At 73.0% G+C, this 90,743-nt stretch carries 83 protein-coding genes and 1 pseudogene (1 of these 84 only partly in view); 38 read left to right on the top strand and 46 right to left on the bottom strand.

Annotated features, from left to right (window positions below; translation table 11 throughout):
* Positions 1–152 (top strand): annotated as a pseudogene (locus ACIRG6_RS23595) (serine/threonine-protein phosphatase); the annotation flags it as partial.
* A 166-nt stretch (positions 153–318) separates the two neighbouring features.
* Here ACIRG6_RS23595 and ACIRG6_RS23590 read toward each other — a convergent pair.
* From ACIRG6_RS23590 to ACIRG6_RS23565, 6 genes are all read right to left on the bottom strand, one after another.
* Entirely contained in the window at positions 319–1,155 is an 837-nt protein-coding gene (locus tag ACIRG6_RS23590) for an enoyl-CoA hydratase/isomerase family protein (protein WP_364685112.1), read from the bottom strand.
* A 145-nt stretch (positions 1,156–1,300) separates the two neighbouring features.
* Complete coding sequence (locus ACIRG6_RS23585; protein WP_403324436.1) at positions 1,301–2,605, bottom strand: YhgE/Pip domain-containing protein; 1,305 nt, start codon at positions 2,603–2,605, stop codon at positions 1,301–1,303.
* Between the two features lie 542 nt (positions 2,606–3,147).
* Positions 3,148–3,885: a VOC family protein gene (locus ACIRG6_RS23580; protein WP_403324435.1), complete on the bottom strand. Its 738-nt coding sequence runs from the start codon at positions 3,883–3,885 to the stop codon at positions 3,148–3,150.
* A 162-nt stretch (positions 3,886–4,047) separates the two neighbouring features.
* Positions 4,048–5,298 (bottom strand): PP2C family protein-serine/threonine phosphatase, encoded by a 1,251-nt coding sequence (locus ACIRG6_RS23575; RefSeq protein ID WP_403324434.1) that lies wholly within the window; start codon positions 5,296–5,298, stop codon positions 4,048–4,050.
* A gap of 327 nt (positions 5,299–5,625) precedes the next feature.
* The gene (locus ACIRG6_RS23570) at positions 5,626–5,853 is read right to left on the bottom strand and encodes an MmyB family transcriptional regulator (protein ID WP_365024152.1); all 228 of its coding nucleotides are present in this window, start codon (positions 5,851–5,853) and stop codon (positions 5,626–5,628) included.
* Positions 5,854–6,106: 253 nt separating this feature from the next.
* On the bottom strand, positions 6,107–7,087 hold the full coding sequence (locus ACIRG6_RS23565; RefSeq protein WP_403324433.1) for a pirin family protein: 981 nt from the start codon (positions 7,085–7,087) through the stop codon (positions 6,107–6,109).
* A gap of 114 nt (positions 7,088–7,201) precedes the next feature.
* Here ACIRG6_RS23565 and ACIRG6_RS23560 point away from each other — a divergent pair, with 114 nt between their 5' ends.
* Entirely contained in the window at positions 7,202–7,666 is a 465-nt protein-coding gene (locus tag ACIRG6_RS23560; protein WP_318218658.1) for a carboxymuconolactone decarboxylase family protein, read from the top strand.
* Between the two features lie 236 nt (positions 7,667–7,902).
* A complete protein-coding gene (locus ACIRG6_RS23555; protein WP_318217378.1) occupies positions 7,903–8,478 on the top strand; it encodes a Dps family protein in 576 nt (191 codons plus the stop codon).
* Between the two features lie 19 nt (positions 8,479–8,497).
* On the opposite strand, the gene ACIRG6_RS23550 is transcribed toward ACIRG6_RS23555, so the two are convergent.
* The 7 genes from ACIRG6_RS23550 to ACIRG6_RS23520 form a co-directional block, all read right to left on the bottom strand.
* Complete coding sequence (locus ACIRG6_RS23550; RefSeq protein ID WP_403324432.1) at positions 8,498–9,748, bottom strand: ABC transporter substrate-binding protein; 1,251 nt, start codon at positions 9,746–9,748, stop codon at positions 8,498–8,500.
* A 193-nt stretch (positions 9,749–9,941) separates the two neighbouring features.
* Complete coding sequence (locus tag ACIRG6_RS23545) at positions 9,942–12,683, bottom strand: helix-turn-helix transcriptional regulator (protein WP_364685132.1); 2,742 nt, start codon at positions 12,681–12,683, stop codon at positions 9,942–9,944.
* 198 nt (positions 12,684–12,881) lie between these two features.
* Positions 12,882–13,820 (bottom strand): helix-turn-helix domain-containing protein, encoded by a 939-nt coding sequence (locus tag ACIRG6_RS23540; protein WP_403324430.1) that lies wholly within the window; start codon positions 13,818–13,820, stop codon positions 12,882–12,884.
* Positions 13,821–13,942: 122 nt separating this feature from the next.
* The gene (locus tag ACIRG6_RS23535) at positions 13,943–14,956 is read right to left on the bottom strand and encodes a DUF2891 domain-containing protein (RefSeq protein ID WP_364685136.1); all 1,014 of its coding nucleotides are present in this window, start codon (positions 14,954–14,956) and stop codon (positions 13,943–13,945) included.
* On the bottom strand, positions 14,956–15,606 hold the full coding sequence (gene pcp / locus ACIRG6_RS23530) for a pyroglutamyl-peptidase I (protein WP_403324428.1): 651 nt from the start codon (positions 15,604–15,606) through the stop codon (positions 14,956–14,958). Before pcp ends, ACIRG6_RS23535 begins: the two co-directional genes overlap by 1 nt.
* Positions 15,607–15,656: 50 nt before the next feature.
* A complete protein-coding gene (locus tag ACIRG6_RS23525; protein ID WP_350724835.1) occupies positions 15,657–16,631 on the bottom strand; it encodes a DUF979 domain-containing protein in 975 nt (324 codons plus the stop codon).
* On the bottom strand, positions 16,628–17,347 hold the full coding sequence (locus ACIRG6_RS23520; protein ID WP_364685142.1) for a DUF969 domain-containing protein: 720 nt from the start codon (positions 17,345–17,347) through the stop codon (positions 16,628–16,630). Before ACIRG6_RS23520 ends, ACIRG6_RS23525 begins: the two co-directional genes overlap by 4 nt.
* A gap of 221 nt (positions 17,348–17,568) precedes the next feature.
* Here ACIRG6_RS23520 and ACIRG6_RS23515 point away from each other — a divergent pair, with 221 nt between their 5' ends.
* From ACIRG6_RS23515 to ACIRG6_RS23505, 3 genes are read left to right on the top strand one after another with little or no spacing between them, the layout of a single operon-like run.
* On the top strand, positions 17,569–18,321 hold the full coding sequence (locus tag ACIRG6_RS23515; RefSeq protein WP_403324425.1) for a LamB/YcsF family protein: 753 nt from the start codon (positions 17,569–17,571) through the stop codon (positions 18,319–18,321).
* Positions 18,318–18,965: a 5-oxoprolinase subunit B family protein gene (locus ACIRG6_RS23510; protein ID WP_403324423.1), complete on the top strand. Its 648-nt coding sequence runs from the start codon at positions 18,318–18,320 to the stop codon at positions 18,963–18,965. The genes ACIRG6_RS23515 and ACIRG6_RS23510 overlap by 4 nt, the downstream gene beginning before the upstream one ends.
* The gene (locus tag ACIRG6_RS23505) at positions 18,962–19,816 is read left to right on the top strand and encodes a 5-oxoprolinase subunit C family protein (protein WP_403324421.1); all 855 of its coding nucleotides are present in this window, start codon (positions 18,962–18,964) and stop codon (positions 19,814–19,816) included. The genes ACIRG6_RS23510 and ACIRG6_RS23505 overlap by 4 nt, the downstream gene beginning before the upstream one ends.
* Here ACIRG6_RS23505 and ACIRG6_RS23500 read toward each other — a convergent pair.
* Positions 19,803–20,237: a winged helix-turn-helix transcriptional regulator gene (locus tag ACIRG6_RS23500; protein ID WP_381693730.1), complete on the bottom strand. Its 435-nt coding sequence runs from the start codon at positions 20,235–20,237 to the stop codon at positions 19,803–19,805. The genes ACIRG6_RS23505 and ACIRG6_RS23500 overlap by 14 nt on opposite strands.
* An 83-nt stretch (positions 20,238–20,320) precedes the next feature.
* On the opposite strand from ACIRG6_RS23500, the gene ACIRG6_RS23495 reads away from it, so the two are divergent.
* Positions 20,321–21,232, top strand: coding sequence for an NAD(P)-dependent oxidoreductase (locus ACIRG6_RS23495; protein ID WP_364685152.1), 912 nt, complete (start codon positions 20,321–20,323; stop codon positions 21,230–21,232).
* Positions 21,233–21,468: 236 nt separating this feature from the next.
* Here ACIRG6_RS23495 and ACIRG6_RS23490 read toward each other — a convergent pair whose 3' ends face one another.
* The 6 genes from ACIRG6_RS23490 to ACIRG6_RS23465 all read right to left on the bottom strand — a co-directional run bounded on the left by ACIRG6_RS23490 (position 21,469) and on the right by ACIRG6_RS23465 (position 27,155).
* Positions 21,469–22,551, bottom strand: a complete 1,083-nt coding sequence (locus ACIRG6_RS23490; protein WP_364685154.1) for a tartrate dehydrogenase — start codon at positions 22,549–22,551, stop codon at positions 21,469–21,471.
* Positions 22,552–22,725: 174 nt separating this feature from the next.
* Entirely contained in the window at positions 22,726–23,628 is a 903-nt protein-coding gene (locus ACIRG6_RS23485; protein ID WP_364685156.1) for a LysR family transcriptional regulator, read from the bottom strand.
* Positions 23,629–23,715: 87 nt separating this feature from the next.
* The gene (gene dctA, locus ACIRG6_RS23480) at positions 23,716–25,206 is read right to left on the bottom strand and encodes a C4-dicarboxylate transporter DctA (RefSeq protein ID WP_403324418.1); all 1,491 of its coding nucleotides are present in this window, start codon (positions 25,204–25,206) and stop codon (positions 23,716–23,718) included.
* Positions 25,207–25,391: 185 nt separating this feature from the next.
* The gene (locus tag ACIRG6_RS23475) at positions 25,392–25,625 is read right to left on the bottom strand and encodes an alpha-L-rhamnosidase-related protein (RefSeq protein WP_403324450.1); all 234 of its coding nucleotides are present in this window, start codon (positions 25,623–25,625) and stop codon (positions 25,392–25,394) included.
* A gap of 189 nt (positions 25,626–25,814) precedes the next feature.
* Positions 25,815–26,222, bottom strand: a complete 408-nt coding sequence (locus tag ACIRG6_RS23470; protein WP_403324416.1) for a Zn-ribbon domain-containing OB-fold protein — start codon at positions 26,220–26,222, stop codon at positions 25,815–25,817.
* 252 nt (positions 26,223–26,474) lie between these two features.
* Positions 26,475–27,155: a TetR/AcrR family transcriptional regulator gene (locus ACIRG6_RS23465; RefSeq protein ID WP_364685162.1), complete on the bottom strand. Its 681-nt coding sequence runs from the start codon at positions 27,153–27,155 to the stop codon at positions 26,475–26,477.
* A 384-nt stretch (positions 27,156–27,539) separates the two neighbouring features.
* Between ACIRG6_RS23465 and ACIRG6_RS23460 the strand changes: the two genes are divergently transcribed.
* On the top strand, positions 27,540–28,919 hold the full coding sequence (locus ACIRG6_RS23460) for an MFS transporter (RefSeq protein WP_403324413.1): 1,380 nt from the start codon (positions 27,540–27,542) through the stop codon (positions 28,917–28,919).
* Positions 28,920–28,960: 41 nt separating this feature from the next.
* Here the strand turns inward: ACIRG6_RS23460 and ACIRG6_RS23455 are convergent, their stop codons facing one another.
* The 4 genes from ACIRG6_RS23455 to lnt form a co-directional block, all read right to left on the bottom strand.
* A complete protein-coding gene (locus ACIRG6_RS23455) occupies positions 28,961–30,922 on the bottom strand; it encodes a helix-turn-helix domain-containing protein (RefSeq protein ID WP_403324410.1) in 1,962 nt (653 codons plus the stop codon).
* 100 nt (positions 30,923–31,022) lie between these two features.
* Complete coding sequence (locus ACIRG6_RS23450; RefSeq protein ID WP_350724815.1) at positions 31,023–31,823, bottom strand: 3-hydroxybutyrate dehydrogenase; 801 nt, start codon at positions 31,821–31,823, stop codon at positions 31,023–31,025.
* 54 nt (positions 31,824–31,877) lie between these two features.
* Positions 31,878–32,357, bottom strand: a complete 480-nt coding sequence (locus ACIRG6_RS23445; protein WP_318217399.1) for an NUDIX hydrolase — start codon at positions 32,355–32,357, stop codon at positions 31,878–31,880.
* A gap of 68 nt (positions 32,358–32,425) precedes the next feature.
* Complete coding sequence (lnt, locus tag ACIRG6_RS23440) at positions 32,426–34,039, bottom strand: apolipoprotein N-acyltransferase (protein ID WP_403324408.1); 1,614 nt, start codon at positions 34,037–34,039, stop codon at positions 32,426–32,428.
* 219 nt (positions 34,040–34,258) lie between these two features.
* On the opposite strand from lnt, the gene ACIRG6_RS23435 reads away from it, so the two are divergent.
* Entirely contained in the window at positions 34,259–35,344 is a 1,086-nt protein-coding gene (locus tag ACIRG6_RS23435) for an O-antigen ligase family protein (protein ID WP_403324406.1), read from the top strand.
* Positions 35,345–35,457: 113 nt separating this feature from the next.
* Here the strand turns inward: ACIRG6_RS23435 and ACIRG6_RS23430 are convergent, their stop codons facing one another.
* Entirely contained in the window at positions 35,458–36,003 is a 546-nt protein-coding gene (locus ACIRG6_RS23430; protein WP_318217402.1) for a hypothetical protein, read from the bottom strand.
* An 80-nt stretch (positions 36,004–36,083) separates the two neighbouring features.
* Positions 36,084–36,869, bottom strand: coding sequence for a glutamate racemase (locus tag ACIRG6_RS23425; RefSeq protein WP_364684971.1), 786 nt, complete (start codon positions 36,867–36,869; stop codon positions 36,084–36,086).
* A gap of 38 nt (positions 36,870–36,907) precedes the next feature.
* On the opposite strand from ACIRG6_RS23425, the gene ACIRG6_RS23420 reads away from it, so the two are divergent.
* Positions 36,908–38,134: a glycosyltransferase gene (locus ACIRG6_RS23420; protein ID WP_403324404.1), complete on the top strand. Its 1,227-nt coding sequence runs from the start codon at positions 36,908–36,910 to the stop codon at positions 38,132–38,134.
* Between the two features lie 13 nt (positions 38,135–38,147).
* Here the strand turns inward: ACIRG6_RS23420 and ACIRG6_RS23415 are convergent, their stop codons facing one another.
* Positions 38,148–39,443: a TerD family protein gene (locus ACIRG6_RS23415; protein ID WP_403324448.1), complete on the bottom strand. Its 1,296-nt coding sequence runs from the start codon at positions 39,441–39,443 to the stop codon at positions 38,148–38,150.
* 296 nt (positions 39,444–39,739) lie between these two features.
* Between ACIRG6_RS23415 and ACIRG6_RS23410 the strand changes: the two genes are divergently transcribed.
* The 4 genes from ACIRG6_RS23410 (at position 39,740) to ACIRG6_RS23395 (ending at position 44,523) form a co-directional block, all read left to right on the top strand.
* Positions 39,740–40,195 carry a DUF6643 family protein gene (locus ACIRG6_RS23410; RefSeq protein WP_239767056.1) on the top strand — a complete coding sequence of 152 codons (456 nt, stop codon included), beginning with the start codon at positions 39,740–39,742 and terminating at the stop codon, positions 40,193–40,195.
* A gap of 43 nt (positions 40,196–40,238) precedes the next feature.
* A complete protein-coding gene (locus ACIRG6_RS23405) occupies positions 40,239–41,066 on the top strand; it encodes an MOSC domain-containing protein (RefSeq protein WP_364684975.1) in 828 nt (275 codons plus the stop codon).
* 187 nt (positions 41,067–41,253) lie between these two features.
* Positions 41,254–41,859 (top strand): Rv1733c family protein, encoded by a 606-nt coding sequence (locus tag ACIRG6_RS23400; protein WP_364818973.1) that lies wholly within the window; start codon positions 41,254–41,256, stop codon positions 41,857–41,859.
* 216 nt (positions 41,860–42,075) lie between these two features.
* A complete protein-coding gene (locus ACIRG6_RS23395) occupies positions 42,076–44,523 on the top strand; it encodes a right-handed parallel beta-helix repeat-containing protein (RefSeq protein ID WP_403324400.1) in 2,448 nt (815 codons plus the stop codon).
* 19 nt (positions 44,524–44,542) lie between these two features.
* Here ACIRG6_RS23395 and ACIRG6_RS23390 read toward each other — a convergent pair whose 3' ends face one another.
* Entirely contained in the window at positions 44,543–46,924 is a 2,382-nt protein-coding gene (locus ACIRG6_RS23390; protein WP_403324397.1) for a hypothetical protein, read from the bottom strand.
* Positions 46,925–47,197: 273 nt separating this feature from the next.
* On the opposite strand from ACIRG6_RS23390, the gene ACIRG6_RS23385 reads away from it, so the two are divergent.
* Positions 47,198–48,019 (top strand): DeoR/GlpR family DNA-binding transcription regulator, encoded by an 822-nt coding sequence (locus ACIRG6_RS23385; RefSeq protein ID WP_239773078.1) that lies wholly within the window; start codon positions 47,198–47,200, stop codon positions 48,017–48,019.
* 163 nt (positions 48,020–48,182) lie between these two features.
* The gene (locus tag ACIRG6_RS23380) at positions 48,183–48,656 is read left to right on the top strand and encodes an SRPBCC family protein (protein ID WP_403324395.1); all 474 of its coding nucleotides are present in this window, start codon (positions 48,183–48,185) and stop codon (positions 48,654–48,656) included.
* A gap of 12 nt (positions 48,657–48,668) precedes the next feature.
* On the opposite strand, the gene ACIRG6_RS23375 is transcribed toward ACIRG6_RS23380, so the two are convergent.
* Positions 48,669–49,793, bottom strand: a complete 1,125-nt coding sequence (locus tag ACIRG6_RS23375; protein WP_350726668.1) for an L-cysteine desulfhydrase Cds1 — start codon at positions 49,791–49,793, stop codon at positions 48,669–48,671.
* A 344-nt stretch (positions 49,794–50,137) separates the two neighbouring features.
* Between ACIRG6_RS23375 and ACIRG6_RS23370 the strand changes: the two genes are divergently transcribed.
* Both ACIRG6_RS23370 and ACIRG6_RS23365 read left to right on the top strand, forming a co-directional pair.
* Positions 50,138–50,461, top strand: a complete 324-nt coding sequence (locus ACIRG6_RS23370; protein ID WP_239767050.1) for a hypothetical protein — start codon at positions 50,138–50,140, stop codon at positions 50,459–50,461.
* A 185-nt stretch (positions 50,462–50,646) separates the two neighbouring features.
* Positions 50,647–51,171, top strand: coding sequence for an ATP-binding protein (locus tag ACIRG6_RS23365; RefSeq protein ID WP_189231388.1), 525 nt, complete (start codon positions 50,647–50,649; stop codon positions 51,169–51,171).
* Between the two features lie 389 nt (positions 51,172–51,560).
* Here the strand turns inward: ACIRG6_RS23365 and ACIRG6_RS23360 are convergent, their stop codons facing one another.
* A complete protein-coding gene (locus tag ACIRG6_RS23360) occupies positions 51,561–51,845 on the bottom strand; it encodes an SHOCT domain-containing protein (protein ID WP_364684988.1) in 285 nt (94 codons plus the stop codon).
* A gap of 165 nt (positions 51,846–52,010) precedes the next feature.
* Between ACIRG6_RS23360 and ACIRG6_RS23355 the strand changes: the two genes are divergently transcribed.
* From ACIRG6_RS23355 to ACIRG6_RS23345, 3 genes are all read left to right on the top strand, one after another.
* Positions 52,011–52,598, top strand: coding sequence for a TetR/AcrR family transcriptional regulator (locus ACIRG6_RS23355; RefSeq protein ID WP_350726675.1), 588 nt, complete (start codon positions 52,011–52,013; stop codon positions 52,596–52,598).
* 18 nt (positions 52,599–52,616) lie between these two features.
* Positions 52,617–53,204, top strand: a complete 588-nt coding sequence (locus tag ACIRG6_RS23350) for a DUF4865 family protein (RefSeq protein WP_364818979.1) — start codon at positions 52,617–52,619, stop codon at positions 53,202–53,204.
* Between the two features lie 88 nt (positions 53,205–53,292).
* Positions 53,293–53,691, top strand: a complete 399-nt coding sequence (locus tag ACIRG6_RS23345) for a VOC family protein (protein WP_364684993.1) — start codon at positions 53,293–53,295, stop codon at positions 53,689–53,691.
* Positions 53,692–53,888: 197 nt separating this feature from the next.
* Here ACIRG6_RS23345 and ACIRG6_RS23340 read toward each other — a convergent pair whose 3' ends face one another.
* Both ACIRG6_RS23340 and ACIRG6_RS23335 read right to left on the bottom strand, forming a co-directional pair.
* A complete protein-coding gene (locus ACIRG6_RS23340) occupies positions 53,889–55,127 on the bottom strand; it encodes an ROK family protein (RefSeq protein ID WP_318217416.1) in 1,239 nt (412 codons plus the stop codon).
* Positions 55,128–55,162: 35 nt separating this feature from the next.
* Positions 55,163–55,837, bottom strand: a complete 675-nt coding sequence (locus ACIRG6_RS23335; protein WP_350717868.1) for an alpha-ketoglutarate-dependent dioxygenase AlkB family protein — start codon at positions 55,835–55,837, stop codon at positions 55,163–55,165.
* 97 nt (positions 55,838–55,934) lie between these two features.
* Here ACIRG6_RS23335 and ACIRG6_RS23330 point away from each other — a divergent pair, with 97 nt between their 5' ends.
* On the top strand, positions 55,935–57,068 hold the full coding sequence (locus ACIRG6_RS23330; protein WP_364819220.1) for a methyltransferase: 1,134 nt from the start codon (positions 55,935–55,937) through the stop codon (positions 57,066–57,068).
* Here ACIRG6_RS23330 and ACIRG6_RS23325 read toward each other — a convergent pair.
* A complete protein-coding gene (locus ACIRG6_RS23325; RefSeq protein WP_403324390.1) occupies positions 57,058–57,918 on the bottom strand; it encodes a class II fructose-bisphosphate aldolase in 861 nt (286 codons plus the stop codon). The two genes, ACIRG6_RS23330 and ACIRG6_RS23325, sit on opposite strands and share 11 nt — an antisense overlap.
* Positions 57,919–57,981: 63 nt before the next feature.
* Positions 57,982–58,863 (bottom strand): SIS domain-containing protein, encoded by an 882-nt coding sequence (locus tag ACIRG6_RS23320; RefSeq protein WP_364678717.1) that lies wholly within the window; start codon positions 58,861–58,863, stop codon positions 57,982–57,984.
* Positions 58,864–59,009: 146 nt separating this feature from the next.
* On the opposite strand from ACIRG6_RS23320, the gene ACIRG6_RS23315 reads away from it, so the two are divergent.
* Positions 59,010–59,789: a DeoR/GlpR family DNA-binding transcription regulator gene (locus ACIRG6_RS23315; RefSeq protein ID WP_350717862.1), complete on the top strand. Its 780-nt coding sequence runs from the start codon at positions 59,010–59,012 to the stop codon at positions 59,787–59,789.
* 8 nt (positions 59,790–59,797) lie between these two features.
* Here the strand turns inward: ACIRG6_RS23315 and ACIRG6_RS23310 are convergent, their stop codons facing one another.
* Positions 59,798–60,766: a hypothetical protein gene (locus ACIRG6_RS23310; protein ID WP_403324447.1), complete on the bottom strand. Its 969-nt coding sequence runs from the start codon at positions 60,764–60,766 to the stop codon at positions 59,798–59,800.
* 204 nt (positions 60,767–60,970) lie between these two features.
* Here ACIRG6_RS23310 and ACIRG6_RS23305 point away from each other — a divergent pair, with 204 nt between their 5' ends.
* The 3 genes from ACIRG6_RS23305 (at position 60,971) to ACIRG6_RS23295 (ending at position 64,510) form a co-directional block, all read left to right on the top strand.
* Positions 60,971–61,201: a heavy-metal-associated domain-containing protein gene (locus ACIRG6_RS23305; protein ID WP_318217420.1), complete on the top strand. Its 231-nt coding sequence runs from the start codon at positions 60,971–60,973 to the stop codon at positions 61,199–61,201.
* A 93-nt stretch (positions 61,202–61,294) separates the two neighbouring features.
* Positions 61,295–63,556, top strand: a complete 2,262-nt coding sequence (locus ACIRG6_RS23300) for a heavy metal translocating P-type ATPase (protein WP_403324387.1) — start codon at positions 61,295–61,297, stop codon at positions 63,554–63,556.
* Positions 63,557–63,826: 270 nt separating this feature from the next.
* A complete protein-coding gene (locus ACIRG6_RS23295) occupies positions 63,827–64,510 on the top strand; it encodes a phosphatase PAP2 family protein (RefSeq protein WP_364678710.1) in 684 nt (227 codons plus the stop codon).
* On the opposite strand, the gene ACIRG6_RS23290 is transcribed toward ACIRG6_RS23295, so the two are convergent.
* From ACIRG6_RS23290 to ACIRG6_RS23275, 4 genes are all read right to left on the bottom strand, one after another.
* A complete protein-coding gene (locus ACIRG6_RS23290) occupies positions 64,471–65,124 on the bottom strand; it encodes an SRPBCC family protein (protein ID WP_403324385.1) in 654 nt (217 codons plus the stop codon). The genes ACIRG6_RS23295 and ACIRG6_RS23290 overlap by 40 nt on opposite strands.
* A gap of 186 nt (positions 65,125–65,310) precedes the next feature.
* A complete protein-coding gene (locus ACIRG6_RS23285) occupies positions 65,311–65,763 on the bottom strand; it encodes a phospholipase (protein WP_364678705.1) in 453 nt (150 codons plus the stop codon).
* Positions 65,764–65,913: 150 nt separating this feature from the next.
* Positions 65,914–66,843: a DUF6807 domain-containing protein gene (locus ACIRG6_RS23280; RefSeq protein ID WP_364818990.1), complete on the bottom strand. Its 930-nt coding sequence runs from the start codon at positions 66,841–66,843 to the stop codon at positions 65,914–65,916.
* Positions 66,840–67,955, bottom strand: a complete 1,116-nt coding sequence (locus tag ACIRG6_RS23275) for a Gfo/Idh/MocA family protein (protein WP_392146638.1) — start codon at positions 67,953–67,955, stop codon at positions 66,840–66,842. The genes ACIRG6_RS23280 and ACIRG6_RS23275 overlap by 4 nt, the downstream gene beginning before the upstream one ends.
* 265 nt (positions 67,956–68,220) lie before the next feature.
* On the opposite strand from ACIRG6_RS23275, the gene ACIRG6_RS23270 reads away from it, so the two are divergent.
* The 3 genes from ACIRG6_RS23270 (at position 68,221) to ACIRG6_RS23260 (ending at position 71,318) form a co-directional block, all read left to right on the top strand.
* Entirely contained in the window at positions 68,221–68,814 is a 594-nt protein-coding gene (locus ACIRG6_RS23270) for a Dps family protein (RefSeq protein WP_318217427.1), read from the top strand.
* A gap of 147 nt (positions 68,815–68,961) precedes the next feature.
* The gene (locus tag ACIRG6_RS23265) at positions 68,962–70,023 is read left to right on the top strand and encodes an ABC transporter permease (RefSeq protein WP_364678749.1); all 1,062 of its coding nucleotides are present in this window, start codon (positions 68,962–68,964) and stop codon (positions 70,021–70,023) included.
* 92 nt (positions 70,024–70,115) lie between these two features.
* Entirely contained in the window at positions 70,116–71,318 is a 1,203-nt protein-coding gene (locus ACIRG6_RS23260; protein WP_403324382.1) for a cysteine desulfurase-like protein, read from the top strand.
* A gap of 6 nt (positions 71,319–71,324) precedes the next feature.
* On the opposite strand, the gene yicI is transcribed toward ACIRG6_RS23260, so the two are convergent.
* Entirely contained in the window at positions 71,325–73,595 is a 2,271-nt protein-coding gene (yicI, locus tag ACIRG6_RS23255) for an alpha-xylosidase (protein WP_365022663.1), read from the bottom strand.
* Between the two features lie 282 nt (positions 73,596–73,877).
* Between yicI and ACIRG6_RS23250 the strand changes: the two genes are divergently transcribed.
* From ACIRG6_RS23250 to ACIRG6_RS23235, 4 genes are read left to right on the top strand one after another with little or no spacing between them, the layout of a single operon-like run.
* Positions 73,878–75,134, top strand: coding sequence for an ABC transporter substrate-binding protein (locus ACIRG6_RS23250; RefSeq protein ID WP_364819222.1), 1,257 nt, complete (start codon positions 73,878–73,880; stop codon positions 75,132–75,134).
* Positions 75,135–75,145: 11 nt separating this feature from the next.
* Positions 75,146–76,096, top strand: a complete 951-nt coding sequence (locus ACIRG6_RS23245; RefSeq protein WP_318217430.1) for a carbohydrate ABC transporter permease — start codon at positions 75,146–75,148, stop codon at positions 76,094–76,096.
* Positions 76,097–76,102: 6 nt separating this feature from the next.
* Entirely contained in the window at positions 76,103–76,930 is an 828-nt protein-coding gene (locus ACIRG6_RS23240; RefSeq protein WP_239767020.1) for a carbohydrate ABC transporter permease, read from the top strand.
* 29 nt (positions 76,931–76,959) lie between these two features.
* Positions 76,960–78,339, top strand: coding sequence for a GH1 family beta-glucosidase (locus tag ACIRG6_RS23235; protein ID WP_364818995.1), 1,380 nt, complete (start codon positions 76,960–76,962; stop codon positions 78,337–78,339).
* Between the two features lie 52 nt (positions 78,340–78,391).
* Here ACIRG6_RS23235 and ACIRG6_RS23230 read toward each other — a convergent pair whose 3' ends face one another.
* The gene (locus ACIRG6_RS23230) at positions 78,392–79,633 is read right to left on the bottom strand and encodes an ROK family transcriptional regulator (protein WP_364678685.1); all 1,242 of its coding nucleotides are present in this window, start codon (positions 79,631–79,633) and stop codon (positions 78,392–78,394) included.
* A 159-nt stretch (positions 79,634–79,792) separates the two neighbouring features.
* On the opposite strand from ACIRG6_RS23230, the gene ACIRG6_RS23225 reads away from it, so the two are divergent.
* The 3 genes from ACIRG6_RS23225 (at position 79,793) to ACIRG6_RS23215 (ending at position 82,192) form a co-directional block, all read left to right on the top strand.
* The gene (locus tag ACIRG6_RS23225; protein WP_364818998.1) at positions 79,793–80,968 is read left to right on the top strand and encodes an MFS transporter; all 1,176 of its coding nucleotides are present in this window, start codon (positions 79,793–79,795) and stop codon (positions 80,966–80,968) included.
* A 74-nt stretch (positions 80,969–81,042) separates the two neighbouring features.
* Positions 81,043–81,798, top strand: a complete 756-nt coding sequence (locus ACIRG6_RS23220; protein WP_403324378.1) for a maleylpyruvate isomerase family mycothiol-dependent enzyme — start codon at positions 81,043–81,045, stop codon at positions 81,796–81,798.
* A 109-nt stretch (positions 81,799–81,907) separates the two neighbouring features.
* Entirely contained in the window at positions 81,908–82,192 is a 285-nt protein-coding gene (locus tag ACIRG6_RS23215; RefSeq protein ID WP_364678676.1) for a DUF6332 family protein, read from the top strand.
* Here ACIRG6_RS23215 and ACIRG6_RS23210 read toward each other — a convergent pair.
* The 3 genes from ACIRG6_RS23210 to ACIRG6_RS23200 all read right to left on the bottom strand — a co-directional run bounded on the left by ACIRG6_RS23210 (position 82,153) and on the right by ACIRG6_RS23200 (position 85,769).
* Entirely contained in the window at positions 82,153–82,818 is a 666-nt protein-coding gene (locus tag ACIRG6_RS23210; protein ID WP_364678672.1) for a response regulator transcription factor, read from the bottom strand. The genes ACIRG6_RS23215 and ACIRG6_RS23210 overlap by 40 nt on opposite strands.
* A complete protein-coding gene (locus ACIRG6_RS23205) occupies positions 82,815–84,053 on the bottom strand; it encodes a sensor histidine kinase (RefSeq protein ID WP_403324375.1) in 1,239 nt (412 codons plus the stop codon). The genes ACIRG6_RS23210 and ACIRG6_RS23205 overlap by 4 nt, the downstream gene beginning before the upstream one ends.
* 474 nt (positions 84,054–84,527) lie before the next feature.
* Complete coding sequence (locus tag ACIRG6_RS23200; RefSeq protein ID WP_350717829.1) at positions 84,528–85,769, bottom strand: geranylgeranyl reductase family protein; 1,242 nt, start codon at positions 85,767–85,769, stop codon at positions 84,528–84,530.
* 228 nt (positions 85,770–85,997) lie between these two features.
* Here ACIRG6_RS23200 and ACIRG6_RS23195 point away from each other — a divergent pair, with 228 nt between their 5' ends.
* On the top strand, positions 85,998–87,353 hold the full coding sequence (locus ACIRG6_RS23195; protein WP_403324373.1) for a dipeptidase: 1,356 nt from the start codon (positions 85,998–86,000) through the stop codon (positions 87,351–87,353).
* A gap of 114 nt (positions 87,354–87,467) precedes the next feature.
* Here the strand turns inward: ACIRG6_RS23195 and ACIRG6_RS23190 are convergent, their stop codons facing one another.
* Both ACIRG6_RS23190 and ACIRG6_RS23185 read right to left on the bottom strand, forming a co-directional pair.
* Positions 87,468–88,508, bottom strand: coding sequence for an NUDIX hydrolase (locus ACIRG6_RS23190; RefSeq protein WP_364678662.1), 1,041 nt, complete (start codon positions 88,506–88,508; stop codon positions 87,468–87,470).
* Positions 88,509–88,650: 142 nt separating this feature from the next.
* Positions 88,651–88,848, bottom strand: a complete 198-nt coding sequence (locus ACIRG6_RS23185) for a hypothetical protein (RefSeq protein ID WP_239767005.1) — start codon at positions 88,846–88,848, stop codon at positions 88,651–88,653.
* A 220-nt stretch (positions 88,849–89,068) separates the two neighbouring features.
* Here ACIRG6_RS23185 and ACIRG6_RS23180 point away from each other — a divergent pair, with 220 nt between their 5' ends.
* Positions 89,069–90,743, top strand: the 5' portion of a protein-coding gene (locus ACIRG6_RS23180) for an NPCBM/NEW2 domain-containing protein (RefSeq protein WP_403324369.1). 356 nt of this gene lie beyond the right edge of the window; the window shows 1,675 of its 2,031 coding nt (coding positions 1–1,675); the start codon lies at positions 89,069–89,071; the stop codon falls past the right edge of the window.

The following is a 90,743-nucleotide window of genomic DNA, read 5'->3' as shown; positions in this document are numbered from 1 at the left end:
CCGGCACCTTCTACCCGCTCGCCGAACGCCTCACCGGCTGGACCGACAGCGACCCCGACACCTTCCTCGACCACCTCCGCAACGACCTGCTGCACCACGCCGGCGGACACCTGGACGACGACGCCGCCATGATCGCCATCGAACGCCCCGCCAGGCAGGGGCGCGCAGCCGTGCCGTGCACGCGGCCGAGCCGGCCGGCCGAGGATTTCGAGGGCCTCGACGGAGCGGCCGTGACCGTAGACGGGGTTCGACCACGTAGGGCGGGAGCCCTGGCGCGGGACGGTCGGACGGCGTCGCATTCGGGCGGGACGCGCCTCGTCAACGGCGGAACTCCCCCACCGCTTTGCCGAGGTCGCGTTCGACCTCCTCCGCACGCTGGAGACCTCGGTGAGCCAGGTGGTCCAGGCGTTCGCGGGTTTCGGGCAGGGTGATCAATGCCTGGAACGTGGCGGCGTCGGAGCGGATATGCGCGGGCTCCGCCAGCGTGAGGTCGTTGATCAAGCGCTTGGCGGCTTGGACTCCCTCGGGCGGGAAGCCGGCGATGCGCTTGGCCAGGCGCTCGACGAAACCGTCCAGTTCGGCGTCGGGCAGGGCACGGTTGATCCAGCCGTAGCGTTCGGCGAGGTCGGCGGCGAAGTCGTCCGCTCCGGCCACGGCTTCGATGGCACGAGTACGGCCGAGTCGCCGGGTCAGATGCTGGATGCCGCCCGCGCCGGGCAGGGCGCCGGTCCCGCACTCGAACTGACCGAAGATCGCGTTCTCACGCGATGCGAAGATCATGTCGCAGGCCAGCGCTAGTTCGTTGCCGCCGCCGCGGGCACGGCCGCGCACCTTGGCGATGGTGATCACGGGAACGCGCGACAGCCTGTGCAACAGCATGCCGAGTGAGGCGTCACCGGGGCCGCCGGCCTTGGCCGCCTCCGCGGTGTACTGCGGGACCGCGGTGAGATCCACGTGCGCTGAGAAGTAGTCCGGCGAGGCGCTGTCGATGATGACGACGCGCACGTCGCCGGGGTCGTTGTCCAGCGCCTCGACGAGGGAGACCAGGTCACGGACCAGATCGACACCGAGGAGGTTGAGTGGGCCGGCGTCGAGGGTGGCGGACAGAACGCCGTCTTCGAGTCGCGTCCGGATCGAGGAAGAGGAGAAGGTCATGACGACTCCGTTGAGTGAGGGCTGCAGGAAGCGGCGGTGTGCGACATGGCCGCGGGCTAGGTACCCGGCGCCCTCAGCCCTCTCGCCGGGTCTCACAGGCGTGCCATCGCCGCGTGCCGCTGTCCGTGCGCCGTTCTGGTGCCGATCACGGTGCCGCACCGGGCGTTGCGGCAGGCCGCGGGGTCAGGCGGTCCAGCCCTTTGCGGTCGTAGTAGAAGGTCATGGCGAACCCGAACAGCAGGGCGAGCGCAACGCCGATGGAGATCATGGACCAGCCGCGGGTCAGGCCGGCGTCGGCCCGGGCGTCGAAGTAGAGGATGGACCGCACGCCGTCACTCAGTTGCCGCATCGGTTCGAACAGCGCCAGGAAGCGGTAGAAGCCCGGAACGGCGTGGAGGGGAATGGTCGCGCCCGACGACGGCAGGGCCAGGGCGATGAACACGAACATGGACACCACCTGGCCGATCCCGCCGAATGCCGCGTTGATGGCCTGCACTCCGAGGCCCACGGCCAGGCTCGCGCAGTAGGAGAAGATCCACAGCAGCGGCAGGTGCGATGCGTCCATGCCCAGAATCGCGATCGCAGCGATCATCAGCAGGCTGGTGGTCAGCACGGTGATTCCCGCGGTGATGAGTATCTTCAGCAGCAGCGTCTGCGTGCGGCTGATCCGTACCGTCGGCCGCCGGGTGTGCCAGGGGCCGATCTCGTTGTCGGTGTAACCCAGGCCGGCGTCGACCCCGCTGTTGATGATGTTTCCTCCCACGAACCCGGTGAGCACCAGGAGCAGGGTGAAGTAGAAGGCGGTCAGGCCGAGGCCGCTGTGCCTGCCGATGGGGTGGCCCACCCGGGTGGTGACACCGATCGGGTCGCCGAGAAGCGCACGAGTCGTGGCGTCGGCGCCCTGGCCGGCAGCCTGCGTCGTGAGCTGTCGCCCGATCGTCAGGGATGCCTGGTGAGCCGCACGCTGGGTGATCTGACTGGCCAGGGAGGAGCCGAGACTGCCCAGCCCGGGGTTGGTCAGGACCGTGAGGGAGGGCCGCGCAGAGGCCCGGGGAGTCGTCAGTGCCGCCACCGAAGTGGAGAAGTCGGCGGGGATGACCAGGGCGCCGTAGACCTTGCCCGACGCCAGCTGGTCCCGCATCTGCGCCTGGCTGAGCCGACGCCACTGCACGGTGCCCGCTGGGGTCGATGCGACGACCGACCGGCTCACCTGCGCGCCCAAGGTCTGTCGCTGTCCGGGCAGCGGCGGACCCTGGTCCGCGTCGACCAGGGCGATCGGCAGGCGGCGCAGATTCCCGTTCGGGTCGAGGATGCCGCCCATGTAGAGCAGCGTCAGAAGCAGCGCCACCAGCGCGCACAGGACGGTCGGCACCAGCCAGAGCTTTCCATGACGTGTCAGAGCAATGGCGCGCGCGAGCCCTTGCTGCTGCCCGGAACCCGGCGAGGTCATGGAACTCCCATGGGGACACGGTCCTGCGTTGTCTGGGTGCGCCTGCGGGATCGGCCGTTCGCCGGAGCCATCGGTACCCCCAGGGACGATAACCACCTGTCGCCGGGGCCTCACTCAACGACACGACCCCCGGTGTCGAGCGAGCTGACGGACCGGTCGGGAAACGCCCGTCGCCAGGCATCCGGCGCTGGGGCCCGACGCCACCGCAGCAGGGGTCGAGTCGACCTCGATGCCCGAACGGCGGTGGCTTCGGCTCAGGTCGGTCGCCCCGAGGACGCCGGCTGCGTGGCTGGCTGCGGCACGGTGAAGGATCTGAGCGGGGCGTACCGGTGGCCTCTGCCGCGGTGTTCGCCGGTGACTACGACGGCCACGTGATCATTCCCTTCGCCGGACCGGTGTTCCGCAAGTCCTTCGAGGAGCCCCTGCACATGCAGTCGCGCCGCTCAGGGTGGTCTCGTGCGGCAGCCCGGGAGTTCGGCCCGGCCCTTCGCGCGGCGGTGCGCACTGTCGCGCCGCCGAGCGGGAGCGAACGGAGCTCCGCGTCAGCCGCGGCCGAGGACGCAGAACTCGTTGCCCTCCGGGTCGGCCAGGACGACCCAGGAGACGTCACCCTGCCCCACATCGGCCCGTGTCGCGCCGAGGCCTTCGAGCCGGGCGGCCTCCCTCGCCTGATCCTCGACAGGGTCGGACATCACGTCGAGATGGATGTGGCTCCGAACGACCTTGTCGTCCGGTGTACGGCGGAATTCCAGGTACGGCCCGACGCCCTTGACGGAGCGCAGCAGGGCGCGGTCATCGGTCAGCTCATGGACGGTCCAGTCGATCGCCTCGCCCCAGAACCGGACCATGGCCCGCGGATCGGCGCAGTCGACGACCACGGCGGCCATGGGCCCGGTGTCCCGGTAGAGCTCTCGCGGCTCCAGGACGCTGAACACGTTGCCTTCCGGGTCGGCCAACATCGTCCACGGTACGTCGCCCTGGCCCACGTCCACGGGCGTCGCCCCGAGGTCTGTCAGGCGTGCGACCAACTCCGCCTGGTGCGCCTCGGAAGAGGTGGCGAGCTCGATGTGCACGCGGCACTTCACCGTCTCCACGTCCGGGACGCGGACGAGATCGACGCAGACGGCGGACGGGTCCGGCCAGTCGAAGCCCGCGGGTTCCAGGTTGGTGACTCCAGGACCTTCACTGGAAACACCCCAGCCGAGCACCTCCGCCCAGAACTGGCCGAGCGCCGAGTCGTCTTGGGCCTTGATGTTCACCTGAACAAGTTGCAGCGTCATGCTGCGTACCCTAGGGGTTGCCCTGTGATGCCTGCTCACGGCTGAGATGTCGGTTACCGGGCCTCAGCCTCGACGAAGTGCGGGACGCTCTCGCCGACGATGACGGACGCGAACTCGCCGGGGTAGGGAAGGACCCGAGAAGCTTCTGCCATGACGTCGCCCTCAGAGCCGGACGACGATCACAGCGATGTCGTCCCGGCCGCCGCTGGACACACCGAGGCGTGCAAGGACAGTGTCGGCTAGGTGCTCAGGGCCGAGCCGGCCGCACTCGCTGAGCACGTCGGTCAGGCGGCCGAGACCGGTGTCGATGTCCTCGCCCCGGCGCTCGATCAACCCGTCTGTGTACAGCACCAGGGTGTCCCCGGGTTTGTAGGACAGGCTGGCCTGGGGCCGGGGAACGTGCAGGATGCGGGCACCGAGCGGAGGATCGGTGGCCTGATCCAGTAGTTCGCTGCCGCCGTCGGGGTGGAGCAGCACGGGCGGCAGGTGACCGGCGCTGCTGTAGGTGATCAACAGGCTGCGGCTGTCGACAAGCACCTTGACGGCGGTGGTCCCCAGCGCGCCGTCGACGGAACGGGCGTACAGGCCGAGGACCTCCAGGGCCTGCGCGGGGCGCTCCAGGGCACGGATGGCGGCGGAGAGTGCGCTGCGGAGCATGCCCATGACGGCCGCGGCCTGGAGGCCGTGCCCGATGACGTCGCCGACTGCGAGGGAGAACCGGTCGGGCGGGATGTCGGCGATGTCGTACCAGTCGCCGCACACGTTGAGGGAGCCGACGGCGGGCAGGTAGCGCACCGCGATCTCGCGGTGGTGGGCCAGGTCGGGGACGTCGAGCATCGCCTGCTGCAGGGTGATGGCGATCTCACGCTCGCGGGTATGCGCGTCGCGCAGTTCCTCGTTCAGCCGCTGCAGCTCGCGCGCCCGCGCGTACAGTTCCGCCTCCAGGGCCTGTGTCTGGTCCAGTCGCTCGCCCACCAGGGCGCCGGCGGGGTGGGCGTCCTGGTGGGCCTTGACGAAAGCGGTGACGTCCTCGACCCGGTGGATGATGTACGCGACCTGCCCGTCCGGGCCGGTGACGGGCGTGTTGACCGGTGACCACCAGCGTTCTTCGAACATCCCCGGCCGTCCCATGACCGGGATGTCGTACTTCTGCAGCCCCATCGTCTCCGGCTGGCCGCTGACCAGAACCCGGCGCAGGGAAGCACCGAGGTTGCGGACTCCGTCGGCTGCCGGGTCGTCGGGGTTGTCCGGGAACGCGGTGAAGATGTGTTCGCCCAGCAAGTCTTCCCGAGTACGCCCGGTGGCCTTCAGGTAGGCTCGGTTCACGTCAACGATCATCAGGTCCGGGCCCAGCACGAGGTAGGGGCTCGGCGTGGCGGCGAACAGCGCCGCGTGATCAACCCGCCTTGCCACCAGTGGCACTCCTTCCGCACCAAGGGCTTCTCCTTCACGCTACGGGCCAATCCCCGGTTCCGCCTGCTCGATCCAGGTGAGAGCCGGCGGCGCCCAGCCACCTCTTGATCATTCCGACGGCGCACTGTCCGGACGCCCTGTCGCTGGTCGCCGCAGAGCCGCAGACCGCGGGAGCCGGTCTGGGAGAAGCGGGGCGAGAAGCGCACCGCCGGCAGGGTCAGTGGCAGAGCGAGGACCGCGTTGCCCAGCGAGCAGAGCGCGGTCATCGACCCGGCATCGCCACCCTCGCGTGGTGGACGAGACCTCCACGTGCTGCCGGGCGCATGCTCAGGGTCGGTGTGTGGCGTCTTGGTCGTTGCTGGGTTCGCCATCCGGTCGGTGGTTCTCGTCGAGTGTGGCGGCCCGGCCGGCGAGCAGTTTGAGGCCGTCGGCCGACGCCGTGCCGGGTTCGGCGCTCATGGCGGTGAGGGTCAGACCTGGGTCGGTCGGTACGGGCAGGGCTTCGACGGCGAGGATGAGGTCGCCGACCGCGGGGTGCCGCGGTCGAGTACGCACCCAAGCACCCGCATCAACGCCGTCTGCCCCGGTGTGATCGAGACCCCGATGGTCGCCGACATGCTCGAAGGCCAGGCCGAAGCCATGGCCGCGATCATGAACGACCAGCCCACGCCACCCACTGAAACACCCCCACCGGGGAACCCGGCCCAGCACGGGGCGCGGCACGCACGCACCACCGCGCCCCGGCGCCGGCACCGCCGACCGGCCGAGCGATCACGGCTTCTTGGTGCATGGTCCGTGTTCTCGCCGGTCAGCGTGTCCTTCCTCGTGGCTTCAGGGGCGCGTTCGGCAGCTCTGGCGCCGGCAGCGGTGCTCCTTCGTATCCGTGCACCTCGCCGAAACGGGTCGTCCCCTTCATCCAGTCCTCCCGGGCCTGCAGGATCTCGTCGTGCGACCGGCCGATGAAGTTCCACCACATGATGATCTCTTCGTCGAACGGAGTCCCGCCGAGCAGTACGGCGCGTGCCGGCTCGTCGGACTCGTTGCGGAGCGTCAGCGTGCCGGTGCCGGGACGCACGTAACCCAGCTCCGCCGGGCGCAGCAGGGTGCCGGCCAGCCGGACGTCCCCGCGGTCCACGAGGAGCCCGTGTTCGAAGTGGGGGTCCACGGTCAGGGTGAGCGAGGCGTGCGGCACGAGGGTGATCTCGGCGCCGAGGAGGGGCGTGAAGGTCGGCACGGGTGAGACGGCGCCCGCCAGCCGGCCCAGGAACACCCTGACGTCGGCGCCGTCGGTCCGCACGGGCTCGGGCACGTGGTGGCGGAAGTCGCGTGCGGTGTGCCGGTGTTCGTCCGGGAGGGCCACCCACAGCTGCACGCCGTGCAGGACCGTGGTCCTCGGGGTGGAGACCTCCGAGTGGCTGATGCCGTGTCCGCCGGTCATGAGGTTCAGCTCGCCGGGCCGCACCAGGGCGTGGCTGCCGAGGCTGTCCCGGTGTTCGATCTCGCCGCTGAACAGCCAGCTCACCGTCTGCAGTCCGGTGTGCGGATGCGGGGCGACGTCCATGCCCCCGGTGAGGGCGACGTCGTCGGGACCGTAGTGGTCGACGAAGCACCACGCGCCGATCAGGGTCCGGGTCCGTTGCGGCAGCGTGCGCCGGACCGTCATGGCGCGCGGACCGCCCAGCGGCACGTCGCGCGGCGTGAGCACCTCGACCCGTGTCGCGTCCGGTCCCTCACCGTCGTCCACCGCTCCACAGCGGACTTCCTCGGGGCTCGTTTCGACATTGCTCATGGAGAAGCACCTCCCGTCATCATGATATTTTCATATTCAACTATCCGCCATTGTGGCCCATTCCCGCATGCCGGCCGCGTCCGAAGGAGCCCCAGGTTGAGCAGCCCCCTGCCGATGTCCGAGGACCGACGGATCTTCATCGACAAGCAGAGCCCCGAGCCCTACCAGGCCCTGGTGCACACGTCGGAGGCGGTCCGCGCGGCGGCCGCCGGAGCGGGATTCGACCGGATCCTGGTGGAACTGGTCAACCTGCGCGTCTCCCAGATCAACGGCTGCGCGTACTGCCTGGACGTCCACACCCGGGCCGCCCTTCGCGCCGGGGAGACCACGCAGCGACTCGGGGTGCTGGCCGCCTGGCGGGACACCGAGCTGTTCACCCCCGTGGAACGCGCGGCCCTCGCCCTGGCCGAGGCGACGACCCGGCCGGCCGACACCGCCGCACGCGACGCCGCCACGGCGGCCGCCCGCGAGGTGCTCACCGACGACCAGATCTCGGCGGTGATCTGGGTGGCGGTCACCATCAACGCCTTCAACCGGGTCTCCGTCATGAGCAGGCACCCGGTGCGAAGGGAACGCTGACAGGCCCCCGGCCGGCCCCGACCGGTGCGGACGTCCGACCGCGAGGCTACGGCCGGGCAGGACCGGGCGTGTGCCTCCCGGCGCACCGCCGCCGTTCCCGGAGCGCACCGCCGGCGAGCACGGCGGCACGCGGTGCGCTCACGCACACGGCCGTGTGCGCTGCCGGACAACCGTCCCCCGCTTCCCGCGCCTAACGTCCCTCGGGAACGTACGGCACAGCACCACAGGAGGCGGCCATGACCACCAGCACCAAGCCCCCGAGCAGCCAGCCCCGGCTGCACCAGAAGGGCGCGGTCATCCAGGAGTTCGGCACCGTCAAGCAGTTCCCCCTCGGGCTGTCGTACGACGCCCGCATGTACTCCTGCCAGCGTCTGAACAAGGTCCTGGCCGACACCCAGATCCTCTACGGCCTGTACAAGAAGCACCACTGGCTCCTGCGCGGCGCGACCTTTTACCAGCTGCATCTCCTCCTCGACAAGCACGCCGGGGAGCAGCTGGAACTCGTCGACACCCTCGCGGAGCGGGTCCAGACGCTGGGCGGGGTCGCGGTGGGAGACCCCCGGCACGTCGCGGAGATCACCTCGATCCCGCGTCCGCCGGACGGTGTGGAGGAGGTCCCGGCCATGCTCTCCCGCCTGCTCCAGGCCCACGAGACCATCCTGACCCAGGCCCACGACGCGGCCGCCCGGGCCGCCGAGCTGGGCGACGACGGCACCAACGACCTCCTGGTGTCGCAGGTGATCCGCACCGGCGAACTCCAGGCGTGGTTCCTGGCCGAGCATCTGGTCGACACGCCCCTCGTACGGGCCTGACGTCCGCGGCGGGCCGGCGTCAGGAACCGGTCGCGGTCCGCTGCGCCCGACGCAGCGCCTCCTCCGGAGTCTGCTCACCCGTCAGCGCGGACTGGATCGCCGTGTAGATCCCGGTCGCCGCGTGGGGCCACTCGACGCCGAGCCGGCTGGTTCGGGAGCGGGCTCCCCCGACGCTCTCGACGAAGGCCGACATCGAGGGGACCCGGCCGGCGTACCGGGCGGCCACCGCGGGGCGCGAGGGCACGGTGTACCGCTGCTCGGCCTGGTCGAGCATGGTCCGTGAGTCGTTCAGGCACGCGAGCACCTGCGCGGCCTTCTCCTGCCGGGCGGTGGACGCGCTCTCGGGAACGGTCCACACCTCACCGCCGATCGGTGTGACGGGAGACTGGCCCGCCCTCGGGACGGGGACCGGCGCCATCCCCCAGTTCAGGCCTTCCGTCTTGTTCATGGCGGGGATCCGCCAGGGCCCGTTGATCATCATGGCCGTGCGGCCGGCGACGAACTGGTCGTGGAGGTCGGCCTGGTTCCAGTTCAGCACGGACTTCGACATCGAGCCGTTCTCGACCAGGTCGGCCCACAGCCGCAGTGCCTGGTCGGCCTGCGGGGAGTCCAGCCGCCGCTCGTCCCCGCCGTTGGACCACAGGAAGGGCAGGAACTGCCAGGCGGCCTCGAAGGTGGCGTCGGCGTCGACCGCCATGCCGTACCGGCCCGGGCGGGTCAGTTCGGCCGCCGCCGCCTTCAGCTCGTCCCAGGTCCTGGGCACGGCCACGCCGGCCTCGGACAAGGCGTCCTTGTCGTAGAAGAGGACGACCGTGCTGACCGTCGGCGCCAGCCCGTACACCTTCCCGTCGTACGTGCCCGCCGAGAGGATCGCTTCCCCGAAGCCGTCGAAGTCGATGCCGTACCGGTCCAGCGGCGTCAGCACCCCGGTCTCCGCGACCTGCTGCAGGTCGGCGTTGTCCAGCATCAGCAGGTCGGGCAGCGTCCGCGCGGAGGCCTGCCGCAGCACCGTCGGGACGAGCGACGGCCCGGGAACGCTCGTGTGCTCGACCTTCACCCCGGCGGCCTTCCCGCAGGCGTCGAGCCATCCGCTCCACTGCGCGTGTTCGGTGTCGTCGGTGTAGTAGTCGAGCGCGGTGATGGAGGTGACCTCGCCACCGGCGGCCGCCGTGCCGGGCGTGGGGCCGCACCCGATGGCGGCCAGCAGCAGGGCGACGGTCCCGAAGAGGCCGGCGGTCCGCCGTGCCGCTGGTCCGACAGGTGGGGTCATGGTGCTTGCTCCCGCGTGACGTACATGTCCGGTTCGCCGGTCCCGGGAGGTGACGAGTGGTTTCGGGGCCTCCGTGACGGCTCGGTCAGCGTAGACGCCGGCAGGGATGCCGGTGTGACCGCCCTGTGAACAACGGGCGCGCTCCCGTCGGGCGGTGCGGGCGGGCATCGCGTGAACGTACCAGGCCCGCCGCTCACTCCTCGCGCAAGGCCATGACGACGTGGGTGAGTTGGACCCGGGAGTTGACCGAGAGCTTGCGGAAGGCGGAGGTCAGGTGTGTGTTGATGGTGTGCGGGGAGACGACGAGCCGGTCGGCGGCCGACCGGTTGGTGTGGCCTTCGGCTATGAGGCGGGCGACCTTCTTCTCCGAGGCGGTGAGCGCCTCCCATCCCTCGACGGGGCGCTGCCTGATCACTGTCCGGGGGCCGCCCGCGGCGCCCCGGTCCCGCAGTACACGTGCCGCCGCCGCGTGTGCGCCCGACGCGGCGAAGAGGGCCCGGGCCTCCTCCAGGGCGGTGGCGGCCCGCGCTTTCCCGCCCGTGGCCCGCAGCGCCCGTCCCAGGTCGGCGAGGGCCGCGGCCCGGACCAGGGGGCGTGGGCCGTCGCCGAGCAGCGCCACGGAGTGTTCCAGCAGGGCGGGATCGTTCCTCACGAGCCCGGTCACCTGCGCCGCGACGCCCGTCGCGGTGGGCACGGCCGGGTTGCGCGCGGCGTGGTCGCGGGCCTGTGCGGCCAGGTCCTCGGCGAGCGCCTGGTCCGCGCCGCGCAGGGCGATGCGTACCGCTGCGTCCACCCAGGTGCGCAGCAGTCGCCAGCGCATGAAGGGGCCGCTCTCCTGCACCTGCCGGATCCTGTCGACGGCCAGTGCGGTGTCGCCGTCGGCCTCGGCCACGACCGCTTCCAGGAACCGCACCGCGGCCGTGTTGCCCGGGTTCGGTTTGACGGCCAGGCCCTCCCGCGCGGCGGCCAGGTGTCCCCGCGCCGCCTCACCGTCGCCGCGCAGGAGCGCGATCCGGGAGCGGATCACCCGCGAGTTCACCTGCTGCACGGGTATGCGTACGTCCTCCTCCAGGCGTTCCATCGTCACCAGCTCCGCCTCGGCGTCGTCGAGCCGGCCGAGCGCCAGGTGCTGCTGTCCCTGCGCCCACAGCAGCATGGCCTGACGGGGGGATCCCGCGTCGTCCGCCGCCCGCAGCAGCAGCCGCTCACCGGACGCGAAGTCGTCCAGGTGCTGGTGGGCGACGATCTCCTCGGGCAGGAAAGCGGGGTCGACGGCGCTGAGCGCGGTGAAGTGCCTCAGCGCCACGGCGTTCTCCCCGGCGTTCAGGGCGATCTCGCCGAGCCCGGACAGGGCCAGGACGTGCGCCTCCCGGTCACCGGTCGCGACGGCGTCGCGCAGTGCGCCCTCGCCTGCCTCGCGCGCCGCGACCAGGTCGGGTCCCCGGGACAGCGCGAGGGCACGCAGGGCGGCCAGCCTCGCCCCGACCTCCGGGACGGCGCCGGTGACGGCGAGCGCCGTTTCCGTCCGGCGGCGCAGTTCGTCGGCGAGGTCCATGTTCCACAGGGTCGCGCCGAGCGCGGCCTGCAGCCGGCCGAACACCTCGGGGGACGGCCGGAGGGCCAGCAGCCGGTCACCGGTGGCCAGGGCCTCCCGGTTCCGGCCGGCCCGTGTCTGGCAGACGATCGCCCGCTCCCCCACGGCGAACCCCGACGGCCTGCCGGGTGGCACGAGGTCGAGGGCCCGCGTCATCAGGTCGGCGGCGAGTCCGGGCGTGACCGGCAGAACGTCCTCGGCGGCCCGCCGCAGCAGCGTGACGGCCTCCTCGTCGCCCGGCAGGGCGCCCTTGAGGATGTGCGGCACGGTGTCGATCGGCTGGTGCCCGGCTGCGGCCAGGTGCCTGGCGGCCTCGCGGTGCAGTGCCTTGCGGGCCGACGGCGGGATGTCGACGTAGACGGCCTGGCGCAGCAGATCGTGCCGGAACACCAGCTGGTCGCCGTCGTCGTCCAGGAGTCCGGCGCGCACCGCCTCTTCGAGTGCCGGGATCAGCTCGGTGGGCGCCCGGCCGCACAGTGCGGCGGCCTGGGTGAAGCCGAACCCGCGTCCCAGTACCGCTCCCATCTGGAGGAAGCGCAGGGTGCCGGGGCGCAGGGACTTGAGCCGGCCGCGCACGCCCACGACGAGTCCCGGGTGCACCGGGGCGCCCTCGGCACCGGCGGTCCGCAGTCCCGCGAGCATCTCGACGGCCAGGAACGGGTTGCCACCGGCTCCGTTGAGCAGGCCGCGTATCCGCTCGTCGACGGCCGCGCCCAGGGTGTCGCCGGCCAGTTGACCGATGGCCTCACCGGTCAGGGGCGCCAACGGCACCGTGACCGTGGGGAGTTCTCCTTGGGCGGCCGCGACGATCTCCTCGGCGGGGCCGGCCGGTTCCAGACGCGCGGTCAGCAGCCAGAGCACCGGTGACGTGCGCAGCCGTGCCGGAAGCTGGGTCAGGGCGAACCGGCTCAGCGGATCGGCCCACTGCACGTCGTCCAGGGCGATCAGCACCGGGGCGCGGCCGGCTTCGGTCTCGATGGCCTCCGCCAGGCGTTGCAGCAGCCAGATCCGCTGGTCGTGGTGGCGGGCGAGATCCGTGAGGGCGTCGCCGGACAGCAGCGGCCGATCGCCGTGCAGGACGCAGGACGCCAGCGACGACAGCGGCACGATGTGGTGCAGTTCGTCGGCCTTGCCCAGGCCCACCCAGAAGCCGGCCGTCCTGCTCCGGGCGACGGCCTCGGCAAGCAGTGTGCTCTTGCCGATGCCCGGTTCTCCCTGGACCAGGGCGAGCGCGCCGCTGCCGGTGCGGGCCACCGAGGCGATCACCGTCTCCAGCTCGCCCAGTTCCTTCTCCCGGCCGCGCAGACCGCTCCGGGACAGGGACCTCCCCGGCCTCGCCACGCACGCCCCTCTCTGTGTTCCCCGCCCGCCGGTGACCGGGCGACGGCGTCGGCCGCCGGTGTGTCAGGGCGGTTCCGGCAGGTACGGACGACGTGCCGGGCATCCACCATGGTACTGACCTGGGCGAACACCACTGGGGACACCCTTCTCGCCCCGCACCTCCTCCCCTCGCACCTGCTCGGCCGGGACCTGCTCGCCTCAGGCCGCCGCGGCCGGGGGCACCGCGCGCCCGCCAGGTACCGGTGCGACCGTGCGGGGCTTCGGCAGCGCGGAGTCGCGCCACTCGCCGGGGGACATCCCGTAGGCGGCCCGGAAGACCCGGCTGAAGTGGGTGGCGTTGGTGAACCCCCACCGGCGGGCCACCGCGGCGACGGTCCGGTCCGCCGCGTCCCGGCGGGCCAGCTCGCGCCGGCACTCCTCCAGCCGGCGCCGCTGGATCCACCGACCGACGGTGGTGTCCTCGGCCTGGAAGAGCCGGTGCAGGTAGCGCACGGAGATGTGGTGAGCGGCGGCGACGGCCTCCGGTGACAGAGTGGGGTCGGCGAGGTGCCGGTCGATGTGGTCCCGGATGCGCGTCAGCCACACCTGGGCCGCTGTCGGGGCGTCGGCCGCCTCCCCCGCCCGTCGCTCCTCGACCAGCACCGCCAGCAGGTCGACGATGCTGCGTGCCAACGCCTCGCCCGTGCCCGGCGGGCAGACCGCGGCCGTGTCCGCGAGCCGGCCGAGCAGGGCCGGCAGCAGCGAACCGAGCAGGGTGTCCGGGCCGATGGCGGTCGCCGTGAGCCCTCGCAGGTCGGCCTCCCGCAGGCCCACGAGCCGGCGTGGCAGGACGAGGGACGTCGACCGGAACGGCTGGTGGAACATGATCCGGCTCGGGCGCGCGGAGTCGCAGAAGACGATCTCGCCCGGTCGCAGCTGGATCTCACGGCCGTCCTGCTCGACGTCAGCGGCACCGCCGTCCAGGAGCATGACGACCAGGTACTCGTCGTCCCCCGGGGCGATCAGCCGTGCGGTCCACGGCTCCGGCGAGGGGGCGCCGTCCGCCGTGACGACCCTCAGACGGCCCAGCCGGGCCGTGGTGCGAACGGTGCCCGACGGCCGCCCGAGCGGTTCCGGTGGGGGTGAATCCGGCAGCATGTTCTCCGCCCTTTTCGGTCAGTGTGTCTGGTGCACACCGTGCCGACCGGAACGGGTCGAGCACATCGCGTGAATCCGCTGGATTCGCGCATCGTCGCCGGCCGCCCGGGGCGGGGCGGAGGTCAGCGGCGGGTGACGGGGTCCAGGGCCAGCGTCGCGAAGGTCGCCAGCCAGTGGTCGGTGGTGAAGTCGCCGCGCTCCACGGCCGGCAGGCCCGCCGCGAGGTGTTCCTCGGCCGCCGCGCCCAGGCGACCGCGGACCGGTCCGTCGGGCAGGGCCTGCGCGAGGGAGCGCAGCGCGGCCGCCCTGCTGAGGGTCAGGCCGAGCAGGTGGCCGATCTGCGGGTCGGCGTGGTCGGAGACGACCGGGACGTCCAGCGGCGGACAGGGGGCACCGGAGCCGAGCGCGGGCAGGAAGCGGTCGAGCCACGGTGCGAACTCGTCCTCCGGGAGCACCCGGCGCACCGCGTCCGCCTCGCTCAGGGCCGGGGACAGGAAGTCCTGTCCCGAGGGTTCCCAGTGCGCGGGCGCGTCGTGGTCGTCGGCGAACCAGGACAGCAGACGTTCCCGTACGGCCCGGTCGGTCGTGGCCGACAGCTCTCCCGAGTCGAGTGCGAGGCCCAGCGCGAAGGCGCTGTTGGGGTGGTTGCCGTGGCGTACGGGGTACGTGGCCTTCGGCAGCCAGTCGGCCATCAACCGGTCGACGACGGCGACGGCCGGTGCCAGGGCCCGGGTCCAGCCGGCGCCCTCCGGGCCCTGGTAGGCGCGGCACTCGGCGGCGAGCGCGAGCAGCCAGGCCCAGCCGTAGGGCCGCTCGAAGGAGGGGTGGTCGCGGAGGTAGGCGGCCTCGACGGCGAGGTTGTCGGCGGTCAGGTGCCGGTCGAGTACCTCGACGGCCGTCCCGGTGTCCGGCAGGGCGGGCGTGCCGCCGTGGCGGCGCAGCAGGCGGACGAGCAGCCAGTGCATGTGCACCGAGGAGTGCCAGTCGTAGGCGCCGTAGAAGGCCGGATGCAGGGACCGGGGCTCGACGCGTTCGTCGGCGGAGAGGGTCAGGTGGGCCGGGAAGTTGGGGTACTCCCGGGTGATGTTGGTGAGGGCGAGCCGCGCGAAGGGGGCGGCGTGGGTGCTGAGCGGCATCAGTGGGTGGCTCCCTCGGTGACTTTCAGGTCGTGTTCGGCCGGCGTGCGGGCGGCGGTGGCCAGCAGGGCGCGCAGGCCGTGGGCGACGGTGGCGGGCGGCAGGGACGGCGCCTGGCCGTCGGGGACCTGCTCCGGCGCCCAGGGAACGTGGGCGAAGCCGCCCCGGACGTGCGGGAACTGCGTGGCGATGAGGTGACCGAGGCCGTAGGCGACGTGGTTGCACACGAAGGTTCCGGCGGTGTTGGAGACGGCGGCGGGGACTCCGGCCTCGCGCATCGCGGCGACGCAGGCCTTGACGGGGAGGGTGGAGAAGTAGGCGGCGGGGCCGCCCGGGACCACCGGTTCGTCGATGGGCTGCCGGCCCGCGTTGTCGGGGATGCGCGCGTCGTCGACGTTGATGCCGACGCGCTCGACGGTCACGCCGGGGCGCCCGCCCGCCTGCCCCAGGCAGAGCACCAGGTCGGGGGCGGTCGCGCGGACGGCGTCACGCAGGGCGTCGAGGGAGTCGTCGAACACGCAGGGCAGTTCGGCGGCGGTGACCGAGAGCCCGGCGGGCGGTTCGGCGGCCACCAGGGACGCCGCCTGCCAGGACGGGTTCACGCGCTCGCCGCCGAAGGGGGCGAAGCCGGTGATGAGGACGCGGGTCAAGGCACTTCCTTACGGTGACGGGGCGGGCGGCACGGTGACGGGCGGGCGGTTCAGAAGGCGAAGACCGCCATGATCACGGTGCAGCAGACGAGGAGCGCGAGCCCCGTGGGCAGCTGGGCCTTGATCGGTCCGTACTGGTCCTTCAGTTCGAGCAGGGTGGCCGGGACGATGTTGAAGTTGGCGGCCATCGGCGTGCAGAGCGTGCCGGCGAAGCCGGCCAGCATGCCGATCGCGAGGACCGCGGGTTCGTTGCCGTGCATCTGCTGGATGAGCACCGGCCAGCCGATCGCCGCGGTCATCACCGGGAAGGCGGCGAAGGCGTTGCCCATGATGACGGTGAACAGGAACATGCCGACGCAGTACGCGATCACGGCGAGGTACTTGGAGTCGTCGGGCAGGACCTTGTTCACGAGGTCGCCGACCTGGTCGCCGACTCCCGCCGCGGCGAAGATCGAACCGAGCACGGCCAGCAACTGGGGCAGCAGCAGGGCGGAGCCCATGGCCTCCAGCATGGAGCGGCCGGAGTGGACCGGGACCGAGACCTTCTTCTCGCCGGTGACGATCATGCCGACGACCAGCGCGGCGATGCAGCCGAGGCCGAGGCCGAGGAGCGTGGCCTTGCCCGTCTCGAACAGGCCGGACTCGTCCAGCACAGAGGCGCAGACGATGGCCACGAGCGGGATCGTCAGGGCGGGGATGAAGATCTTGCTGCCGAGCCGGGCCGCGGAGGCCTCACGCTGTTCGCCGGTGGTGGTCACCGGGACGCCCTTGCCGAGGAAGTTGAACCCGGCGAGCACGATCAGGGTGAGGACCGCGACGCCGAGCGGTTCGGCGGGCAGGGTCCAGCCGCCGTTGTCCGCGGTGGCGTTGGCGACGCCGGTGCCGTAGGGGAAGGTGAGTCCGAGCAGGCCCCAGAAGGCGGCGGACGTCCACCGCTTGGGGTTGCTGCGGTCGGTGGCCATCTGCACGGCCATGACGACGAAGACGAGGCCTATCAGCCAGTACAGCCATTCGACCTTGATCACTTCTCGGCCCCCTCGGGCAGCGGCAGGTCGTGCTCGGCGGCGGCGAGCGCCATCTCGCGCTCCAGCTGCCTGTCCATGAGCAGCAGGCGAGCACCGTGGATGAGGAAGGCGCAGACGGCTAGCGGGATCGCCCACAGGGCCAGCTGGGTCGGTTCGATGTCCTGGTGGTAGGTGGAGTTCACGAAGCCGGTGATCAGCAGGATGGAGCCGATCGCGATGAAGCAGTCCTCGCCGAAGAAGACGCCCACGGTGTCGGCCGACGCGGAGTAGGAGCGCACCTTCTCCCGCAGGCGGTCGGGCAGCTTGGCTCCCGTCGTGCGCTCGGCGGCGGCCTCGGCCATGGGTGCCACGAGCGGCCGCACGGTCTGTGCCGGGCCGCCGATGCTGTTCAGGCCGAAGGCCGCGGTGACCTGCCGGACCAGCAGGTAGACGGTGAGGAACCGGCCGGCGCTGAGCCTGCCCAGGCGGCCGATGAGATGGCGGGCCTGCTCGCGCAGGCCGTAGCGCTCGAGCAGCCCGATCACGGGGAGCACGATGGCGTAGACGGTGACCGAGCGGCTGTCGGCGAAGGACCGGCCGAAGGCCGCGAGGACCTCGAGCGGGTCCATCTTGCCGAGCAGTCCGGTGACGATACCGGCGACGCCCACCACGAGGACGGGATTGCGGCGCGTGACGAATCCGAGGATCACCACGACCACACCGAGAAGAACGATCATTCGGTGGCCTTCTTCAGGCGTTGGGGGCAGGGCACGGACCCGGGAGTCTCGGAGTCGGCGCTTCGGCGGTCCTCGGACCATAACTCCGGGTACGTGGCAGATGCACGGACCCTAGACGATCGTTCAACGATCTAACAAGAGGTGACTTTCACCCCCGGACAGCCGACGCGGACGCCACGCACCCCTTGTCGAATCGTTCAACAATCCATTACGTTCGCACTGTGATCGACCTCAACGCAGACCTCGGTGAAGGCTTCGGCCGCTGGACCCTCACCGACGACGACGCCCTGCTCTCCGTCGTCACCAGCGCCAACGTCGCCTGCGGTTTCCACGCGGGCGACCCCTCGGTGATGCGGCGCGTCTGCGACCTCGCCGCCGAGCGCGGGGTGCGCATCGGGGCCCAGGTGTCCTACCGCGACCTGGCCGGCTTCGGGCGGCGCTCCATGGACGTGCCCGCCGGTGAACTCGCGGCCGAGGTCGCCTACCAGATCGGCGCCCTGAGAGTCTTCGCCGAGGCCGCCGGGGCGGAGGTGGCCTATGTGAAGCCGCACGGCGCGCTCTACAACCGCACCGTCCACGATGCGGAGCAGGCCGGTGCCGTGGTGGCGGGCGTGCGGCTGGCGGGCGGGGACCTGCCCGTCCTCGGCCTGCCGGGCTCCCGCCTGCTCGCCGCCGCCGAGGGCGCCGGCCTCACCGGCGTGCCGGAGGCCTTCGCGGACCGCGCCTACACCTCCGAGGGCACCCTCGTCCCGCGCCGCGAGGCGAACTCCGTGGTGACGGACGGGGACGCGGTGGTACGGCGGGCGCTGGCGTTCGCGGTGGACGGCGCGGTCGAGGCGGTGGACGGTACGAGCGTCGCGGTCGCCGCCCGCTCCCTGTGCGTGCACGGCGACACCCCGGGCGCGGCCAGGATCGCGGCGCGGGTGCGTGAGGCGCTGGAGGCGGCCGGGGTCGGGGTGGGGGCCTTCGCATGACCGGGAACCCGCCGCTCACGGCCCGCCCCGCCGGGCGGCACGCACTCCTCGTGGAACTGCCCGACGCCGAGCGCACCGCCGCCTTCCACGCCGAACTGCTGCGACGGCGCGAGGCGGGCACCCTGCCGCCGGTGGAGGAGATCGTGCCGGGAGCGCGGACCGTCCTCCTGGACGGAGTGCGGGACCCCGAGGCGCTGGCCCGCGGGCTCGCCGGCTGGGAGATACCGGCGGGCGCCGCGGACGACGGGGCCGTGGTGGACATCGCCGTGCGCTACGACGGACCCGACCTGCCCGACGTGGCGGCCCTGTGGGGAGTCGCCCCGCACGAGGTGGCGGCCCTCCACTCCCGCCGTACGTACCGTGTCGCGTTCTGCGGCTTCGCACCGGGCTTCGGCTACCTCACCGGGCTGCCGCCGGAGCTGCAGGTGCCCCGCCGCGCCACACCGCGGACCCGGGTCCCGGCCGGTGCGGTCGCGCTCGCCGGCCCCTACAGCGCGGTCTACCCCCGCTCCACCCCCGGCGGCTGGCAGCTGATCGGCACCATGCCGGACCCGAGCCGCCTGTGGGACCCCGACAGGGAGCAGGCGGCGCTCCTCACACCGGGCACCCGGGTGCGTTTCGTCGAGGCGGGTGATGCCGCGTGAACGCCAAGCTCACGACCGTACGCGCCGGCGCGCTGACCACGGTGCAGGACGCCGGCCGACGCGGCCACGCCCACCTGGGGGTCCCCCGCTCCGGCGCCCTGGACGCGTACGCGCTGCGGCTCGCCAACCGGCTGGCCGGCAACGACACCGACGCCGCCGTCCTGGAGACCACCCTGACCGGCTGCGCCCTGCGGTCGGACCGTGCCGTCACCGTCGTGGTCGGCGGCGCGCCCTGCCCGGTGACGGTGGACGGGCGACCCGTGGCCTGGGGCGCGCCGGTGCGGGTGCCGGCGGGCGGTGTCCTGGACGTGGGGGCGGTGGCCGCGGGCGTGCGGTCGTACGTGGCGGTCGCCGGCGGCATCGCGGTCGAACCGGTCCTCGGCAGCCGGTCCACGGACCTGCTCTCCGGGCTCGGCCCCGCTCCCCTGCGCGACGGGGACGTCCTCCCGGTGGGCGTGCCCGCACGGCCGGCACCGTCGGTCGCCGCCCCCTGGCCGGGCCCGCCCGCCGAACTGATCCTCCCGGTGCGTCCCGGCCCCCGCGCCGACTGGTTCACCCCGGCCGCGCTGCGCACGTTCACCTCGGCGACGTACCGTGTCTCGCCGCACAGCAACCGGATCGGCCTGCGCACCGAGGGGCCGCCGCTGCAACGGGCCTCGACGGGCGAACTGCCCAGCGAGGGCATGGTCCTGGGCGCCGTCCAGGTCCCGCCGGACGGACGGCCCGTGGTGTTCCTGCACGACCATCCGACGACCGGCGGCTACCCGGTGATCGCGGTCGTCGCCGAATCCGCCCTCGCCGCGGCGGCCCAGGCCGCGGTCGGGACACCGGTGCGCTTCACGCCGGGCTGACGGCGCGGGGGGACACGGAAGCCTCGGTCACCGGCCCCGCGGACAGGTCCTGGCCGTGTGCGGCCTCGGCCACGTCGACCTCTTCGCAGCCCTCACGGCGTATCCGCTCGGTCCCCCAGACGCCGAGCGGCGCGAGCGCCTGGTTGAGGGTGTGCCCGTGCTCGGTCAGGGAGTACTCCACCCGCGGCGGTACCTCGGCGTACACCTTCCGGTGCACGAGACCGTCCGCCTCCATCTCGCGCAGATGCTGTGTCAGCATCTTCTCGCTCACCCCCGGCAGACCGCGGCGCAGTTCGGCGAAGCGGCGTACGCGATGGGTGTCGAGTTCCCACAGGATCAGCCCTTTCCACTTGCCGCTGACCACGTCGAGCGCGGCGTCGATGCCACAGATGTAGGGCCCGTTTCTCGGCGCCTTCGCCATCGCTGATCCCCTTACGAAAAGGTAAGTACCGCAGAAATTAGTGGGTACTTCCGAGCCTAGTCGTGCTCTCCCAGGATGGAGGGGTGAACGAACAACAGAACCGCGCCACCAGGCAGAACAGCGCTGTCACCGTGATCGGGCTCGGCCCGATGGGGCAGGCGATGACCCGTACCCTCCTCGCCGCCGGCCACCGGGTCACCGTCTGGAACCGCACCGCCGGTCGGGCCGACGGCGTCGTCGCCGACGGGGCGACGCTCGCGCCGGCACCCGGCGCGGCGGTCGAGGCGAGTGACCTCGTGATCCTCAGCCTCACCGACTACCAGGCGATGTACGACATCCTCGGCACCGCCACCGAATCGCTCGCCGGCCGAACGCTGGTCAACCTGAGCTCCGACACTCCCGACCGCACACGCGAGGCGGCGGCCTGGGCGACGGGCCACGGCGCCGCCTTCCTCACCGGAGGTGTCATGGTCCCCGCGCCGATGGTCGGCACGGAGGCGGCGTACGTCTTCTACAGCGGCGGCGACGAGGTGATGGCCCATCACCGGGAGACGCTGGCACTGCTCGGAACGCCGAAGTACCTGGGTGCGGACCCGGGCCTCGCCCAGATGATGTACCAGGCCCAACTCGCGGTGTTCCTGACCACCTTGTCCGGCCTGATGCACGCCACCGCGATGCTGGGCACCGCGGGGATGAAGGCCGGGGAGGCCCTGCCGGAGCTGCTCTTCTTCACCGACTCGATCGGCGCCGTCCTGCGGGCGGGGGAAGAACACCCCGGTGCCGCGCTCGATGCCGGAGAGCATCCCGGCGACCTCAGCACGGTCACCATGATGGGTGCGACGTCCGACCACATCGTCGAGACCAGCACGTCACTCGGCCTCGACCTCGCGCTCCCCCTGGCCGTGCAGTCCCACTACCAGCGCGTGATCAACAAGGGACACGGCAGCGACAACTGGACGCGCATCATCGACAGCATCCGGGAACCACGCCGATGACTCCGGCGGCCGCCCTGAACGTGCCGCCGTCGGTGTTGACCGTCCGGCCGGTGATGTAGTCGGTGGCCTCGGCTGCGACGAAGGGCAGGACGCCGGTCGGCACACAGCCGCGCCGGACTCCCCCTGTGGTCGGGGGAGTCCGGCGCGGTCCGGCCGCTGTGCAGCGGCTGTCCCGGTGCGTCGGCGCGACGTGAGACTCACCCGGGACGCTCAAGGGCCGCCGTCGAAGCGGCGATTCAATTGTCCAGCGCGGCGATGAGGGCCTTGGTGACGTCCTCGGTGGAGGCCGTGCCGCCGACGTCGCGGGTCAGGATGCCGGCGCCGGTGACGGTCTCGATGGCCTTGTCGAGGCGGGAGGCCTGGTCGGGCAGGCCGAAGTGGTCGAGCATGAGGGCGGCGCTGCCGACCGCGCCGATGGGGTTGGCCAGGCCCTGACCGGCGATGTCCGGGGCGGAGCCGTGGACCGGCTCGAACATGCTGGGGAAGCGGCGCTCGGGGTTGAGGTTGGCGCTGGCGGCCAGGCCCAGGCTGCCGGCCAGGGCGCTGCCGAGGTCGGAGAGGATGTCGGCGTTGAGGTTGGAGGCGACGACGACCGACAGGTCCTCGGGGCGCAGGACGAACTTGGCGGACATCGCGTCGACCAGGACACTCTCGGTCTCGACGTCGGGGTAGTCGGCCGCGACCCGCTTGAAGACGTCGTCCCACAGGACCATGCCGTACTGCTGGGCGTTGCTCTTGGTCACGGAGGAGACCTTGCGGCGGGCGCGGGTGCGCGCGAGGTCGAAGGCGAAGCGGATGATGCGTTCGCAGCCCACCTCGGTGAACAGGGCCGACTGGACGGCGACTTCGCCGCCGGGTCCGCGTCCGGAGAGGTTGCGTCCGCCGAGGCCGGCGTATTCGCCCTCGCTGTTCTCGCGGACGACGACCCAGTCGAGTTCGGTGTCGTCGGCCTTGCGCAGCGGGCTGGTGATGCCGGGCAGGAAGTGGACCGGGCGGACGTTGGCCCACTGGTCGAAGCTCTGGCAGATCTTCAGCCTGAGTCCCCACAGGCTGATGTGGTCGGGGACGGTGGGCCAGCCGACGGCGCCGAAGTAGATGGCGTCGAAGTCCTTGAGCTGGTCCAGGCCGTCGTCGGCCATCATCTTCCCGGTGCGGGCGTAGTAGTCGCTGCCCCAGGGGAACTCCTCCCAGTCGAAGGCGAAGGCTCCGTCGGAGGCGTCGGCGAGGGCGGTCAGGACGGCGCGTCCTGAGGCGACGACCTCGGCACCGACGCCGTCGGCGGGGATGGCCGCGATACGGAAGGTACGGGTCTCGGGCACGGGGAGCCTCCGGGTTCTGGGGAACGCCCCTGCTCAACCGGCATGGGCGGACGGTGATCGCGTGCTGATCCGATGCGTTCTCGAGTCAACAGGCCCGTGTCGCGGCACGTCCAAGACGTGCTTCCGATACAACTCATAGGAACGACCGATCGGTTCGGCGACCGGTGCGCGCCGTCAGCGTTGAGCAACCGCCCGCCGCGCTGCCAGGGCCCGGGTGAGGTCGAGGAAGGCCCGCGCACCAGGGGTCAGGTGGTCGGGCAGGCTGATCATCGCGACGTGGAGGTGAGCGGTCGGCGCGAGGGAGGCGACCACCAGTCCGCAGCGGCGGGCCAACCGGGTCCAGGCGGCCGGCAGCACGGCGATGCCCACGCCGGTGAGCACCAGCGGGAGGATGGAGGTGCGGTGGTCCACGACGGCGACGATCTCCGTGCTCCCGCTGCGGGCGGTGATGTCGTCGACGATGGTGCGCATCAGGCTGCCCGGGCGGGAGGCGATCAGCTTGTGTCCGGCCAGGTCCTCGGGGCGCAGGACGTCGCCGTCCTCGAAACCCGCGTCGGCCGCGGACACGACCACGAACGGCTGCTCCTCCACCGGCAGGACGTCGATGCCCGGGGCGGACACGGGCCGGGCCGCGCCCAGCAGCCCCAGCTCGCAGGCGCCGCTGCGGACCAGTTCGACGGTCTCCTCGGGTGTGAAGGCGGCCTGGGTGTTGATCGTGACGGCGGGATGCAGTCCGGCGAACCGGTGGATCAGGGTGGTCAGGGGCTCGATGCCGGGTGACGGCATGGCGGCGACCTCCACCGTGCCGCGGCCGAGTCCGGCCAGGTCGGCCGCCCGTGCCCGTACGGCGTCCAGGTCGCGCAGGACGCGGCGGCTCGGCTCCAGGAGCTGGGCGCCGGCCTCGCTCAGGACCACGCCCCGGCCCATGCGGTGGAAGAGGGAGACCCCGAGATCCGCCTCCAGGTTGGCCATCGCCTGGGACAACGACGGCTGCGCCACGTGCAGCGCGGCGGCTGCCTTGCTGAAGCCGCCGTGCTCCACGATGGCGAGGAAGTACTGCAGCTGCCGAGCGTCCAAGGCGCTCCCTCCACTCCCTGATACAGAGGGAGCCTATCGAGCCTGCGGCTGAGCGCTCCGGCCGAGGCGGGGTCGCCGGTTCGCCGCTCAGACCGGCCGTGGAGGTACGGCGGAAGCGACGTCGTCGGCCGGACGCGGTTCCGGAACCCCCTGGTCGGCGCTTCGCTCCTCCATGGCCGCGGCGTCTCGGCCCTTCCGTAGCGGCGTCGCACGGCTGTGTCCGTCGGTCCCGGCCCGCTCCTCTGCCGCCTCCGGTCCGGATGGGCTCTCGACGGGCCGGCCGGCCAGCACGGCGCGGGCACGTTCGAGATCCAGGCCGTTCTCCCAGCGCGCGACGAACAGGGTGGCGACGGCGTTGCCGCAGAAGTTGACCAGGGCGCGGCACTCGGACATGAACTTGTCGATGCCGAACACGAGCATGATGCCCGCGGCGGGGACGTGGCCGACGGTCGACAGCGTCGCGGTCAGCGCGATAAACCCGCCGCCGGCCACCCCGGCCGCGCCCTTGGACGTCAGCAGCATCACCGCCAGCAGACCGAGCTGCTGGCCGACGGACAACGACGTGTCGGTGGCCTGGGCGATGTAGAGCGTCGCCAGGGAGAGATAGATCGCCGCCCCGTCGAGGTTGAAGCTGTAACCGGTCGGCACGACCAGACCGACCGTGGGCCGGTCGACCCCCATGAACTGGAGCTTGCGCATCAGCCCCGGCAGCGCCGGTTCGGCCGTCGACGTGCCGAGGACCAGCAGCAGCTCCTCCTTGAAGTACCGCAGCAGCTGGAAGATGTTGAGCTTCACGTACGCCGCCAGCACGGCGCCGAGCACGACCACCACGAAGAGGATCGACGTGACGTAGAAGAGCAGGATCAGCGATCCGAGGCTCGTCAGGGTGGAGAGGCCGAACTTGCCGATCGCGAAGGCCATGGCTCCGAAGGCGCCGAGCGGGGCCGCCTTCATGACGAACGACAGGACCTTGAACACGACCTCCGTCAGACGGTTGACCGACGCGATGATCGGCTCACCGGTCTTGCCCACCACTTTCAACGCGATACCGAAGATCACGGCGAGGAAGATGACCTGGAGGATGTCCCCTTCCACGAACGCGCCGAAGAAGCTGTGCGGGACGAGGTTGGTGAGGAACTCCCACCAGTGCTGGTGCTCGCCCTTCTCGATGTACTGGCCGGCGTCTCCCGAGGTGTCCAGCTCGCCGGCATCCGCGTGCACCCCCTCACCGAGGGGGAAGAGATTGATCGCCACCAGGCCGGCGGCGAGGGCCACGATGGTGCCGATCTGGAAGTAGGCGAGCGCTTTGACGCCGGTACGGCCCACCTTCTTCAGATCGGCGACCCCGGCGATGCCACCGATGATCGTCAGGAACACGATGGGACCTATCAGCATCTTCATCGCGGTGACGAACGTCGTGCCGATCGGCTCCATCGAGGTGCCCAGATCCGGCCACCGCCAGCCGAGCACGATGCCGACGACGATGGCCACCAGCACCTGCACGTAGAGCTGTCGGTACCAGGGCTTGGCCCGCACCACGTCGGTGCCGCCCACGGCTTCGTCCGGGGTGTGCGTCATTGCAACCTCCATCCAGGCACGGCTGAGCACCACCGACGCGCCACGAGAAGTCCGGTACGGACGGCTGCGGGGGTGATGCCTGCGGCGCCGGGCCCGACCGGCACCGCCCTAACTAACGGGTCAGTGAAGCCGGTCACAAGCGGGGAGGTCCACGACCAAAAATCGATGCCCCGCATAGGCGCAACCTATGACCGCGTCTGCAGGGGGTCTCCGTCCCGACGATGGCTGCCTCGGGTGCGCACAGCGCACTGCCGGTCTGTACCCGTTGGGTAGACCCAGGAGGGGCACGCCGTCTGGGCCAACAGCCGGTGGGCTACGTCGAGATGACCGGTGTCGGTCAGCGCGGCGCAGATCGGCGGAGCGCCGATGAAGCCGGTGGCGGTGCGGGTGACGGTGACAGGGGGCGCTCCTCGGTGCAGTGCACCGGAGGGCCCAGGAGAGCGACGAGGGTGCCGGGGGCGCGGATGCCGGTCCAGTCTTCATCGCGTCGCTCCTGGTCCGTGCGGGGCAGTCGCCTTCGGCGGCGACCGGCTGACCGTCTCGGCCTCGTCCCGGAGCGGAACCCGCGGACGGCACGTCGCACGGCTCGCCTCGGCGGTCCCTCAGGTTCAGACCCGGTACGCCGCGTCGAGGCGCTGGAAGACCGGCTCGTCCCGCACCGGGTCCGTGAGCGTCGACAGCCGTACCCGGTCGCCGCTGTGGATGCCGATGAGCGGACCCATGACCCGGCCGCGCACCACGAAGCCCTCGCTCATCTCGACCAGGGACACATTGCGCGCTGTCGGGGTGTTGCGATGAACCACCGTGGTGTGGCGGACGACGCCGACACCCTCACTGCACTCGGTGCGCAGATCGCTGCCCCGGCAGACCGGACACAGCAACCGTTGGTACGCGGCGGTGCCGCACCACGTGCAGCGCTGGAAGCACAAGGCCTCCGGCTCGCGGGACGCCGACACCAGAAGACCGGTCGCAGAGCCGGCCGGCGAGCGGACGAGGTCACCTGGGCAGTGGTACACGCTGATCAACTCCCTGCACCGAGCCGGAAATCCAGCGTGCTCGGCGCACCGTGCACGCATGTGCGCGGTCCCCCTCCACCGTGCACGACACCACAGTATGGTACTCAGTACCATCAGTAAAGAACTCAGTCCCTGCGGCGGTCGTACGCCGGAACTACGCGCGGCCTCGTCGCGCCGTGCCGCCGGTCGCACACGAGTGAGCGGCGGCGCCCTCAAGGGCCACCGCCGCTCACCGCAGAACACCCCGGACGCCTACCGCCCGGCGCCGCCCTCCACGAGTTGCCGCAGCGCGGGCAGCAGCGCGTCGATGTCCTGCCCGGTCCTGAACGCGACGACGGTCGTGCCGCCGGACTCCGCCGCGGAAGGGCGGGCCGGAAAGAGGGCGAGGACCTCACGCATCGCCTCGTCGACCTCGGCCACCGGATCGGACGACTCGCCGCGCAGCCATCGGCGCAGCACATGATTGTGGGCGGCGACCACGGCCGCGGCCATGAGCTCGGCCTTCAGCGACGCCGACTTCGTCGGATCCCCCATCCAGTCCGCGATGAACTCCCGGAACAGCCGCTGGTAGCGGGCCACACTGGCGATCTCACGATCCCTGAGAGCAGCCACCTTGCTCGTGAGGGCGTACCGCCGCCTCGCCAGGTCACCCTCGTCCAGGTAGTGCAGCAGCACCAGGCGGACCGCGTCCGACACGGCGACCAGAGCGGTACTGTCACTCGACGTCGCCAGTCTGCGCCCGATCAGCTCCAGAAGACGATCGTGGTCAGGAAAGATCACGTCTTCCTTGGACCGGTAGTGCCGGAAGAACGTCGTACGTCCGACCCCGGCGCGTTCGGCGATGTCGTCGACGGTCGTCTGCTCGTAACCACGCTCGTCGAAGAGGGCGAACGCGGCGTCTGCGAGCCGGACGGATGCGGGTGGCTTGCTCATGGACGCTCATCCTTCCCCCTCCCACCGCACCGATGCCACTTGCCCCGGGCCGACGGGTCCGGCACGGCGAAGATCGACGACTGCCGTCAGGCCGGCGACAGCTCGACCGCCTCGGTCGCGTCTCTCCGTTCTCACGATGCTCCTGCGGCGAGCTCTTCCGCCTCACACGCCACAGTGCCCCGGACGGGGTGCAGTGAGCCGAGGGTGTCGGCGGCGCGGAGAGCGGGACCGCTCGACGCTCCGCAGGTGCGTGCGTCGGCATGGTGGCCGCGCTTATAGCCGGCCACCGAACTATGGTGCCCCGCCACATGTGCCCCTGACCTGCGGCTTCCTACGGTGTGCCGACACGTACCCGTCCCCACCGCACACGAGGAAGTGGCGCACATGGCCTCAGCAGCATCCGCTCCCCCGACACCCGGCAATCTCAAGCGCATCGTCGCCGCCAGCCTCATCGGCACCACCATCGAGTGGTACGACTTCTTCCTCTACGGCTCCGCCGCCGCCCTCGTCTTCAACAAGCTGTTCTTCCCGGACTCCGACCCACTGGTCGGCACCCTGCTGTCGTTCCTGACCTATGCCGTCGGGTTCGCCGCCCGTCCGCTCGGCGCCCTGGTCTTCGGGCACTACGGTGACCGGCTCGGGCGCAAGAAGCTGCTGGTGCTGAGCCTGCTGATGATGGGCGGGGCCACCTTCGCGATCGGTCTGCTGCCGACGCACGCCACCGTCGGCACGGCCGCTCCCGTGCTGCTGACCGTGCTGCGGCTCGTGCAGGGGTTCGCGCTCGGCGGCGAGTGGGGTGGTGCCGTGCTGCTGGTGTCCGAGCACGGGGACGCCCGGCGCCGCGGGTTCTGGGCTTCGTGGCCGCAGACCGGAGCGCCGGCCGGGCAGTTGCTGGCGACCGGTGTGCTGTCGCTGCTGACGGCGGTGCTGTCGGACGCCGCGTTCACCAGCTGGGGCTGGCGGATACCGTTCCTGCTGTCCGGCGTCCTGGTCATGGTCGGTCTGTGGATCCGTCTGTCCGTCGACGAATCCCCCGTCTTCAAGCAGGCGTTGGCGCAGGCGGAGGCGCGCAAGGCGGACGCCGAGCCGCTTCCGCTGGTCGCCGTGCTGCGGCACCACTGGCGTGACGTGCTGATCGCGATGGGCGCGCGGATGGCGGAGAACATCAGCTACTACGTCATCACGGCCTTCATCCTCGTCTACGCCACCACCGCGGCCGACGTCTCCAAGCAGACGGCGCTCAACGCGGTGCTGATCGCCTCGGCCGTGCACTTCGCGGTCATCCCGGCCTGGGGTGCGCTGTCGGACCGGATCGGACGCCGTCCCGTGTACCTGCTGGGGGCGGCCGGCGTCGGGCTGTGGATGTTCCCCTTCTTCATGCTCATCGACTCCGGGCACTTCGGGAGCCTCCTCCTCGCGGTGACCGTGGGCCTGGTGCTGCACGGCGCGATGTACGCGCCCCAGGCGGCCTTCTTCTCCGAGATGTTCGCGACCCGGATGCGCTACTCCGGTGCCTCCATCGGCGCCCAGTTCGCGTCGGTCGCGGCAGGCGCCCCCGCGCCGCTGATCGCCACCGCGCTGCTGAACGAGTACAACAGCTCGACGTTCATCTCCCTCTACGTCATCACCGCGGTACTGATCACACTGGTCGCCGTGGGCGTGGCCAAGGAGACCCGCCACCGGGATCTCACCGACGTCACGTCCGCGGAGGAGGGTGCCGAGGAGCAGGCCGGCTCCCGCCCCACCGGTGCGCGTACCGCCTGACTGCCGCGCCGCCGGCCCCCGTACGCCCCCGCGTGCGGGGGTCAGCGCTGCGCCGGGGCCGACAACCGGTGCAGTCGCAGGGCCAGTTGTATCTCCAGCGTGCGGGCGGGGCTCTGCCAGTCGTCGCCGAGGAGGCGGGCGACGCGTTCGAGGCGCTGCGCGACCGTGTTCACGTGGACGTGGAGCTCGTCCTTGGTGCGTGCGGGGCTCATGCCGCAGGCGAAGTACGCGTCGAGGGTGCGCAGCAGTTCGGTACCGCGTCGCTCGTCGTAGTCCACGACCTGGCCGATGGTGCGGTCGACGAAACCGGCTATGTCCCGGTCGCCGGCCAGGAGCAGCCCCAGGAAACCGAAGTCCTCGGCGGCGGCGCCGTCCCCGGAGCGGCTCAGCAACCGCAGGGCGTCCAGGCAGCGCCTGGCCTCGTGGTAGGCGGCGGCCACGGTCTCGGGGCGGGCGGCGAGGTCCTCGACGGGTGCGGAGGCGCCGACGGTGACGGCCTCGTGGACGGCGGTGCCCAGGTCCCGTGCGGTACGGCGGGCCAGCTCCGTGGCACCGTCCTGGGCGTCGAGGGGCAGCAGCAGGACGGTGCCGCCGTCCCGGGCGGCGGCCAGGCCGTGCCGGGTCGCGGCTAGGTGGGAGGCCGCGGCCCACAGGCGTCGGCGTGCGTCCGCCTCCTGGTCGGCGTCGGGCGCGGTGGCGTCGAGTCGGGCGGCGAGGACGACGTGCGTGGCGTCGAGGTCGGCGTGCAGCCGCCGGGCGCGTTCGCGCAGCAGGCGCGGGTCGCGGTCGCGGGCGTCGAGGAGGTCGTCCAGCAGTTCGCCGCGCACCCGCTGTTCGGCCTCGGCGGCGGAGCGCCGGGCGAGCAGCAGCAGGGAGGTGACCATCGCGGCCCGCTCCAGGGTGAGCTGGTCCACGGGGTCGAGTCCGGGATGTCCGCGCAGGACCAGGGCGCCGAGCAGTTCGCCGCCGGCGGTGACGGCGGCGATCCAGTCGTCGTCGTGCCGCACCGCGTGTCCTTCCGCGCGGGACGTCTCCAGGGCCCGGGCGGGTGCCGCGGCGGCCTCGGTGAACTCGACGGTGCCGGCCAGGACCTGGGAGACCGCGGCGGCCACGTCGTGGACGCCGCCGCCGCGCAGGACCAGCTCGGCGAGCCGGTCGTGGACGTCGGAGGCGCGTTCGATGACGCCGCTGCGGTCCTTGATGATCTCGTTGGCCCGCTCCAGCTCGGCGAGGGCCGAGCGGGTCTCCGCGAGCAGGTTGGCGGTGTCGATGGCCGCCGCAGCGAGGGCCGCGAAGGAACCGAGCAGGGCGATCTGCTCCCGCTCGAACACCCGGGCGCGCCGGTCCGCCGCGAACAGCACGCCGATGACGTGGTGCCCGAGCATCAGCGGGACGCCCAGGATCGCGACGAGGCCCTCGTCCCGTACGCCCGTGTCGATGGTGCGGGTGTGCTGGAAACGGGCGTCCTTGAAGTAGTCGTCGGTGACATAGGGCCGGGCGGTCTGGGCGACGAGGCCGCCGAGCCCCTCCCCCATGCCGAGCCTCAGCTGCTGGAAGCGGGCGGCGACCGAGCCCTCGGTGACGCGCATGTAGGTGTCGCCGCGTGCCGGGTCGTTGAGGCTGAGGTAGGCCACGTCCGTGCCGAGCAGCGAGCGGGCCCGCTGCACGATCGCGCGCAGTACGGCGTCCAGGTCGCGCAGCCCGGCGAGGTCGTGGGCCGTCTCGAACAGTGCCGACAGTTCGGCCTCGCGCCTGCGCCGGCCCTCCAGCTCGGAGCGCACGCGCAGCGCGAGGAGCTTGGCCCGCTCCAGCGCGGCGATCCGCTCGGCCGGTCCGCCCTCCGCGCGGGCGAGGAGCACCGGCTGCTCGTAGGCGTCGGCGGAGGCCCCCCTGGCCAGCAGTTCCAGGAAGGGCGTCTCGGCGCCGGCGGGCGCCGCAGGGAGCACCGGCGCCGCGGCATCGCGGACGGGGCGCTCGGCGGACTGCGCGTGATCGCGGGACATGCTCACAGGATTCCCCATCGCACGGTCGTCCCGGCAGCCCTGTGGAAAACCCGGGCCGCCGGGCGCATCGCGCCGTTCGGAACGCGCATCGTCGTCCCGCTCAGTGCGCGGTCCAGCCGCCGTCCAGGACGAGGGACGTGCCGGTGACGAAGGACGCCTGCGGGCCGCACAGGTACGCCACGGCCTCGGCGACCTCCTCCGGTTCGATGAGCCGCCGCAGCGCGCTGTCGCGCAGCAGTACGTCGGACAGCACCTGCTCCTCGGGGATGCCGTGCGCCCGGGCCTGGTCGGTGATCTGCTTCTCCACGAGCGGGGTGCGTACGTAGGAGGGGTTCACGCAGTTGGAGGTGACGCCGTGGGCGGCCCCCTCCAGGGCGGCGGTCTTCGACAGGCCCTCCAGTCCGTGCTTGGCGGACACGTAGGCCGCCTTGTAGGCGGAGGCGCGCAGTCCGTGCACGGAGGAGATGTTCACGATGCGGCCCCAGCCCTGCCCGTACATGTGGGGCAGGGCGCCGCGGATCAGGCGGAAGGGGGCCTCCAGCATGACGGTGAGCACCGTGTGGAAGACGTCCGGCGGGAACTCCTCCAGAGGGCGCACCATCTGCAGCCCGGCGTTGTTGACGAGGACGTCGGTGCCGGCGGCCGCGTGTTCGGCGGCGTCCAGGTCGGTCAGGTCCAGGACGTGCGGTTCGACGGTTCCGGTGAGGTCCACGGCGAGCTCGGCGAGCGCGTCCAGCCCCGTGGCGTCCCGGTCGACCGCTCTGACCTTGGCCCCGGCGGCGGCGAGCCGCAGCGCGCAGGCGCGGCCGATGCCGCCGGCGGCACCGGTGACGAGGGCGGTGCGGCCGCCGAGGTCGAGCGGGGAGGCGTGGGGGGCCGGGAGGACACTGGGCGAGGTCATGTCCCGACCCTAGGCAGGGCCCACCCCGCGCCCCATGTGGGCACGCCCCATAGTTCAGACAGAACCAGTGGGGTCGAACCATGTGGGTGCGTCGGACAGTGCCTGCTTGATCCGGGACTGCCCGAACTCCCCGAGATCCGGCAGGGCGTCGACCGCGAACCAGCCCACGTCCAGCGACTCGTCGTCGTTGACCCGGGCCTCGCCGCCGACCGCCTTGCAGCGGAAGGTGACGTCCATGAACTGGCAGACGTCGCCGTTCTCGTACGTCACCGGGCTGAGTGCCTGGACGAGGACGAGCCGCTCGACGACGCACCGGACGGCGGTCTCCTCCTCCACCTCGCGCACGGCGCAGGCCGCGGGCTGCTCCCCGGGTTCCGGGATGCCCCCGATCAGCGACCAGCGCCGGTTGTCGGCCCGCCGGCCCAGCAGCACCCTCCCCTCCTCGTCGAAGACGACGGCGGTGACTCCGGGGAGCCACAGCAGCTGGTGTCCGGCAGAAGCGCGCAGGTCGCGGATGAAGTCGGGGGTAGGCATGCGCCCGACCCTAACGGGCCGGGCGGGCCGCTCCCTGCGAGGTCGCGGGGCGTGCGGCGGGCGGACGGTCACACGTCACGGGCGCGCCACCCGCGCACACCGGCGCCGACGGCCCAGCCGAGCCCGCCGGCCGCGACGAGCACGAGGGCGATCTCCGGCCACACGCCCCACCGGGTGGCGGGGGTCTCGGAGGAACGCAGCGGCACCTCCTGGACCAGGGAGTCCGCGACGAACATGCCGGTCCTCTGGGTGATCCGGCCGTCCGGCATGATGACGGCGCTGACGCCGCTGGTCACCGGCACGGTGACGGTCCGGCTGTGCTCGACGGCGCGGATGCGGGACATCGCGAGCTGCTGGTAGGTCATCTCGCTGCGGTCGAAGGTCGCGTTGTTGCTGGGCACGGAGATCAGCTGGGCGCCGTCGGTGACCTCGGAGCGCACGGCCCAGTCGAAGGCGGCCTCGTAGCAGGTGACCAGGCCGACCTCGGTGCCGGCCATGGTGAAGACGCCGGGCTCGGTGCCGCGGCTGAAGTCCCGGCTGACCATGGAGGTCCACTCGTCGTTGATCGCCCCGATCATCGAGCGCAGCGGCAGGTACTCGCCGAAGGGCTGGATCTGCCGTTTGTCGTAGGTGTCCGTGGGGCCCTTGTCCGGGTCCCACAGGATCTGCTCGTTGAGGAGCTTGCCGTCGCGTTCGACGACACCGCCGACCGAGATGGGCACGCCGATCGCCTTGGCGGCCCGGTCGATGACGTAGCGCGCGTCGGCGTTGGCGAAGGGGTCGATGTCGGAGGAGTTCTCCGGCCAGAGCACGAAGTCGGGGCGGTCGGCCTTGCCCGCCTTGACCTCGGCGGCCAGGCGTTCCGTCTCGCGCGCGTGGTGGTCGAGTACGGCGCGGCGCTGAGCGTTGAAGTCGAGGCCGGCGCGCGGCACGTTGCCCTGGATGACGGCGACGGTCGCGGTGCCGTCCTCCGCCTCGTCGGTGACCAGCGGCCGGGCGGCCACGGCGCCCACGACGGGTACGGCCACGCCGAGCAGGGCCGCTGCCGCCGCCCCCCGCCGTACGGCGCCGGTGCGGCGTGCCCCGACGGCCAGGCGGGCGGTCTCGCTCAGGCCGAAGCCGCACAGGACGACCGCGAAGCCGAGGACCGGTGTACCGCCGACCGCGGCGAGCGGCAGGAACACGCCGTCGGCCTGTCCGAAAGCGATCTTCCCCCAGGGGAAGCCGTGGAAGGGGACGCGCGCGCGTGCGGCCTCTCCGGCTGTCCACACGGCCGCCGCCCACACCGGCCACGCCGGGAGCCTCGACACCGCGGCGATGCCCGCCCCGACCAGCGCGACGAAGATCGCCTCGATGACGACCAGGGCGAGCCAGGGGCCGGGGCCGACCTCCACACCGGTCCACACCAGCAGGGGCAGCAGGAAGCCGAGGCCGAACAGGTAGCCGAGACCGAGGCCCGCCTTCCAGCTCCGGCCGCGCAGCACCGCGCCGAAGACGGCGAAGGCGGGCAGGGCCAGCCACCACAGGGTGCGCGGCGGGAAGCTGACGTAGAGCAGCACGCCGGAGAGCGCGGCTGCGGCGGCCGGATACAGGCGCGTGAGCCGCGCGGCGAGGCGCGAGGCGGGTGCGGCCTGCGGCTTCAGCCGGTCCGGCTCGCCGACGGTGGTTGCGGTGACGGTCACGCCCCGGAGTGTACGGCGCGTGACTTCGCCGCCGACAGCATGGTTCGTGGGGGCCGGTGGGCCCCGGGTGGCGGGTGCCGCATCGTTTCGGCACAACCGGCCGCCGAGCCGTCCCCAATCCGCCGACCAGCCGTTACGGTGTGCCGGAGCCTCAGTCGTCCGGTCCTGTCGTCCGGGCGCCGGGGCCCGTCGAGGTCGGGGGCGACACGGGCGGGGGGCATGGTGGGCGCGAGGGGGCGGGAGTCCGCGGCCGTTGCGGCGGCGGACGGCACGAGACGGAGCGGGTCGGACGCGGCGGGCGTGGTGATCCTCGGGGCGTGTGCGTCCTGGTCGCTGATCACGGCCGCCGCGCGCGACGGGCGTCCGGAGGGGGTGCTGCTCGCGGTGCTGGCGGTGGCCGCCGGCTACGCCGTGGGGCGGATCTGCGGTGCGCTCCTGCCGGTCGCCGCTCCCTGTGCCGCGGGGCTCGCCGGTGCCGCTCTGACGGTGGCCGTTCCGTGTCTGGTCACCGGGCCGCGGATCACCGTGCCGCTCGGGCACGCCGGTGCCACCGCGGCCCTGCTGGTCCTGTCGGCGGGTGCGGCGTGCTGCGGGGCCTGGGCCAGTCCGGTGCCGGCCGTGCGGCTGGTGCTGCGTCTGCTGGCCGCGGGGATCGCCGTGACCGCGGCCGTCCTGGGCTCGGCCGCCGGTTGCGTGGCCTGTGCGGTGGTACTGCTGTGCTCGCTCGGCGCCGGCCGCATCCGCCGCCGCGGTGCCGCGCTCTCCGGGCTGGGTCTGGTGGCGGGCCTGGTGACCGTGCTGACCTGGGCGGTCGCGGCGGGGGCCGTGCCGGGCGGTCTCGCCGTGCCGTTGGAGGGACGGCTGTCCTCCGCCCGTGTCCTGCTCTGGGGCGACGCGCTGGACCTGCTGCGCGAGGACGCCGTTCTCGGCGTGGGCCCGGGGCGTTTCGGTGAGCTGAGTCCGACGGCCGGGCAGTCGGCGGTGTCCGACGGCAGGCCCCACTCGGCGGCCTGGCAGCAGGCCGCCGAACAGGGCGTCGTCGGCGTCGTCCTGCTGGGAGCGGCCTTCGGCTGGGTGCTGTACGCGCTCTGGCGCTCGCCGCGTCCGACGCCGCTCGTGCTGACCGCGGGGGTGGCGCTCACCGGGCTGGCTGCCATCGCCTCGGTGGGCAACGCACTGAGCTTCACCGCCGTGTCGGTGGGCGCGGGACTGCTCGCGGGGCTCGCCACGGCCCGCCCCCTCGCCGACGAGCCATCGACGGCTGTGCCGGGGACGGGGCAGCGGGCTCGCCGGGCGTTCCGGTGACGCGCGGGCGACTCCCCGTCGGACAGGCACGCCGTGGGTGGGGAGACGGGACGAGTGCCTCGGGCGCGGCGGCCCGTGCCGGCGGGAGCGGAGTCCGTTGCGCCTCGGCGGCCTCAGTGCGTCGCGGGGCCCGGGGTCTTCGGGCGGAGGCGCTCCTTGATGACCTGGACGGCCGCTTCCGCGTCGTCCACGGTGACGGTGAAGGTGTGGCCGTCCCACAGCCGCAGGATCAGGCCCTCGCCACGCCGTACGACGACGGCGGTGCCCTTCTCCGGTCGCCAGCGGTAGCCCCAGCCGCCCCAGTGGCGCGGGGTGACGTGCGGGGTGAACTCGGCTCCGACGACGTGCGAGAGGGGGATGCGCCGGCGGGGCACGCCGATATGGCCGCAGCGCACTTCCAGGCACTCCTCGTCGACTCTCAGCGCGACGTGCACGAACGCCAGCGTGCCGAAGAGCACGAGCAGTCCGGCCGCGATGCAGCCGACGACGGCCATGGCCAGCGGGGCGATGCCGGACTCCCAGGCCGAGTCGACGGCCAGCGCGATGCCGAGTGCCACGCAGGCGACGCCGATGAGCGCCAGGAACCACTGGACGCGGTTGGTGGCACGTCCGGTCCAGACGTCCGGGGCGGGGGTGCTCTCGCCGGGGCGATGCCTCATGGATATGAGGTTACTCATGTTTCGCTGCGCGGCTACCTCGTCGCGCAGGGTGACTGGGCCGAGCGGGCGTGCGGCCCCGGTCAGCGGGCCGGCGTGACCGTGCGCAGCAGCCGGCCTTCCTCGTAGGCCGTCGCGGTCTCGGGCAGGGCGCCCTCGCGTCCGCTCAGCAGCACGGTGAGGGTGCCCGCGGCCGGGGCCCCGGGGTCGGGCCGGGCACCGATCCGGCGCAGCGCCTGCGCGGCGACCGCGCCGGCGGAGCCGTGCAGGACGAGGCGCGGGGAGCCGGGGCGCTGCACGGCGGCGCGGATGCGTTCGGCGACGAGTTCGTAGTGGGTGCAGCCCAGGACGACGGTCGTCACGTCCTCGGGCGTCAGCGCGGCGGCGGCGGCCACGGCGTCGGTGATCGCCGTCTCGTCCGCGTGCTCGACGGCCTCGGCGAGACCGTGGCAGGGCACCTCGGTGACGGGCGTGCCGACGGCGAACTCCTCGATGAGTCCGCGCTGGTAGGGGCTGCCGGTGGTGGCGGGCGTCGCCCAGATCGCCACGGGGCCGCCGCCGGCGGCGGCGGGCTTGATCGCGGGGACGGTGCCGATGACCGGAAGGCCGGGTTCGAAGCGGGCCCGCAGCGTGGGCAGCGCGTGCACAGTGGCCGTGTTGCAGCCGACGATCAGGGCCTCCGGCCGGTGCGCGGCGGCGGCCTCGGCGACGGCCAGGGCCCGGCCGGTGAGATCTTCGGGGGTCCGCGGGCCCCAGGGCATGCCGTCGGGGTCCAGGGAGAGGATGAGATCGGCGTCCGGCCGCAGGCGCCGTACCGCAGCGGTGGCCGCCAGCAGACCGATTCCGGAGTCCATGAGCGCGATCTTCACCAGGCCACGATAGACGATGGGCCTTCGCGCGCCGCGTCGTGGGGCAGACTGCGCACGTGAGCGCCGATGTGTGGACTTCCGTCGTGACCGTCGTATCCGCCCTGTCCCTCGCCGCCTGGCTGTGGCTGCTGCTCGCCCAGGGCTTCTTCTGGCGTACGGACGTCAGGCTGCCCGACCGCGCGGAGCCGGACGTGTGGCCGCCGGTGTGCGTCGTCGTCCCGGCGCGCGACGAGGCGGGGGTCCTGCCGGCGAGCCTGCCGTCGCTGCTCGCCCAGGACTATCCGGGGCGGGCGGAGGTCTTCCTGATCGACGACGGCAGCACGGACGGCACCGGTGACCTGGCGCGCGACCTGGCCGGGCGCCGGGACGGCCTCGCGCTCACCGTGGCCTCCCCCGGAGAGCCGCCGGCGGGCTGGACGGGCAAGCTCTGGGCGGTGCGGCACGGCATCCACCTGGCACGCGCGCGCGAGCCCGAGTACCTGCTGCTGACGGACGCGGACATCGCCCACGCGCCGGACAGCCTGCGGCAGCTGGTGGCCGCGGCCCGTACCGGTGGTTTCGACGTCGTCTCGCAGATGGCCCGGCTGCGGGTCGAGAGCGCGTGGGAGCGGCTCGTGGTGCCGGCCTTCGTCTACTTCTTCGCGCAGCTGTACCCGTTCCGGCGGATCGGCAAGGAGCGCGCCGGGAAGCGGGCGACGCGGACGGCGGCCGCCGCGGGCGGGTGCGTGCTGCTGCGCGCCGACGCCGCCGAGCGGGCGCGGATCCCGGACGCCATCCGGCACGCGGTCATCGACGACGTGGCCCTCGCCCGGGCGGTCAAGGGCAGCGGCGGCCGGGTGTGGCTGGGGCTGGCCGACGGCGTGGACAGTGTGCGCCCTTATCCGCGGCTGCACGACCTGTGGCGGATGGTCTCGCGCAGCGCCTACGCGCAGTTGAGGCACAACCCGCTGCTGCTCGCCGGCACGGTCGCCGGCCTGGCGCTGGTGTATCTGGTGCCGCCGGCCGCGGTGGTCGCGGGCGCGGTGGCCGGCGGTACGGCGGCCGCGGTGTGCGGAGCCGCCGCGTGGCTGGTGATGGCCGGGACGTACGCACCGATGCTGCGGTACTACCGGCTGCCTCTGTGGCTCGCTCCGCTGCTGCCGTTCACCGCCTTCCTGTACCTCCTGATGACGGTCGACTCCGCGGTGCAGCACTACCGGGGGCGCGGCGCGGCCTGGAAGGGCCGCACCTACGCCCGTCCGGGCGCCCTGCCCGACGAGGGCTGAGCGCCCGGAGCGTTCACTTGCGGCCCGGCGTCCAGTTCATGCCCCAGCCGTAGGCGTGGTCGACCGTCCGCTGCGGGCTCACGCCGCGCTCGGGCACCAGGTAGCGCGCCTCGCGCTGGACGACGAGGTCGTCGCCGGTGTTGGTGATCAGGGCGAGGGCGCACACCGTCGAGGGGACCGTGCACTCGTCGAGCGAGAAGTCGATCGCGGCGCCGTACTGCGGCTGGAGGGTGACGGTGGCGTGCAGGTCGGCGAAGGAGCGCGCTCCCTCGTAGATGGTGACGAAGACGAGGATGCGCCGGAAGTGCTTCTGGTGGTCGAGATTGATGGTGAGGTTCTCACCGGTCGTCACGGCACCGGTGCGGTCGTCGCCGTCGAGGTGGATGAACGGCGGCTGGTGCAGGGAGCCGAAGGCGTTGCCGAGGGCCTGGACTACGCCCTTGCTGCCGTCGCTGAGTTCGAACAGGCAGCACAGGTCGAGGTCGAGGTCGTCGTGCATGGCGACCGGGCGGCCCAGTTTGCGGGCCCAGCCGGAGAACTGCTTGCGCACCTCCCAGTTGAGGTTCACGCGCATGGCGCCCGAGGTCCCGCCCTGTTTGGTGAGGGAGACGGAGGGCGCGGCCTTGGTGAGCGTGACCTTGGTCAGGCGGACCGGCTCCGCGGAGGGTGCCGTCGCCGGGGGCGGCGGGGTGCCCGCGGGCCGCGTCATGGGCGGGGCCGGGGGCACTACGGTGACCGGGGCCGGGGGCACCGTGGCGGGCGGAGGCGTGAGGGGCGTGGCGGCCTGTTGCGGCTCGTCCACCGTGATGCCGTAGTCGGTGGCCAGACCTTCGAGGCCGCTGTCGTATCCCTGGCCGACGGCGCGGAACTTCCAGGCGCCCTGACGGCGGTAGAACTCCCCGAGCACGAACGCCGTTTCGACCGTGGCGCCGGGGTTGTCGAAGCGGGCGACGACGGTGTTCCGCACCGCGTCCCGCACCTCGATGTACAGGTCGGGGATCCGGCCGAACGGTCCGCCGTCCGAGGAGGCGGCGACGATCACCGTCTCGATCGCGGGCTCCACGCGCGCGAGGTCGACCAGCAGGCTGTCGGTCACCCGGCCGCCGGCGTCCCGCTTGCCCTCGTGCCGGACCGCGCCGGAGGAGTGCGCGGGCTGGTTGTAGAAGACGAAGTCCGCGTCGGAGCGGACCTTGCCCGCCACCAGGAGCAGCGCCGAGGCGTCCGCATCGGGCACGCCGGGGCCGGACCGCCAGCCCAGTTCGACCCGCAGCGCCGTGGTCGGCACCGGGGTGTTCGAGCCTTTCGACATTGACATGTCCGCCCCCATCACGTGTCACCGCGCCGGGCCGCGTCCCGGCGGTTCGTCAAGCCTTTCCCGCCCAACCTATTCCCCCTGCCGCGGGCCGCTCAGGGAGAGCGCGCGAAGACCGCCGGCCAACCGCCGGTAACCCGCCCGGAACTTGGCCTTTACACCAAGATCGCGCCCTGCGCTGCCCCATTTCGCCGATTTCGCTCTGATTGGGGAACTCAGGTCACCGCGGGCCCGGAAAACAACCCTCTTATCGGTCTCCCCAACCAGCACATCGTGGGCTTAACTTATGTGCCATGACCTCCCCCCGCTCCACTTATGGCGGCGGCTACTACTCCGCCTCCTTCCCGGACACCCCGATCTACGACTCGCTCGTCGCCGAGCGGGGCACCCCGCAGATCGCCCCGATCCGGGTTCCCGCCGCGTACGACGCGCCGGGAAGCCACCTGCCGGCGCTCCCGTCGGCCCTGCCCGCCCTCCCGGCGGCCCCTTCCCAGCCCTCCTACGGCTATCCGCAGCAGATGCAGATGCAGCAGATGCAGCAGCCCGCCCCGCTGCAGCAGGCGCCCGCCCCGTACATCCCGCAGCAGGCGAGCGCCCCGCGCGGATACCCCGGCCCCCAGCAGCCGCAGCAGCCCCGCCCGGCCGCGCCCGGCCCCGCGGGGTACGAGGCGATGCGCCCCGCGGCGCCGCGGCCCGCCCCGGCGCCCTATCAGGATCCGTACAACAACCAGCAGTACCGCGGCTACTGAGCCGTCTCCCCCGGTTGTCGGTGCCACCTGGCACCATGACTCCATGGGGAACGCGCGACTGCAGTCGATTCACGTCCATCCGGTCAAGGCGTTCCGGGGCCTCGCGCCCCGGGAGGCCGTCGTGGAGCCCTGGGGGCTGGCCGGAGACCGCCGCTGGATGCTGGTCGACGACGGGGGAAAGGTCGTCACACAGCGCGAGCAGCCGCGCCTCGCCCTGGCCGCCGCCGAGCTCCTGCCCGGCGGCGGCGTCCGGCTGTCCGCGCCCGGCAGCAGCCCGCTCACGGTTCCTGTTCCGCACGCGGCGAGCACGATCCCGGTACAGCTCTTCGGTGACAAGGTCGAGGCGGTCCCGGTGCGGGACGACGCCGTGCACGCCTGGTGCAGCGCCCATCTCGGGGCGGACGTGCGGCTGGTGCACCTGGACGAGCCCGCCACCCGCCGGCCCGTCGACCCCGAGTACGCCCTGCCGGGCGAGACCGTGTCCTTCGCCGACGGCTTTCCGCTGCTGCTCACGACGACGGCGTCCCTCGACGCCCTCAACTCCCTGATCGCGCGCGGGGACCACGCGGCGGAGGGCCCGCTGCCCATGAACCGCTTCCGGCCCAACCTGGTCGTCACCGGCACCGACGCGTGGGCCGAGGACGGCTGGTCGCGCATCAGCGTCGGCGAGGTCGGCTTCCGCGTCGCCAAACCGTCCGGACGCTGTGTGGTGACGACCACCGACCAGGACACCGCCCAGCGCGGCAGAGAGCCCCTGTACAGCCTCGGGCGGCATCGCCGCATCGGCCGCAAGCTGGTCTTCGGGCAGAATCTCGTGCCCCTCGGCCGCGGCACGGTCCGGGTCGGTGACCCGGTGCGGATCGTCGAGTGACGGATGCGACGCGCCCCACTCCCGGTGACCGGGAACCCGGTCCCGGGCCCGCGCGTTGGCCTTCATGAGACGCAGGTGAGAAGAGACGGCCGAGGACGCCGGCACGAGGTGCCGTCGGGTCCTGCGGACCGGCTCGTGGCTGGACGGATCGACCGGGGGCGGCAGGGAGCGGGAAGGGGGCCGGACGGTGCGGGCGATCAGCGGACTCTGGCGCTGGCGGCACAATCCGCTGCGCCGCACGACCGACCTGGTCGAGGCCTGGGTGGCCCTGGGGGGCCTGTTGCTGATCCTCCTCGTCGCGCCCCTGATCGGCGCGCTCGTGGGCGGCGCGGCGCAGGATGTCCTGCAGCGGTCGGTCCGGGCCCAGCACGAGTCCCGGCACCAGGTCACGGCCTCCGTCGTCCGCGAGCTCAAGCGCTCCCCGTTCGACGTCGATCCGGAGGGCGTCTCGGCCGGGGACCTGCGCAGCCGTGTCCTCGCCCGCTGGGAAGCGGCGGACGGCTCCGAGCAACGGGGTTCCGTCCTGGCGGGTCTGCGGGACCCGCACCCCGGCGACCATTTCCGCATATGGACCGATGAGCAGGGCCGGCTGGTGGCCCGCCCCTTGGACCCCGCCACCGCCACGACGCACGCCGCGCTCGCCGGTGTCGGCGCCGCCCTGGCCACCGCGGTCCTGGTCGAGGCCGGCCGGCGGATCGTCGTGTGGCGCATGGTCCGCCGCCGCTACGACCGTTGGGAGCAGGAGTGGGACCGGGCGGGCCCGGACTGGGGCCGGACCGGCGCCGGCAGCTGACGGGCTTCCACCTCTGGTCAACCCACCGTCTGCGCGCACGCTACGGTGGACCGGCCGAAGCAATCGGCGACAACCCGCGCGTGAGGAAGCCACAGGTGCGTGCCGGTGTCGGAAGCGCGTGCGGGCCCGCGGGCCCGGCCGCGGGCCCGCCCCGGCCGGGGCGTCCCCGACGGCGAACGAGCCATCAGTACGACGAGGTGGGGGCACAGCAACGCCATGGCACAGGGCACGGTCCAGGTGACGCACTCCGGCACCTCGCGGTGGCGGCGCCGCACGGGTGAGTACGCATCGCTCGCCGCCGCCCTGGAGGCCGCGGCCGACGGTGACGTCCTCACCATCGCCCCCGGGACCTACCGGGAGAACCTCGTCGTCGAGCGGGCGGTGACCCTGCGCGGGCCCGAGGGCGCCCAGGGTTCGGTCCGGATCGCGCCCGTCGACGGGGTGCCGCTGACGGTGCGTGCCTCGGCCGTCGTCCAGGACCTGCACGTCGAGGGTCAGGACGCCGCGGCGGCCGCGGTGCTCGTCGAGGAGGGCACCCCGGAGCTGCTGGACGTCCGGGTGGTCACCCGGTCCGCGTCCGGCATCGAGGTGCGCGGCAGCGCCCGGCCCACGGTGCGGCGCTGCACCGTCGACAATCCGGCGGGCGTCGGCATCGCCGTCCTCGACGGCGGGGGCGGGGTGTTCGAGGAGTGCGAGGTCGTCTCGGCCGGCCAGGCGGGTGTCGCGGTGCGCTCCGGCGCGCACCCCCGGCTGGAGCGCTGCCGGATCCACCACGCCGCCGGTTCGGGGCTGACGGCGACCGGTGAGCACTCCGCGCTGGAGGCGGTGGGGTGCGAGATCTACGAGGTGCGGGGCAGCGGCGTCCAGGTCTCCGGCCGGGCCACCGCGCACCTGACCGACTGCGACGTGCACCGCACCACCTCCGACGGCGTCACGCTCGACACCGACGCCGTGCTCACGCTCGCCGACTGCCGTATCCACGACATCCCGGAGAACGCGGTCGACCTGCGCTCCCGTTCCGTGCTCACCCTGACCCGCACCAGCGTGCGGCAGTTCGGGCGCAACGGCCTGTCGGTGTGGGACCCGGGCACGCGCGTGGACGCCAACCAGTGCGAGATCTTCGACAGCACGGGCGACTACCCGGCGGTGTGGGTCAGCGACGGCGCCACCGCGGTGCTCGACTCCTGCCGGGTGCACGACGTGCCGGACGCACTGTTCGTGCTGGACCGCGGCTCGCGCGCGGACGTCGTGGACAGCGACCTGTCCCAGGTGCGGAACACGGCGGTGTCGGTGAGTGACGGCGCCGTCGCGCAGCTCGACGACTGCCGCATCCGGGACGCGGCGACCGGCGCGTGGTTCCGCGACCACGGCAGCGGCGGCACCCTGAACAACTGCACCCTGGTCGGCAACCGCACCGGCGTGATCGTCACCAAGGGCGCCGACCCCACCATCGAGCGCTGCACGGTCGACTCCCCCTCCGAGGCCGGGGTGTACGTGTCGGCGGGCGGCCGCGGCAGTTTCCTCGGCTGCCGGGTGACGGGCAGCGCCGGCTACGGCTTCCATGTGATCGACGGCTGCCGTACGACGCTGCGGAAGTGCCGTACGGAGCGGTGCGCGCGCGGCGGATTCGAGTTCGCGGACGGCGGCCCGGACGCGTCGTCCGACTCCGGACCGCTCGTCGAGGACTGCGCCAGTGACGAGAGCGGCGGCGGTCTGGCTCCGCCCCCCGCACGGGAGACGGCCGTGGAGACGGTGGGCCACTCCCCCGGCGGTCTGCTGGGCTCGATCCCCGGGCAGCGCAGCACCGAGCAGGAGCCGCTGATCGCGGGCGCCGGACCCGAGGAGCCCGCGCGGCCGTCGAAGGCCGTGCTCGGCGAACTGGACGCGCTGGTCGGCCTGGAGAGCGTCAAACGCGAGGTCCGGGCCCTGACCGACATGATCGAGGTGGGCCGGCGCCGGCAGCAGGCGGGGCTGAAGGCCGCCTCGGTCAAACGCCACCTGGTCTTCACCGGCTCCCCCGGCACCGGCAAGACGACGGTCGCCCGGCTGTACGGCGAGATCCTCGCCTCCCTGGGCGTACTGGAGAAGGGCCATCTCGTCGAGGTGTCCCGCGTCGACCTGGTCGGCGAGCACATCGGCTCCACGGCGATCCGCACCCAGGAGGCGTTCCAGCGGGCGCGCGGCGGTGTGCTGTTCATCGACGAGGCGTACGCGCTGTCCCCGGAGGACGCGGGCCGGGACTTCGGCAAGGAGGCCATCGACACGCTGGTGAAGCTGATGGAGGACCAGCGGGACGCCGTCGTGGTGATCGTCGCGGGCTACACGGCGGAGATGGAGCGCTTCCTGTCGGTCAACCCCGGTGTGGCGTCCCGTTTCTCACGGACCATCACCTTCGGCGACTACGGGCCCGAGGAGCTCCTGCGGATCGTGGAGCAGCAGGCCGAGGAGCACGAGTACCGGCTGGCGCCGGGCGTGCCCGAGGCGCTGACGCGGTACTTCGCGGCGATCCCCAAGGGCCCGGCCTTCGGCAACGGCCGCACCGCGCGCCAGACCTTCGAGGCGATGGTGGAGCGGCACGCGAGCCGCGTCGCCCAGCTGGCGGACCCGAGCACGGACGACCTGAGCCTGCTCTACGAGGAGGACCTGCCGGAGCTGCCCCGGTAGCTCCCCCGGGGGGCGTGCCCTAGCAGCCGCCGGGGCCACCGTCCGCGCCCGGAACGGGCGGTGCCTGGCCGGTGTGGCGCGGCGCCGGCACCTCCGGGCGCAGCCGGGCCAGCAGCCGTCGCCGTTCCTCGGCGAAGGCCGGGTCGGCCTGGTAGTCGGAGTGGCCCAGGATCGGCGCGGGCAGCGGGTGCAGATCGGTGCGGCCGTACGTCAGCGGGTCCTTGAGGGGCTCGCGGTCCACGGCCGGGCCGCAGTCGCCGGGCAGCCGCATCGGGCCGCCGATGGGGTCGGTGCGCCGGTAGAGGTTGCGCCAGCAGTCGACGTCCCGGTGCAGGGAGCCGAGCGCGGCGGGTCCGAAGTGGGCGGGGAACCAGCGGCCGTAGAGGCGCTCCAGCGGAGAGCCGTAGGTCAGCAGGGCGACCCGTTTGCGTGCGGAGGGCGCCAGTTGCCAGGCCGCGGCGGCGGCGAGGACGCTGCCCTGCGAGTGCCCGGAGATGACGAGGCGCCCCCCGGTGGCGCGGGTCCAGGTCGCCATGCGCCAGGTCAGGTCGGGCACCGCGCGCTCGGCGTAGCAGGGCGGTGCGAAGGGGTGGGCGGCGCGCGGCCAGAAGGTGCCGACGTCCCACAGGATGCCGATGGTGCGCCGGGCGGAGGCGTCCTTGTAGGCGCGCCTGCCCCAGGTGACGAAGAGTACGAAGCCGAGGCCGATGAGCCAGGAGCCCAGCGCCTGCGCGGTCTGCGCGGCTCCGTGCACGACGGCGTACGTCCCGCGCGCGGCGTCGGCCGGCACCTGGTCGGTCGTCAGGGCGCCCACGAGGGCCGCCGCGCCCAGCAGCAGGGTGGTGACGGAGGTGACGGCGAGGACGAGAGGCCCCCGGTCGGTGAGGCCGGCCATGGCGCGGGCGGTCGCGATGCGGCGGGTGCGGGCCGGGTCCCCGGCCTCTCCGGGGTGATCGCCCTCCACGGCGTCCCGCTCCGCCCGGGCGAGGCTCCAGGTGCGCCGGGCCAGGGCGGCGCAGAGCAGCAGCACGACGAGGAGCAGCGGTGGGATGACGGACGCCTGCCAGGTCAGCAGGACGGGCGGCCCGTCGATGGACGTGCCGGTGCCGTCCAGCCAGTCCGACACCCGCTGCGCCACCCCGCCGGACATCACGCCCCCCAGCGCGCAGGCCAGCATGGCGACGGCGGGACCGCCGAGGCCGCGGATCGCGGCACGCGGGTCGGGGAGGGCGCGGTGCAGCGTGTGGGCGACCACGCCGAGGACGATCACCAGCAGTCCCTGCACCAGGGCGATGCCGCCGAAGGTCATGTCCCCGGGCAGCCGGCCGGCCGACGTCCACCCCGGGCGGGCCCAGCCGCCGTACACCAGGGCGAGGACGAGCAGGACGAGGGCGGCGAGCGGCAGGAGCCGTACGAGGTGGCGGTCGAGTCGCCGGTCGAGACGGTTCTCGCTGCGGCCCCGGCGGCAGGTCACGCCCACCGCCGCGACCGCTCCGGCGACCAGGGCGGCCTCCAGCAGCCGGCCGAGCGTGTCGAGCAGCGCCGGCCCGCCGGGCGCCCGGTCGAAGCGGGCCGCCGGCACGCCGACCGCGGCGGCGACCGTCAGCAGGCCCATGGCGGTGTGCGTGGCCCGGAGCCGCGCCACCAGGCGCCGCCCGTACCAGAATCCGGGCCGGTTCAGGGCGGTGTGGCCGGGGTCGCCCCCGGGCTCGGCGGTGCGGTCCATCGGCTGCTGGGACTCGTACGCCCGCCAGCTGCGCAGGGACAGGTACCACAGGAGGCCGGTGAGCGCGGCGGGGACCACGGCCGCGAGGGCGAGTCTGCGGCCGGGCGGGCTCCACCAGCCGCCGTCCGGCCCCACCGGCGACAGGAAGCCCAGCCAGGAGTGCCGCTGGGCGCACGCGCGCGTGCCCGCGCACTGCCAGGCGACGAGGTCGATCGCGACCTCGCAGGCCGCGGCGACCAGCAGTACCGTCAGGGTCAGTCCGGCGAGCCGCACCAGCAGCCCGTAGAGCCGGACCGTCCGGATCCGGCCGTGCGCGGTGGGCCGCATCCAGTGGGCGAGGTTGACCACCATGAACGGCAGGAGCAGCAGCCACAGGGCACGGGTGCCGTTGCCGGAGGTGAGGTTGCACCAGACGTACGCCTCGGGCACCGGCCGGCCGCGGTAGTCCTCGGGCCGGGACTCGGCGTCGGCGTCCTCGGTGCGCCGGAAGACGGCCGCGATGTGGTCGCCGGTGATCCGCACGGTCCGCGGGTCGTCCAGCATCTGGGCGGGTGTCGTACCGCCCACGCCGTGCACCAGGAGTTCCAGAGCGGTGCCGGTCTCCCGGGACTGCGGGCCGGGGACGGCGGGGTCGCTCCCGCCGCCGGTCCCGGCGCGTTCCTGCGCCTGTTCCACTGTCCGCACCCCCCGTGACGCGCCGTCGGCCGTGTCCGTGCGGGCACAAGGATCTCCACTTCGCGGGCGTCCCACACCCCTCGGCACGGAATCTCCCCGAACCGTGCGACCGGCGGGGCGGGAGTGGCGTGTGCGCTCCCGCAGCCGGTGGCGCGGCCTGTCGTGGGGCGTGCGAGGATGGGACGTCCGCGCACCGGAGCGGGGAGAACTCCTCGTGGGAGCGGGTGGGCGGGGCGTGTCGGACGGTTTTGCGGCGAAAGGACCGAAGCGTACGTGAGTGAGAATTCGAACCTCCTCGCGGAGCAGCGGCGCGCCCTGATCCTGGACGAGGTGCGCCGCCGCGGTGGCGTCCGGGTCAACGAACTGACCCGCAAGCTCGGTGTGTCGGACATGACGGTCCGCCGCGACCTCGACGCGCTGGCCCGGCAGGGCGTGCTGGAGAAGGTGCACGGCGGTGCGGTGCCGGTGGTCGAGGCGAGCACGCACGAGCCGGGGTTCGAGGCCAAGTCGGGTCTGGAGCCGACGGCCAAGGAGGACATCGCGCGGGCCGCGGCCGAGCTGGTCGCGCCGGGCGCCGCGATCGCGCTGTCGGGCGGCACGACGACGTACGCGCTGGCGCACCGGCTGGTGGACGTGCCGGATCTCACCGTGGTGACCAACTCGGTGCGGGTGGCCGACGTGTTCCACGTGGCGCAGCGCACCTCGGGCGCCCGGCAGGGCACGGCCACGGTGGTGCTGACCGGCGGTGTGCGCACCCCGTCCGACTCGCTGGTGGGGCCCGTCGCCGACCAGGCGATCGCGGCGCTCCACTTCGACCTGCTGTTCCTCGGTGTGCACGGCATATCGGCCGAGGCCGGTCTGTCGACGCCGAATCTGGCGGAGGCGGAGACCAACCGGCGGCTGGTGCAGTCGGCGCGGCGGGTCGTGGTGGTCGCCGATCACACCAAGTGGGGTGTGGTGGGCCTGAGTTCCTTCGCGGCGCTGGAACAGGTCGACACATTGGTGACCGACGGCGGTCTGCCGGCGGACGCGCGTGCGGAGATCGCGGAGCATCTGCGGCTGGTCGTGGCGGGCGAGCCGGACAGCGGCGACTGAGTCCGTTCGGCACGGCTGAGCACCCTCGGCGGCCCCTGGGTGCCCCTGTCCAACGCCGGGTGGCCTGCCGAGGCCCCGCTGACAGCGGCGGCGCCCGCCGCTAGGGTGACGCCACTTCGCCGATCGTCCGCGTCCGCGGCTCGTCACCAGGGGGTCGTCGTCCATGGCTCGCCGTCTGCGTCCGGTGGGGCTCGCCTTCGTCGAGTCGGCCCCTGTACGACTGGTCTTCGCGGCGGAGATCTCCGCCGCCCCCGAGCCGGTCTTCCGCGCGCTCGCCGAGGACGTCCCGGGCTGGACCGCGTGGTTCTCCGCGGTGACGTCCGCTCGGCCGATCGGTGAGGGGGCGGGACGCGAGATCCGGCTCAAGGGCGGTACACGCTTCGTGGAGGCGGTGCTCACGGCGCAGCGTCCCGAGGTGTACGCCTATCGCGTGGACGTCACCAACGCGCCGGGAGCCCGGGCGATGGCCGAGGAGTGGCGGCTGACGCCGGCCGGCCCCGGGACGCGCGTGCGGTGGACGTTCGCCGCCGACGGCACGGCACCCTTCCGCTTCGCCCTGCGCCTGGCCCGCCCGGCGCTGGGGCAGGCCTTCCGGGACGCCGTCACGTCGCTGGACCGGCGCCTGGCCGGGCCGTAGGGCAGGTGCCGGTCACTCGGGCCAGGTGCCGGTGTGCAGGAGGGACTCGATCGCCGCGGCGTAGGGACGGATGTCCAGGCCCTGTTCGGCGAGCCACGCGTCCGAGTAGTACTTGTCGAGGTACCGGTCGCCGGGGTCGCACAGCAGGGTCACCACGCTGCCGTGGCGTCCCTCGGCCACCATCTCGGCGACGATCTTCAGCGCGCTCCACAGTCCGGTGCCGGTCGACCCGCCGGCCTTGCGGCCGATGGCCCGCTCCAGGGCCCGTACGGCGGCGACGCTCGCGGCGTCGGGCACCTTCATCATGCGGTCGATCGCGCCGGGCAGGAAGCTCGGTTCCATGCGGGGCCGGCCGATGCCCTCGATGCGCGAGCCGCAGTCGCAGGTGACGTCCGGGTCGCCGGTGGTCCAGCCGTCGAAGAAGCAGGAGTTCTCCGGGTCGGCGACGCAGACGCGGGTGTCGTACTGCATGTAGTGCACGTAGCGCGCGAGGGTCGCCGAGGTGCCGCCGGTGCCGGCCGTGGCGACGATCCACGCCGGCTCGGGGAACCGCTCGCGCCGCAGCTGCCGGAAGATCGACTCGGCGATGTTGTTGTTGCCGCGCCAGTCGGTGGCCCGTTCCGCGTAGGTGAACTGGTCCATGTAGTGGCCGCCGGTCTCGGCCGCGAGGCGGGCGGACTCCTCGTACATCCTGCGGGAGTCGTCCACGAAGTGGCACCGCCCGCCCTGGAACTCGATCAGGCGGATCTTCTCGGCGCTGGTCGTGCGCGGCATGACGGCGATGAAGGGCACGCCGATCAGCGAGGCGAAGTACGCCTCGGAGACGGCCGTCGAGCCGCTGGACGCCTCGATCACGGGCCGGCCGGGCCGGATCCAGCCGTTGCACAGGCCGTAGAGGAAGAGCGAGCGGGCGAGCCGGTGCTTGAGGCTGCCGGTCGGGTGGGTCGACTCGTCCTTCAGATAGAGGTCGATGCCCCACCGCTCCGGCAGCGGGAACAGGAGGAGGTGGGTGTCGGCCGACCGGTTGGCGTCGGCCTGGACCTTCCGCACGGCTTCTTTCAGCCAGGCACGGTAGTCGGCGTCGCTGTGGTCGACGTCGAGGGTGGCGCCGGTCCGGGACTGCTGGGGGGTGCTCACGACGGGGCTCCTTACGCTGCGCTCCGACGGCGCCTCGCGCGGCCGGTGCACACCGATCATAAGCACCTTGCACACGCTTCTCACCTGCATAAACACACCTTTGAGGGGCCCAAAGGCGGGCTGGGGCAAGGGTGGTGGACGGGTGGGGGCGCATTCGCACGAGTGCTCCGGGCGACCCCGGAAAGGGGCGGCGCGTACTGGTGCACGACGCCGGGTGCGGGCAGACTGCACCCGGCGGGACCGGGGTCCCGTCACGGGCGCACACTGGAGCACGACACGAGCCGGTACCGGGCCCCCCGCGGTGCCATGGTCCGGCAGACCGACGCGCACGAGGGGGCGGCGGCATGGCGGAGCCGGAGTTCACGGCCACGGGGGTGCGGATCGGCAAGCGGCTGCGTTCGCTCACCCGGGCCGGGCAGGTCCGGATCAGCGGCGGCAGGCTGGAGTTGCTCACCAGCTACGGCAGCGAGATCGACAGCGCACCGGTGCAGACCGTGCGCGCCTCCCGGCCCTGGTTCGCCACGGAGGACCGGGCGCTCGCCGACCTCAACGGCAAGCGGTACCTGCTGACCCTCGGCGAACGCGACCCCGCTCCCGGCGAGCCGGGCCCGCCGGCCGCACGCCGTTTCATCGAGGCCGTGCGCAGGGCGGCGGGGCGCAACGGCTGAAGATGTCCGTAACTTGCGGTGCATCACCCCTTGCGTCACTCTGGTCTCACGTCACTCTGGGTTTACCGGCGATAACGCTGCGAACCAGCCCGCCGGCCACGACAGCAGGCGGCGCTGCGCCGCGTGCGCCCTGCTGGATCCGAACTCCGTGTTCTTCCGGACCTCTATGTCGGGGAGTCGCAGCCGTGATCAGTCACCCAAGCAGACACTGCACGGTGGAGCTCCAAGCCCTGCCGTCGCGGATCGGCCAGGTCCGCAGAATCGTATCTGCGCAATTGCGCTACTGGCATATGGACTCCCTGATCGACCGGGCGGCGCTCGGCGTGACGGAGCTGCTGACCAACGTCCATCTGCATGCCGCGCCCGACAAGACGTGCACCGTGGAGATAGAACTGCTCCTGGACCGGCTCACGGTCTCGGTGCGCGACCACGATCCGCGTCTGCCCGTGGTGGACGACGCCGAGCCCCTCGCCACCTGCGGGCGCGGGCTCGCGATGGTGGCCGCGATGAGCGAGAGCTGGGGCGCCCGGCCGGACGGTGAGTCCGGCAAGGTCGTCTGGTTCACGCTCCCCACGGTCGCCCCCGTCGCCGCGCGGCCGCCGCGCCGCCTGGTCGACGAGGTGCCCGTCGGCGCGTTCGCCGAGGTCGAGCGCGCCGTCGAACTGGGCAGGCCGCAACCCGCTCCCGCCCGGTCGGCCGTTGCCGGCTGACCGGGCGGTGACCCTTCGCTGCCGCGGGCCGTGCGGCGCCGTCCGACAGGCGGGGCCGCGCTGTGGGGCGCCCGCCACGGTCTCTGTCGGCTATGGCTCTTGACCACACGTCAGCCATCCGCTGTACGGGCGAGGGCGAGGAGCGTCGCGGCGTGACCCGGTGGGGCGGACACACCCCGGGCCCGTGGGTGCGGCAGCGGCGGCGCGGCCCCCCGAGCAGGACGCGGGCTTCGTCGTGCCCTCACGCCGGGCCCGCCGAGTCAGTCCCCGCGCGGGCCGCGCGCGGCCACGGTGGCACCCACGCCCGGCCGGGCCCCGTGGCTCCCCACCGCCGTACGCCTTCACCGCGTCGACGACCCGGGCGGCGGCCCGGGTGAGGGTCGTCCTGGTCATGCCGCACCTCCCCTGCCGGTCCGGCCGAACTGCTCGTCGAGCACGGACAGCCGGCGCCAGTACTCGTCCTCGTCGATCTCACCGGAGGCGAAACGGTGGCCGAGCACGGCGATGGGCGAGTTGTCCTCGACCGCGGGCCGGCGCCAGGGGCCGCGGCGACCTCGCCACCCGGTGCGGCGCAGCAGGGTGATGCCGCCGCCGATGACCAGTGCCCAGATCACCGGGAAGAGAAGGATCCACGGGCCGGGCCCGCCGTCGGCGAAGTGTGCCAGTGTCTGCATGTCGAACAGCTCCTCGGTGGCGACGTCCTGTGTGTCGCTTCCGAGCGTCGTCCCGGCAGGGGGTCCGGGTCGTCGTACCGTCGGCGGCGGTGTGCGTACCGCGCGGGGAGCAGTGCGGCGGGACGCGCCTGCTCCCTCCGTTCCCCGATCTCTGTAACTACTAGTATGTACAGTGGGTGCATGAGCACCTCGGAGCGACTGATCGAGTCCACGCGCGAGCTGCTGTGGGAGCGCGGTTACGTGGGCACCAGCCCGAAGGCGATCCTGGAGCGCGCGGGCGCCGGGCAGGGCAGCATGTACCACCACTTCAAGGGCAAGCCCGATCTGGCGCTCGCCGCGATCCGGCGGACGGCCGAGGAGATGCGGGCCACCACCGAGGCGGTGCTCGACGGTCCCGGGACGCCGTACGAGCGCATCGAGGCGTATCTGCGGCGCGAGCGCGACGTGCTGCGCGGCTGCCCGGTCGGGCGGCTGACGATGGACCCGGACGTGATCGCCGACGAGGCCCTGCGCGCCCCCGTCGACGAGACGCTGGACCGGCTGCGGGAGCAGATCGCGCAGATCGTCGAGGAGGGCAGGGAGCAGGGCGAGTTCGCGCCCTCGCTTGACGGCGAGGAGATCGCGGCGGCCGTCGTCGCGACCGTCCAGGGCGGTTACGTCCTGGCCCGCGCGTCCGGATCGCCCGCCGCCTTCGACGCGGCCGTCCGGGGGCTGCTGTCACTGCTCGCACCGGCCGGCACCCCTGCCCGCTGACGACTGAGGGGACATCAGATGCATGCCATGCAGTACGCGTTCGCTCTGCCCGCCGACTACTCCATGGACGTCATCCGCGAGCGGGTGGCCCGCACCGGTCATCTGCTCGACGACTGGAGCGGTCTCGGACTCAAGGCGTACCTGATGCGGGAGCGCGGGGCGCGCGGCTCGACGGTCAACGAGTACGCGCCGTTCTATCTGTGGAACACGGTGGAGGGCATGAACTCCTTCCTGTGGGAGGGCGCCTTCCAGCGGCCCACCGACGACTTCGGGCGGCCCTCGGTCCGGCAGTGGACGGGCCTGGCGTACGAGGAGGGCGGCGCCGCGGGTTCCCCGGCACGGGTGGCGGTACGCAGTCGCGGGCCGGTGCCCGACGGTGCGGCGTTGACGGGCGTGGCGCAGGAGGCGGTGCGGGAGAACGCGCGGCTGGCGGCGCTGGACGGTGCCGTGCTGTCGGCGGCGGTCGTGGACACCAGCCGGTGGGAGCTGGTCCACTTCACGCTCTTCGCGCACGACGCACCGGACGGGGCCGAGGGGGACGTGTTCGAGGTGCTGCACGTGTCCGCGCCCGGGCGGGACCGGCTGCCGCGCGGGCGCCAGTGGTGACAGCGGTGCGGACGGCGCTCAGGGCCGCGCAACCGCCCCCTGCGGACCCGGGGCGGCGCTCACTGCCGAAACGCCTGGGCTCTGGCCCATGGTGAGACTCGGATTCCCGGTCATCGGTGTCACGGACGTGCCCCGCGCGGTGGCGTTCTGGACGGCCGCGCTCGACCTGGTCGCCAGTGAGGAGTGGGCGAGCGGGACATGGCGGACGCTCGAGCACGCCGACGGCTCCGGGCGGGCCCTCGCCGTGATGCGCAGCGAGTCCCCGGTCGAGCCGCATCCCCGCCTGCACCTGGACCTGTTCACGGACACGGCGGAGGAGCAACAGGCCGAGGTGCGGCGGCTGATCGGGCTCGGCGCGCAGGCCGTCGACTGGGACCTCTACCCGCCCGACCCCGACTTCGTCGTCCTCGCCGACCCGGACGGCAACAGGTTCTGCGTCATCGACCTCGGCCGCGCCCCGGGCGGCGGCGACCGGCCGACGCCCTGAGACGGCCGGCGCCCAGGGCCTGTCGTTCGGATCAGGTCGGCCGAGAGGGACTGCGCCCTTCAGCCGACCCGAGCGGGGCGTGGTGCGTGCAGCTGCAAGGCGGAGGAGGGCGCCAGGACGGAGCCCTGGCAACCGACGACAACGCGGCAGATGTGCGTGCCCCGCCCCGCGAGCCGTCATGATCCGAACGACAGGCCCTAGGCCAGCGCCCCCAGCGGGTCGTCCAGCACCGGCTGCCACGCCAACTCGGCAGCGCCGACGAGGCTGTTGTGGTCCAGGGTGCAGGGCAGGATCGGCACACTGCCGCTCTGCCCCCACAGGCTGCGGTCGGCGACGACGGCGCGCAGCCGTTCCGGGTCGGCGTCCAGGAGGGTGCGGTGCAGCCCGCCGAGGATGATCCGGTCCGGGTTCAGGATGTTCACCAGGCCGGCCAGACCCAGGCCGAGGCGGTCGATCAGGGCCTCGGTGGCGGTGCGGACGCCCGGGTCGTCGTACCGGCCGCGGATCAGGTCCTTGGACTGCTGGAGCAGCGACACCTCGGGGCCGGGCGCGCGTCCGGCCGCGGTGAGGAAGGCCAGCGGGTCGGTCTCCACGTCCAGGCAGCCGCGGCTGCCGCAGTGACAGGGGCGGCCCTCGGGGTTCACGGTGAGATGTCCGACCTCCAGGGCGAGACCGGAACTGCCGCTGTGCAGGCGGCCGTCGAGGACCAGCGCGCCGCCGACGCCCCGGTGGCCGGTGGCGACGCAGAGCAGGTCGCGGGCGCCGCGTCCGGCGCCGTGCCGGTGTTCGGCGAGGGCGGCGAGGTTGACGTCGTTCGCCGCGAAGGCGGGTCCATCGATGCCGGCGGCGCGCACCTGCTCGGCGAAGATCCGTCGCACCGGAGCGCCGGCCGGCCAGGCCAGGTGCAGCGGGTTCAGTGCCAGGCCCTCCGGCTCCGCGACGGCGGACGGGACGGCGAGTCCCGCGCCGACACAGCGCCGCCCGGTCTGCCGCAGCAGGTCGGCGCCCGCCTCGACGACGGAGCCGAGCACCTTCGCCGGGTCGGCGTCGACGACCTCGCAGCCGGGCGCGGTGGCGACGAGCCGGCCGCCGAGACCGACCAGGGCCGCGCGGAACCCGTCCGCGTGGACCTGGGCGGCGAGGGCGACGGGACCGTCCTCGGCGACGGCGAGCCGGTGCGAGGGCCGGCCCTGCGAACCGGCCGCGGCGCCGGGCCGGGCGTCGACCCGGATCAGGCCGAGTGCCTCCAGTTCGGCGGCGACCGCGCCGGCCGTGGCCCGGGTCACGCCGAGTTCGGCGGTGAGGACGGCCCGGGTGGGGGCGCGTCCGGTGTGCACGAGCTCCAACGCGGGTCCGAGCGCGCCGCGCCCCCGGTCCAGCCGCGTCCTCGAGGTGGTCCCTTCCCCCGCCGTCCGGGGGTCCGCCTTGCCGCTCATGAGGGGGAGTCTCCCATGATCCGCCGGCCGTGCACCTACGGGTCGCCGGCCCGGGGTGCCTGGAGGCCGCTGACCCGGAGCGTGATGTTCAGCCGCCCGGTGAGCCCCAACTCGGGCGGCGCGGTGCCCGCGTGCACCCGGGGCACCCCGTGATACGCGAGCCGGGACGGGCCGCCGAAGACGAACAGGTCGCCGCTGCGCAGTTCGACGTCGGTCCAGGGGCGGGTGCGGGTGTCGGGGTTGCCGAAGCGGAAGACGCAGGTGTCGCCGAGACTCAGGGAGACCACGGGCGCGTCCGCCCGTTCGTCGGCGTCGCGGTGCAGGCCCATGCGGGCGTCGGCGTCGTAGAAGTTGATCAGCGCGATGTCGTACGCCGCCGCGGTGGCCGCCTCCGCTCCCAGCGCGTCGGTCACCGCGCGGCGCCCGAGGTCGCCGAGCCAGGCCGGGAACGGCTTCACCGGGGCGCCGTCGCCGTCGACGACGGTGCGGGCGTAGGCGTACGGGTACCAGTGCCAGCCGAGGCACACCTGCCGGGCGGTCATCGTGCCGCCGCCGGGGGTGCGGACGGTGCGCAGTCCGGCGGGCGGGCGGGCCCACTCCCGGCAGGCGCGCAGCAGATCGCGCTGCCGGCCGGCGTCCAGCCAGTCCGGCAGGTGCACCGCGCCCGGGGCGACCTCGGTGCGGTCCCTCGGGAACAGCTCGGCGTCCATGCGTCCATCCTGCCCGACCGCCCCGCCGACCGTCCCGATCCGGCCTGAGCTGCGGCTCCGCTAGCCTGGACGCACGATGAACGACCGCAGCGACCGTATGACGACTCCGTGGGGCGAGCACACGCTGGCCCGCTTCCCCGAGGATCCGCGCGACCGGCTGCGCGCCTGGGACGCCTCCGACGAGTACCTGCTCCGGCATCTGGCGGACCAGGAGGTCCCGCTGTCCGGCACCGTCGTGGCCGTCGGCGACCGGTGGGGAGCGCTGGTGACGGCGCTGGCGGCGCACCGGCCGGTGCAGATCACCGACTCCCACCTCGCCCAGGAAGCGACCCGGGCCAACCTGGCGCGCAACGGCGTGGAGCCCGGCTCGGTGCGACTGCTCACCACGCAGGACCCGCCGCCCGAGCGGATCGACGTCCTGCTGGTGCGGGTGCCGAAGAGCCTGGCGCTGCTGGAGGACCAGCTGCTGCGGCTGGCGCCCGCCGTGCACGAGGGCACGGTCGTCGTCGGCACCGGCATGGTCAAGGAGATCCACACCTCGACGCTCGCGCTGTTCGAGCGGATCATCGGCCCGACCCGCACCTCGCTCGCCGAGAAGAAGGCACGGCTCGTCTTCAGCACGCCCGATCCCGCGCCGGCACGGCCCGCCAACCCGTGGCCGCTCAGCTACCCGCTTCCCGACGGCATCGGCGCGCTCTCGGGCCGGACGGTCGTCAACCACGCCGGCGTCTTCTGCGCGGACCGGCTCGACATCGGCACCCGGTTCTTCCTCCAGCACCTGCCGGACGGCCGGGGCGCCCGGCGGGTGGTCGACCTGGGCTGCGGCAACGGCGTGGTCGGTACGGCGGTGGCGCTGGCCGATCCGGACGCCGAGGTGCTGTTCACCGACGAGTCGTTCCAGGCCGTGGCCTCGGCGGAGGCCACGTACAAGGCGAACGGGGTGCCGGGGCAGGCGGAGTTCCGGGTCGGCGACGGGCTGGCCGGGGTGCCGGACGGCAGCGTGGACCTGGTGCTCAACAATCCGCCGTTCCACTCCCACCAGGCGACGACCGACGCCACGGCGTGGCGGATGTTCACCGGGGCGAAGCGCGTGCTGCGCCCCGGCGGTGAGCTGTGGGTGGTCGGCAACCGGCACCTCGGCTACCACGTCAAGCTGCGGCGGCTGTTCGGCAACAGCCGGCTGGTGGCGAGCGACCGCAAGTTCGTGGTGCTGAAGGCCGTCAAGCGGTAGTGCCGGTGACCACCCGGGTGAGCTCCGCGACGGTCCGCACCATGGCCTCCCTGCCCACGGTGAGGTAGCGGCGCGAGTCGACGGCGTCGGGGTGGGAGGCGAGGTACTCCCTGATCGCGCCCGTCATGGCGATGTTGAGCGCGGTACCGACGTTGACCTTGGCGATGCCGCCCGCGACCGCCGCGGCGAGTTCGCCGTCCGGGACTCCGGAGGAGCCGTGCAGCACGAGCGGCACGTCCAGCGTTCCGGACAGCTCCTTGAGCAGGTCGTGGTCGAGAGCGGCGGTACGTGTGGTCATGGCGTGGCTGCTGCCGACGGCGACGGCCAGGGCGTCCACCGCGGAGTCGCCGACGAAGGCACGGGCCTCGGCGGGGTCGGTACGGGCGCCGGGCGCGTGCGCGTCGAGCGGTCCCTCGCCGTTCTTGCCGCCCACTTCTCCCAACTCGGCCTCGATCCACAGCCCCTGGGCGTGGGCCCAGTCGGCGGCGGCCCGGGTCGCGGCGAGGTTCTCCGTGTACGGCAGCCGGGAGGCGTCGTACATCACGGAGCTGAATCCGGCGTCCGGGGCCTGGCGCAGCAGGGCGTCGCTCTGGACGTGGTCGAGGTGGAGGGCGACGGGCACGGCGGCGGCCTCGGCGGCGGCGACGGCGGCACGGGCCAGCGGCAGCAGGCGGCCGTAGCGGAACTTCACCGCGTTCTCGCTGACCTGGAGCACGACGGGTGCGCCCACCGACTCGGCGCCGGCGACGACGGCCTCGATGTGCTCCAGGGTGATGACGTTGAACGCGGCGACGGCGGAGCGCGCGGCGGCGGCACGGGTGATCAGGTCGCCGGTGGCGGCGAGGGGCACGGAGTCTCCTAATTCCCGGATATTCCCGGTCTTTCTCGGGCCTTCGGGGGCGTCGGACGGGTGTCAGGGGGTGAGGATCACCGAGCGGGTGAGGTGGCGGGGACGGTCCGGGTCGAGGCCGCGGGAGGCGGCGACGGCGACGGCGAGCCGCTGGGCGCGGACCAGTTCGGCGAGCGGGTCGAGACCTCCGGCCACCCACAGCGCGCCGGTGTCCCGGACCTGCTCGGCCAGTCCGTCGGGGGCCTCGCCGAACATCCAGGTCGCCGTGCCCGAGGTGCTGATGCTGATCGGACCGTGCCGGTACTCCATCGCCGGGTACGCCTCGGTCCAGGACAGGGAGGCCTCGCGCATCTTCAGCCCGGCCTCGTTGGCCAGGCCCACCGTCCAGCCGCGGCCGAGGAAGGTGAACTGGGTGCGGTCGACGAGCCCTTCGGGCAGCTCGGCCGCGAGTGCGGTACGGGCGTCCGCGACGGCGGCCTCGGTGTGCAGGCCCAGGTGGGCGCGGAGCAGGGTCAGGGCGGTGGTCGCGAACCGGGTCTGCACGACCGACCGCTCGTCCGCGTACGCGAGGACGACGACGTCGTCGGCGGCGGCCTTGACGGGCGTGTCCGGGTCGGCGGTGAGCGCGACGGTGCGGGTACGGCCCTTCAACGCGCCGAGCAGGTCCAGCACTTCGGTGGTGGTGCCGGAGCGGGTGAGGGCCACGACACGGTCGTAGGCGCGGCCCCGCGGGAACTCGGAGGCGGCGAAGGCGTCCGTCTCGCCCAGGCCCGCCTCCTCGCGCAGCGCCGCCGCCGACTGCGCCATGAAGTACGAGGTGCCGCAGCCGACGATCGCCACCCGCTCCCCCGCCGCCGGCAGCACCTTCGCGTGCCCGGCCGCCTCGGCGGCGGCGCGTGTCCAGCACTCGGGCTGGCTGTTGAGCTCGTCCTCGACGTACGTCATGCCGCACACTCCCGATCGGTCCCTGAGCGGACCTGGTCGCTTGATTGTTTCTGCAAGATACAGCGAACTTTCGAGCACTATCAAGCAATCTAGCGGAGGAGGCCCGTGCGCTAGGGTCGGCGGGAGATCGAGGAACGGAGGCGCGGATGTCGCGCGACGCCCGCTGGAAGGCGCTGCTGGAGCTGCTCGTCGAGCGTGGCCGCCTGGACGTCGAGGAGGCGGCGACCGAACTCGAGGTGTCGGCCGCGACGATCCGCCGTGACTTCGACCGGCTGGCGGAGCAGCAGATGCTCGTGCGCACGCGCGGGGGCGCGGTCGTGCACGGGGTGTCGTACGAGCTGCCGCTGCGCTACAAGACCGCCCGTCGGGCCTCGGAGAAGCAGCGCATCGCGCAGGCCGTCGCCGCGCTGGTGGCGCCGGGCGAGGCGGTGGGACTGACCGGGGGCACGACCACCACCGAGGTGGCGCGCGCCCTGGCGGTGCGCCCCGATCTGACCTCCGGCACGCCGGCGCTGACGGTGGTCACGAACGCGCTGAACATCGCCAACGAGCTGGCGGTCCGGCCTCAGTTCAAGATCGTGGTGACCGGCGGGGTGGCCCGGGCCCAGTCGTACGAGCTGATCGGGCCGCTGGCGGACGGGGTGCTCGGCCAGGTCACGCTCGACGTGGCGGTGCTGGGGGTCGTGGCCCTCGACGTCGCGCACGGCGCCGCGGCCCACGACGAGGCGGAGGCCGCGATCAACCGGCTGCTGTGCGAGCGCGCCGAGCGTGTGGTGGTGGCCGCCGACTCCAGCAAGCTGGGCCGGCGGGCGTTCGCCCGGATCTGCGCCGCCGAGTCGGTGGACACGCTGGTCACGGACAGCGCGGCCGACCCGGAGACCGTCCAGCGGTTCGAGGAGGCGGGGATCCGGGTCGTCCTGGCGTAGCCGGCCCGTCAGTGGGCGTGGCCGTCGGTGTGCTCCGGCGTGACGCTCGGCGCCGTCTCCTGTCCGGCGGGGGCCGATCCGGCCCGCACGGTGAACGCCGCGGTGTGGACCTTGCCCTGGTGCTGGAAGTCCAGGAAGAGACGGTAGGTGCCGGTGCTGGGCGCGGTGGCCGTGAAGGAGATCTCCGGGCCGGGCTTCGTGGTGCCGTCGCCGGGTTCGCCGTTCGGGTGGACGTGCAGGTAGGCGAGGTCCCCGGAGCGCAGGGCGACGAGGTGGCCGTAGGCGCCGAGGTAGGGCTGGAGGTCGGTGACGGGTGCGCCGTCGCGGGAGACCTTCAGCTTCAGCTCGCCCGCCCTGCCGGGGTTCAGGGACCCGGCGAGTTCGACCCGGTAGCCGTCGGTCCGCGCGGTGCTGCCGGGCGCCGGCAGGTTCGCGGGCTCGTAGGCGCCGCCGGCGGCGAGGTCCGCGCCGAGAGTGAGGTTCTCCGCGCCCTTCTCGGCCGGGGTGAAGTCGGCGAAGACGCGGTAGCCGCCCGCGCGGGGCAGGTCGACGGGGGTGCTCCAGGTGCCGTCGGCGGCGCGGGTGGGGTGCGGGTGGCGGTAGGTGACCAGATCGCGTGAGGCGACGATGAGGTGGAGCTCCTTGTCGTGCTCGCGCTGGTACGCGGTGACGGCCCTGCCCTTGCCGTCGCGGACGGTGAAGCGCAGCTCGGTGCGCTGACCGGCGGTGACGCGCGGGGTGGCGAGGTCGAGCGTGTAGCCGTTCTCGGAGATCTGGAGGCCGCCGGCCGGCGCGCGCTCGTGGCCCCCGTGGCCGCCGTCCCCGCCCGGGTCCGACGGCTCGCCCGCATGCTCCTCGTGGGCGGCCGGCGGGGCGTCCGCGACGACCGGCTCGACGACCTTGCCCACGCCGTACGCCGTGCCGAAGGTCGCGGCCAGTGCGGCGGTGAACGCGGTGATCCTCAGTCCGGTGTTCAGTCCCGTACTCATGGCGGTCGTCTCCTCGATTGCCGGGCGCCCGGCCCCTGCGGACGCCTCTTCATGCACCTCACCATACCCCCAGGGGGTACATAGTCAAGACACCGGCGAGGGTTGCGGTCAGTACCCCCCAGGGGTATACATGTTCTCGGCAGGCATACCCCAGCCCCGTATCCCGGGGCGATCACCTATCCGGAGGACACCATGGCTTCCACCGCCGGCGCCGTCAGCACCACCTACGCCGTCTCCGGGATGAGCTGCGGCCACTGCAAGGCGACGCTGACCCGGGTGATCGGCGAGCTGGACGGCGTCACCTCCGTCGACGTCCAGGTCGCCGCCGGCCGGGTCACCGTGACCGGTACCGCCGAGCCGGACGACGCCGTGATCGCGGAGGCCGTCGACGAGGCGGGCTACGAGCTCACCGGCCGCCTCTGACCGGTCCGCACTCCCCCGCGCCAACGCCGCACGCCGCACCGCCGGGACCCGGATCACCGGGTCCCGGCCGAGGACCCCGCATCAGGAGCAGTCATGACCACCAGTACGACCAGCGCACCGACCGAGGTAGAACTCGCCATCGGCGGGATGACCTGTGCCTCGTGCGCCGCCCGGATCGAGAAGAAGCTGAACCGGATGGACGGGGTCACCGCAACCGTCAACTACGCGACGGAGAAGGCGAAGGTCCACTACAGCCGTGACGTGTCCGTCCCGGAGCTGATCGCCACGGTCGAGGCGACCGGTTACACGGCCCGCGAGCCCGAGCCGGTCCGGGCCGAGCCCGCGCCGGGCACGGCGGGGGCCGAGGAGGCGGACGCGCTGCGGCCGCTGCGGCAGCGCCTGGTGACCGCGGTGCTGCTGGCCGTCCCGGTCATCGCGATGGCGATGGTGCCGGCGTTGCAGTTCGAGTACTGGCAGTGGCTGTCGCTGACCCTGGCGGCGCCCGTGGTCACCTACGCCGCCTGGCCGTTCCACCGGGCCGCGTTCACCAACGCCCGGCACGGCGCGGCGACCATGGACACGCTGATCTCGGTCGGCACCTCGGCGGCGTTCCTGTGGTCGCTGTGGGCGCTGTTCTTCGGCACCGCGGGCACCCCGGGCATGACGCACCCCTTCGAGCTGACCATCGCCCGCGGTGACGGTTCCGGGAACATCTACCTGGAGGCCGCCGCCGGAGTGACGGCGTTCATCCTGGCCGGCCGCTACTTCGAGGCCCGCTCCAAGCGCAAGGCCGGTGCCGCGCTGAAGGCCCTGCTGGAGCTGGGGGCGAAGGACGTCACCGTGCTCAAGGAGGGCCGCGAGGAGCGGATCCCGGTCGGGGACCTGAAGGCCGGCGACCGCTTCCTGGTGCGTCCCGGCGAGAAGATCGCCACCGACGGCACGATCGTGGAGGGCGCCTCGGCCGTGGACGCCTCGATGCTCACCGGCGAGTCGGTGCCGGTCGAGGTCGGCGTGGGCGACAGCGTCACCGGGGCCACCCTGAACGCGGGGGGCCGGCTGGTGGTCGAGGCCACGCGGGTCGGCGCCGACACGCAGCTGGCGCGGATGGCAAAGCTGGTCGAGGACGCGCAGAACGGCAAGGCCGCCGCCCAGCGGCTCGCCGACCGCATCTCCGGGGTCTTCGTCCCGGTCGTCATCGCCCTGGCGCTGGCCACGCTCGGCTTCTGGATCGGCAACGGCGCGGGGCTGACCGCCGCGTTCACCGCCGCCGTCGCCGTCCTGATCATCGCCTGCCCCTGCGCCCTGGGCCTGGCCACGCCGACCGCGCTGATGGTCGGCACGGGGCGCGGTGCCCAGCTCGGCATCCTCATCAAGGGCCCCGAGGTCCTGGAGTCCACCCGCAAGGCCGACACCATCGTCCTGGACAAGACGGGCACCGTCACCACCGGCCGCATGACCCTGCTCGCCGTGCACACCGCCGCCGGCACCGAGGAGTCCGAGGTACTGCGGCTCGCGGGCGCGCTGGAGCACTCCTCCGAGCACCCGATCGCCCGCGCCGTGGCCGACGGCGCCCTGGAGAAGCTGGGCGCCCTGCCCACGCCCGAGGACTTCGCAGGCGTCGCCGGACTGGGTGTGCAGGGCGTCGTCGACGGCCACGCCGTCCTCGTCGGCCGCGAGCAACTGCTCGCCGAGTGGGCCATGAGCCTTCCGGCGGACCTGGCCCGTGCCAAGGCCGACGCGGAGACGGCCGGCCGCACCGCGATCGCCGTGGCCTGGGACGGCGAGGCCAGGGCGGTCCTCGAAGTCGCCGACGCGGTCAAGGACACCAGCGCCGAGGCCATCACCCGGCTGCGGGCCCTGGGCCTCACCCCGGTGCTGCTGACCGGCGACAACCGGGCCGTGGCCGCCTCCGTCGCCCGCGAGGTCGGCATCGACGCGGAGCACGTCATCGCGGAGGTCATGCCGCAGGACAAGGTCGACGTGGTCAAGCGGCTCCAGGGCGAGGGCCGTTCGGTCGCGATGGTCGGCGACGGGGTCAACGACGCCGCCGCGCTCGCCCAGGCCGACCTGGGTCTGGCCATGGGCACCGGAACGGACGCCGCCATCGAGGCCGGTGACCTGACCCTCGTCCGGGGCGACCTGCGTGCCGCCGCCGACGCCATCCGGCTGGCCCGCAAGACGCTGGGCACCATCAGGTCCAACCTCTTCTGGGCCTTCGCCTACAACGTCGCCGCGCTCCCCCTCGCCGCCGCCGGGCTCCTCAACCCGATGCTCGCCGGAGCGGCCATGGCCTTCTCCTCCGTCTTCGTCGTCGGGAACAGCCTGCGACTGCGCGGTTTCAAGGCCGCGAACTGACACACACGAGCGGGGTGAGGGCGGGCCACAGGGCCCGCCCTCACCCCGTTCCCGCGTCCCGGACCGCTCCGCACCGCGACGCGCGGGGCGCTCACCCGCGGGGCGTGCGCACTCGCCCGGACGGGCGCCGTCGGGGCGCCGTACGGCGGGACACGCACGAGGCTGGTCCGGCGGACGGGGATCGCGGACGGTCGCGCCGACCGGCCGTACCGGGCGGCACGGGCCGCCCACCGCCCGCGCCGACGCCACCGCCTCACGGAGCAGGAGCCCATGACCGAACCGACCGACGCCGACGGGGACACCAGCGGTCCGCTCGCACCGGACGCCGGGCCGGCGCGTTCCCGCCGCCGCGCCCGCGCCGGGGTGCTCGGCGAGCTGCGTGCCGTGGACGGTGCGCTGTACGCGGCGGTGGCCGCCACGTACACGCCCACGCTGGACCGGTCCCTGCGGCGGCTGTCCCACGCCGCCGACCATTCGAAGATCTCGCTCGGCATCGCCGCCGCCCTCGCGCTGGGCGGAGCGCGGGCCCGCAGCGCCGCGCTCGTCGGGGTCGGGGCGGTGGCCGTGACCTCCGCGGCCGCGAACCTGCTCGGCAAGCGTCTGGTGCGCAGGCCCCGGCCCGACCGCGAGGCGGCCCGCGTGACGGTCGACCGGTACGTGCCCATGCCCACGTCGGCGTCGTTCCCGTCCGGTCACACGGCCTCGGCGGTCGCGTTCGCCACGGCGGTCGGCATGGTCCTGCCGGCGGCCGCCGCGCCTCTCGGCGCGCTGGCGACCGCCGTCGGATACTCCCGCGTCCACACCGGTGTGCACTATCCGGGCGACGTAGTGGCGGGCGCCGTCCTCGGCATCGCCGGGGCGGCCACCGCGCTGGCGGTGGCCGCGGCCGCTCCGGTGCCCGGTCTGCGGTCGTTCTACTCGGTGGCGCCGGCCGCCCCGGTGTCGCCGGTGTAGAAGGCGGCGGTCCGGTCCGCCTTCGCGCGCGCCGACGCGGGATCGGTGCCGCTCGCCACGTCGGCGCCGTACCAGGCCTCGCCGCTGGAGAGGACGAACCGCCGCCCCGCCTCCGAGGCCGACCAGGCCGCGACCTCCTCGGGGTCCACCGGGGTGCCGCCGCTCGACAGGTACATGGTGAGGCCGACGAGCATCAGGTCCCAGCCGATGCCGACCGCGCCGGGACCGAACTCGGCCCAGCGCTCGTCGTCGACATGGGCGAGGTAGTCCAGCTCGAAGCGGGTGCCGCCCTCGCCGGGCGTCAGGCGCAGCTCGATCCAGCTGACCTCCTCGCCGTACTCCCAGGTGGCGCCGAAGCTCCTGGGCGGCTCGCAGCTCTCGATCGTGCCGCCCGCGTTCCCCTCCAGCTGGTAGTGCCCGCCCAGCCGCAGATCGCCGGAGACGGGGAGGAACCACTGCGGGATGCGGCGGGGGTCGGTGCAGGCGTCCCACAGGTCGTCGATCGGGGTGTCGTAGGTCCGGCCCACCGTGAGGACGCGGGCCTCACCCGCCCTGAAGGCACGCTTGCCGACCTGCCGGCGTACGGAGTCGATCTGCTGCGTCACATCGATCACGGGTGAACTCCTCCTGAACGGACTCGCCGACCGGCCCCGAGGCCGTCTCCGTCGTCGGCGAGCGGTTCGAGGCACCGGCGGCGCACGGGTGCTGCGCGCGCGTCGAAGGCACGCATGCGCACAGACTGTCAGCCGGCACCCGCGCGGGCACCAGCTGATGGTCTGCCCGTGTTCAGGACGTGCCTGTCAGCCGAACGCCTTCACCGCCTGGTAGTACGTCCACGCCGTGCTGTCGCAGGCGGTCTTCGTGCCCCCGGTGTAGCGGGCGCAGACGCGCTTGAGGTCCTCGTAGAAGGCGCTGTCGAGGCGGGACTTGTTCGCGCTGAAGGAGCCCGCGGCCTTGTAGTTGCGGTAACCGAAGTCGTGCCGTGCGCAGGAGGTGCTGAAGGGGAAGCCGAACGGGTTGTCGGGCGAGGTCGAGCAGTAGTCGGTGGTCCAGTCGAATCCGTACGCGGCCCAGGCGGACTGGTTCGCCCGTGCGGCGGTCCAGGCGTTGTAGCTCGACGCGCTGGTCTGGGTCCAGCTCGCGAGCACCTGCGGTTTGTCGGCGGGAGCGGCGTCGGCGGTCGCGGCGGTGGCGACGACGGTGGTCACGGCCAGGGCCGAGGCGGCGAGTCCGGTGGCGAGTCTGCGGTGCATCCCACACCTCCATGAGGCTGCGGCCCGCCACTCGGACCGCAGGTTCATGTCAAGATGATGCGCACCTCGGCCACCCCTTCACACCTCCGTCGCCCTGACGCGTCATCAATTCTTGGACGGTGACGGGCCGCGGCGCCCTGAGGGAGGCGTTCACCACGGCAGGTCCTCCAGGTAGGCGCCGACCCGGTCGCCGTCCCAGGCCCCGTCGGCGATCACCAGGCGGTAGCGGTAGGCGAAGGACTCACCGGGCGGCAGCTCGAACTCCTCGAAGAACGCCCAGGAGAAGGCGACCGTCGGCACCGGCGTGGCCCGCACGAACCAGTGCGAGGGGTGGATCGCGCTCCTGTCGTCCAGGTTCTCCGGCGCGTGCGCGAAGACGAGCGTGCAGTGGCCGTCGCTCCCGTCGCGCTCGGCGGTGAAGGCGAGCCACGGGCTCTGCGTGCCCATCAGTCTCCCGGCGCCGGCCGCGCTGTCCGGGGCGAAGACGGTGCCGCCGGTGAAGTCACGGGGGCCGCGCCACTGGAGGCCGGTGTAACCGGCCATCTCCCGCCCCGCGGTGGTCGGCGAGCCGAAGACCAGCGGCTCGGCCCGGATGTTGGTGAGACGGATCGACCAGTCCAGGGCCCAGGCACCGGCGTCCTCGTCGGCCGAGTGGACGGCGAGCCCGCGCTCCTCACGGGCCCACTCGGTACCGCCGTTCTCGACCCAGCTGAGATGTTCGGTCACGTCGAGCCGGTCGTCGCCGGCCGTGAACTCCGGGAATCCGTCGTGCCGCATGGAGCCGATGCGCTCGGGCAGGGGCAGATAGCCCTCGCCGTGGACGTAGGAGTTGCCGCCCCAGAAGTTCTGGCCGGAGAGGTGACTCGCCGTCATCTGCACGCCCTTGTGCCAGCGGTGGTCGTTCGGCCGGTATCCGGTGACCGTGTGCCCGGCGAGGGTGCGCACGGGATGGGCGTAGGGCTTGCGGGACTCGAAGGCCTCGGGGTCGGGGCGGTAGACGTAGCGCAGGATCTCGGTGCCGTTCGCCGCCGTGACGGCGATGTGGTCGCCGTGGGTGTGGCTGACGCGCAGGGTGCTCATGCGCGCCCCTCGGGGGCCCAGCCGGGGTGGTCGCCGTGCATGGCCGCGTGGAAGGGGTCGCCGGGGCCGATCTCGCCCTGGAGCACCGGCCGTCCGGTGAACGCCGCCTTGTACAGGGCGGCGGCGAACTCCAGCGTGCCGCGGGCCTCGGGACCGCTGCCGGGCGGTCGCGTGCCCGCGTCCCAGGCGTCCAGCACCGCGCCGAGCTGCGCCGTGTGGGAGCTCGGGACGTCCGCCGCCGGCGTGCGCCAGGCCGCTGCGCGTGCGGGGTCGACGTGCCGGGCCGGGGTGTAGGTCCAGTCGTCGTTGCGATGCCCGTACAGGTGGGTGAGCTCCACGGTGGCGTCGGCGCAGTCGACGCGGACGCGGCTCACCTCGTCCGGGGAGAGCACGCTGTTGACCACGGTGGCGAGGGCGCCGTTCGCGAACCGCACCAGGGCCGTGGAGACGTCCTCGCTCTCGGTGTCGTGGACCAGGCGCGAGGCCATCGCCCTGATCTCCCGCCAGGGCCCGAGCAGGTGCAGCAGCAGGTCGTACTGGTGGATGCCGTGCCCCATCGTCGGCCCGCCGCCCTCGGTGGCCCAGCGCCCGCGCCAGGGCACCGCGTAGTAGGCGGCGTCGCGGTGCCAGGTGGTCTGGCAGTGCGCGACCAGCGGTGCGCCGAGCTCGCCGCTCGCGATCAGCTCCCGGGCGTGCGCGGCGCCCGAGCCGTACCGGTGCTGGAAGACCACGGAGGCGTACGCCCCGGACGCCTCCTCCGCCGCCGCGATGTCGTCGTACTCGGCGAGGGAGAGGCACAGCGGCTTCTCGCACAGCACCCAGGCGCCGGCCTTGAGCGCGGCCACCGCCTGCTCCCGGTGCAGGGACGGCGGCGTGCCGATGAGCACCAGGTCGGGACGTTCGGCGTCGAGCATGGCGCCCGTCGAGGTGTAACCGGCGACGTCACCGCCCGCGCTCTGCCGGAAGGCGTCGAGCCGGGACCGGTCCACGTCGACGGCGGCGACCAGTTCCACGCGGTCGGCGTGGGCCGCGAGCGCGGGCAGGTGGCCGCCGGTGACGATGGCGCCGGTACCGACCACGGCGACGCGGCGGCGGGCGGGGCGTGGGGACATGCGGTCCTCCTCGGACGGTGACGGACGGCCCGCGCTCCGGACCGCCGGTGTGGACACCGCCGGCTTTGGAAAGCGCTTGCACTCCGGGGACCCTAGATCGCGGAGGAAGGACCGGACAAGCCCCCGCCCGAGCCGCGGACGGGCGACCGGCCCGGGTCCCAGCGTTTGCGGGACCGGCGCGCGGCTGGTCGACTGTCGCAGGGGGCGGGCCGGCCGCACCGCGCCGGTGCGGACTCTTCAGCTTTTCTCCGGAAGGAGTTCAGGCGTGAACACCCCGAAGCCGTCGGCACAGGAGCACAGCTCCGACGGCAGCCAGCCCTGGCTGCACCAGAGGGGCCGGACCATTCAGGAGTTCGGCACCGTCAAGCAGTTCCCCGTGGCACTGTCCATGGAGGCCCGCCTCTACTCGTGCCAGCGGCTCAACAAGGTCCTGGCGGACACCCGCATCCTGCACGATCTCTACAAGAAGTATCACTGGCTCATGCGCGGGGTGACCTTCTACCAACTGCACCTGCTGCTGGACAAGCACGCCGGGGAGCAGCTGGAGCTGATCGACACCATCGCGGAACGCGTCCAGACGCTGGGCGGCGTCGCGATCGGCGACCCCCGGCACGTCGCGGAGATCACCACGGTGCCGCGCCCGCCGGACGGTGTGGAGGAGGTGCCGTCGATGCTCTCGCGGCTGCTGGAGGCGCACGAGCTGATCCTCACGGACTGCCACGACGCCGCGGCCCGCACCCAGGAGCTCGGGGACGACGGCACCAACGACCTCCTGGTCTCCGAGGTCGTGCGGACCAACGAGCTCCAGGCCTGGTTCCTGGCGGAGCACCTCGTCGACACGCCTCTCGTGCACGTCTGACCGGACGCGGCGCGGCGGCCCCGGACGCCTTCCGTCCGGGGCCGTCCCGTTCCGCGCCCGCACTCGCCGCACGCCCGTCGCGCGCACGTACGCAGCACCCTTGATGCCCTTTCACCCCTGTCGTGAAAGTGTCCCGCTATGGCCCAGATGTCCTCCGGTTCCCACGGCGCCCCTGCGCAGCCTCCGACGCGCGGCCGGAAGTGGTCCACGTTCCGGCAGTCGCCGTTCTGGCCGGCCACCGTGCTGGTGCTCATCCTCGCGGCGGCGGCCGGACTCTTCGCGGGCTCGTACACCTACTCCATGGCGGACCCGACGCCGCACTCGCTCCCCACGGCCGTGGTCGGCTCGTACGAACAGGGGCGCGGCAAGGCCTTCCTGGACGGCCTGGAAGAGGCGCTCAACGCCTCGGTGAAGGTGCATCCCTACGGCAGCACCGCCGAGGCGCGCGAGGCGGTCGAGGAGCAGGAGGTCTTCGCGATCTTCGAGCTGCACGACAACGGGCGGACCGCCGTGCTCGACCTCTCCAGCGCGTCGGGCGCCTCGGTCGCCGAGGTGCTGGAGCAGACGGCTCCGGCGGTGGGGAAGAAGACCGGGGTCGCGGTCACCGTCCGGGACATCAATCCGCTCCAGGAGGGCGACCCGCGGGGACTGGCGATCTTCTACATCTCCCTGGCCGCCGTGATCATCGGCTTCGTCGGGGCGATCCAGCTCAGCGTGCACGCGCGGTCCCTGACCCCGTTCGAACGCATCCTCTTCACGATCGCCTACGCGCTGCTCGGCGGGTTCGCCATCGCCGCGACCGTCGACTGGCTGCTGGGCGCGCTGGACCTGCCGTTCGCGCAGTCGTGGATGATCCTCGCGCTCACCCTGTTCACCAGCGGCATGGTGTTCACCATGTTCAACACCCTGTTCGGGCGCTGGGCGATGCTGCCGACCTGGGGGCTCATGGTGCTGCTCGGCAATCCCTCGTCCGGCGGCGCGGTGTCCTGGCCGCTGCTGCCGTCCCCGCTGGGCGAGATCGGCCGGTGGCTGCCGCCGGGCGGATCGGTCAACGCCCAGCACACGGCCGTGTACTTCCAGGGCCACCAGCACCTGTTCCCGTACCTGGTGCTGGGCGGGTGGGCGCTGCTGTCCTGCGCGGTGTTCTGGACCTGGCGGCACCGCCACCCCGGCGGCCGCGAGAAGCTTCCCGCGCACGCGGAGTCCTGACCCGGTGTCCGTCCCCGCCCCCGCGCCCTGTTCCGGTCGCCGCACGGCTGCGATCATGAGGCGGGAATCCCCCGCCCTCGGTTGGAGTGCACATGGCCCTCGACATCGACGCGATCCGCGCGCAGATACCCGCCCTCAAGTCCGGCACCGCCCGCTTCGACGCGCCCGGCGGCACCCAGACCCCGCAGCGCGTCATCGACGCCGTCGCCGAGGCCCTGGCCGCTCCGCTGGCCAACCGCGGACGGACCACGGAGGGCGAGCGCAACGCGGACCGCATCGTCACCGGGGCCCGCGCCGCGCTGGGCGACCTGCTCGGCACCGATCCGCGGGGCGTCGTCTTCGGCCGCAGCGCGACGCAGCTCGCGTACGACCTGACCCGGACGCTCGCCAGGACGTGGGCGCCGGGCGACGAAGTGGTCGTCACCCGCCTCGATCACGACTCCAACATCCGGCCCTGGACGCAGGCGGCGAAGACGGCCGGCGCGACCGTGCGGTGGGCCGACTTCGACCCGGCCACCGGGGAGCTGCTCCCCGAGCACATCGAGGCGGTGCTGTCCCCGCGCACCCGGCTGGTCGCGGTCACGGCCGCGTCCAACCTCATCGGCACCATGCCCGACCTGCCGGCCGTCGCCCGCCTGGTGCACGGCGTGGGGGCGCTGCTCCACGTCGACGCGGTGCACTACGCCTCGCACGCCCCCGTCGACCTGGCCGCGCTCGGCGCGGACACGCTGGTGTGCTCCCCGTACAAGTTCCTCGGCCCGCACCTCGGCGTGCTGGCGGCCCGGCCCGAGTTCCTGGAGACCCTGCGCCCGGACAAGCTGCTGCCCTCCAGCGACGCCGTCCCCGAGCGGTTCGAGCTGGGCACCCTGCCGTACGAGCTGCTGGCCGGTGCCACCGCCGCGGTGGACTTCCTCGCGGATCTGGTGCCGGGGGTCCACGGCGGACGGCGGGAGCGGCTGATCGCGTCCTTCGCGGCGCTGGAGGCCCACGAGGACACCCTGCGCGCTCGCATCGAGCGGGGGCTGGCCGGGCTCGGCGGGATCACGGTGTACTCGCGGGCCGCGCGACGCACGCCGACCCTGCTGTTCACCGTGGCGGGCCTGCGCCCGGCCGAGGTCTACCGCCTGCTGGCCGAGCAGGGGATCGACGCCCCCGCCGGGTCCTTCTACGCGGTGGAGGCCTCCCGCCACCTGGGGCTGGGCGACGAGGGCGGCGTCCGGGTCGGGCTCGCGCCGTACAGCAGCGCGGAGGACGTGGACCGGCTGCTGACGGCGCTGGGCGGCCTGCCCCGCTGACCTCGCTCACGCCAGGGGCACGCTCACCTCGCCGCTGCCCCCGGCGCTCGCCCCGCCCGCGACGCGCACGGTGAACGGACGGTCGGTGCCGCTCGCGGTGACGCGCAGGACGTCACCCTCGCGCCGGACGCGGAAGGTCGCCGCCGGTGCGCCCAGCTGGTCGGGCACGGTGACCTCGGCGGTGTAGCCGGGCGCGGCGGTGGGGTGCACCAAGAGCACCGGGGCGTCCAGCCAGTCGCCGTCGGGGCGCCGGTCGTCGGAGGCCAGCGGCAGGACGGCGCCCTCGCGGACGTACAGCGGGAGGCTGTCGTAGCCGTGCCGTTCGGTGCGCCACGCCGGACCGGTGACCCGCTCGCCGGACAGCAGGTGCGTCCAGGTGCCCTCGGGGAGGTAGACCTCGACCTCGCCGTCCTCGGCGAAGACCGGGGCGACCAGGAGGTCGGGGCCGAGCATGTACTGGCGGTCCAGCGGACGGCACCCGGGATCGTGCGGGAACTCCAGGACCATGGGCCGCATCATCGGCACACCGGTGCGGTGGGCCTCGGCGGCGGCGCCGTACAGGTAGGGCATCAGGCGGTGCTTGAGCAGGGTGAAACGGCGGGCCACGTCGACGGCCTCGTCGCCGAACTCCCACGGCACCCGGTACGACGAGGAGCCGTGCAGGCGGCTGTGCGAGGAGAGCAGGCCGAAGGCCAGCCAGCGCTTGAAGACCGCCGGGTCGGGCGTGCCCTCGAAACCGCCGATGTCGTGGCTCCAGAAGCCGAAGCCGCTCAGCGACAGGGACAGGCCGCCCCTGAGCGACTCGGCCATCGCCTCGAAGGAGGACCAGCAGTCGCCGCCCCAGTGGACGGGGTACTGCTGGCCGCCCGCGGTGGCGGAGCGGGCGAAGAGGACGGCCTCCCCCTGTCCGCGTTCCTTCTCGAGGAGTTCGAAGACGGTCCGGTTGAACAGGTGGGTGTAGTAGTTGTGCATCCGCTCCGGGTCGGAACCGTCGTGCCAGACGACGTCGGTCGGGATGCGCTCGCCGAAGTCGGTCTTGAAGCAGTCCACGCCCTGGTCGAGCAGCGGCTTGAGCTTGCCGGCGAACCAGTCGCGGGCGGCCGGGCTGGTGAAGTCGACCAGGCCCATCCCGGCCTGCCACAGGTCCCACTGCCAGATGTCGCCGTTCGGCCGGCGCACCAGGTGCCCGAGCGCGGCGGCCTCGTCGAAGAGCGGGGACTTCTGGGCGATGTAGGGGTTGATCCAGACGCTGACCTTCAGGCCCTTGGCCTTGAGGCGGGCGAGCATGCCCTCCGGATCGGGGAAGACGTCCGGGTCCCACTGGAAGTCGCACCACTGGTACTCGCGCATCCAGAAGCAGTCGAAGTGGAACACCGTCAGCGGGATGCCGCGCTCGGCCATGCCGTCGACGAACGAGGTGACCGTCCGCTCGTCGTAGGAGGTGGTGAACGACGTGGTGAGCCACAGGCCGAAGGACCAGGCGGGCGGCAGGGCCGGGCGGCCGGTGAGGGCGGTGTAGCGGGTGAGGACGTCCTTGGGGGTGGGGCCGGCGACGACGTAGTACTCCAGCGTCTGGTCCTCGACGCTGAACTGCACCTGTCCGACGGACTCCGAGCCGACCTCGAAGGAGACGGCGCCGGGGTGGTTGACGAAGACGCCGTAACCCCGTGAGGAGAGGTAGAACGGGATGTTCTTGTAGGCCTGCTCGCTGCTGGTGCCGCCGTCGGCCTGCCAGACGTCGACGACCTGGCCGTTCTTCACGAACGGCGTGAAGCGCTCGCCGAGGCCGTAGATCTGCTCGCCGACGCCGAGCGCGAGCCGGCTCAGCATGTGGTGCGCGCCGTCGCCGGTGGTGGCGAACGCGGTGCTCTTGGCGTTCGCGTGGGTCAGCTCGCGTCCGTCGGCGTCGTGGAAGGTGAGGCCCCAGGGTCCCTCGCTGTCCAGGCGCAGGGTCAGCGGGCCGCTGGTCAGCTCGGTGACCGAGCCGTCCTGGCGCACCGCGCCGGCGCCGTCGGGGGCGCCCGTCAGGGCGAAGTCGGGGCCAGGGTGATGCTTGCCGGCGTGGTGGGTGACCCGGACGCCGATGACGCCCTCGGCGGGAGAGAAACACTCGACCGTGAGGAGCGGGGCGTTGAGCGTGTCACCCCGCCGCGTCACCTTCTTCACGGCGGCATGGGCGGTGAAGCGCTTCGATTCGGTGCGTACAGCGCGTACCTCGGTGGCGTACGACAGATGCACGCCCTCGCGGATGAGCCAGAAGCCGTCGGTGAACTTCATGATCTTCCTTGGGTGGGGCGGGAGCGGTCGAGTGGGCGCGCGGAGGCCGTCCCACAGCGGTTTGATCGTACACAGAACAAATGGGGAAGCCGAGACCTCCTCCCGACGGTTGGCGTCCTGAGCAGGCATGATTACCGAAAAGAACGGCACTCTCACGTGACGGAAGGCGAGATCGAGGCCACTTGCCTCTAGCGCGGCGACCCACCCCTGACGTATTAGTCATCACATCAAACAAAACAGTCCGGCGAGGAAGCCGGACCGTACGACAGCAAGGGCCGCATGATGTCGAAGCGCTTCAACGCCGCGCACCGCGGGCGCGAACGCTCACGCAGAGCCGTCGTCCCGCTCGCCGCCGTCTCCGTCCTGGTCGCCGGAACGGCACTGACCGGCTGCGGGCAGCAGCGCGACGCCGATGTGTACACCGTGATGAACTCCTCGACCGACGAGTCGTACCACCGCTGGGACGCGGAGGCGATGGCCCGCTGCGGCGAGCAGCTGGGCGTCACCATCGAGCAGCAGAGCGTCCCCGCGGCGCAGGTGATGACGAAGGCACTGCGCATGGCGTCGTCCAAGTCGCTGCCGGACATCGTCCAGTTCGACGCCTCCGAGATGCCCACGTTCGCCGACGCCGGCGGCCTCGTCGACCTGCGGACGCTCGGGCTGAGCACCGACGACATCCCCGAGGGCATCGTCGGCTTCGGCTCGTACGAGGGGACGTACTACGGCGCGGCCCGGTCCGTGAACACGCTCGCCCTCTTCTACAACAAGGACGTGCTCGACAAGGCGGGTGTCCCGGTACCCAGCACCTGGGCCGAGCTGCGGGAGGCCGCCAGGACGCTCACGCGGGGCAAGCAGTACGGCCTGGCGCTCAGCGCGGGCGGCGCCGAGGACGGCGTCTTCCAGTTCACGCCGTTCATGTGGTCCAACGGCGGCGACGAGACGAAGCTGGACAGCCCCCAGGTCGCCGGGGCGCTCGACTACTGGAAGAGCCTGCTGAAGGACGGTTCGCTGTCGAAGTCGACGGTCAACTGGACGCAGGCGGACGTCAACGACCAGTTCATGGCCGGCAACGCGGCGATGATGATCAACGGTCCGTGGCAGGTGGAGACCCTCAACACCGACAAGTCGCTGCACTGGGGCATCGCGCGGATCCCGGTGCCGAAGGCCGGTGACGACTCGGTGGGTCCGCTGGGCGGCGCGGTGCTCACCGTGCCGAAGACGGGCGACGACGCCCGCGAGAAGACCGCCGGTAGGATCGTCGCCTGTCTGGCCGGCGAGAAGGAGCAGCTGACCTACGCGCTCAACAGCTGGATGGTCCCGGCGAACGCCAAGGCCGCGGCCGTGTGGCGCGAGCGGGTGCCCGAGCTGGACGCCCTCGCCGACCAGGTCGCCACCGCCCGGTCCCGGACCGCCAAGCTCGGCGCCGGCTGGTCGGGCGTGTCGCTCGCCCTGCAGAGCGCCTTCCAGTCCGCCCTGACCGGCCAGTCCAGCGAGGCCGCCCTGAAGCGCGCCCAGCAGCGGGCCACGAGCGGGAACTGAGGAGCGCAACCATGACCACGTCCACCGTCACCGCCCAGGCACCCGCCAAGGCGTCCGCGACGCCCGCACCGGACCCCGCCGGGGCCAGGCGCCGGCGCAGGCTCTCCCAGTGGGGTTTCGTCGCCCCCGCCGTCGTCTTCATGCTGCTGTTCTTCGGCTACCCGCTCGTCCGCAACGTCGTGATGAGCTTCCAGCACTACACGCCGAAGACCTTCTTCACCGGTGAGGCGCCCTTCAACGGCACCGACAACTGGTCCGCCGTCTTCCACGACGCCCTGTTCGGCAAGGCGCTGTGGCACACGCTCGTGTTCACCGCGGGTTCGCTGCTCGGCCAGTTCTGCATCGGTCTGGCGCTCGCGGTCTTCTTCAGCCGGCGCTTCCCGCTGAACGGTGTGCTGCGCTCGCTGATCCTGCTGCCCTGGCTGGTGCCGATGGTGGTGTCCGGCATCGTCTGGCGCCGCATCCTCGACCAGGACACGGGCGTGCTCAACTCGTTCCTGGACACCCTCGGCCTCGGCGGTCACACCCCTTGGCTGACCAGTCCGCACATGGCGCTGCTGTCCGTCATCCTGGTCAACATCTGGATCGGCATCCCGTTCAACATGGTCATCCTGTACGGCGGTCTCCAGGAGATCCCGAAGGAGCTGCACGAGGCGGCCTCCCTGGACGGTGCCTCCGCATGGCGGACCTTCCGCTCCGTGACCCTGCCGATGCTCAAGCCGGTCATCACGGTCGTGCTCGTGCTCGGCTTCATGTCGACGGTCAAGATCCTCGACCTGATCCTCGCCCTGACCGACGGCGGGCCCGCCGACTCCACCCAGACCCTGGGCACACTCACGTACCAGAACTCGTTCGTCCAGCTGGACTTCGGCGCGGGCGCGGTCGTCGGCAACGTACTGATCCTGATCTCCGCCGTGTTCGCGGTGTTCTACCTGCGGGCCAACCGCTCCGAAGGGAAGTGACCGACGATGGCCAACCCCACTCCCCCCGGGTCCCGGCGCCGCTGGGGCTCCACCGTCGCCGGTGTGCTCATCCTGTGCGTGATGCTGTTCCCGCTGTACTGGATGCTCAACACCGCGCTCCAGCCCGAGTCGGGACTGCTCCAGGTCGACCCGGTGCCGGGCAGCCTGGATCTGTCCGGCTTCTCCAAGGCGATCAGTGACCAGGGCGGCCACCTGCTGACCTCGCTGGCCGTCTCGCTCGGCGCGGTCGTCATCTGCCTGGCGATCTCGGCGCCCGCGGCCTACGGGCTCGCGCGGTTCGGGCTGCGCGGCTCGCGCACCATCGTGTTCGGCACGCTGATCACCCAGATGGTGCCGGGCATCGTCATCGCCAACGCGCTCTACAACTCCTACGTCGACCTGGGCCTGGTCAACTCCTACTTCGGCCTGATGCTGGCGGACGCCTCGCTCGGCATCCCGTTCTCCATCGTCCTGATGCGGTCCTTCATGGTGTCGATCCCCGGCGAGGTGATCGAGGCCGCGCAGATGGACGGTGCCGGGCCGGTGCGGACGTTCCTGCGGGTGGTGCTGCCGATGAGCCGCAACTCCCTGATCACCTCGGGCCTGTTCGCCTTCCTGTTCTCGTGGAGCGACTTCATGTTCGCGCTCACCCTGAACACCACCGACGAGGTCAAGCCGGTCACGCTGGGCATCTACCAGTACATCGGCGCGCACGTCGGCGACTGGGGCTCGGTGATGGCCGCCTCCGTGCTGTCCGCCGTCCCGGCGGCGATCCTGCTCGTCCTCGCCCAGAAGTACATCGCCGCCGGCATCGCCGGCGGTTCCGTCAAGTGACCACCGCACCAGGAGATGGGCTTCCCCCCATGAGTGACCTTCCCGGCTTCCCGCCCGGCTTCGTCTTCGGCGCCGCGACCGCCTCGTACCAGATCGAGGGCGCGGCGCGGGAGGACGGCCGCGGTCCGTCGATCTGGGACACCTACAGCCACACCCCCGGCCTGACGGCGAACGGCGACACCGGCGACGTGGCCTGCGACCACTACCACCGCTACCGGGAGGACGTGGCGCTGCTGCGCGACCTGGGCGTGGACTCGTACCGCTTCTCGATCGCCTGGCCGCGCATCGTGCCCGAGGGCTCGGGCACGGTGAACACCAAGGGGCTGGACTTCTACTCCCGCCTCGTCGACGAGCTCCTGGAGGCGGGCATCGAGCCGGCCGCCACCCTCTACCACTGGGACCTGCCACAGGCCCTGGAGGACCGGGGCGGCTGGCGGGTACGGGAGACGGCGGAGCGGTTCGCCGAGTACACGGCCGTGGTCGCCGAGCACCTGGGCGACCGGGTGCCGCGCTGGATCACGCTGAACGAGCCGTGGTGCAGCGCCTTCCTCGGCTACTCCATCGGCCGGCACGCCCCCGGTGCCAAGGAGGGCCGCGGCGCCCTGGCCGCCGTCCACCACCTGCTGGTCGGCCACGGTCTGGCGGTGCGGGCGCTGCGGGCGGCCGGGGTGCGCGAGGCCGGTATCACGCTCAACCTCGACCGCAACCTGCCGGCCACCGGCTCCCCCGCCGACCTGGCGGCCGTGGTCCGCGCGGACACCCAGCACAACCTGGTGTGGACCGAGCCGATCCTGGCGGGCCGGTACCCGGCGACGGAGGAGGAGACCTTCGGCGAGCTGATCACCGGCGAGGACTTCCGGCGGGACGGCGACCTGGAGCTGATCTCCCAGCCGCTGGACTTCCTCGGCATCAACTACTACCGGCCGATCGTGGTCGCCGACGCCCCGCACCGCGAGGCCGACCCGGCGCTCAGGGTGGCGACGGACAACCGCTACGAGGAGGTACGGCTGCCCGGCGTCCGGCACACTGCCATGGGCTGGCCGGTCGTGCCCGACAGCTTCACCGACCTGCTCGTCCAGCTGAAGAAGCAGTACGGGGAGGCGCTGCCGCCGGTCCACATCACGGAGAACGGCTCGGCGGAGGACGACACGGTCGCCGCCGACGGCGCCGTGCACGACACCGACCGGGTGGCCTACCTGCGCGACCACCTGACGGCGCTGCGGGCGGCGATGGACGCGGGAGTGGACGTGCGGGGCTACTACGTGTGGTCGCTGCTGGACAACTTCGAGTGGGCGTTCGGCTACGACAAGCGCTTCGGCATCGTGCGGGTCGACTACGACACGCAGCAGCGCACGCCGAAGGACAGCTACCGCTGGTACCGGGACCTGATCGCCGCGCACCGCGGGTGAGGTGACACGAGGAGGAGGGGGCCGCCGAGCAGTCGGGCGGCCCCCTCCCCTTTCAGGCCTCGGCGCGCTCCGCGTGCCCGGCCGGGTCCGCCAGCACCTCGCGGACGATCACGCCGGCCGCGCCCCGGGCCGCGTCGCCGAGGGAGGACGCGGCCCGCAGTCGCTTGCCGTCCTCGGCCCACAGCCCGGACACCACCCGCAGCGCCAGTTCACGCTCGACGGCGGGCGCCAGCCGGCCCATCAGCTCGCGGTAGACACCGCCGAGCATCACCGCGTCGGGATCGAAGAGGTTCACCGCGCCCGACACCACGACGCCCAGCTGCCGTCCGGCCCGTTCGATGGCCGACAGCGCGGACGGCTCGCCCCGGCGGGCCCGGCGTTCGAGTTCGGCGACGCCCTGCACACCCGTGCCCGCGTCGATGCCGGCAGCCTCCAGCAGGGCGGCCTGACCGGCGTACTGCTCCAGGCAGCCGCGGGCCCCGCACCGGCACAGCGGACCGTCCGGGTCGACCACCATGTGCCCGATCTCCCCGGCGAAACCGTGCGCGCCGCGCAGCAGCTCCCCCTTGAGGACCAGCGCGCCGCCGATGCCGATCTCGCCCGTCAGGTAGAGGAAGCTGCGCACGCCCGCGGTGCCCGCCCCGAACCACAGCTCGGCGAGCGCGGCGGCGTTGGCCTCGTTGTCGGAGCTGACAGGCAGGGGACGGTGGGCGGGGCGCAGGGCGAGAAGCGCCTGCGCGAACAGCCCCTCGACCGCGACCCGCTGCCAGCCGAGGTTGGGTGCCTGGCGGACGGTGCCGCCGGTCACCAGGCCGGGCAGCGCGACGTGGACGCCGGCCGGTGCGAGGTCCTGTTCGGCCGCCGAGCCGATGGCACGGGCCGCCAGCCGGGCCGCGCGCGCCAGCACCTCGGAGGGCTGGGCCCCGCGGTTGTCGCAGTGCTCCACGAGGCGCACCCGGTCGGTGCCGGCGAGGTCGACCACGCACACGGTGACGTAGTCGATGTTGATCTCGACGCCCAGGCCCGCCGGTCCCGACCGGGACACCTTCAGGACGGTGCCGGGCCGTCCCACCTGGCCGCTGCTGGTCTTGCCCCATTCGGTGACGAAGCCGTACTCCAGCAACTGTTCCACCAGGGACGACACCGCGGCGCGGGTCAGCCCGACGTGCGCGGCGATCCCGGCCCGGGTCGCCTCCCCCGCGTCGTGGACGGCCCTCAGGACCAGGCTGAGGTTGTGCCGTCTGACCGTGGCCTTGTCGGCCTTCGGCTCCAGAGGGGTCAGGTTGTTCATCATGGTGCGTCGAGCGTATGCGACCGGGATCCCGGCCCTCACCAGGGACGGAGCGGGCACCGGCCGGGCGGCGGGCGAGGACACGGCCTTGCCGCTCCCCCGGGCCCGCGCCTAGCCTGCTGTTTTGTGCCGCAAATAAACAAAGCCCGCTCGCACAGTGCCGTGCCGGGCCCCCGCAGCGACCTCACCCGCCTCCGTACCGCCCTGACCGCGTTCTTCGCCCTCGACGGCTTCGTCTTCGCGGGCTGGGTCGTGCGGATCCCCGCCATCAAGGAGCAGACCGGCGCCTCCGCCAGCGCGCTCGGGCTGGCCCTGCTCGGTGTCTCGGCGGGCGCCGTGGTCACCATGACCCTCACCGGACGGCTGTGCCGCCGCTACGGCAGCCATCCCGTCACCGTCGCCTGCGCGGTCCTGCTCTGCCTCAGCATCGCGCTGCCCCCGCTGACCCACTCCGCGCTCGCCCTCGGTGCCGTGCTGCTGGTGTTCGGCAGCGCGTACGGCGGGATCAACGTCGCCTTCAACAGCGCCGCCGTCGATCTGGTGGCCGTGCTGCGGCGCCCGATCATGCCGAGCTTCCACGCCGCGTTCAGCCTGGGCGGCATGATCGGCGCCGGGCTCGGCGGGCTCGTCGCCGGGTCGCTGTCGCCGACCGAGCATCTGCTCGGCCTCACCGTGACCGGCCTGCTGGTCACCCTGGTCGCGGGCCGCTCCCTGCTGCGCTGCGAACCCGCCGTGCCGCCGGACCGCACGCCGCACCGGGACGACAGCGCCCCCCGACGGATGGACGGCCGTACGCGCCGCCTGGTCGTCACCTTCGGCCTGATCGCGCTGTGCACGGCGTACGGCGAGGGGGCCATGGCCGACTGGGGCGCCCTGCACCTGGAGCAGGACCTCGACGCCTCGCCGGGCCTGGCGGCGGCCGGGTACTCGTGCTTCGCGCTCGCCATGACCGTGGGCCGGCTGACCGGCACCACGTTGCTGGAGCGCCTGGGCCGGACGCCCACGGTGGTGGCCGGCGGCGGCGTCGCCGTGGCCGGGATGCTGCTCGGCTCGCTCGCGCCCTCCGTGTGGGCGGCGCTGTTCGGCTTCGCGATCACCGGCCTCGGGCTCGCCAACCTCTTCCCGGTCGCGGTGGAACGGGCCGGCGCGCTGGGCGGCCCCGGCGGCGTGGCGACCGCGTCCACGCTCGGCTACGGCGGCATGCTGCTCGGGCCGCCCGCGATCGGCTTCATGGCCGACTGGTTCTCGCTGCCGGCCGCGCTCACCAGCGTCGCGGTGCTGGCGGCCGTGGCGGTGCTCATCACGATCGTGACCCGGCGCGCGGCGGCCTCGCCCTGACCGGTTCCGGCACCGCGCGCACCGGGCGACGGTGGCCTCCCCTGGAGCGCCCTCCATCGTGCACACTCTCCGCCATGGAGATCGTCACGTTCGTCGAGACACTGGACCGCGAGGGCGGGCTGCTGGCCGCCGCCGCGGAGAAGGCGGGGACCGGCGCCGATGTGCCGACCTGCCCCGGCTGGCAGGTGCGGGACCTGCTGCGGCACACCGGGATGGTGCACCGCTGGGCGGCCGCGTTCGTCGCCGAGGGGCACACCTCGTACCACCCCGACGGCGGGCTGCCCGACCTGGACGGCGATCAGCTCCTGGCCTGGTTCCGCGAGGGGCACCGGGAGCTCGTCACCACCCTCGCCACCGCCCCGCCCGACGTGCGCTGCTGGCACTTCATGCCCGCGCCCTCACCGCTGGCGTTCTGGGCCCGGCGGCAGGCGCACGAGACGGCCGTGCACCGGCTCGACGCCGAGTCGGCCCGGGACGGCGGCCCGGCCGCCGGCGCCCCGTCCGGCATCGGCACGGACTTCGCCGTGGACGGCATCGACGAGCTGCTGTGCGCGTTCCACGCCCGCCCCAAGAGCGCGGTGCGCACCGAGGAGCCCCGCACGCTGCGGGTACGGGCGACGGACGTCCCCGGCGCCGTGTGGACCGTACGGCTGTCGGCCGAACCGCCCGTCGCGCACCGCACCGACACCGGCACCGTCGACTGCGAACTCACCGGTGTCGCCTCGGAGTTGTACGTGGCGCTGTGGAACCGCCGGCCGTTGCCGGACGTGAGCGGCGACCGGGCCCTGGCCGCGCTGTGGCGCGAGAAGTCGGGCGTCACCTGGAACTGAGCGGCCCCGTACCGCTGCCCGGGCGCCCGTGTCCGAGCGCGCCGCGCGGCGACCCCGCCCGGCTCGCGCCGCGCTTGCCGTGCCGGACACGGGAACGCAGACTGCCGGTATGAGCAGTAACGGGGGACGCCGCACGCAGGGCGAGCGGGATGCGATGACCGTCGAGATCGGATACGCGCTGTGCAGCGCGGCGTTCGCGGCGGCGGTGCTGTTCGGGGCCCTGGTGGGGCCGGCCTACGTCTTCGGCCTGTCGTCCGGTGTGCGGAGCGGACTGGTCGGCACGGGGACGGTGCTGGCCGTCGTGGTGTTCGTCGCCCGGGTGGTGAGCGTGCTGGTGCGGTTCGGGCGCGGGGATCAGCCCAGCCAGCCCGGCCGTACCAGCCCCGACTCGTAGGCGAGGACGACGAGTTGGGCACGGTCGCGGACGCCCAGCTTGACCATGGTGCGGCTGACGTGGGTCTTGGCGGTGAGGGGGCTGACGACCAGGCGGCGGGCGATCTCCTCGTTGGACAGGCCGATGCCGACCAGGGCCATCACCTCCCGTTCCCGCTCGGTGAGGTGGGACAGCGCGTCGGCGGCGGCGGGTTCCTTGGAGCGTGCCGCGAACTCGGCGATCAGGCGGCGGGTCACCCCGGGCGAGAGCAGCGCGTCCCCGGCGACCACCGCCCTTACGGCGCGCAGGAGTTCGTCGGGCTCGGTGTCCTTGACCAGGAACCCGGAGGCGCCCGAGCGGATGGCCTCGAAGACGTACTCGTCGAGCTCGAAGGTGGTGAGCATGACCACCTTCACGTCCCTCAGCCCCTCGTCGCCGGTGATCCGGCGGGTGGCGGCCAGGCCGTCGAGGGCGGGCATGCGGATGTCCATCAGGACGACGTCGGGGCGCAGTTCGCGGATCGCGCGCACCGCCTGCTCGCCGTCGGCGGCCTCACCGGCCACCTCGATGTCCGGCTGAGCGTCCAGCAGGGCCCGGAAGCCTGCCCGGACCAGTGCCTGGTCGTCGGCGAGCAGTACGCGGATCACCGGCCCTCCTCCTCGGCGTGCCGCACGGTGAGCGGCAGGGACGCGAGCACCCGGAAGCCGCCGTCGGGGCGCGGGCCCGCCTCGATGGTGCCACCGAGTGCCGCCGCCCGCTCCCGCATTCCGGCCAGCCCGTTGCCGCTGCCGCCGGCCTCGGCGCCGGTCGCGGGTCCGTCGTCGTCGATGCGCAGCCGCAGGGTGCCGCCGTCCCGGGCGAGGTGGACGCGGGCGCGACGCGAACCCGAGTGCCGTACGACGTTGGTGAGGGCTTCCTGGACGATCCGGAACGCGGCGAGGTCGGTGCCGGGCGGCAGGCGCGGCGGCTCCCCCTCGACCTCCACGGTGAGGCCGGCGCTCGCCGCCTGGTCCACCAGCTCGGGCAGCCGGTCCAGGCCGGGGGCCGGCGCGCGCGGCGCGTCTCCGGGGGCGCGGAGGGTGTCGAGGACCTGACGGACCTCGCCGAGCGCCTCCTTGCTCTTGTCCTTGATGGTGGTGAGCGCGGTGCGGGCCTGCTCGGGGTCGCTGTCCAGGAGGGCGAGACCGACGCCCGCCTGCACGTTGATGACGGAGATGCTGTGGGCGAGGACGTCGTGCAGTTCGCGGGCGATCCGCAGCCGCTCCTGGTCCGCGCGCCGCTTGGCGGCCTGGGCCCGTTCGGCCCGCTCCCGCGCCCACTGCTCGCGCCGGATCCGGGCCGGCTCGGCCAGGGCGACGATCGCCACCACCCAGGTGGCGATCACCAGTTCCTGTCCCCAGGACGCGGCGGAGTCGCCGGACGGCGGCAGCCACCGGTAGAGCCAGTGGGCCAGCAGGGCGTGCCCGGCCCACAGCGCGGCCATCGCCGCCCAGGCGGCTCCGCGGTGCCCGGCGACGACGGCGCTGAAGCAGGCCACGGCTACGGCGAGGAAGACCGGCCCGTACGGGTATCCGGCGCCCAGGTAGACCAGGGTGGTGGCGGCCGTGCCGGACACGACGGCCACGGGGTGGCGCCGCCGGGCCAGCAGGGCGAGGCCGGTCACGAGCAGCAGGACGCGGCCGAAGGGGTCGAGCGGGGTCCGTTCCCCCTCCTGGGCGTGGGCGGCGAAGTTCGAGCCGACCAGCACGAACGCCGTGATCAGCGCCGTGGAGAGCCAGGGCAGGCGGGGGCCGCGCTCCTCGCCGCCCCGGTCGCTGCGCCACGGGGGTCCGTAGCGCCACCACAGCGGTGGCCCGCCCCCGTGCTCGTGCTGTCCGTCCATGCCCGCCACGCTAGACGCCGCGCACACCGAGCGGCGTCACCCGCGCGTGGTGATCGCACGTACTCCCGGGGAAGTACGACGGCGGACGGAGATGCGGGGGCGTGGCCGCGGGCTCGGCAGGCCCGGAGCCACGTCCGCGGCGACGGCCGTCGACGATGCGGAGGCGGGTCTGCGGCTCGGCGAGCCCCCGAAGATCCGCCCCCGGCCCGCCCGAGCGACCGGCCCGCACACCTACAGCGCGCGCCCTGTGACGGCAGGCGCCACCCTCTCCCCAGGCCCCGCCTACCACCCGGCATTTCGGGCCTAGGACAGAATCCACCATCCCAGGTGGCCGTCGGCGATCCCGAAGCCCGGCCATCACTCGACGAGCCCGGGGCCCGCCCCCGGCCCGCACACCTACATCGCGCGCGCCCTGTGACCGCAGGCGCCACCCTCCCCACGCCCCCACCGACCACCCGGCGTTCCGGGTCGAGGTCAGGATCCGGTCTCGCCGGCCGCGGGCTCCGTGTTGCGTCGGTCCACGGCCGACAGGGCCCGCTGCGCCAGCGGATGGCTGCGGACCAGCTCGCCCAGCGACGTCGAGCCCTGGGTGATGTCCCGGAACGCCCTCCAGGCCGGCCGGAATCCGGTCAGCGCCGCGTGGAAGAGACCAGGCCGGCGCTCGAAGATCGCCAGCATCCGCTTGCCGACGCTCATCTCGACGCCCAGCCCGGCCTTGACGGCGAACGCGTAGTTCAGGGCCTGCTTGCGCGCGTCCACGGCGTCGTGCGCCTCCGCGATCCGCACCGCCCACTCCCCCGCGAGCCGCCCCGAGCGCAGCGCGAACGAGATGCCCTCGCGCGTCCACGGTTCCAGGAGCCCCGCCGCGTCCCCGCACACCAGCACCCGGCCCCGGGACAGCGGCGAGTCGTCGGCGCGGCAGCGGGTCAAGTGGCCGGAGGAGATGCTCGGTTCGAAGCCGGCGAGACCGAGCCGCCCGACGAAGTCCTCCAGGTAGCGCTTGGTCGCCGCACCCTCACCGCGCGCCGAGATCACACCGACGGTGAGCGTGTCCCCCTTGGGGAAGACCCAGCCGTAACTGCCCGGCAGCGGTCCCCAGTCGATGAGGACCCGGCCCTTCCAGTCGTCGGCGACCGTCTCGGGCACCGGGATCTCCACCTCCAGGCCGAGGTCGACCTGGTCGAGCTTCACCCCGACGTGCGCGCCTATCCGGCTGGCGCTGCCGTCCGCGCCGACGACGGCCCGCGCGAGCACCGTCTCGCCGCCCTGGAGGACGACGGCGACCGTCCGCCGGTCGGGTACCGCCGACCCGTGCTGCTCGACCCGCGTCACCGTCGCCCCGGTGCGCAGCTCGGCGCCCGCCTTCTGGGCGTGCTCGACGAGTTGCTGGTCGAATTCCGGCCGGTTGATCAGACCGAACAGCATCTGCTTGGAGCGCCGGGTCCGGGTGAAGCGGCCGTTGTGGGAGAACGTCACCGCGTGCACGCGGTCCCGGAAGGGCAGGTCGAAGCCGGGGGGCAGGGTGTCGCGCGAGGGGCCGATGATGCCGCCGCCGCACGTCTTGTAGCGGGGCAGCTCAGCCTTCTCCAGCAGCAGCACGCGGCGCCCCGCGACCGCCGCCGCGTAGGCGGCCGAGGCCCCCGCCGGTCCCGCGCCCACCACGACGACGTCCCAGACCTGACGCGTGTCGTCCGCCGAAGAGTTCTCGCTGCTCACGATGGTCTACTGCTCCGATCAAACCGCATGCCGCACCTGACCCCCGCATCCTACGGCGGGCATCGCCGCAGGCCACTGTGGGAGGATCGGCGGCGGACGCCGCCCGCACACCGGGAGGTGTCCGCACCCGCACGATCACCCGTACACAGCGGTACGCGCGCGGGCACTGCCGGCAGCGCCCGCCCACGTACTCATCGGTACAACGTCGCACCTACAAGGAGCGTGCCCATGTCGTCGAATCCGGTCGCCGAGACCGTGTCCTCGCTGATGCCCGGGGCGAAGGAGGAGCTCACCGCGCTGGTGGCCTTCAAGTCGGTGGCGGACTTCGACCAGTTCCCGCGCAGCGAGAGCGTGGGCGCCGCCAACTGGATAGCGTCCGCGCTGCGCGCCGAGGGCTTCGAGGACGTGGCCCTGCTCGACACGCCGGACGGCACCCAGTCGGTGTACGGCTGCCTGCCCGGCCCCGAGGGCGCCAGGACCGTGCTGCTCTACGCCCACTACGACGTGCAGCCGCCGCTGGACGAGGCGGGCTGGGACACGCCGCCGTTCGAGCTGACCGAGCGCGACGGCCGCTGGTACGGGCGCGGTGCCGCCGACTGCAAGGGCGGCGTGCTGATGCACCTGCTCGCGCTGCGCGCGCTGAAGGCGAACGGCGGCGTGCCGGTGCATGTCAAGGTGATCGCCGAGGGCTCCGAGGAGCAGGGCACGGGCGGTCTGGAGCGGTACGCCGAGACGCACCCGGAGCTGCTGGCGGCGGACACCATCGTCATCGGCGACGCGGGCAACTTCCGGGTCGGCCTGCCGACGGTCACCTCGACGCTGCGCGGCATGACGCTGGTCCGCGTGAAGGTCGACACGCTCGAGGGCAACCTGCACTCCGGCCAGTTCGGCGGCGCGGCCCCCGACGCGCTGGCCGCGCTGATCCGCGTACTGGACTCGCTGCGCGCCGAGGACGGTTCGACGACCGTCGACGGTCTGGCGGCGGACAGCGAGTGGGACGGGCTGGCGTACGACGAGGAGCAGTTCCGCCGGGACGCCCGGGTGCTGGACGGTGTGGGACTGATCGGCTCCGGCTCGGTCGCCGACCGCATCTGGGCGCGCCCCGCCGTGACCGTGCTCGGCATCGACTGCCCGCCGGTGGTCGGCGCGACCCCGTCGGTGCAGGCGAGCGCCCGGGCGCTGGTGAGCCTGCGGGTACCGCCGGGCGTGGACGCCGTCGAGGCCACCAAACTGCTCCAGGCCCATCTGGAGACGCGCACGCCGTGGGGCGCGCGGGTGCAGGTCGAACAGATCGGCCAGGGCCAGGCGTTCCGCGCCGACACCACCAGCCCGGCGTACCAGGCGATGGCGGACGCGATGGCGGTGGCGTACCCGGGCCAGGAGATGCAGTACGCCGGCCAGGGCGGCTCCATCCCGCTGTGCAACACCCTCGCGGCGCTCTACCCGGAGGCGGAGATCCTGCTGATCGGCCTGAACGAGCCGGAGGCGCAGATCCACGCCGTGAACGAGAGCGTGTCCCCCGAAGAGCTGGAGCGGATGTCGGTGGCGGAGGCGCTGTTCCTGCGGAACTACGCGGCGAGCTGAACGCCCCACCCGTACGCGCTCCGCGGGACGCCGGACGGCCCACGTCACGGGACGCGGACCGTCCCGGCGGTCGTCCCGGGCAGGCGCCGCGGACGTACGCTCCGGCCGGCCGTGTCAGCCGACCGGTGTGCCCGCCTCCAGGTACAGCGCCGCCCCGCGTTCCCGGGCCCGCAGGGCCCAGCGCAGCCGCTCGTAGCGGACCGGGGGCAGCAGGGCGGCGGCCTCGTCCTCGCTGACGAAGCGCCAGTCGCGCAGTTCGGGTCCGGGCAGCAGCACCCGGTCCGCCTCCGCCGCGTCGAGCCGGCCGCCGTCGAAGAGCAGGCGCAGCCCGCCGTAGCCGGGGGGCGCGGGCGCTTCCCAGTCGACGACCAGCAGGGCGGGCACCTCGTCGAGGCGGATGCCGGTCTCCTCGGCGACCTCGCGCATTCCGGCGCGGGCGGGTGCCTCGCCGGGTTCGACGACGCCGCCGGGGAACTCCCAGCCGGGCTTGTAGGTGGGGTCGACGAGCAGCACCCGGTCCTGCTCGTCGAAGAGGAGGACGCCGGCGGCCAGGGTCTCGGCGGTCGGCTCGGGGGTCTGCACGATGTCACAGGCGGGCACCGCCCCGGCACCGACGGCCTCGGCGATGCGGGCGGCGGTCTCGAACGGGGTGAGGCCGCTCGTGTCGACCGGATGGGCGTCGGCCGTCAGCCAGGAGGCGAGGGCGGTCCGGTACGGCTCGATGTGGTCGTACGACCACTGCCGTGCGCGTATCTCCCCGTCCGCGACGTCGGGCACCTCGCGGGCCGCTATCCGCTCCCGCAGGATCGTTTCCGCCGGAGCCAGCAGGACGTGCCGGACCGCTATCCGGCGGGCGGCGAGACCGCCGAAGATCTCGTCGCGGTAGTCCTGGCGCAACAGGGTCATGGGGACCACGAGGGTCCCGCCGAGTTCGCCGAGCATCGCGGCCGCCGTGTCGATCACGAGGCGGCGCCAGATCGGCAGGTCCTGGAAGTCGCCCGCTTCGGCGAGGCGTTTGGGAGGCAGCAGGTGCGCGAGTGCCGCGCCGATGACCTCGGGGTCGAAGAGCGTGCTGTTCGGGATCAGTTCGATCAGTTCCCGTGCGGTGGTGGTCTTCCCCGCACCGAACGCGCCGTTGATCCAGACGACGGTCACAGGTCCCCCTCTTGTCTTGGCCCCCTGTGGCTTGCCCGCTCCACCCTGCCACGGAAACCAGGCCCAGTTGAGGGCGTACGACAGCGGCGCCGGTGCCCACCGGACGAGGGGCACCGGCGCCGCGCGGTCCGCGTGTGGCGAGTCAGGCGCCCCGCACCGGGCCGCCCTGGTCCAGGGGCAGGCCCTCGCTGTCGACGGCCTGCCGGACGGTGCCGAGCGTGTCGTCCACGTCGAGGTGGTGGAGCGGGAGGGCGTCCGGGGCGGCGTGGGACGGACTGACGGCCGCGACGACGAAACCGGTGGCCAGGGAGGCGATGGCAAGCATGCTGCGCTTCTTCATGCCTGCTTCAACTGCGTGACCGGTCCGGGGTCACGGCCGGCGCCCGTACGGCCCACGAGCAGGATCGAATCACCATCACCCACCCTCTTCCAACAAAGCCCGACACGTCCTAACGTAAACGCTCAGTGATGACGTGCACATGTCGCAAGAGGCCCGTGTCCCCTCGCGCCCGTGCCGCGTTCACCCGTCGTTCCAACCGCCGCACATCCGGAGGAACGTAATGAGACGTCACCTTTCCCCCCGCTCCACCCGCAGATCCCTGGCCGGGGCGCTCGTCACCGGGCTGCTGTGCGCGGCGGGACTCGCCGCCCCCGCGGCCGCCGCGGAGCCGACCGCCCGGGAACAGCCGGCGCCCGCCCCGGACGACGGGCTCGCCCTCACCCCGCCCATGGGCTTCAACAACTGGAACTCCACCCACTGCCGTGCCGAGTTCAACGAGGCGATGGTCAAGGGCATCGCGGACATCTTCGTCGAGAAGGGCCTCAAGGACGCCGGGTACGAGTACGTCAACCTCGACGACTGCTGGGCGCTGCCGCAGCGGGGCGCCGACGGCAAGCTCGTGCCGGACCCGGTGCGCTTCCCCAACGGCATCGCCGCGGTCGCCGACTACGTGCACGCCAGGGGCCTCAAGCTCGGCATCTACACCAGCGCGGGCACCAGGACGTGCGACAGCACCGGCATGCCCGGCGCGCTGGGCCACGAGTACAGCGACGCACGGCAGTTCGCCGACTGGGGCGTGGACTACCTCAAGTACGACAACTGCAACAACCAGGGCCTGGACGCCGTGCAGCGGTACACCACCATGCGGGACGCCCTGAAGGCCACCGGCCGGCCCATCGTCTACAGCATCTGCGAGTGGGGCCAGAACAAGCCCTGGGAATGGGCGGGCGGCCTCGGCCACCTGTGGCGGACCACCGGCGACATCAGCGACAACTGGGGCTCGATGCTGTCGATCCTGAAGAAGAACCTCCCGCTCGCCCCGTACGCCGGCCCCGGCAACTGGAACGACCCGGACATGCTGGAGGTCGGCAACGGCGGCATGACCGGCACCGAGTACCGCACCCACTTCTCGATGTGGTCCGTCATGGCGGCCCCGCTCCTCATCGGCACCGACCTGCGCCACGCGTCCGACGAGACCCTCGAGATCCTCGGCAACCGGGAGGTCATCGCGGTCGACCAGGATCCGCTGGGCAGGCAGGGCACCGTGATCTCCTCCGAAGGCGGCCGCTGGGTGGTCGCCAAGGAGATGCGGGACGGCAGCCGTGCGGTGGCGCTGTTCAACGAGTCCGACAGCCCGCAGCGGATCACCACCAGCGCCGGGGCCGTCGGCCTCCCGGACGCCCCCGCCTACACCCTGCGCGACCTGTGGCAGCACCAGAGCTACCACACCGCGGGCACCCTGTCGGCCACCGTCCCCGCCCACGGCACGGTCCTCCTGCGGGTCCGGACCGACCGCGGCTGGGCACAGCATCCGCCCGCCGTCGAACTCGGCCTGGAGGGCGGCACGCTGGTGGAGGCGGGCACCCCCGCCCCGCTGACCACCACGGTCACCGACCTCGGCCGGACCCCGGCACACCGGGTGTCCGTGGCCGTGCGCGGCCCCGAGGGCTGGCGGGTGCGGGCCACCTCACCGGCGGACGCCGCCGTCCTGCCCGCGGGCCGCTCGCTGCGCACCACGTGGACCCTCACCGCTCCCGCAGGCACGCCCCCGGGGTCGTACGACCTCACCGTCGAGGTGAGTCACCGTTCCCCGGCCGGCGCGCGCGTCGGGACGGTGCTGCCGGTGACGGCGTCCGTGGTGGTACCGCCGCCCGCCGGGACGTCCGGGCTCGGCGACCTGCCGTGGCTGTCGGCCACCAACGGCTGGGGCCCGGCCGAGCGCAACACCAGCAACG

The organism is Streptomyces flaveolus (assembly GCF_044765825.1).
Taxonomy (GTDB): domain Bacteria; phylum Actinomycetota; class Actinomycetes; order Streptomycetales; family Streptomycetaceae; genus Streptomyces; species Streptomyces flaveolus.
Note: the sequence above shows the minus strand (reverse complement) of the source record. Positions and strands in the feature narration are given on the sequence as shown.

Excerpts from the sequence above, each read along its gene's own strand:
- ACIRG6_RS23590 (WP_364685112.1), bottom strand. The coding sequence starts at position 1,155 with ATGACCTTCTCCTCTTCCTCGATCCGGACGCGACTCGAAGACGGCGTT.
- ACIRG6_RS23585 (WP_403324436.1), bottom strand. The coding sequence starts at position 2,605 with ATGACCTCGCCGGGTTCCGGGCAGCAGCAAGGGCTCGCGCGCGCCATT.
- ACIRG6_RS23580 (WP_403324435.1), bottom strand. The coding sequence starts at position 3,885 with ATGACGCTGCAACTTGTTCAGGTGAACATCAAGGCCCAAGACGACTCG.
- ACIRG6_RS23565 (WP_403324433.1), bottom strand. The coding sequence starts at position 7,087 with ATGAGCAATGTCGAAACGAGCCCCGAGGAAGTCCGCTGTGGAGCGGTG.
- ACIRG6_RS23560 (WP_318218658.1), top strand. The coding sequence starts at position 7,202 with ATGTCCGAGGACCGACGGATCTTCATCGACAAGCAGAGCCCCGAGCCC.
- ACIRG6_RS23555 (WP_318217378.1), top strand. The coding sequence starts at position 7,903 with ATGACCACCAGCACCAAGCCCCCGAGCAGCCAGCCCCGGCTGCACCAG.
- ACIRG6_RS23550 (WP_403324432.1), bottom strand. The coding sequence starts at position 9,748 with ATGACCCCACCTGTCGGACCAGCGGCACGGCGGACCGCCGGCCTCTTC.
- ACIRG6_RS23540 (WP_403324430.1), bottom strand. The coding sequence starts at position 13,820 with ATGCTGCCGGATTCACCCCCACCGGAACCGCTCGGGCGGCCGTCGGGC.
- ACIRG6_RS23535 (WP_364685136.1), bottom strand. The coding sequence starts at position 14,956 with ATGCCGCTCAGCACCCACGCCGCCCCCTTCGCGCGGCTCGCCCTCACC.
- ACIRG6_RS23520 (WP_364685142.1), bottom strand. The coding sequence starts at position 17,347 with ATGATCGTTCTTCTCGGTGTGGTCGTGGTGATCCTCGGATTCGTCACG.
- ACIRG6_RS23510 (WP_403324423.1), top strand. The coding sequence starts at position 18,318 with ATGACCGGGAACCCGCCGCTCACGGCCCGCCCCGCCGGGCGGCACGCA.
- ACIRG6_RS23500 (WP_381693730.1), bottom strand. The coding sequence starts at position 20,237 with ATGGCGAAGGCGCCGAGAAACGGGCCCTACATCTGTGGCATCGACGCC.
- dctA (WP_403324418.1), bottom strand. The coding sequence starts at position 25,206 with ATGACGCACACCCCGGACGAAGCCGTGGGCGGCACCGACGTGGTGCGG.
- ACIRG6_RS23465 (WP_364685162.1), bottom strand. The coding sequence starts at position 27,155 with ATGAGCAAGCCACCCGCATCCGTCCGGCTCGCAGACGCCGCGTTCGCC.
- ACIRG6_RS23460 (WP_403324413.1), top strand. The coding sequence starts at position 27,540 with ATGGCCTCAGCAGCATCCGCTCCCCCGACACCCGGCAATCTCAAGCGC.
- ACIRG6_RS23455 (WP_403324410.1), bottom strand. The coding sequence starts at position 30,922 with ATGTCCCGCGATCACGCGCAGTCCGCCGAGCGCCCCGTCCGCGATGCC.
- ACIRG6_RS23450 (WP_350724815.1), bottom strand. The coding sequence starts at position 31,823 with ATGACCTCGCCCAGTGTCCTCCCGGCCCCCCACGCCTCCCCGCTCGAC.
- ACIRG6_RS23445 (WP_318217399.1), bottom strand. The coding sequence starts at position 32,357 with ATGCCTACCCCCGACTTCATCCGCGACCTGCGCGCTTCTGCCGGACAC.
- ACIRG6_RS23435 (WP_403324406.1), top strand. The coding sequence starts at position 34,259 with ATGGTGGGCGCGAGGGGGCGGGAGTCCGCGGCCGTTGCGGCGGCGGAC.
- ACIRG6_RS23430 (WP_318217402.1), bottom strand. The coding sequence starts at position 36,003 with ATGAGGCATCGCCCCGGCGAGAGCACCCCCGCCCCGGACGTCTGGACC.
- ACIRG6_RS23415 (WP_403324448.1), bottom strand. The coding sequence starts at position 39,443 with ATGTCGAAAGGCTCGAACACCCCGGTGCCGACCACGGCGCTGCGGGTC.
- ACIRG6_RS23410 (WP_239767056.1), top strand. The coding sequence starts at position 39,740 with ATGACCTCCCCCCGCTCCACTTATGGCGGCGGCTACTACTCCGCCTCC.
- ACIRG6_RS23405 (WP_364684975.1), top strand. The coding sequence starts at position 40,239 with ATGGGGAACGCGCGACTGCAGTCGATTCACGTCCATCCGGTCAAGGCG.
- ACIRG6_RS23395 (WP_403324400.1), top strand. The coding sequence starts at position 42,076 with ATGGCACAGGGCACGGTCCAGGTGACGCACTCCGGCACCTCGCGGTGG.
- ACIRG6_RS23380 (WP_403324395.1), top strand. The coding sequence starts at position 48,183 with ATGGCTCGCCGTCTGCGTCCGGTGGGGCTCGCCTTCGTCGAGTCGGCC.
- ACIRG6_RS23370 (WP_239767050.1), top strand. The coding sequence starts at position 50,138 with ATGGCGGAGCCGGAGTTCACGGCCACGGGGGTGCGGATCGGCAAGCGG.
- ACIRG6_RS23360 (WP_364684988.1), bottom strand. The coding sequence starts at position 51,845 with ATGCAGACACTGGCACACTTCGCCGACGGCGGGCCCGGCCCGTGGATC.
- ACIRG6_RS23355 (WP_350726675.1), top strand. The coding sequence starts at position 52,011 with ATGTACAGTGGGTGCATGAGCACCTCGGAGCGACTGATCGAGTCCACG.
- ACIRG6_RS23350 (WP_364818979.1), top strand. The coding sequence starts at position 52,617 with ATGCATGCCATGCAGTACGCGTTCGCTCTGCCCGCCGACTACTCCATG.
- ACIRG6_RS23345 (WP_364684993.1), top strand. The coding sequence starts at position 53,293 with ATGGTGAGACTCGGATTCCCGGTCATCGGTGTCACGGACGTGCCCCGC.
- ACIRG6_RS23340 (WP_318217416.1), bottom strand. The coding sequence starts at position 55,127 with ATGAGCGGCAAGGCGGACCCCCGGACGGCGGGGGAAGGGACCACCTCG.
- ACIRG6_RS23335 (WP_350717868.1), bottom strand. The coding sequence starts at position 55,837 with ATGGACGCCGAGCTGTTCCCGAGGGACCGCACCGAGGTCGCCCCGGGC.
- ACIRG6_RS23330 (WP_364819220.1), top strand. The coding sequence starts at position 55,935 with ATGACGACTCCGTGGGGCGAGCACACGCTGGCCCGCTTCCCCGAGGAT.
- ACIRG6_RS23320 (WP_364678717.1), bottom strand. The coding sequence starts at position 58,863 with ATGACGTACGTCGAGGACGAGCTCAACAGCCAGCCCGAGTGCTGGACA.
- ACIRG6_RS23315 (WP_350717862.1), top strand. The coding sequence starts at position 59,010 with ATGTCGCGCGACGCCCGCTGGAAGGCGCTGCTGGAGCTGCTCGTCGAG.
- ACIRG6_RS23305 (WP_318217420.1), top strand. The coding sequence starts at position 60,971 with ATGGCTTCCACCGCCGGCGCCGTCAGCACCACCTACGCCGTCTCCGGG.
- ACIRG6_RS23300 (WP_403324387.1), top strand. The coding sequence starts at position 61,295 with ATGACCACCAGTACGACCAGCGCACCGACCGAGGTAGAACTCGCCATC.
- ACIRG6_RS23295 (WP_364678710.1), top strand. The coding sequence starts at position 63,827 with ATGACCGAACCGACCGACGCCGACGGGGACACCAGCGGTCCGCTCGCA.
- ACIRG6_RS23285 (WP_364678705.1), bottom strand. The coding sequence starts at position 65,763 with ATGCACCGCAGACTCGCCACCGGACTCGCCGCCTCGGCCCTGGCCGTG.
- ACIRG6_RS23280 (WP_364818990.1), bottom strand. The coding sequence starts at position 66,843 with ATGAGCACCCTGCGCGTCAGCCACACCCACGGCGACCACATCGCCGTC.
- ACIRG6_RS23275 (WP_392146638.1), bottom strand. The coding sequence starts at position 67,955 with ATGTCCCCACGCCCCGCCCGCCGCCGCGTCGCCGTGGTCGGTACCGGC.
- ACIRG6_RS23265 (WP_364678749.1), top strand. The coding sequence starts at position 68,962 with ATGTCCTCCGGTTCCCACGGCGCCCCTGCGCAGCCTCCGACGCGCGGC.
- ACIRG6_RS23260 (WP_403324382.1), top strand. The coding sequence starts at position 70,116 with ATGGCCCTCGACATCGACGCGATCCGCGCGCAGATACCCGCCCTCAAG.
- yicI (WP_365022663.1), bottom strand. The coding sequence starts at position 73,595 with ATGAAGTTCACCGACGGCTTCTGGCTCATCCGCGAGGGCGTGCATCTG.
- ACIRG6_RS23250 (WP_364819222.1), top strand. The coding sequence starts at position 73,878 with ATGTCGAAGCGCTTCAACGCCGCGCACCGCGGGCGCGAACGCTCACGC.
- ACIRG6_RS23245 (WP_318217430.1), top strand. The coding sequence starts at position 75,146 with ATGACCACGTCCACCGTCACCGCCCAGGCACCCGCCAAGGCGTCCGCG.
- ACIRG6_RS23240 (WP_239767020.1), top strand. The coding sequence starts at position 76,103 with ATGGCCAACCCCACTCCCCCCGGGTCCCGGCGCCGCTGGGGCTCCACC.
- ACIRG6_RS23235 (WP_364818995.1), top strand. The coding sequence starts at position 76,960 with ATGAGTGACCTTCCCGGCTTCCCGCCCGGCTTCGTCTTCGGCGCCGCG.
- ACIRG6_RS23230 (WP_364678685.1), bottom strand. The coding sequence starts at position 79,633 with ATGATGAACAACCTGACCCCTCTGGAGCCGAAGGCCGACAAGGCCACG.
- ACIRG6_RS23220 (WP_403324378.1), top strand. The coding sequence starts at position 81,043 with ATGGAGATCGTCACGTTCGTCGAGACACTGGACCGCGAGGGCGGGCTG.
- ACIRG6_RS23215 (WP_364678676.1), top strand. The coding sequence starts at position 81,908 with ATGAGCAGTAACGGGGGACGCCGCACGCAGGGCGAGCGGGATGCGATG.
- ACIRG6_RS23205 (WP_403324375.1), bottom strand. The coding sequence starts at position 84,053 with ATGGACGGACAGCACGAGCACGGGGGCGGGCCACCGCTGTGGTGGCGC.
- ACIRG6_RS23195 (WP_403324373.1), top strand. The coding sequence starts at position 85,998 with ATGTCGTCGAATCCGGTCGCCGAGACCGTGTCCTCGCTGATGCCCGGG.
- ACIRG6_RS23185 (WP_239767005.1), bottom strand. The coding sequence starts at position 88,848 with ATGAAGAAGCGCAGCATGCTTGCCATCGCCTCCCTGGCCACCGGTTTC.